Raw genomic sequence first — 115,343 nt, forward strand, 5'->3', positions numbered from 1 at the left:
GGTGGATAATAGTTATGAGATTAACGAAAGATGTAATACAAAAACTATTAGATCTAAATGAGGGATTACAGAAAACAACTAATTTCGTCGATCGTAACTTTAAAGAAACCCATCACTACATAGATAGGGGTGGAAAATTATACATAAACTCTACTGGCAAAGACATCGTGGGCTGATAGCCGTTTTGATAACAACACGATTGCAGATATAGACAAGAAGATTTTTGAAAAAAGTTATTGATGAGCTAAAAACTGAGGAATCAGTAGGTATATTCCAATTTCTCGTTAGTTAATTCGTAGTCTTCTTAGTTATTATATAGTCTTTAACTTCAAGAGAGTTTGAAAAACAATGCGTTTTAACTATTGGGTGCTTTAGTTGAACAAGCCAAATTTACAAGATAGAAAATTTTTTTTACCCTCTGTTCTAAAATAGGAACAGAGGGTTTTTATATGGTTACTTTGTTGTGATTTATTATCTTAAAATTTATGGGAGTTAATTGTTGATGAAACTATGAATTGGATATTTGTATTAAAATACATATAGCATTCTGAATGTTAAGTACTAAATAAACTGTTACTATTAATATGAAAGGAGAGATGTTTCTATATTTTTGGAAAATATTGAATTTTATTAGGCGGTTATGCGTAAGTATAGTAAAATAAAGGAGGAGATAAACTTGAAAAAATTATTGCAAGTGTTGTTTATAGTAGTGTTCTTATTTGTGGCAGGGTGTGATGCCGAAACCTCCAAAGAAAATGAGGTTAAAGAATTTGTAACGGAATATAAAACCAAACAGCATACAATTGAGGACCCTTCAAATATGCCAACAGGATTAGAAATCATAGAGCGCATTAAACCTTATTTGTCAGAAGAAGAATATGAAAAGTTATTAGTAAATCGTGGGCTTGACTATATACCCAAGGTAGCAACGAATATCTCTGCAAGTGTTGAAGTACAAGATGTTGAACTCACTAAAACAGAAGATAATGAAGACGGAACAACCGATTACGACTTTGTTCTAGAATTAAAATTTTATAACGAGGATTTTTCAGAAGTTGTTACAAAGGAAGGGCAATTAACTATACAGGAGGAAAATGGATATAAAGTTACCCGTGATTGGGAAAAGCCTACTCAATTTGAACAAGACGCTATTTCTAAAAAAACAAAACAATAAAACGCTTGAATTTATAATCAAGCGTTTTATATGTCTAATGATTATTGCAAACTGTTGTTAATAGTAAGTTACGCAAACTTTTAAGCCATATAAAATTTGTAACCATCAATGTAATTTTTACTAGAATAAAAAATCTTAGATGAATCAACATAAACTGCCCACGACCCTCTTTAGCCCGCTGCATCTTTGATACCGCCCTCAGTTACATAATTATACAGCGGGTCATAGAATTGCGAATCAGGTTGTCCTTCGCAAACCACTTTTTCACCACATTTACATTTATAGAAATGAGCTAGGTATTTAATTGTGTTCTTTGTTTTATAATCATAAGTATGAGCACCGCCTTGCGCGATCATTCTATGGACTCCATAAATAGCACAAGGTGCAATCCCCGTAGGTTCAATCCCCGTGGACACCTTTTTTTCCTGCTCATTCCCCACAGTTTCATTATCAATGGACTGATCTTTCATAATTCAATATCCCCCTTAATTAATTTTGAATTCTCTCTGGATTATGTTCTCATATATAAAAGTGGAGTCAAGAATAAATAAATCAACTAATCAACCATTTTTTTAATAATCCTTGTTTTATCACATATATAATCTATGAAATCCGGATTGAACCATCTCAAGTTATATATGACTTATTTCAGGAACCCTAAAGTTGGGCAAATATTGAAGCGATTGTAGATATTTAACTAAAGGGTGCGTTAACAAAACAAGGTAAATAACTATAAAAGGGAAAAGATCATTGTATAGGATTGGAGGGGGAAAGTGAATAGATTTTTATTTATTGTAATTATTTTTTTGTTGTATTAAGTATTATTGGTTGTTCAAAGAGTGAGGCTTACGGATCAGAGGAAGCTATTGATAGAGGCGATGTCGTTTACCAAAATGAAGTTGTTAATTTAGAAAGGTTCGAGCAGTTTCTATTAACCTATCTAACAGTAAAGATGATACTATACGAGTTACAAGCTATACTCACTAAGGAGACCCTATATTCCAAGATTTACGATGATGGAAAAGTCATTCATTACAGCAATGATAATTCAAATGATGAATTTGCTGGAAAAGAAAAAGGCAAAGACACCGATGTTTTCAAAGAAGTAACTGAAAACGAAAATCCACAAGGAGAAATTGAATATTTTATTAGTGGTTGCTCCAAGAAAGCTGAACATATTTTAATAAGTGTAAAGAAAAACTGGTATTGTAAATGAAGACTCTTTAAATAGTTAAACAAGGTGATTCCCAGAGGCACCACCTTTTTCTTATGGTTAAAAATTCATTTTTATTTTTGGAATATTATGTTAGTGTTTAAATAGAAGTTGCTTAGCTACGGGGCGGGATAGTGTAAGAGGCAATAACGAATGATACTCAGGCAAAAACGATATACTCCAGTATAAAATATATTCCCTTAGATTCGGATATGAATCTTTGGGAATTTATATTTACGGTTAGCTTTTGTAATTAAAAGTCACCAAATAGTATTTTCATGTGTGTTATAAGTGAAAGGAGTTGAAAGATGTTGCAACAAGCAGTTGGGTCAACTGGACAAGACATAGAGCGAATTGTTGATACGTATGGAAATATGCTATTTAGAATATGTCTTCTTATTTTATGCAATGAGAATGATGCAGAGGATGTCGTACAAGACACTTTTATTAATTATCTAACGAAATCTCCAACCTTTCACGATTCAGAACATGAGAAAGCATGGTTGATCACTGTTGCCACTAATCGCTGCAAGAATATGAGAAGGTTCAATCTTATGCGCAGGCATATAGATATCTGTGATTTGCAACTATATTCTAAGGATGTTGAAAGTTATGGATTGCTCGACCATCTAATGAAATTGCCAAATAAGTATAAGATTGTATTACTACTAAATTATGTAGAGGGCTATAAAGTAGATGAAATAGCGACTCTACTAAACATTACCTCGTCTGCTGTTAAAAAGCGATTGCAACGTGGGAGAGTGATTATCAGAGAAAGTTATCGAAAGGAGAATAGTTGATGGACTTTGACAAGATGAAAGATGCTGTTAAATCTATTGAAATGCCAGAAACAATCAAAAGCCGTGTTAAAAAGAATAGTAATTTATTAGAAAAAGAAAAGTCGGTTCCATTTAGTCCCAAAAAGTGGATTTCAGTAGCATGTGCAATTGCCGTCCTGTTATTAATAATAATTGGCTTTCCATTACCTGATAGAAATGGAAACATAGCTTCAAATTTCACAATTACAGCTTATGCATCTAGTGTGGATGGTAATCAGCTTTATAAAAATCTTTCAGAAGAAAAAGCTATTTTTGAACTAGCAACAGAACAAAGAATGGGTCTTATAACTAGTGTAGCTGACGGTGAGAATAATTTAATTTTTACTGACGTTATTCTAAAAGTAACTGGAGAGCAGATCGAATCAATCACTTATACCTTAAGCGAAGGCAAGTTTATAGAGGATGTAATATTTACAGCTAAAGAGCGTGCAGACAAAGAATGGTTATTATCAGAAAAAATATACATGATGTCTCGTGAGCCTGGTTCGGATGTATATCAGGGTATAAAGGAAGTAGGGAATACCTACACAGTTAACTATAATGAACAGGAAAAACATAAATATACACTTGCAATTCCCCATGATGGTAATTATGTGATAGATGAGGACATAGTAATCCAAGTTATTGTAAAGTATACGGGTGGAAATATGGAACAACAAAATATTCTTGTAACGCAAGAATCCGATTCCATTTCATTAACGCTTAAATAAATTTAGAAAATTATCTCGTTAGTAATCTATATTTTGCAGGACCATTTGAAACAATTCATCAACATAGGGTGTAATAGTTAAACAAGGTGATCCATGTGGGGTCGCCTTTTCTTATGGTTAAAATTCTGATTTTACTTTTGGGATATTATGTTAGTATTTAGTTAGAAGTTATTATGCTAACGGGGCAGGATAGTGAAAGAGTCAAAGTGTTGAATTTGATTGGAGGTGTATGTTTGAAAAGAGTATTATCTCTAATTTTACTTGTTGTAATTTTGGGAGCTTGTGGTCAACAGAATGATGAAAACAACGAAAACACTTCATATGGAGAAAGAGATGAAGGCATCATTGTAGATGTGAAAAAGGAAAGTGATGGAAGATACTTAATATTAACTTTACCAAGTTTGGAGAACATTAACATTGTAGATAAAACAAGAGACGAATTGATTAAACTAGCACAGGAAAATGATGGTGCCTTTTCAAAGTCAGCCCTGAAAAGTACGAAGAATTGGGGTTAGACATCGGAAAACGAATAGTTGGTTATTATGATGCTGAGTTCGAATCGGCCCCCCCTTTACGAATTACTGATAAGATAGAAGTAATTTTGCAATAGTTATTAGGATTTTGTTCAACAAACAGGTGCAAGAGTTGAACAAGGCGGTCATCAGGTGCTTTAATTGAACAAACCTAAATTTTCGAACTATAATGTAATTGGGCATTTAGCAGTGGTTGACGATGTTTGCGCAGGGCCTATATATTAATTGGGGGACCGATGTTTCTCATCACGTGGACGATATTTTGGGTGAGAGGGACCATGTTTTTTCAAGCCGGGACAATATTCCATCCGTGCAGGAGATATTTAATAAAAAGCACGAAATCATACAATAAGCCATGGGTAGGTGAGATATATGCTAGGTTACTATAGTAAACTCTCTTCAGAAGTATATGATATGGACAAATATATTGGACTTTCATTCGGCGATGTAGAATTTTACCGAGAACGCTTAGCCGACTGTCAGGGGAATATTCTCGAACCTGGAGTTGGAACTGGTCGCATTTTAATTCCACTTTTGGAAGCGGGCTATCAAGTTGAGGGCTTCGATGTCTCTGATGAGATGCTGAAAATTTGTCATCGTAATTGTGAGGAAAGAGGGTTACACGCAAATTTATTTAAAGGGCAAATGGAGTCATTTTCTTTAGAAAAAGAATACGAGGCTATTATTGTACCAACTGGGACATTCCTATTGCTTCATAAGAGGGAAGAATCAATAAAGGCATTAAAGAACTTCTACCAGTATCTCTCTATTGGTGGCAGACTGGTGATAGACATTTTCCTGCAAACTGAATTTACATTGGATCGCATATCAACGAGAACCTGGGAGACTCGAAATGGTGATGTAATCACGTTAGAAAGTAAGATAGTAGAAGTGGATTATATTAACCAATATACAATAGCTCATCATCGCTATGAAAAATGGCGCAATGGCGAATTGGTACGAACAGAGCTTGAACGTTTCCCACTTCGGTGGTATGGGGTTGAAGAGTTTAGAACAATTCTGGAACAATTAGGTTTTAAGAATGTTGTGATTTCAGCTGATTATCATTACGAAAAGTACCCAACAGAATCAAGTGAAATGATTACGTTTGAGGCTATTAAATTGTGAGGGGGAAAACGATGATTTATACTGCAACAACACCAAGAAACGTTCAAATCATCTTTCTAATAGTTATACTTCAACAGGCTTTTCAATCTTTAGACGTACCACCATTGTTTGCTTTTATTATTCTCTTAGCCATCTCGATATTCATCACGATTTTTATTACGTATACCGTTAAAATAGTAGATGGAACTTTAATATTCCAAGTACGAGTTTTCAATTTCATGATCTATAACAAAACCGTTCATGCCCAACATATCCTAACAATCAAGTTCAAGAGAGCAGGATGGGGAAAAAAATGTGCCATTGTTAAGAATCAAAAGGGGTTTAACTTTCGAATACTAAATTTTAATCCAGAAACAATTTATAGTGACCTAGACGATTTTGCTAACGAATATCAGATTCCGGTCATAAAGACTAACGATTACAAAATATTAGAGAAATACTATTGAGATTCTATATATAGAAAGGTAGATTAACATGATGGGTTTACTGAATTTAGGTAGTCTGGTGCTTGGTCTTATTGCCTGGATACTTCCTGTTATTTGCCTATTACAGTCTAGCATATATACCGACAAAAAAATGGCAGCTTTTAGAGTCGTGAGCCTAAGTGCCTGTACTTTATCTCTATTTATGCAGCTTTACTATAATCACCATTTAGTCCTAATTGAAGATTGGTCTGCATTAATGGATACATCTGGTGCAGTAGTGATTGTTTCTGCGATTCTTCTTATCGTTACTGTTATATTAAATATCATCACATTGTTCTATCCTAGAAAACTAACAAATTAAAATCTATACGATAGGGGAAAAACCTTGAAAACCGTACTACAAGCGTCTATCTGCTCGATTGTTATTCATTTAATCTATACCTTAACTATTCTAATTATTGACTATATAAAAACTAAAAACTTTACCCCAGACATTTCGAATGCTTACGAAAACTTGGAGATGCTCCAAAGTGAAGTTGCGTTTGGACAGATAGTTTCACCGGTATTTTCGATTATCACGTTTATCGCTATTACCTTGGTTTGTTGGAAAATTATTCTTACAGTGAAAAGAGGGGCCTAAGTCAATTTTGGAGGAGGACACTATATTGTTACGAGTAAATCAAATAACTCCTGAAGCGTTCTACAGGAATAGAAAAGAACTGGAAGTATTCCTGAATGAAAAATTAACACCGTTAGCGAACGAACAGACATGGCTAAAGGATTGGAAACAAATCACACAGCGATTTCGATTACTGACAATTAAAAACATGTCAAAGGATGAAATATTTTCTTATCGATGGAATACAGATGAAATTGAAAAAATGATCAAGGACACATTTGATGAAGTTGAAAAGCATTTAGAGTTTCCTCATGACGTTACGGTAACAGTGCTACCAGCCTTTTATTATCCTTGGTTTCCAGAAGATAAATCAATCTGGACAAATGGATTCACCAATGGGAAGAATAATGTCCTATTAGCAGTGCCTTCACATCCTAATGAACACTTTCTAAAATACATGACTGCTCATGAACTTCATCATGCCACACATACAAATCCAATTTACAAGCTAACTGAAGAAAATTTTCCCTTGGTAGAATGGTACAAAATGGAGGGGGGAGCAGAGTATTTTAGCTTATCCTTATTTGAAGACTACCGATGGTGGAAGAAAGATTTTACTCTAGATATCGAAAGAGTCTATTGGAGCCAAATAAAGGATCAAATAGATACGACAGATAGCCGTGTTAAAGGTCTATTTTGCTTCGGTTCTCCAAAAGATGGAATCCCATATTTGGCAGGGTACGCCTTTGCTTATAAACTGTTTGTGAATTTTACTAAAAACTATCCCGAATTAGATTATCGCGATTTACTAGAAATAGATTCGCAACGTTTGATAGACGCGTATGAAAGTAGAATCCAATTTTAATTGGGAAGATAAATGGTAATTACGAGGATTATCTGCGCTATACACTAAACTAAAATTTGAAGAAAAAAGGAGATAACATATGAAAAACATTAAACTAATGCCGCATGATTTGGCATATGCAAAAGAAATGGCACTTCTATCTTCAAACCCAAAAGTGAAGAACGCATTAGGTCTTAGTGATGATCAAACAACTATAGAAGGAACAGAAAGATTTATAGAATTCATTATCGAACAAGAAAAAAAGCTAGGAAAACAATATTCAAGGTGTATCTTCAATGAAGAAGAGAAATTGATTGGAGTAATAACGCTTAAAGATATAAATAGACAGAAAAAGACCAGTCATATAGGAACATGGATTGGTTACCCGTACTGGGGACAAGGGTATAATGAATTAGCGAAAAAGGAAATCTTATACAAGGCCTTTTATGAGTTGGATTTAGACTATGTCTTTGCAGGGGCAAAGGTTACGAATACTCGTTCACAAAAGGCACAAGAAAAGCTTCCGTATATAACGTTATTTGTGGAGAATGATTTTCCTGATGAACATAGAAAACTAGAGTCGGAGGTTAAAGAGAAATGTATTCTACATGTGATAGAGAAGGATAAGTTTGTAAGCTGGTTTGGGAATAGTTGAAAAAATCTAATTACGAATATTAAGGTGGTTTATTGTTTTGTTAGGGGAGACTTTTTATCATCAGATTAGACAAAAGCGCACAAGTTTTACAATTTTGAGCATCACCTTAATAATTTTCATCTCTGGTATCTCATTTACTTATGTAATTCCAACATTAAAAGGGTTTGATTGGATCTTTGTCTTCATCACGTTAATATCCTATTTTCTAGCCGCCAATGTTTTTATAGGCTTATATAGAAACCGAATATTAATGATCTATATGCTTAGTTTTGCATTAAGTAGTATGGGTATGGGGTGGCGTGTTTGGCTAGAATGGGAAGAATATAGCCTGGTTGAGCATATGAACCCGATAGTGCTTATTGGTTATCCTACTGTTGTTGCGTCGATTATTGTATTGATTTATCAACTGTCTACTAAGTTAAACGCAATAAATAATTAGATAATGAAGACAAAGGTATATTTATTCCTTTGTCTCCCTGCGTTACACCAATACCTTTTTCAACTCAATCTCATCTCTAATCGGAATCCCATCATTCCCTATGAAAGGTATCTCAGGTTTTATTTCTCGAGCCTTTTCCACTGCATTATGGAAGATATTGGACAAGACGTAACCCTTCTTTTGATAAAACTTTAGAGCTAACAAATTATCGTTTGTAGTGATTAACTTCACGGTATTACAGTTGTTTTGAAGAGCAACTTTTTCTACTTCTTGAATAAGTAATGTACCGATACCTTTGCCCTCAATTATGCTATCCAATGATATAATCTCACATTCGTTGTTTGTTTGGATATACGTAATTAGGCCAATGATTTGATCCTCATCATTTACAGCCACAAAACCGTCTAACGTCGAACAGTCATATCTCCCAGTTGAGATAACCATTTCAGGACTTCCCCAATGTTGCGTGAAGAATTCGACTATCTTGTCTCTATGGAACAACTCAATAGGTTGTATTTTCATTAACCAGACCCCCTTAATTATCACTATCTAGTACTATTATAAAATATAACTCTCTACATGTATTAATTATTAAATAAGTTGGTTTTCTCTCCATCAATTAATAATGACCAAGCTCCCTTATAGGGAAAAGTAAGACTACCATTAAAGAGATACACGGGTTCATTGGTTGATGCATCGAGGTTCGTTGCTTCAAGTAAGAATATGGCCTCTTCTATTGCTATACCGTCCTTATTTAGTAGTTTAACTTCGAGTTCTTTTTTTTCTTGCCAAGAACTTTCAATATAGAAATTTGATGCTTTACCAATCTCAAATTCGATTGGGGAGTCTACTAATGTGTAATGTTTTGATTTGGGGAATGGTGGTAAGATATTAAGAGTGAATGTCCCATGTAATGTATCTTCTACATAAAAAGATAATTGCCACTCTCCCTCGCTTGTAAATGGTAAGAAACTTGTCAATGTGTGTGCATCTTCACTATGGAGAGGGGAGAAAAGAGTTCCATTTGCAATGGTGATCTTTTCACCTGTATGACTCATTGCTTCCACTTTGTATTGCTTATTTAAAAGCTCTTCTGGATTACCCCAAAAAAATATCATTTGTTTCGCAACACGCCGATGATCTTCAGCGACGAAATGATCAAATGTATTTAATAGTGCTACACTGCCTTGAACACCGATGACTTCTTGCTTGGTATCTGATAAGGTAAACTTTTCGCCTACTGGAGCATTAAATTCCACAAGACCTGCTTGATGTGGAGGGTTTTCATTTGTCCTATTTAGCTCATCCATTATAAGAATACTAAAAAAAGCAATAGCAACTATAATTGCGATAATCGGTTTGAATGTTATTTTTTCTTTTTGTAGTGCTTCTTGTCGATAAGATTCATCATAATTCGTTGTTTCTGTTTATCCTCTAATGAATACTTAGGAAGATTGCTTAATTCTTTATGAATTTGTTCTTCATACTTCATAATGAAATCCCTCCGCTTCCAATTTCACTTTTATTTTCTTTAACGCACGATGGTATATTACATTGACTTTGTTTTGGCTGCATCTAAGTACTGTACTTACTTCTTTAGGCGACATCTCCATTATTCCTCTCAAAATAACAACTTCTTTATATGGCGGCGAAAGTTGTTGAATTGCTTTACTTAATAAACTATATTCAAAGCTTTTTATAAGGCTATTTTCGATATCATTTTTTAATGATTGTTCTGTTGTTAGGTAATATTTGATTCTTTCCCAAACTTGATTTCTTCTATATCGATCGATTACTAAATTTCTTGCGATTGCAATAAGCCATGTTTTTGGGTGTGAGTCTTCCTTATATTTCGATAGTTTCTGCAAAGCAATATAAAAAGTATCCTGTACCAGATCTTCAACCTCTACGGTTCCGGTAAAGTAAACTAGAAAGTTTGTTACATCACTTTCAAAGTCTTGAAACCAATTTTCAATCGAATGCTTCTCCATCTTATCCCCCCTTACCTATTTGACGAATAAGTTTAAAAGTAATTACAAGAAATACAACAAAATTAAATCTAACGATATTTTAGTAAATAAAGGGTAATACATTGCCTGCATAGCATTATCTGAACATCTTATTGCTTATTAGAAAAGGAGGAAAGGTCGAAAGAAATAATTCCTGAAGTACAGAAAGTGGAAGGTGACTCAACTATAGCCCTAAAGGGGGAGCGTTGTTAATTGATAACGTATCTTATCTTATCGGATTATTAAATGAGTAGGGGGTTTTTACCATTTTATTTTCTACAATTTATTTATCTGCCCTATATAATGAATTTTCTAATAACATTCTAGCATAATATTCTGATATTATTAAATTGGAGTTATTATTTATGTAGTTAATAGGGAAAAGAGGAACGAAGCTATGTCTTATTGTAAAGTTCGAAAAGCAGAGATATATTATGAAGATTTAGGGGAAGGAATTCCAATTATTATGATACACGGGTTTTCCCCAGATCATCGCTTAATGAAGGGGTGTATGGAACCACTATTTAAAGAGAGAAAGGGTTGGCGGAGAATTTATATCGATTTACCGGGGATGGGGAGAACGAAAAACTACCAAGATATAAGCACCTCTGATGATATGCTGGAATCCGTTATAGAATTTATTGACCACATAATACCAAATCAGGATTATGTGATTGCTGGCGAATCATATGGTGGATATCTGGCAAGGGGAATTATACACAAGCAATTGCAACATATAAAAGGTGCTGCTTTTATATGCCCGGTCATCTATCCCTATGCTAAAGATCGGTCACTTGTACCTCATATTGTGATGAAACGAGATGAAAGTTTCCTAGAAAGCTTATCCCCAGAAGAGCTGGAAGATTTTTCTCATAACAATGTCGTGCTTAATGAACACACTTGGGTAAGGTATAACCAGGAAGTAGTGAGTGGAGCAAGGATAAGTGATAGCAGGTTATTAAGTAAGGTTCAGCAAAACTATGGTTTTTCCTTTTCGATTGACCAGTATGAATTTCATAAGCCGAGTGTTTTCCTGTTGGGAAGACAAGATTCAGTGGTAGGTTATCAAGATGCACTTAATCTATTAAATAAGTATTCAAGAGGTACATTCGGGATATTGGATGAAGCGGGTCACAATCTACAAATCGAGAAAGATATCCTGTTTAATAGCTTAATCAATGATTGGCTGGACAGGGTTAATGAAAACTAAGATAATATCCTGAATTTTGATAATATTTATTAGAAAATTATGCTATTATAGAATAGTTAGTGCAATTATAATTAAATAAGATAATCATACAAGGGTAAAAACAAAGGGGGCATAGCAATGTCTGAACATCCTAATGCTTTATTAGAAAAAGAAGAAGAAGTCGAGAGGAAAAGTCCTGAAGTGAAGAAAGTGGAAGGTGAACCAACTGCAGCGTTTAAAGGGGCTTCTTGGGCAGCGTTATTAATTGGTACCGCTGCTTATCTTATCGGATTATTTAATGCTGGTATGGAATTAAATGAGAAGGGGTATTATTTTGCTATCTTAATTTTTGGTTTATATGCTGCCATATCCGTTCAAAAAACCGTACGTGATAAGGAAGAGGGCGTACCAGTAACTAACATATATTATGGTGTTAGCTGGTTAGCATTGGTGATTGCGATTTCGTTAATGGCTATCGGGCTGTATAATGCTGGAAGTATTACCTTAAGTGAGAAGGGCTTTTACGGTATGGCATATGTTCTTAGTCTATTTGCTGCGATTACGGTTCAGAAGAACATTCGCGATACACAGCAAGCCCGGGAGAAAAGTAACTAATAGGACAATGAGATTTCAAGTGGCATTGCAGAATTATCTGTGATGCTATTTTTTTCATAAGGCAATGAAGATTATATATTAGGAGAAGGGGTGAAAATGCTGGAATACTGTATCATTCCATACGATGTAAAATACGCTGAACCAACGGTACAGATGTGGCGAGATAGTAAAGAGGCAGCTATAGGACAAAAGGAAATTCACAGCTTCGATAATCATGTTTATTTTCTCAACCAAATTTTATCGCAGGAATATCAGGTTGAACTAGTTTTACTAGAAGAGAATGTTATAGGTATGGTTGCTTTTAATGAGTCGGAAATAAACCAGCTCTATATTCACAAGGACTATCAGGGATTCGGTATTGGAACAAAGTTATTAGATAGAGTCAAAGCGTGCTCAAAGGGGAAGATCCAATTAAATACATTTGAGATAAACAAAAATGCGCAACGGTTTTATGAACGAAATGGCTTTAAGATAATTGGGCGAGGGCATGAGAATGAGGAGAACTTACCGGATATCCTATATGAATGGAATACAGGTGAGTGATTTGTTTAATTTTGCTAATAAGTGAAAAAATGAATTGACTTGATTATTTTTCTGTACTACAATAGTAAAAATTTAGTATATGATATGGCTATGAAGAGAAGAGTAGTTTTGATGAATTATTTTCAGAGAGCTCCGGTTGGTGGGAAGGAGTAATAATAATCTTAATGAAAAAAGGCTCGGAGCTTCGCATGGATCTAAGTGAATCTTAGTGATACTGCGACGGGATCTCCCGTTACAGAGATAAGGTATAATCAACTTGTTCGGGGATTGGTAGTGAGTTTTTCCCGAAAACAGAAGTTGCCGTACCTGAAGAGGTTGATATGGTGACATATCAATAAACTGAGGTGGTACCACGAAGATATAACCCTCGTCCTCAAGATGAATAATCTTGGGGGTGAGGGTTTTTTTGTTATGTAGAGAAAAGTTTTGTAAGGATTTTAACCAAAAAAGGAGGAAGTTTCATGAGTTATGAACAAATCAATCTACGAATCGAAAAGTTAGAAGCATTAGGCGGTGCAGGATACCTGGATAGATATGAAACGAATTATGTTTTATACGAAGCGGCACAACTAGAGGACGGTATATCAGGGGTGCGGGTTGCCGGAAGAATAATGGGAATTCGCAGCTTCAAAAAAATAATTTTTATTACATTATCTGATGTTCAGGGAAGCGTACAATTACTATTGAAAATGGATGAGGTTGGGGAAGAAGCATTTAATCATTTTCAAAATCAATTTGATATTGGAGATTTTATCGGTGTAGAAGGAAGAATGTACACGACAAATTCCGGAGAAAAAACTCTTCGTGTGGAACAGTATGGTTTTCTTGGAAAAGCACTGAGGCCGCTCCCTGAAAAATGGCATGGATTAAATAATGTCGAACTTCGCTACAGACAGCGGTATTTAGACTTAATGATGACAGAAGAAACGAGAAGAAGAATGTTAATTAGAACAAAAATGGTTAGTGTTATTCGTAGGTTCTTGGAGGAGCAGGGTTTTATGGAAGTTGAAACACCTGTGCTTCAACATACTTCTTCTGGTGCATTGGCAAAACCTTTTCGAACGTACCATAACGCTTTAGACACAGAATTGAATTTGAGAATCGCACCAGAGACCTATTTAAAACGATTAATCGTCGGTGGTTTTACGAAAATATTTGAATTCGCAAAGTGCTTTCGAAATGAGGGAATAAGTCCGCAGCATCTCCAGGAATTTACCATGGTCGAGGGTTATGTTGCTTATTGGAATTATAAAGACACCATGAATTTAATGCGCGAAATGATTGTAACCATTATGGAAGAAACCTTTCAAACAACGATGATTTCCATAAATGGTAGTATGATAGACTTTTCTCAGGAATGGGAGGTTATTTCATTTCAGGAATTAATTTTAAGAGATACCGGGATTAATATCGCTCTTTATCCTAAGGTGAAAGATTTATATGAAGAAGTCAAAAGAAGAAATATTGATTTAGATCATCATGAAATAGAGTCGTTAGGTCGAGGAAATTTTATTGATTTATTATACAAAAAAGTGTCCAGACCGGGTTTGATAAAACCAACATTCCTAATCGAACATCCGATAGACCTTTCACCTTTGGCTAGGGCTAATGATGAAAATCCTAGCATAACAGAACGATTCCAACTAGTAATCAATGGTGCCGAAGTAATCAACGCCTATTCGGAATTAGTAGACCCGCGTGAACAGAGAAGAAGGTTAATGGAGCAAGCATTGCTTAGAAATAATGGGGATCAAGAAGCAATGGAAATGGATGAGGATTATTTAACAGCCATGGAATATGGGATGCCACCGATATCTGGATTTGGTTTTGGTGTTGAGCGTCTATTAATGGTATTAACTAACTGTGAAAAAGTAAAAGACTGTGTTTTATTTCCGTTAACTAGGAAGTTATAGAGGATGTGTTTGATATTTAGGTGGGGAGCTGCACGTGAGACATCAAGAGTAGGACGTGAACTCACCAAAGTCGCGCGGGTATCATCCATAGAAACGCGAGTGTCTCCAAAAATCGCGCGTGCTCTCACAATAGAAACGCCAACTCCACCCTAGGTCGCGCGAACACTATCAAAACTCACGCCGCAACGAACGTGCCGCGCAGGAATCATCAGCGCCCGCGTAACCTTCATCAAACATGGCGCTAGAACACCAAGTCCCCGCGCGCCCGTAAACATCCGCACGAGCAGCCACCAAAGTCGCGCGAGCTCTCACAAAAGAAGCGCCGGAAGCTTGCGAGGTCGCGCGAACACAATCAAAACCCACGCGGCAACGAACGTGCGCGTGGTAATCAACAGAGCCCGCGTAACCTTCATCAAACATGGCGCTAGAACACCAATTCCCCGCGCGCCCGTAAACATTCGCGCGAGCAGCCACCAAAGTCGCGCGAGCTCTCACAAAAGAAACGCCGGAAGCTTGCGAGGTCGCGCGAACACAATCAAAACCCACGCCGCAACGAGTGTGCCGCGCGGAAACCAACAGCCCGCGTAACCTTCATCAAACTTGGCGCGAGTTCACCTAGCGCCCGCGCACCAATCACCACCCCCGGCGCGACTATACTTAAATCTCGGCGCGCTGAACTGCCCCACCCCACCTCCAAAACAAAAAATCCCCCTTCGCCAGGGGGATTCACTTAAATAAGCTTATTTATAACTTCCAGTCACAAACAACTTCTCTTTACCACCAAGCTTGGAGGTTGCTGAGATTTTTAGATTTTTCACTCCGCCAATATCGAGGGTAACGTTGTGTGCTGCACTACCTGGTGATAGTGTAATATCCTTTAACACAACTCCATTATCATCTGATACTTTTATGCGGTAGCTTTCTTGTTTGTTTAAAGCAATAAATGTAAGCTCAACCTTTTGGAATTTATTATCTGGAACTAGGCTAAAGCTCGTAGCTGCTGAGTTTAGGTTATCCATTAAAACTCCAGATTTGTAGTCAATACCATCATTTACGGTATATGCTTTGTCCTCTGTCTTAAAAACTGAGCTATTATCTTGAACACGTTCCATTTTCTCTCTAATAATTGGAATGCTAATTAAACGTTCACCAAGTGTAATCGTACGGCTTTTGCCATTCCAATCTACCGCAACTCCAAGAGCCTCAGAAATAGATCTTGCTGGTAAATATGTAGCTCCTTGGTAAACAATTGGTGCAATTTTCTTACCGCTTTGGTCAGTAGGTTGCCAATCTTTTCCGTTTAACTGAAACTTGATGGACCAGTCAAAGTGAGCCGAAATCTTTTCTAGAACTGGTGCAGCTGTAGCTCCAATGGTAATTCCGAATACCAATGAAACACCGATAATGATTGCTAATAGTTTTTTCTTCATTTTTACCCTCCGTATAAATAATTTAAATATTTTGTCTACATAATTAAGTATAAAGTAGTACCTTGTCCAAACAAGTGCAATTCGGCCTATGAGGGATTTGTCGAATCATGAGATATACGCTCGAAAATTTGTAGTTATATAGGAAAATAATACTAATTAATCATATCTAGCTAAAATCTGGAATACTGTAATGGGAAAAACATCTTAGTTAAAAAACGTATTTTTCCCAGCATTTCATATCTTTTGTCATGATGTCATTAGTTAAAGCAAAACAAAAAAGTGGACTCACATGAGTCCACCTTAAAAACGGAAGTAAATAAATGGATTATAAGTTGAATTAACAAGGAACATGGTCACCATAAGAAGTAATCCTAAATAAACAAACGAACTTATGCTAAAGCGCATAGTTGCGAGGATTTGGCGACGTTCCCCTAATTGATCTAGTCTTTTTTGAATCCATGGTAATAGTGGTAAGCTAAACAGGATTCCTAGAACGATTAAGTATGCTTGGTCATGAAGATATAGTAAAGCTGTTTTATCAATCAATCCTGCAGCACCTATTCCAAACATGCTTTGAAGATAGTCAAAGGAATAGCTAAAGTTGTCTGCACGGAAAAATACCCAACCTACCATGACAACAAAGATTACATATAAATGCTGGAATGGTCTCCAAGTTTTTTCTAAAACTTTATTAAAGCCAAGTCTTTCCACACAAATGATGATTCCATAATAAAATCCCCATGCCATAAATGTCCAGCTTGCACCATGCCAAAATCCTGTAATCGTCCAGACAATTAATAAATTTCGATAGGTTTTCCAGGGACCTTTACGATTACCACCTAGTGGGATATAGACATAATCTCGAAACCAACTAGAGAGGGAAATATGCCATCTTCTCCAGAATTCCCCTATACTTCGAGCAATATATGGATAATTAAAGTTGATTAGAAATTCAAATCCAAACATTTTTCCAAGTCCAATGGCCATATCACTGTAACCTGAGAAATCAAAGTAAATTTGTAATGTATAGGCTAAAATTCCAATCCATGCGGTTGTAACACTTAGTTCGCCAGGATTTGTAGCGAAAATCGTATCAGCGATTTCACCCAGCGGATTTGCGATAAGAACTTTTTTGGATAGACCAATAATAAATTGTCGAATTCCAGCAGCAAATAATTCTAGATTATGAATGCGAGCTTTTATTTGGTCCGCAATCGTGTTATAACGGACAATTGGTCCGGCAACAAGTTGTGGAAATAGTGCAATGTATAGCGCTAAATCCCATACATTCTTCTGTACCTTTGCATCATTTCGATAAACATCAATAACATAGCTCATTGCCTGGAAGGTAAAGAACGAGATACCAATTGGGAGAGGCAAAGGTTCAAATGATATTGAAAGGTTAAATAGTGCATTGATATTTTCAATTAAGAACCCACTATATTTATAAAATCCAAGAATTGCTAAGTTAACTAAAATGGATAAGACCAGAACAATTTTTTTACTTGAATGTTTTTCTCGTAAAGCCTGAATTAGTAATCCAAATATGTAATTGATAAATATAGAGAAAATCATCAAAAAGACGTACTTCGGCTCTCCCCATGCGTAAAAGAAAAGACTGGCGAGGAGAAGTAAAACATTCTTCAGGCCTCTTGGTACGATATAATAAACCAACAAAACCGCTGGTAAAAATGCAAATAAAAACACTAAGCTACTAAAAACCACGAAATCCACACCTTAACCTGAAATAAATACCATGAACTAATAGTAATAATAGAAACTACGAAAGTCAATATGAGAGAGAAGTTGTTGATTTCTACAAATTACTGTCCCTTTTTGTCATCCTATCTGATAGAATACTAGTAAAGAGATTGTAAATAAATTGTAATATAGATGGGGGAATACAATTGAGAAAGAAACATGTCCTCGCAATGGTGTTGGTTGTTTTGATCATCCTATTTACGAATCAATCTGTATCCATGGCAGAGGGAATAAGTGTTTATGCGAACGGTGAACGTGTGGATTATGATGTCCAACCTATTAATGTAGATAACCGGGTAATGGTGCCGATACGTTATACATCTGAGTTTTTAGATGCAACTGTACATTATGATAAAAAAAAGAAAAAGGTTACGATTAGTGAAAAAGGAAATAAAGTAGAATTCACGATTGGTAAAAAAGAAGTGATTGTGAACGGGAAGAAAAAATCGATTGATATTGCGCCTAAAATCTATCGTTCTAGAACGGTCGTACCAATTCGTTTTATGGTAGAAGCATTTGGATATGATGTGATGTGGGATTCTGAAATCCGTTCTGTTGTTATCAACACAACAGGAAAATTTATCTACCCACAGGAAGAAATTATTATTCCAGTTTTAATGTACCATCATTTCCATGAAACTACATTCTCTAATTCTACGATTCATCCAAATGAATTCAAAGAACAAATGAGTTATTTGAAGAAGAATGGATATGTGACCATAACCAATAAGGATTTAGTGTTATTTTCTCAAGGTAAAAAAATCTTACCGAAAAAGCCTATCCTTGTAACGATGGATGATGGGTATGAAAGTAATTATACGTACGCCTATCCAGTATTAAAAGAGCTGAATATGAAGGGTACTATTTATGTAATTGGTAGCAGGATGCGTGAAACGAACGAAACTCCTACACAGGCTGGAATTACGCCGAAGCTTTCTTGGGAACAAGCAAAAGAAATGTATGAAGCAGGTGTCATGGATATTCAGAATCATACTTATAACATGCATGACAAAGCCGAAAATAAGTATGGTAAAGAGGACGCTCTCATTAAAGCACCTGTTGTTATCAATGGGAAGCTAGAATCAAAAACGCAATATGAGAAACGAGTGCGAGAAGATCTCAAGAAAAATAAGAAGCTTATTGAGGAGAAAGTAGGCAATGAAGTAATTGGTCTTGCTTACCCATATGGAATCTTCAGTGACGACTCTGAAAAAATTCTTAAAGAAACAGGTCATAAGCTCTCTGTTACGACTAAAACAGGTATTAATAAGCGATCAGGTGGAGCGTATCTATTAAATCGTATTAATGTTCCTCCAGGTACAACTGGAAAAGACCTAGTGGAAATGTTTCAACAATATTAAATAGATTAATAGTAACGAAAGGCGAGACGGTGTTTTCGTCTTTCGTTACTGTAATAACTCCCATAATTCGGCAACGGATTCTTCAGTTAGCACATAAACCTTCTCTTCATGATTTGCTTGGACAAACTTACCTTCCTTCTCGTCTAATGAAAGTAAAAAAATACCTTCTCCATTGTTTAACTCTATTTGGTAGTCTGGTTCAAAACCTATACCTTCATTCTCTTGTAACACAGCGTTGTTCATTGATTCAACGAATGTCTCAATTTCTGCCGTTTCTTCAAAAGAAATTCTGGAGTCCAACTGGAGTTCAATTAAACCTTTAACCTCATAGACATCGATACGTTCTAACTCTTCCATGCTAATCATGTCTACTACCGTACATCCACTTAATAATAATATAAAAGTAAAACAAGCCAACCATACACGCTTCATAACGACCCACCTCTATTTGTTAAAATTTCCCTAGCAATGATATCAATTTCTTCTATTTTATCGCTCTCAGAAGGATGATAAGCTAATTGTTGTACTTCTTTGTAAAACAATAATTGATAGTTTTTTTCCATCGGTTGAATTAACTCTAGTAAACACCAATACTTCCAAATCGAATCATCACTTATTAGAATATTTTTAATATATGGGACTGTCTCTTTATAATAAGTACGTAGAAGGTTTACAATTTCTGTCGCAATCGGCCAATTGATGTCCTGAATCCATGTTAATAGTTCTGGCAAAATCGGTACGACTTCCTCTTTACTAGCTTGTTGTAGCTGAACGATTGCATTGGTATCAAATTTATTCTTTGGTATCATCTGATTACTCCTGAATTTATTTACTTTATTAAATTCTAGTAAAATCTTTAAAATCCTCTATTTACCTCCAACTAAATTAGTCTCAATATGGTATGATAGTTAAGTGTTTTGCAGAATACGAGGAGGCTAACTGTGAAATCAAAAACATTCATCAATGAAGTATTCTTCATTCGTGCTATTGCTACATTGAGCGTCGTACTCGTGCATTCTATCACAGTTACGGTAAACAGCTATCAATTGCCAGCATTAACGGTAGATATATTCCGTGGCATTCAAATGACTTTAATGTTTGCAACACCAACATTTATACTAATATCTGAAATTCTAGCAGCCTATTCTTATCCAGAAAAAACACCAAAAGGTTTTTTATGGAAAAGATTTAAATTTATTTTCGTACCGTACATGGTAATCGGGACTATATATGCACTATATCATTTTACGACAGTACCTTTTTCAATGGATGCCTTTTTAGAGGAATGGATATCAATTGTTCTTAAAGGGCAGTGGCATGGTTATTTTGTATTAATTATTTTTCAGTTTTATATATTACATTTCTTATTTGCAAGATATCTTAGCAAAGTATCCGGTACAATCATTCTACCGATAACATTTGTCATTAATGGGGTATATTTAGGATACTTTAACTTCGTAGATCCAGTTGGAGCAACTCAATTCTATATATGGTATGACGTTTCACGTATACCTTTTCTAGCGTGGATTTTCTATTTTAGCTTAGCTTACTATGTCGGAAAGAATTTAACGACGTTTAAATATTATCTCAATCGGTTTAAATGGATTATTCTGGTAGGAGCTGTTGGTCTTGCTGGTTTTGTTGTTTATAGCTATCATACTGGATTCATCAATATGATATGGTCAAACCGTGTAGATGTAATGGTTTATACTGTTTTTATGATGTTCGCACTATTTTATCTGGGCTCAAGGTTTAAAAAAATCCCAAAATTTATTACCTTAATTAGTAAGTTTTCATTTGGAATCTATTTATTACACCCACTATTTCACAAAATATTCGTAAGGACAAGCCATGAATTGCCATATATTAATATGGGTATCTACCTTTTAATAGCTTTATTACTTGGAGTATTTGGTTCGATGCTGGTGACGTTCTTATTGAATAAGATAAGATTTGGTAAATATGTTGTTGGTAAAACTGGAGTTACGCCTAAAAAAGAGGCAGCATAAAACGAGGAGAGGTTTTCTACGGAAGGCCTCTTTTTTTATGGATATATGTAGACAATGCTGATATATGGGAAGATTCGCTGATATCAGGTGGGAAGCCGCTGATATCTTACGAGATACACTGATATATTTTTATATTCGCTGATATGTCGAAGGATCAAAAAAACACAACTTTTATTCTCAAAATCTAGGTATATTTTTCGCGACAAAAGTACTACAAATCTATTAAACAATAAACATTTTTATATGTTAAGATAGATTTATGTCAAAAATAGATAAATAGAGACAAAACAACGCAGATTAGGGGAGAAATTATGAGGAAATTCGGGAAAATATTAGCGATTTCGCAAATAGTAATTCTAGTTTTTTGGATTGTGCTTGCCGGTTCACCTTCACAAGCCTCAGCACAGAGCTATACGTCTAAAGTAAGAGAAAAGATTGATGTAGCGGATGGCATGCTTTATAAAGATATCCGTCTTAAAGGTGGTAACTTAAACCAAGCTGTACGAGTGATGGAGATTAATGTTGCCAATCCGACTGCAAGTGTGGAAGTTGGTGTTTCACCAAACCTAAATCAGCTTCAGCGTACATCAACCCTGGCAAACTCTTATTCAACAAAGAATTCTTGGACAGTTGGTGCAATTAATGCATCATTCTTCTGGCAAGGTGTTCCGATGAATCTAGTATCCAAAGATAATAAACTTGTTCATTCTGGTGAGGTATTCAGTGGAAAAGACAAGTATGTTAACGAACCGATTGCCTTTGGGATCGATAAGAATGGTAAAGGGGTAATCGATCATTACAGCCTGAATATGACATATAAGCATGATGGTGTTACATATCCAATTTATGCCACAAACCAAGCTCGTAATTCCAACCAAACTATTCTATATACACCAGACTTTCCTAGTAAAACAACCAACACCAATTCAATGGGGACAGAGGTAGTAGTTACATTACCATCGCCAGCAACTCTTGAGTTTGGCTCGACTGTGACAGGTAAAGTTGTTTCCATTAGAAAAGAAGGGGATGCAAAATCTGCAACAATCCCAGCAAATGGATTTGTTTTATCTGGAAGTAGAGGAGCATCGGAAAAGCTTCAAAAAATAGAAGTTGGTGATGAAATTTCTGTTTCGGTTAATGTGGACAATAAGTGGTTCGATTCAGAATTTATGGTTGCAAGTGGTCCAATGCTTGTCAAAGATGGAAAAGTTTCTATGACTATGGATCCCAATAGTTCCAACGCTAGAACTCGTGCACCACGTACAGCTGTTGCAATTGATAAGACAGGGCAAAAGGTATTCTTTGTAACGGTCGATGGTAGACAATCAGGTTATAGTAATGGAATGAATTTAACCGAGTTTGCAAATTACCTTGTACAATTAGGTGCATATCGAGCGTTAAACCTTGATGGCGGTGGTTCGACTACGATGGCTGCTCGTCTACCAGGTTCAAATGCAGTAAAGGTAATGAACTCGCCATCCGATAAAACAGAACGCTATGTATCTACTATTCTAATGGCAAAATCAACTGGTCCTATGCCAGTATTCATTGATGTTCCTAAAAACTACTGGGCTAGATCAGCAATTATGGACCTTTATAATCGAGGAACGATTACTGGTTTCCCTGGTGGAGAATTCCGACCAAATGCTTCCATTACTCGTACCCAAGCTGCAATCATGTTAACAAGACAGTTAGGGTTAGATACAAAAAACATTAAGAATCCGGGCTTTAAAGATGTAGCAACAAGCTATAAATATTACCCACAAATAGCTGCCGCTGCAAATGCCAAGTTATTTAATGGCCGAGATGGTAATAAATTCGCTCCAAATGGCATCTTAACGCGTGGGGAAATGGCTGTATTATTACAACGCTCGTATGGACTACCTAAAGGAAGTAAAGGGAACTTCCCAGACGTGCCTAAGAAACACTACGCTTATGATGCTATCAATGGAATGGCAGAGGCTGGCTTAACTTCAGGTTATCCAGATGGATCATTTAAACCAAATCAACCTGTAACCAGAGCTGAATTTTCAGCATTCTTAGAGCGTGTTCAGCCAGCAGGTAAGTTTATGACGGTTAAAAATATTGGTAGTGATAATCTAAATGTAAGAAGCCAACCATCTACAAGTGGTTCCATCATTGGGAAACTAAAAAGTTATGATACGGTAACGGTATTAGTGGATGCGAATGGTAAACCAATTATGAGTGGTGACTGGTATAGCATCTTATTAAATGGTAAAAAGGGTTGGGTTCACAAGGATTATGTGAGCTAAAGGTAAGGAACAAGAGGCTACGCATAAGAGGTTGAGAATTTCAGATAACTTGGAGAAAATATAAGATATCACGTTTGAGTTCATACCAAAAAACATCAATAACATCCTAAATTAAGAAACGCTTTGAAAAAGGTACCGATCCCCAAAAGTTAGGTGAATTACTCTAACTTTTAGGGGTCGGTATCATATTTGATATATCATATAGCCAACTATTAGCTGGTTTAGTTTAAGTACATTTCTTCACAATTGTCTTTAATTTTAGTATAAGTTTTATATTAGTATAAGTTTTATAATAGTGGATTCCAAAAAGTATAAAGCTAAGTTTTATCTATCCGTTTATACTAGAGCTAACAAGCGTTTTAAGTTGTCATCAATACTATTATTATCGGCAATGTTGATACCGCGAACAGCAAAAGGGCCCAAATAGAATCGATCGGATTAAAAACAGCATTAGGTATAAGCTTCGCCTCGTATTCGTTCTCGTCCGCAGTACAGAAGAGATCTCTAACTCCCTGGCATAATGAAGGCAGACGCTTTAATGCTTCTTAGAGCCTTATCGAAATCTCCGTTATAGGCGTGGTTTGCACTAATGTCTGCAAATTGGCCAGTCCATAACATAGCTAGGAAATTGTGCGGATCCATTTTCATAAAACTATATTCATAGACTCCAGACACAAAATTTTCCAAGGAATCAAATCCCATTTCTCGATAAAGTTAAAATATTCTCTCGGATCTAGTGCCCTGCCATTTCCAATCAGCCATTCATTCTGAACATGTTGGTCACCTAAAGCAGTTGGATAGATGACAACATTATCTTTCTCTTCATTTAATCTCCATAAGTCTTATAAGCAAGAAAAGCGTTCGGTAAAGTCACCCCTGATTGTAAGGTTACGTCACCCAAATCAAAAATTGCGTAATCCATTGTATTTTCTCTCCCTTCAAAATGAACACTAACATTTAGTATGTATTTCTTGTTGTTACCTTAAATTCGTTATCAATGCAAAATCACAGCAATTTTTTGGGGTTCTTGCGAGATTTTCATGGATTTACAATATTGGTAATATGCAAAGTTTTATGTGATTTTATAATCTTTGAAAAAGGAGTGGGTTTATATTGGCTAGTTTAATTAAAGCTCTCATTAACTTAAGTACAATATTCGCAAATCTACTTTAAATAATTATATATCTCATTATAATGTTAATTAGCTACTCTATAACAAACCAAAAATTCTAAAGGTATAGAGTTGTTTACTCAATCCCTATAAGAAGTTACTACAATTTTCGAGTATCTAACAGTTCTATACAACTATATGATTAGAGATATAATTAGCATCTTCTCCAACTCCCTGAAGAAGTGCGGAACCTAAAACGTTAGGTTAGCTCATTTTTGGGCGTTCATGTCGTTCCCACTCTTTAATTTACTGTCAAAAATCCCCTCTATATTCACAATTTCAACCATATCCGTTATTTCATATTCAACTAAACTGCCCGGTAGTACGATAACTTCTGGAACAAATTCAACTAACTCACCCTATAAATTAACAAATTAATAAGTAGCACTTATCAATGGTGGTATTTATTTCGAATCACTTAAGATTTAAAAATTTATTATTTTGTTTTATTATGTTTTGCCAGTGTGGAAGGGGAAGCTAACATGTAACTTAGCTAAAATGAGTCCAGTTTCTACTGCGAGTAACTTTAAATCAAAGTATAAATTCAAGACTTTGTAAAAAGATATTATTAATTTAAAAATAGTTGGAATATCTGAAGTTAAAAGGGGATAAATCGGTGGTCATTGGAACAATTTCATTTATTATTAGTTGGGTAACGTTCTATTTATTTTCTAATAAAAAGAAGTTTCCATTGTTTGTAAGCACAGTATATTTAGGAATCATATTCTCGTTTATTACAGATTTGTTGATGTTTGTTTATCCTCTATGGAACTACCCAGGAACAAAGTTAGAAACATTTAGCATTCAGTTACTTAACGGCTTTGGGATTTATTTTGTAGTAATATACCTCTTCCTCCAATCATTACCGAAAAAACAAACTATTTTATTAGTCACGCGACATATATTCTATTGGTCTGTATTCTGCATTTTACTTGAACTCATGTATATATATATCGGCTTTATTGAACATGGATTATGGTGGAATATAGGATTATCATATGTAGCAGATTGGATATTATTTGTTATATTCTACCTTCATCATAGGTGGCTATCAAACTATTCAACGTTAGCTGCACATAATAACCTGGGAGGGCAAATATGCAAGCGAGTTGGGAAGAGGTTGTAGAGATAACAAGGCGGTTTAATAATATTCAATTGGAGCATTGGTTAAATGATACATTATTTACCTTCAATTGGTGGATTCTTTTGACCACAACCGTAGTTCTCTTTTTAGTATGGTTGATTATATTAGACAAAAAGAGAATATTTGAAATTACTACATACGGATTTATGGTTGCATTTATAGGGGTAATAGCAGACATGGCAGGGGTTTTCCTGATGTTATGGCAATACAAACATACGTTAACGCCACTAACTATAGTTGTTGAAATCCATACAATACTGATGCCTGTTATTTATATGATTATTTATCAATATTTTCATACATGGAAATCATTTATAACCGCTGTCACAATCCAATCATTTATTTTTGCATTTATTCTGGAACCATTATTGGTATGGTTACAAATATATGAGCTATTTAACTGGAAACATATCTATTCGTTTATCCCTTATATCATTATAGCAGTGGTATTAAAGGGTGTAATTAATAAACTTAAACAGAAATATGGATAGATTAATTTCCCTATTAGAAAATATGGATTCCAAATTATTATTTAAAAATTACTTGAAGGGATTTTCTCCATGAAAACTGAACTACTTAATAAGAGATGTAAAGCTTTATTTTTTTCTAACTAACTTAAAAATATATTAATACTTGAAACTCTAACCTATCAGTCTCCGTATTATGGTTAACACTATAAAATGGAGGTACAAAATGGATATCCCTCAAAAAATTGTTCTATTCGGTGGTACAGGGAAGGTTGGTCGACATATTGCAAGACTAGCAGTAGAAAAGGGTTACGATGTACGTATGCTGGTAAGAGATCCCCAGAAAGTAACCCTTGAAAATGTAGAGGTAGTAAAAGGGGATATACGTGATGTAAATATTATAAGGAAGATACTCAGAGATTGTCATGTCGTCATTAATGCGTTTGGCCAGCCGAATAAGGCAGAACCAATATACAGCAAGGTAACGGAAAACATCCTCCATGTCATGACAGAATACAAGATTAACCGATATATTGGGGTTACGGGTGGCTCATTAACCATTGATAGTGATAAGAAAAATTTTATCAACAGACTAGGAGCAGTCCTGTTTAAGTTACTTTACTCCGAATTTTTGAAGGATAGAAAGAAGGAATGGCGTATTCTTTTGGAGAATAAACATATCGATTGGACACTGGTAAGACTTCCGTTCGTACAAGAGGGTGAAGGGAAGGACTATGTGAAGGAGAATCTGTTCGATATGCCTGGTACTAAAATTAGCAATCAGGATATTTCCTCATTTATCGTAGACCAAATCAATAGACCAATCTATGTGCATCAAGCACCATTTATTTCGAATTAGGTTGTTTTATAACAAGTATGCAATGAAACAAATTGACATGGTAGAAATCTAATAGTATTATTTGGTTGGTTAACCAAATAATAGAGGTGGATTATGAGTAAAGAAGATAAGAAACATCGAATTATTGAAGCAGCATACACTGTTTTTGCAAAAAATGGTTATACAAATTCCTCCATTAAGGATATTGCCTATGAAGCAGAAGTTGCCCCGGGGTTAGTACATTACTATTTTAAAAATAAATTAGATGTATTACTCTCGGTTCAAAAGTACGTACAAGAGAATTATCATCATCGGTATGAAAATAGTGATCATAACATGATTACACTACACCATACATTGGAAGAAATAAAAACTAGGACAGAAACGGATCCTGATTGGTATCGTTGGCGTTATGAGATTTATTCAATCGGGTTAAAGAATACAGAATTACAGGACAAAGTAGCTGATATTCTCGAAGATGGCAGAAATAGCTTAGCTACACCTTTGGCAAAACATTTTCAACAGGTAGAAGGTCCTGAAGTCATGGCTAGCATACTTTTAGCTTGTTTTGATGGTTTGGCTCTGCAAAAAATAATTGAACCAGCTTTTGATATAGATATGGCCTATCATAAACTAGGTGAAATGTTAGAAGTCTATTTAAAGAAATAGACTTTCATTTTGTATTACATTGGTTGGTCAACCAAACAATGGATGAGGAGGATAATAATGAAAAAGTTTACTATAGTAGTAGCTACTCTTATATGTCTAGTTTGGCCTTTACATATATTAGCAGCCAATAGTGATGAAAAAGTAAGATTAGTTAAAACATATATGGAACAAGCTATCGAAGAATATCAAATTCCAGCTGCATCCCTTGCAATAGTTCAAAATGGTGAAATTATTTACCAAGATCGTTGGGGGATACAGAGCACTGAAGAACAAGTCACAGCCGATACGGTATTTACAATTGGATCAATTAGTAAACCATTAACTAGTCTTGCTATTATGAAATTAGTGGATGAGGGGGAGATTCAACTTGATGAAAATATAGATACCTATTTACCTTCATTCGAATATCAATTAAATGGATTTGGGGAAAAAATTACGGTAAGACATTTACTATCCCATACTAGTGGAATAAGTTCTTATGAGGGTTTGAAAGTTTCCGACCAGAATTTTCGAGGAGATCAATCCATAAATGAAGCGGTAAAGATGTTAAATGGTGTGGAACTAAATCATGAGCCAGGTACAGTCCATCAATATAGTCCCGCAAATTATTTGTTATTAGGTAAGATCATTGAAAACAGTACTGGTCAGACATTCTCATCCTATATGAGGGATGAAATTTATATGAAACTTGATATGCATGATACGGTATCCAGTTATAAAGAAGCATCCATATTAGGATATCAGCCTGGCTACCATTCTTTTTTTGGTAAACCAATTAAAAGTAAACTTACATTCGATGACAGTGGTACACCTTATGGGTATACGGTTTCAACAGGGAATGATATGGTAAAGTTCATTCAACATATGTTAGACCGGGATGTCCTATTATCAAATGATAGATTTGAAGAGTATATATCTCCAGAGATTCATAGAAAAGAAGATATGTATTATGGGTTAGGATGGAGGATTGCTACTAATAAAGCTGATCCTTATATTTATCACGGAGGAGAAACTCCTGATTCAAGGTCAGAGTTATACATAAACTTTAAAGAGGATTATGGTTTTATATTACTAACGAATAAAAACGATATTACAGAAGTGATGACTACTATTTCCATGAGAGAAGGAATTAAGTCCATTATGGAAAACGGCATAATGCCAGAAATGCCCAAGATGAGTTATCATATGCAGTGGATACCATTATTACTGACTATCCTATTAACAATTTGGGGGATTTGGAATTTTATTCGTTTGAAGAATAAGACTCATACTTCACGTGTAACATGGAATATAGTGGGACTACTACACATACTATTCTCTATCGTTTTAATACCGGCTGTAGTCTACATGAATGGTTCACCATGGAATACAATCTATCATTTTTCTTATGTGACTGCGATTTTTATTCTATGTATAGTTGGCCTTCTGGCTCTAAATGGTTTTTTGATTATAGTAAGAGCAAATAAATAGGAAAAATAAAAGGATAGCTAGAGCAGATAACATAAGGGGAGCAGGAAGTACGGAATAAACTTCTTGCTCTCCTTTAGTTTTTTTCCCATAGACACCTTTTCGTTACAATGGCTACAGTTTAATCGGTACACAAATGTCGCAATATGGATTGTCTTTCATGTCATTCGTATATCTTTCCAATATAGGTTTGTTGTGATCCATTTGATAACCCTGTTCTTGTATGACTGGGAATACATCTGTATAAGCCTTTTGAATAGCCTGTGCCGTATGTTCGATAACATATATAAAATACGTACCACCTAATAGTTCACCCTCGTAAATGGATTCATCCAACTGATAATCATCTGAAATCACGATGCATGCATCAAATCGACAGTTTTCTGGTGGTGTTATAGCCGGGTTATCTTGTGGAATGGCAAACAGTATCGAAGACTTAAATAAGTTCTTTTCTTCTGCCCACTTTTTTAAATTTTCCATTACCACTCCATTTTCAGTTCCATATGGACCTATCCTCCTCTTGTATGCAATTCGGTACTTTGGAATTTTTTCTACCCTGAATGTCATCGTTTTGCTCCTTTCCATATTCTATGTACATTCCTCTATTCGAAGGTAACATGCTTTAAAATTATTTACATCATAGTTTTTAAAATATTATAAAAACTTTTAAATACAGACCCATGTTACAGTGTTGAACCAGGAAACTTTCCATTATTAAGAAAAGTTTACAGTAATTCTAATTGTAATTAATAGTTTCGCTTCATAATGATAGATAGCTTCATAAATACCCTAGAGGAGGAATATTAAATTGAAGAAGCTATTCTTTTCATTCATAATTGCGGTTCTATTAATACTTTTAGGAGCTTGTGGTAACTCAGAGGATTCGCAGGCTAGTGGAGATAATACAGAAGGTAATGCTTCTGATAGTGGAAATGAAGTTGCAGAAAATAAAAATATAGATACACTTTCGATTGGTTTTGTACCATCAAGAGAGCCAGATGAAATCATTACTGCAACAGAACCGTTAAAGAAATTATTAACAGATGAATTAGCAAAAGCAGGCTTCGAGATTGGAGAAGTAGATATCACAGTAGGTACAAACTATGAAGCTGTAGGTGAAGGCTTGTCCGCTGGAACGATAGATGTCGGTCTTATTCCTGGTGGTACATATGTTCTTTATGATGATGGAGCTGAGGTCATTTTAACTTCTACTCGTGCGGGATTAAGTGTTGATTCCGATCATGCAAAAGATTGGAATGACAATAAACCTACAGAAGCATCTGAAGAACAAGTTACCTATTACCGTGCTTTAATTATTGCTGGTCCTTCTAAAAAAGGACAAGAACTTGCTGAGAAAGTAAATAATGGTGAAGAGTTATCATTTGAAGATTTAAATAGCGCTAACTGGGCTGTTATGTCTTCGTCATCTCCAGCAGGATATATTTATCCAGCAATCTGGCTAGATGATAACTATGGTAATACCATCACAGACTTAGAGAATGTAGTTCAAGTAGATTCCTATGGAAGCGCATTTGCCCGTTTAGCAGCTGAAGACCTTGACGTGATGGTTACCTATGCAGATGCAAGACGTGATAATGCAGATTCTTGGGAGAATGACTTCAAGAGAGAAGCTTCTATCTGGGATGAAACGAATGTAATTGGTGTAACACCAGGTATTTACAACGATACCATTAGTGTCAGCAAGAATTCAGAGATTATGGATGATGAACTAAAACAAGCTATTCAGAAAGCATTCATCGCTATTGCTCAAACAGAAGAAGGAAAAGAAGTTATTTCTATCTATAGTCATGAAGGCTACCAAGAGGCAACTTCGTCTGACTACAATAACGAAAGAAAAGCACAAGAAATGGTACAAAGTTTAAACTAGGTAGTTATGATAATCAATATTAAAAAGTGAGAGCATCTAAGTAGGTGTTCTCATTTTTCACAAGAATGGGGATTTTTAAGTGATAGAGTTTATAAATGTGAACAAAATGTACGCGAATAATGTTAAAGCTTTACAGGATATAAACGTTAAAATTAATCAGGGTGAATTTGTTGCAATTATTGGTTTATCCGGTGCAGGTAAATCAACGTTAATCCGTTGTATAAATGGGATGCATGAAATCACTAGCGGTCAATTAATCGTGGATGAACTGGAGGTCAATTCCCTCAAAGGTAAGGATATTCGAAAGCTTCGAAAGCGAATCGGTATGATTTTTCAATCCTTTAACCTCATCACCCGTACTTCCGTATTAAAGAATGTTCTAGTATCGTTCGTGCCGCAACTTTCTTTTTGGAGGAAGGTTACTGGTTTTTTCACCAAAGAACAAAAAATTAAAGCCTTAACAGCATTAGATCAAGTCGGAATTCTTGATAAGGCTTATATTCGCGTTGATCAGCTGTCAGGTGGTCAACAACAACGTGTTGCACTTGCTCGGACACTAGCCCAAAATCCAGATATTATTTTAGCCGATGAACCAATTGCTTCGCTTGACCCTGTCACCTCTAAGCAAGTAATGGAAGATTTTAAGCGTATTAATAAAGAAATGGATATATCGGTCATCATGAATATTCACCATGTTGAGATTGCTTTAGAATATGCCAATCGAATTATAGGTATACGAGCAGGGAAAATTGTCTACGATGGAAAATCAGAAAATGTAACACAAGAGGTTCTGAACCATATTTATGGTGATTCGGTAGGAGACAAAGAGAGTACCGAAGAAGGAGACTTAGCTTATGTATGACAAAATCCTTCCTCCGAAAAAAATTTCCCTTCCTAACGGGAAGGTTGTTTTTGAAAAAAAATCGAGGGTGCCGTTCGTTGTAATATTGGTTATAGCTGCAACCATCATTTCAGTTCATGCAACTAATTTTGATATGAGCGTTTTGGTGAAGCGTTGGAATGAATTTTTTTTCATTATTGGAGATATGATCCCACCGAAATGGGAGTATTACGCACACATATGGCAGCCGCTTCTCGAAACCATTAAAATGTCGTTACTTGGTTCCATTTTAGGTTCAATCGCTGCTATTCCAGCCGCATACTTTGCTGCAAGCAATATGATGAAACAGAAATGGATTGTGTTCATCGCTAAACTTCTTTTGAGTATATTAAGAACGATACCTACATTAGTTGTAGCATTAATCGCCACATTTATCTTTGGATTAGGAACATTAGCGGGAACAGTTGCAATATTTCTATTTACCATTGCTTACGTTGGGAAGTTATTATATGAGCAAATTGAAGATGCAGATATGGGTAGCTTCGAAGCTATGGAATCACTAGGGATGACGAGGCTACAAGCATTCCGATATTCAATCTTTCCCCAAGTCCTGCCTAATTATCTGTCTACTTCATTATTCTGCTTTGAAGGAAATGTCCGTTATTCAGCAATTCTCGGTTATGTTGGTGCAGGAGGAATTGGTTTACTTATAAAAGAAAGTCTAGGATGGCGTGATTATGCAAGTGTAGGTATGATTTTACTCATGTTAATTATCACCGTATTTATCATTGAAAAGATTAGTGAACATTTCAGAAAGAAGTTAATCTAAAGGGGTACAAATTTATATGGATGTCATAGAAAAACAACTTAACGCTTCACCGAATAATAAAAAATATTTTATCACAGTCTTCGTTATCATTTTGCTATTATTTCTATGGTCTCTCTCAACTATTCAATTGGAGGATATGGGAGTAAACGGATGGCAAATTGCTACAAGTATTATGGAAGGAATCATTAGTCCTGATGTAGAGTTATTATTTAATGTTACTTCTGATGGCGTTCTGTCGTTACTAGTGGAAACCATTTCGATTGCCTTTTTAGGCACGCTGATTGGATCGATATTAGCCATTCCGCTAGCATTTCTTTCTGCTGCGAATATTGTACCGAAACCGATTGCGTCATTAACAAAACTTCTATTAATAGCAATCCGGACGATTCCAGCACTGGTCTATGGATTGATGCTAATACGCGTTACTGGGGCAGGGGCGTTTGCAGGTGTTTTAACAATAGCATTGATTTCAATTGGAATGCTATCCAAGTTATTGGCGGATGCGATTGAGAATCTAGATACTAGTGTACTAGAATCTATGACATCAATTGGATGCACCACTATTGAAAAAATACGGTTTGGAATCTTGCCACAGTTATTTTCCATCTTTTTATCCATTATAATTTATCGTTTTGATATGAATCTTAGAGAAGCTTCGGTTCTTGGTCTGGTAGGTGCAGGTGGAATAGGTGCACCACTTATTTTTGCAATGAATTCCTATCGTTGGACAGAAGTTGGGGCAATTCTGATCGGGTTGATGATATTGATTTTAGCGGTAGAGCTATTTTCTAATCGAATTCGTACTAAATTAGTAAGAGGCTAATATACCAATTTACGTAACAGTAGCTTAACAGTTCATTCTGGAGATACTGTTACTTTTTATTTTCGTATGCTACTTTATCAAGGAAAAATACAAATTGTAATTAATTTAGGAAAATAAGATATTCTGATGCAAAAGTACAAAACTATATATTATACATAATAATGGAAAGCACTTGCTAGATTTCCTGTAAACGTTTATACTCGCATAAAAAACAGGGAGAATAACATCATGTCACAAGAACAGTGGAAGTCAAAATTAGGATTCATCTTTGCAGCAGCAGGATCAGCTATCGGACTAGGGGCAATATGGAAATTTCCATATGTTGCTGGGACCGGGGGAGGCGGGGCATTTTTCATTGTCTTTTTATTTTTCACCTTCATACTAGGGGCTCCACTATTACTAGGAGAGTTTGTTATTGGTCGTAGAACACAAGGTGATGCGGTAACAACCTATCAAAATATTGCTCCAAACTCATTATGGGGAATAATAGGGAAGTTGGGAATTGTTACTTGTTTCATTTTATTATCCTTCTATAGTGTTGTCGGAGGATGGATTATCATTTATTTAGTTGAGGCAATAAGTGGTGGATTAAATGGTTTGTCACCAGATCAATATGGTCAAATTTTCAGTGAAACAATTGCCAAGCCGGTTCCAACTCTGTTCGCCCAGCTAATTTTTGTACTGATAACTATTTTAGTTGTTGCAAAGGGTGTCCAAAAAGGGATAGAAAAGGCTAGTAAAATAATGATACCAGCACTATTTTTGCTTTTTATTTTATTAGTAATTCGTTCATTAACGTTAGATGGCTCAAGCGAAGGCATAGAATTTTTGTTGGTTCCAGATTTTACTAAATTAACCTCAGAATCTATTTTATTTGCATTAGGACAAGCGTTTTTCGCGCTTTCTTTAGGAGTATCCGTAATGGTTACCTATGCATCCTATTTGCCGAAGACTCAGAACCTACCAAAGTCCGTTTTTTCAATCGTTATCATGAATATTATGGTTGCATTATTGGCAGGATTAGCAATTTTTCCAGGAGTGTTTTCGTTTGATTTAGAACCTAATGCAGGTCCCGTATTAATTTTTGCGGTGTTACCAGCAGTATTTCTGCAGATGCCTTTTGGAATCATTTTCTTTATTGCTTTTCTTCTATTATTTTTATTTGCTGCGTTAACATCGGCATTTTCCATGATTGAAATTATTGTTGCTTCCATTATTAAAAAAGATAGTACGAAGCGTAAACAATATACTTGGATAATAGGGATTCTGATATTTATTGTTGGAATACCTTCTTGTTTGTCGTATGGTGTACTGTCTGACGTTATTCTTTTCGATAAGAATATCTTTGATTTATTAGACTTTATAGTTAGTAATGTATTAATGCCTCTTGGTGCATTATTAATTTCTATTTTTATCCCATTAAAATTATCCAAGCGTGACTTGTATGAAGAAATAGCGCATGGATCAACAAGCGGAAAGGTATTTTTTAATAGTTGGTATTACTTACTAAAATACATTACCCCGATTGCAATTATTATAGTATTTATGGATGCACTAGGGTTGTTAGATAAAGTTATTAGCTATTTCTAATAATCGCTAACACCTTTCCTACAAGAATGCAAAAAATCAAAAGCCTCTTAAGCTATAAGCTTTAAGAGGCTTTTGGTTAGGTATTATTTCTTTACAGCGTGTATATAATGAATAGTTTCGAATGCAGATAAATAATCTGTCCTATTAGAAAAGAAACGTTCATTAATCATCGATGGTGATAAATGTTCATAGATTAATAAACCTAATCCTTCTAGCAAAGATTCCAATTCTTCCAATGTAAAGCATGATTTCATTGGTTCCCCGCTAGCAGAAGCCATTTTCACCATATTTTCAACTCGATTAAATAATCCTTTCTCCTTAAAAAGCTGTTCATCTGCATAGTCAAAGACGATGGAGCTACCTGTGGGTACCTTAGCAAATATATGTTGAATCAAACTTTTCATCTCTGTTTTGGTCAAATAATAGGAGACGCCCAAAAGACTAAAAAAGTTTTTTAGTAGGATCAAAGCCTTCGACAATTAGATCTTGCTCTGAAAATCCTGTTGTAAAGTCCATTGATACAAAATGGAGATTACTAGGTATCGTTAATTTTGCATCCTTTATTTTTAGTTTTTAAACGCTTGTGTTGTTGGATGGTCTATTTCATATACTATTAATGTGTTGGTTAATTCAGGATATCGAAAACTGAATGTATCTAATCCAGCTCCAAGTATGACATATTGTTCAACTCCTAAATTGACTTCGTTAAGTACTACTCTTTCACAATACGCAGCACGTGCCAAGGGTGTTGGGGATAGCTGAACTTGTGTAATCCATTTTAATAGTTCTTTTGGTTGTTCTTTGAATTTCTGTCCTATTTCGCTATTGAAGAACGATATGCCATTAATCATACTGTTACTTATAGTAGAAAACTCTTCTTGTGAGATTAAGTTCCTAGAAACATAGTCATCAAAAATTTTTGGTGTGTCAAATTTACTGTGATATGCACGACTAAAAGCAGATACCAAAGAAGTCATACTAGACTCATTTTGTTTCATAACTTTTCCTCCCATAAAACAGAATAAGGTTCCCCTGGCCAGGAGAACCTTATTATACACAGGAAATATTTAATTGTAAATTATAGCATAAATAAATTATTTTGTCAACTATTTATACTCTTAGGTAAGAAGATTCAATTATGAATACTCCATTTAAAATTAGCATGATAAAAATTTACGTAATAGGATACATAAATATCAAAGAGATGAATGATTTTTAAGTTTTTGAAGGAATAATTCAGCCATTCTCAAAGAATTTATATCAGAAAGAATTTCACCAGGTCGATTTGCATGACCTAGTATATATCCCTCAAAGGAAACTCCAACAAAATCGAATATATAATAAAATTGTTGAATCATTGGCAAACCTTTTATTTGTGGTTCGTCTCCACCGACGGCAATTACATAAGCCTTTTTTGTGGCCATCTTCTTTTTAAAATCACCATTAGATTCTTTCAAAGTTTGTGACCAGCGATCAATAAAATTCTTCATTAGCCCAGACATGCTATACCAATAAATTGGAGTTGCAAAAATAATAATGTCATGCTTTTCCATTTGATTAATAATAGAATAATAGTCATCATTTACCTTATGGAACCCATCAACCGAATGTCTTAGGTCTTCAATTGGCAAAATAGTATAGTCTTTCAAATGAATTCTTTCAACGTTCAGCCCCTCAACAGCTGTTTCGGTTAATACTTCAGTATTTCCGTTTTCGCGGGTTCCACCATAAATAATCATAATAGACATGGTGTTTATCTCCTTTCACTATTTGTTGTTGAACTATAAATAGACTATAATATAATCACAAATTTAAAAAGCTGATTATTTTGATTGTATCAATCGAAATAATCGATTAAGAGGTCATGCTATGGATATAAAACAGTTAAAAACCTTTAAAATTGCTGCAGAGAACCTAAATTTCACGAAAACAGCTAAGATACTAAATTTCGCTCAGTCAAGTGTAACCTCCCAGATAAAAGCGCTTGAAACGGAACTTGGAATATCTTTGTTTGAGAGAATTGGAAAACGAATAACCTTAACAGAGTATGGAAAAAAGTATAAATTATATGCAGATAAAATAATTTCACTTATGGAAGAGGCGGAATGGTCTATTAGTGAATATAAAGAAACTACTGGGACTCTTATTATTGGAGCACAGGAAAGTCAATGTACGTATAGATTGCCTTCCATATTAAAAGAGTTTAAGAACCGATTTCCGCAGGTTAAACTGGTCTTTAAACCTGCACATTCAGATGAGATAGTAAAACGTGAATTATTACAAGGCAATCTTGATATAGCATTTATTACTGATGTGACAACACCAAGCGATGTTTTTTGCATGGAGCCACTCATTGAAGAGAAAATTAAAATGGTAGCTAACCCAACTCATCCACTTACGCTTAAATCAAGGGTTTTCCCTAGTGATATAGAAGTAGAAACCCTATTATTAACAGAAGCGGGATGTTCTTACCGAACGTTACTAGAAAATTATTGCCGTTCTTTAGGGGTCAGTCTGACGAATAAAATAGAATTTGTAAGTATAGAAGCAATTAAACAATGCGTTATTGCTGGACTTGGAATAGCGTTTTTGCCAGAAATGGCTGTGGAAAAAGATATTAAGGAAGGGAGAATGGTAGAGATAAAGTGGAGTGAAGAAATTAGTTCAATATATACTCATATCGCTTGGCATAAGGACAAATATATGGTTAAACCATTTAGCATATTTATCGATTTAGTTCGAGAAAACTTTAATAGAATACAAACTTTTTGAGTCTAAAGTAACTCCCGATATCGTTGTAATGTATAAGTTTATTTGTTGGATGATTTTCATTTTTATACTAGAAAATATATAATAACGATAAAAAGTAAGGGTGTTGAATCATGGATACACAGATAACTGCAAAAATGAAGATAACCAAATCAACAAGTGAGGTATTTGAAGCCATCGTAGATCCTGAAAGAATTGGCAATTACTGGTTCTCATCTAGTTCCCAACGATGGGAAGAAGGAAAGAAAGTTACATTGAGTTATGATGAGTACAACGCAAAAGGTGATATACAAGTAATCGAGATTATAGCAAATAAGAAGATTGTTTTTTCTTGGGGAGAGGAACACAACGAAGAAACTATTGTTACGATTACATTAAATGAAGTGGATACTAAGTATACGATTATTGAAATTAACGAAACTGGTTTGAAAGAAGACGACCCAGAAGTAGTTCACAAGATGTTGGGACAAAAAGAAGGCTGGGTATATATGTTATCTTGTCTGAAAGGATATTTAGAGCATGGGATTGAGGATCTACGAGCGTCGTTAATTCATTAATTTATATATTTTGTTACGAGAGGGTTGAATTTAACCCATATTTACGTATAATAATAGACAAATGCATACTTAAAAGTTTTCTAGGGTTCCGCAATACTAGTTGGTCTGGTCCGAGAGAAAACTCACAGCTATGCTGTGCCACGGAAGGATAAAAGCCTGGGAGATTACTGGAAATCAGTGTCTCTTAGGCTTTTTTATTTTAATTAGAATAACTTGGAGGTGTCATCGTATGAACAAATACTGGATTAGTGTTGTTATTGCAGCGATTTTTGAAGTGTGTTGGGTAATTGGATTAAAACATGCTGATGATTTTTGGACTTGGACTGGTACAGTTATAGCTATTATAATAAGTTTCTATGTCATGATTATGGCTGGAAGAAAACTACCGGTAGGAACGGTTTATGCTGTCTTTGTAGGGTTAGGTACAGCAGGTACTGTTCTATCTGAAATTCTGTTCTTTGGAGAACCGGTGAAAATCAGTAAAATATTATTAATCTTATTATTATTAGCCGGTGTAATTGGATTAAAGTTAGTAACAAGTGATGAACCTACTAGTGACAGCGTTCAGAAAGGGGCGAATTCATAAATGGCATGGATTTCCTTAGTTTTAGCTGGGATATGTGAAATGTTTGGTGTAGCAATGATAAGTAAACTTCATCAAGATCGTAATTGGCAAGCTGTTGTGTTATTAGTTCTTGGGTTTGGCGCAAGCTTCCTATTTCTTGCCATTGCCATGGAAACACTACCGATGGGAACAGCTTATGCGATTTGGACAGGGATTGGTGCTTCTGGTGGTGCGATTTTGGGAATGGTCTTATATGGAGAATCGAAGGATTGGAAAAGAGTGGTGTTCATTGTGATGGTTCTTGGTGCTGCGATAGGTTTAAAGCTAGTATCATAATCAGAAATCAGGTGGGGAGTAGTTCCCCACCTGTATTCATTTAATCAATTTAATTAGATCTATAACCTTTGAATCGTCACCTGGATTAACAGAAATTAGCTCTGTATTGTTGATAATATCCTGGGTGTATTCTTTCATAAAGTTTTCGTCTACATCAGGATTACTACTATCCCAACGTAGCGGGACATTATACACATTTATAGTTCCATCTCCATTACCGCTATAGGTAACCGAACCATCTACTAATCTAGAGCCTGCTAATTGGATAACATTCTCAGGATAGGTGGCACTTGTTTCGTCATTAGGATTGATTGGCTCTCCAGCTTGGATATGTTGAACGTATAAACCATCAATATCTTGGTTTGGACCAAGCTGTAACCAAATACGAGCATATTCAATCTGTTCATTGGAATACTGGGATAATGCTTGATTATTGCTTGTATCTTTGTCATTCGTATTGCCCGAATTACTTTCCGATTGATTTGTAGTTTGGTTTGAACCTTCTTTTTCATCTGTTGTAGAAACGTTGTTCGTTTTAGGCTTTTTCTCCTCTATAGAAGAGTCCTTCTTGGAAGCCTCCAAAGATGAAGATTCCTCATCTGTAGTCCCGCATGCTACTAGTACTAGTAATGCCATGATAATAAGTAATTTTTTCATATGTATGTCATTCCTCTCTGTATGAAGCCACTAATCCGGGTATGACCCCTAAATTAAGGTTTCACGTAAAATACTTCTGTAGATGTCATCATGAGTTCGATAATCTGCTTAGACATGTATTCTGGCGGTGTAGAGCAATCTTCCTCTATCCAACGAATAATTAATCCAGCAACTCCATGTGCACGATAAATATAAAGCCATTTCTGATCAAGCTCAGAGTCTTCTGCTAATTCATACTCATATTCTGCAATAAATAATTCTTCAATTGCTTTTGCCATTTGAAATCGAAAATCTACCTGGATATGATTGCTAAGTAGCAATTTAAAAAGGTCAATATTCTTCTTAAAGTAATCAAATAATGTTATGTCTCTTGGATCCATATTGTGAAAATTGACTTTCGTTATTTCCTTATATGGGACACGTATCTGCTTAATCATTTCGGATAAAACTTCTTGGATTACTTCTTGTAACAAATAGTCTTTACACTCAAAATTCGCATAGAAGGTTCCACGATTATAATTGGCCTTTCTTACGATTTCGGAGATGGATATTAGATGATAAGGTTTTTCCTGCAACAAATTCAAAAAAGTACGTTTTATATCTGTCTTGGATCGTTGAACACGTTTGTCGAATACCTCTTCCATTCCCATTCACCTCAAGTTAAGTATGCTAGTTTTCGAGTTTTTCTGCAAACTTTAACTGTACAAAAAGTAGTATTTTGTCTAGTATCAAACACTTTGAAAGATTTTGCTGATTGATGAGGATTATTGTCACTCGTATAGTTAAAACTAGGAAGGCTAAAAAAACTTTAGCCCAACGATAATTTTTTTATAGGAGGAATTAATCATGACATTTCCACTATTAGAAGACAAGGTTGCTATCGTTACAGGAGCTGCAATGGGTATGGGTGAAGCAACTGCTAAGCTATTTGCAGAAGCACAAGCAAAGGTTGTCATTGCAGATTTTAATGAAGAAAAAGGTAAAGCAGTAGTAGAAGAGATTAAAAAAGCTGGTGGAGAAGCTGCTTTTGTAAAAGTTGATATTTCAGACTCTGAACAAGTACAAAAAATGGTTCAATTCGCAGTAGACACATATGGAAAACTAGATGTTGCAGTGAATAATGCTGCCCTAACTCCAGATGATAAACCAGTAGCGGAATTCGATGAGGATTATTGGGATCGCCTGATCGCTGTAGACTTAAAGGGAACAGCATTATGTATGAAATATGAAATCCAACAATTCGTGAAACAAGGAAATGGTGGATCGATTGTTAATATTTCTTCTGTAAGTGGTTTCCGTCCACAGCCAAATAATATTGCCTATGTAGCAGCGAAACATGGTGTTGTTGGAATGACGAAAGTGGCTGCTTTAGAGTATGGTCCACAAAATATTCGAGTGAATTCTGTTGCACCTGGTGCTATTGATACACCAATGCTACGTGGTGCATTAGAGCAATTTGGTCTGAATGAAGAAGAATACGCTCCACAATTAAGCTTGTTAAACCGATTCGGTCAGCCAAGAGAAATTGCGGAAGCAAGTCTTTGGTTGGCTTCTGATCAATCATCTTATGTAACAGGAACTACAATTCATGCAGATGCAGGTTATACGTCACGATAAACTAATATTAGTTGAGAAAAATGCACTCTAAGCAGTGCATTTTTTCTATTATTAAGTTCCTTTATTAGGTAAATTCCGGTAAGTTACTATCATTTACAGACAGGAATAATTAAAATTATACCTGTCTGTAAATGAATAAATACTTCTAATCTTCTTCCTCATCATGAAATCTATTGAAATATTTTTCAATAACGATAACCAAAAATACAATACCTAAGGAGATTAACCCTGAACCTATTATTGTAGTTTCTAATCTATCAAAAAATATATCAAAGATATTAATATAAACAGTAAAAATTAATAGATAGAAAATCCATTCTTTAAAATTTTTTGGACCAATATCTGATAACTTTGCTACTTTACTTTTTCTATTGACAGCGATAAATAATTCACTTAATACAAGAACAGTAATATTTAATATGGTAAATCCAAGAAAAAACCGAAAATTAGACCAAAAATCTGAATAAAAATGAAACTCGACTATTGGAAATAAGGAAAGTAAGTATACAACTCCAAAGTTTAAAAATATAGGAACGGACACAAATACAATAAATAATACTATTGTTAATAGAATAGAAACGGCCCATCCAAAAATTTCAGCGTCTTTATTGTTATTTCTATGTGGCATTTTAAACACTCTCCTTAGTGTATATTTAAAATATTTATAATTATTGTTTAATTATGTTATATGCTATGATAACATACTCATTGTAAATAAATATTTATAAGGGGTGATAAAAAAATGAAAAAGAAGTTATTTAAAACTTTATCTATAACTGTAGCTACAACTATTGTAGTGAGTACAGTTGGACCAAGTTTTGTAAGTGCTAAAGTTTCAGCATCTTCATTATCATCAGAGTCCCTTCCAACATTGCCATCATTAGATATTTCATATGAGAATTATGATCCTGATATGTTCGACTTAGAAAGTCCTACATTTAAACAGGATGTAAAAAAGAGTGAATCTATTATTCAACAAGAAATACATAAAAATCAAGAAGAAATTAGTACACAAGGTGTACTTGGTGTAGGTTTGAAAGGTATAAAAGCTTTTGGAAACGTAGTAAAAAATGGTGGCCATATGCTTTCTTGGGTCCTTAAACCATTTTCTAAAAAATATTCAGACGCTGTTAAACGAAATACCTCAAAAATTGCAAAAGCACTAGCTAAACCAGAAAAAGCTTCAAGAAGTTATATTAAAAAACGTCTTATGGATTTTGATATACCTAAAGATGATGCAGAGTTAATAACAAAGATAATTTTTTGGATTATCTAATTGTAAAAAAGGTAGCCTCAAATGGCAATCAGCTTGTAGAGAAAGTAGGTGTTTTTTCTTTACAAGCTTTTTTAATTGCCTTTTTAAATTCGTGATTTTATAGAAATTCAACTCTTGCACAGACCTAACCTAGCTTTACTAGGTGTTCGGCAACCTCCTTTATATTCTGGTATGCTACTGTGCGTAATACTTGTTCACTCGCTTTGCGTAATACCCGTAACCGGCAGTTGCGAAGATTTGCTCAACCTACTTTTTTTGATATCTATATAGCATTTTACCTGATGTTGACAACCTACTTTATCTAACCTTTCTATTCTCAAACATAACGTGTTATGGCCTTTTAGTGATTTTTGGATCGGGTATATTAATCTAATAAGGGAAAACTCGCACATAACTTGGGAATCAGATTTATAATCTCTGTTGCCAACTCTACTCGTAGTAAAATAGGTTAAATGTTGTCCGTTAGGATAAATGTATATATCACTATCCTTATCGTATTTTGAATCTGTCACTTAGGAAACAGTCCTTTTGTTGGATGAAATTGGTGATGGCTATTACTCCAAAAATGTTTCTGTCCGATAAGCCGTTACATATAGAGTTTGTAAATTATCCTGAGCCTAAAGCTACAGCTTCTACATTAAAATCAAACCGTTTAATTAGTCCTATGCAACTTTATTGAGTTAGAAGTTGCTCTTTTGCTTCAATAGATACCGCTAATGCTTCTACCGCTGCTTTCAAACTCAATCTACTAGGGGAATCGTTCTTACAACAATCGATTACTTCCCTAATAGACTCCTCGTAGCAATTCTTATGTATTAGTTCAATTTGTTCCAGATTGTTATGCGTAGATCGTAGAAATTTTGTTTCGTTTCTATCCTCATAACCATCTTCCTGGTAAGTTATCGATCCATTATCGAATATTGCTTCATAGCCAACCGTGAAGGGATGACCAAAAGGCATCATAGAAGAGCCTTCAACACGCACCACTGTTTCATCATAGTTCAGTATAACCAAAGCATAGGATTGACCTTGCTTACTATTTTTACCTTGAGAAGTTATATTGGAAGGTGATCCCAGCAGCCATGTTACAAAATCAAAATCATGAATCATCAGGTCAGTAGTTATCTTATGCAAACTCAAGTCGCCCCATAATGGTGGTGTCATTCTCTTAATATGTAATGATTTTAGCTTTCCTAACGCTTCATTTTGGATTTCTGCGTAGAGATATTCATAAGGATGTTCATGTTTTATAAATTGATTTACAAAGACTTTTCTACCATACTTTTGTTCTGCTATAAGCATTGCTTCCGCATTTTCCATTGTTAATGCAACAGGAGTTTCGCAAAAAACATGCTTACCATTTTTTAATGCTTCGATAACATATTGTTTATGTAGAGAACTAGGAAGACAAACATCTACTAAATCAATAGTAGGATTTTCTAGAATATCAGTTATCTCGTTTGTAGTATGAATCGGGTGTTCCTTACGAATTCGTTCTAATTTTTCCTCATCCCTCCCAAAGATAGTAATGCTATCAACACCTTCAATTTTCCTATATAATTCCGCATGGTGTACCCCAAATCCAGTTCCCAAAATGCCTACATTCATTTCCAATCTTCCTCTCTTCATGTAATATCGAAAGTATAGCAATCTATTTATGACAACTGTCTGTCAAGAATTATTGGGGGTGTGCTAGTTTGAGGCTACATCGATTAATATCTATTCTCCTTTTAGTAGAATCAAGAGGAACGATTAAAGCAAACGAGTTGTCAACTAAATTAGAAGTCTCTGACAGAACGATCTATCGGGATATTGATACCTTATGTGAAGCAGGTTTCCCGTTAGTGACGACTACTGGCCCCAATGGTGGTGTTAGGTTTATGGACGGTTATTCCGTTGGGATAAGCAATCTACGTGAAGAGGATTTTGTGAATCTCTATCTAAGTGGTATTGGTATTCAGCCTGTCAAAGAAAGTAATATGTCCTCGAAACTAACGAATGCACTGTTGAAACTACAGAAGAATGCGCCAGTCGATTTAGATTCAGTAAGACGGAGATTTTACTTTGATGAGAGTCCTTGGTGGGGGAGCAATGTGCAGATTCCGGCAATTGATATACTTCTCACGTCTGTATTTAAATCAAAAGCACTTGAAATCATCTATAACAAAATGGATGGCACATCTTCGCAGAGAAAGATTCATCCATATGGAATTGTAGTGAAGCGATTAGACTGGTATCTCGTCGCATTCTGTGAAAATAGTAATCTAGTTAAAATTTTCAAATGTGAGCGTATTGGCAAAGTAAAGGTTATCGATGAGGAATTTTACATACCTGGGAACTTTCCCCTTACTGATTATTGGAATCAAAGTCAACAAGCATTTCGAGATATGCGTTCGGCGGAAGAAATTTACCCAGTTCAACTAAAAATAGATAAACAAAACGCCCATGTACTAACTGATTTGGAGGTTATTAACCTAGCTGAAGAAGGACTAGATTTAATAGTGAGTATCAATCTTTTTGGGCCTGACCATGCAATACGTGAAACGATGAAAATGTTGGATTATGTAGAAGTTATACAGCCTAGCGAGTTAAGGGATTCTATTAGAGAAAAACTCGAGCTGCTAATAATGAAGTATAGTTGATTTTTAAATATTATGGAGTCTATAACGTTACTTAGTGCGGCAATAAGTTCAAAAGAAAAACCTTTATCATAATAAAGACTTTCGATCTAGACTGGATAATTTTGAAGGAATAGAATATGTGAATTAATACATTGTTATTTGTATTATGTTAACGGCATAAATCAGTTGTAGAGTGATAATAAAGCTGTTTAATATGTAATTATTTTTGCGGGAATGAAATATATCAAAATAAAGGAAATATCTTCTTGAAAATCGAATATTAACTTATAACCATCATTATTTAATCCGAGGGGGTTCTTGTGCGTCCACGACCATTATTTATTGAAAATCAAGAGCATGATAGGTATGTTAGTCTTGTGCCAGATGGAGATATTGAAGAAATACTTAGTAAGCAACGAACTAAGACCATTACCCTTTTAAGTAGTGTATCAGAGGAGTTAGCAAGGAAGGCGTACGCACCAGGGAAATGGACTTTAAAAGAAGTGATTGGACATATGACCGACTCCGAACGTGTGATGTCGTATAGAATGCTTGCAATTGCACGAAATGAAAGTGCACCACTTCCAGCAATGGATCAGGATCAATACGTTGCTGAGGCAAACTTTAACAAATTAACCTGGGAGCAGTTACTAGTTGGTTTAGACACGGTACGTTCCAATACGTTAAGCCTTATTTCAACCATTGATGATGCAGCGTGGGTCCGTAATGGAACTGTATTAAACAGTACAGTTTCAGTAGGTACCATTGCATATAGCATTGCTGGGCACGAGTTACACCATATGAAAGTGATTAATAATAAATACTTATAAGTCTTATTCTATAAATGTTAAAACCTAATTCTCATTTAATGCTTACAAATTAAGTTTTTAATATTGAAACTTCCTTAACAAGTAGAGATTTTAATCAATTCATTTCATCTAAAATGTATGATGTTGTTATAATTGAAGGCTTGATGGTCTTGTATTTTAAGGAAATTAGAGAAAAAATAGATTTGAAGATATTTGTCGATTGCCCGTCAGATGAGAGATTAATTAGGAGATTAAAAAGAGATAGAAACGAACAAACCTTTGACGAAATCTCTTCAGAATATCTTGATTTAGTTAGGCATCGTCATAACGAGTTTGTTGAACCTACAAAATGGCATGCAGATTTAATTTTAAACGGGTCTACTTCTTCTAATAATCACTTAGATCTAGTTCGTAAATGAGTATTAAATTAATATTGTTATGTTGTAGTACTTTTATAAACAATCAGGGGGAAATGAGATGGAAATAAGGCAATATAATCCCAAAGATGAAATAGGTTGGGTCCGATGTAGAGTTCTTTCATTTATAGACACTGCTTATTTTGATAATGTTTTAAATAAAAAGGAAGAATATCAGAATCCTGCAATTGAATTGGTAGCGGTAGAAGGAGGACAAATTGTAGGTCTGTTGGATATTGAATATGATAATCGTGAAAAAGCAATATGTACAAAAGGTGAGGGACTTGGTGGTATGATCTGGCATATTGCAACACATCCGGATTATCGAAGAAGGGGTATTGGAACGAAGCTATTAGAGAAAGCTGAAAGTATTGCTAAAGAAAAGGGTTTAGACTACCTTGAAGCGTGGACCAGAGATGACGAATGGGTTAACAAGTGGTATAAAAAGAATGGATTTGCCAAAGTTTACTCCTATTTACATCTGTTTCTTGAAGGTAAGGAAGTTGAAGATGTAGTGAGAGTAGACAGTCCTAATTTAAAGGTTGTACAGGCTTTTGTTCATTATTCTGGAGATGAAAAAGATAAGGTCAGAACTAAATATAATCGAGTTCACGAATGTAATTGTTATGAAAAAAACCTTCAATAACTTTTTTCAACTATAGGTAAAAGAAGAAAGGGTTCTACATATTAATCATATTTAATATGTAACCCTTTCTTTTTCAAAATTTGGTCTCGATAACAATTGTTACATGCACTTTGTTTTTACTATGAATTTTTTAATAACGCATTGTTGGATATTGCTGTATATATTGGGGCTGCTCATACTGTTGGTAAGCATTGGCATAAGTATTGTTGTGATTTGTTTTTCTGCAATCCTTGTATGGTCCTATATAGGTGGATGGTTTAACAGGTGCAATTGCCTGTTTCCATTGATTCTCGTTCATACAATACGTATGGGCCATAACGTTGGATGGAGTGAATGATAAAATGTCCGATCCTAAAATCACTTCTGGAGTTGGTGCATTAAAGATTGCTAGAAGGTGTGTGTTATCGACCGTTGCAACTTCGTAATGCCACCAGCCTTGTGGAACATTTGCAACCTGTCCGGGGGTGATGGGGAGATTAAGTAACTCTTTCGTGAACGGGTTTAATATGGAAACAACTGCAGCACCAGATATACAATAAACTAGCTCTGCTGCATTTTGATGATAGTGTGGTTCAACGACATTATTCTTGCTAAGGAATATGTCCAGTAAAGATACATTTTCTAAAGTGTTTAGCTGTTTGATTCCGAGAACATTGATATAGTTTTTGTTATCCTTTTTAAAAAGGGTACTCTGATTAACATCAAATGTGAATTGTGTTGATGGAGATGTATAATCCATGTAGGAAACCATTAATATGTTTCACCTCACTTTTAATTTGAAGGTAATGATAATGACAGAATATGAAACGCTGATTGATTGGGTGAATATCCATATGGTTCTTTATCTGATTATTTAAAATAGAAAATAATATGTTATGATAGATGAAATAGAAGAATTTGGAAGGGATTAGGATGAACGTGAGAATAGAAAGGGCGATTAGAAGCGATGCAGAATCATTAGTTGAAATATACCACGATGCCTATTCAGAGAATGAAAGATTAGGTCTACCTGCAAGTGCATCAACTGTCATGGTAGAGGAGGTTCGGGAATGGATAGATAAAATGATTCTGTATGTTGCATTAGATAAACATACCGACCTAATTATGGGAACTGTTCGGTTAAATTACCAAAAGGATTGGAATTGTTATGTGTTAAGTCGATTAGCTGTACGGTCAAGCTTTAAAGGAAAGGGCATCGCTAGTCAATTGATAAACTTCATGGAAAAATACCTGTTGAGAATCGGTGAACAAAGGGTTCGATTGACAGTTGCACAGACACATCCCTATTTGCCTCATATGTATGAGAAGAAGGGGTATAAAGTAATAGGGGAACGTATACTCGAAGATCTTCCCTATAATGAATATATTATGGAAAAAATACTAGCCAAATAATCAAACCTAAGAATAGGGGGAAGTTTATGGAGCTAATAACGATTCTTGTTACATGTATGTTTGTATTAGTAGCAGTTTTTCAAGTATTACTCGCTCTCGGTTTTCCTCTCGGTGAATATGCTTTAGGTGGGTACCATAAGATATTGCCAAAAGGCTTACGCTTGATGAGTGGTGTAAATGCTGTTGTTCTATTATTTATGGGGTTTATCTTCCTTCAACATACCAATATTATTGAGGGGATAAGTGTCTTACCTACTAATCTACTAGTGTGGATTGTAACGGTTTTTCTTGGGTTAAACACAATAGCTAATCTAGTATCTCGTAGTAAGAAAGAGAGACTAGTGATGACACCTCTGTCTGGACTTACGTTTATTTTATGTCTAATCATTGTACTATCGTGAACTTTAATACAATTTTATGGAGGGTATGGACCATGCAATATATTGAAAAACAGCGAACTATCACAACGGAAAGGCTAGTACTTCGACTTTTCGATAAATCAGACGCTGAAGCAGTTACAAGACTCTGCAACAATTATAATATTTACAAAAATACGCTGTATCTACCATATCCATACTCGGTTAATGATGCTTTAACTTGGATGGAACGCCATCTTGAGAATTTCCTAGCTGATAAAGCATACGAATTTGCTATTACGGACAAAGAAACTGGTATCCTTTATGGAGCGATTGCATTATCCAATAATCAACGCTTTCGTAATGGTGAAATAGCTTATTGGGTTGGGGAAGAGTACTGGGGAAACGGCTTTGCGACAGAAGCGGCTGAGGCTATCAAACAATTTGCGTTTCAGGAGAAGGGATATCATAAAATCTTTGCTCGCTATTTCGGTTCGAATCCAGCCTCTGGTAGAGTGCTAGAGAAACTAGGCATGTCACAAGAGGGCATTTTAAAGGACCATGTTCGAAAAGAAGAGCGTTTTGAGGATTTGGCATATTGTGGGATGATTAATGCATAGTTAAGGTGGGGTATTACGGTTATGGATGCTAATATGAGGAATAAATATATAATTGTAACAATCGGACTCATTGTCTTTTTAATTTTAGTTTACGTCCTATATGACCCATCCACCCGCAAACCTGCTAAGCAGAAACATGACGAACAAAATGAACCTGAATCAACTAAAGTAGAAGAAGAAGTAAACCTAATCGATTATTTTAATTTGGAAGCTGAAAATCGAAAGTTGCAAGCAGAAATAGAGGATCTCAAGTCAGAGTTATTTGAGCATAGTAAAGCATTTATTGATCCAAATTCAAATAGCATAACTCAATTTTATGAACAGCTAGAACAATTAGCCGTTTATAAAGAGGTTACAGAAAATCGGATTATTTTATTAGTAAGAACTGAAAATGAAGATGGCTATCGTTTAACAATTGCTACTAAAGAAACTGGTGAATACAATGACATTGATGCATTAAACCAAAATGAAATCATAAATTATTCAGATGCAGATGGATTTTTTTCAGGGTTAGTCAACCATAACGAGGTAATGACGATAATCGTTCATGTAAATGAGAAATCATATGAGGCAGAAATTAAAAAAATCTCAGAAGACATTAGTGTATGGTACACCATTTATGAACATAAAAGAAAGTCAACATCTGAAGAGCCAGATAAGATTAGAATTGAGGCATTAAACAGAGGTGGAGAAGTTCTGTGGGAAGCAAGTTTTGAGGGGAATCTGGGCAATTTCTAAATGGAATTTTAAGGTATAACAGGTACTATCGAAGTTGAACTGGAGTCGTTTGATAGGACGAACAAGGTGTAAAATACATTTGACACCTTGTTCGTCTTGTTTTATGATATAGGTGTAAAAAGTTTTTTACACCTACTGATGTAATGTGAAGGCGGTAAATGGATTGGAAAATAGAATCAAAGAATACAGAGAAAAAAAGAGTATCTCTCAAGGAAAATTAGCGGAGATATGTGATGTGAGTAGACAAACAATCAATGCTATTGAAAACAACAAATATGATCCTAGTCTTCAGTTAGCTTTTGATATAGCCGAAAATCTAGGAGTTACCATGGAAGAATTATTTATACCGAAGAAGGAGAGAGAAAAATGGATAAAACCAATAAAGTCTTAGCTATTATTTCGTTTGCAGTTTTTTTAGCGGTTGCAGGATTTACGGTATATAAATGGATTGAATTTAATGAAATAAACGGTGGATCTATTCTATGTAGTTTTATTTTATTAGCTTATTTTATTAATTTGATAAATTGGGGTCACCACGATGGTGGAGGGAAGAAAGATGAATTAGATAAGCATATTGAAACACAAAGTGCGAAAATAGGATACTTTATTTTGCTTACGCTGTCAGCTTTAATTTTATTTGTCTCGGAAGGAGCATCTAACTTGAATGATATTCAAAACCTTCCATTACTTACGGTAGTTGGTTTAGCGTTTGTTATCTTACCTGTAATCGAGTTTATTATGAAGAAAAGATATAAAGTGTAATAAGTATATATAAGTCAAATGAGTTGTGGCGTGAGCTCATAATATAGTGTTTGAAGAAACTTTAGGAATGGTGCATAACTATAAAAGGAGAGATAACAATGAAAGGATTTATCGATGATTTAGCGGGAGCAATCTACGATGTGTTCAAGTTTATCTTCAGAAGTATATGCTATATTGTTGCAGGGATGGTAATCGTTGGCGTACCAATGTACCTGCTTATCCTGATTTCGAACTTATTCAACTAAATACATATACTAGAAAAAAGAAAGGAACATGTATGGGTATCATACTTACTACAGTTGTCCTTTTTGTAGCAACAAACATCGATGATATTTTTCTGTTGATGGCTTGGTTCTCGCAGCGAGATTCAAAACTGAAAAGTCACCACATTGTTTTTGGCCAATATGTTGGTTTTATTTTACTGCTAATAGTCAGTATGGTTGGTTCTCTCGGAACCTTCCTTATCTCTAAGGAATGGATCGGATTATTGGGGCTTGTTCCAATATATTTAGGCGGTAAAGCCATAGTTGAGCAGTACAGAGAACGGAAAGAATCTCTGCTTTCTGAAAGAGAGGGAGCGGGTTATTCAATCGAGAAAACGACTGGAAGTGAAGATTTACAAGTAACCTCCACCTGGAGGCAGAAAGTTTTACACCCTAGTGTTTATAAGGTTGCTGCTGTCACATTTGCCAATGGTGGAGACAATATTGGGGTTTATATCCCCTTTCTGGCAACCTATAATAGTGGGCCGAGCATAAGCCTAATTATCTTCATCTTTCTACTATTAGTTGCTGCATGGTGTTACATCTCCTTTAAGCTAGTCTCCTTTCCAGTAATTGCACAAACATTAGATATATATGGCCATATTATTATTCCGTTTGTACTAATTGGTTTGGGGTTCTTCATACTACATGAAAATCGTACGTTTACCTAATTAATTGACTTTATTTTATGATGTGGGGATATTTTTTCAAAAGATGTTGGAACAGAACATAATTATACGAGTTCAAAAGCGAACAATAACCAAATTAAGCACCGGAAATATACGGAGACTCCTTGAAAAAGAAGAACGCTTTTTCTGCGTGCGATGAGTCGCTGCCGAAGCGTTCCTTGTCCTGCGGGAGGAAAGGCATAGGTGAGACCCCTAAAGAAGTTAGCACGAGGAGGCTCACCAGCCGCCCGCGCAAGGTAGACACTGCGACGGTTTTGTCAAGCAGATGTCGCCCCTGTACTGGAAGTGGAACGCGAAGTATATTTCCGGTGCGGTTTATTCCACTGTCTATGGTATTGTTCGGATTAAAATCCTTTTGTCCCGGCCACCATTGTTTCATATCTCTGATTAATTCTGTATCGGATAAACCTGCCATCTAGATAAATCAATTTCTTCCTTTGTTATAGAGTTAGCAGGGAAAATAAATGTCCATGGTTTACTTGTGTTCGCCTTAATGGTTAAGTCATCCAGCTTAAAAGCTCCACGAGTTATTTCTTCACCACTTGCATCTTTTACTCCGAGTGGAAGCTGCTGTAGAGCAATTCCTTTTTCTGCACCATTTCGAATAAGTAGTGTTACGACTAAATCATTATTTTCGTTACGCTGTGCATTTATTCCCATGAAATTTACTTCACCAGGCTTCAGTGGAGCAGCGTTTTCAACTATCTGAGCTAAAGTGGTTTTCACATCTTCTGCAATCGATTTTTCCCAAGATTCATCTAAATCAAGAACGTGCTTTTGCTTGATTTCAAATGCTAATAACCATTCCTCAGGCTGCGCGTTCACTTCTTTTACTATGTCTTCTTTATTGAAGACGAACTTCCAAGGTCTTGCAGCATTAGGAGGAATGCTATCTAGTTTACTCAGATCAAATTCCTTCTTTGCAATTAATTCCTTATCGCCATCTAAAAGCAAAATAGTTGTTGGACCAAACTTGATGCTTTGCGTCACAGTACTACGGATTAAACCAGTGGTTAAAATCCGACCATCAGCAAGCTTGGAAAACTCCATTCCATAAATTGAGATTTGGTTAATGTTTAATTTTGGTGCTTGACTATTATGGAAAGCGAAGACATATCGCTCTTCATCGGTAACATTCCAACCATCAGGGATGGATAAAGTAGTTTCAAGTTCTTCATCACTAGTTACATCCCCAGGAGAACTTAATACTTCACTTGCATCAATTGCATTCGGATCGTTTTTACTGCCCTTGCCTTTTTTAAAACTAAACATAAAATCATTCCTTTATTTAAGAGTTTTCGCTGTTATCCTCTTTTTCATTTGCGCGATGGATTAAGATGATAAGTCTTGTCGCGATTTCGTATTCAATATCATTGAATAAGGTTTCAAATAGCTTATATCCCTCTTTTTCATATAATTGAACAGGGTCTTCCTGTTGGTATTGACGAATACCAATACCTTCCTTCAATTGATTCATCGTGTCTAGATGCTTTTTCCACAATGTATCAATCACAAATAGAACGACTCCTTTTGCATTCATTTGGATTTCTTCGTTGTCTTCGTATTGGGAAAGCTCTTCTAGATTTTGTTTGAAGTGGTCTTTCACAAAGTCTATGAGCTCTTCATCTGATTGGAATTCTTTTTCTTCCAATTGGAAAGGGACTAACGAAATTTTATTAAGTTCTTCTGATAATCGTTCTAAATCCCATTCTTCTGGTAACGAGTCTTCTTCGCAGAACGTTTGGATTAACTTTTTCGGTAAATCAGCTGTTTGTTTCATAACAAATTGAATGGCATTTTCTTCTTCTAATAGCTTGTCTCGAAGCTGATATACAATATCACGTTGTTTATTCGTTACATTCTCTAGTTTCAAATTGTACTCACGGAATTGATAGTGAATACCCTCGGAGATTTTCTGTGCTGTCTCTACAAATTTATGAACATTGGAAGAGGTAATCTCTCCAATTTCGTTTGCTTTAAACTTCGGTTTCATACGCTCCAGTTCATCTGCCGCATAGCGAATAAATAGATAGTCCTCAACGGAAATAATAAACTGAGTTGAACCTGGATCTCCTTGTCTTCCAGAACGACCTTTTAATTGATTATCGATTCGTCGACTTTCATTCCTCTCTGTTCCAATTACATGAAGACCACCAAGCTCTGCTACACCTTCACCAAGCATAATATCGGTTCCACGACCAGCCATATTCGTAGCAATCGTTATTCGATCTTTTTGTCCAGCTAAGGAAATTAGCTTCGCTTCTTGTTGAACACTTTTTGCATTTAATAATTGGTACTCCAGTTGTTCCCGATCTAATAGCTTTGCAACTTCCTCGGATTGAAGAATAGAGGTAGTACCAATTAGGATTGGTTGTCCTGTTTGATGACGTTCTTTCACTTCTTTTAATAAGAAATCATACTTTTGTTCCTTCGTCATAAAGACTCTATCCGACATATCAACACGTTGATTAGGCTTATTGGAAGGAATTTGCACCACGTTCATTCCATAAGTTTCTCGAAGCTCAGATTCCTCTGTTTTTGCTGTTCCTGTCATACCAGATAATAGTGGATACATGCGATAATAATTCTGAACCGTAATTAATGCCATTGTTTTATTCTCTTCTGTATTCACAAGACCTTCTTTAGACTCAATTGCTTGGTGTAAACCATTACTCAAGCTACGTCCTTCCATAATACGTCCTGTGTTCATATCGACAAGCTTAATTTCTCCATCTTCAACGATGTAGTCAACATCACGCTTATAAAGAACTCGAGCTCTTAATGCTTGAAGAAGGGAATGAAATAGAGAACTATGTTCGAGGTCAAATAGGTTAGGAATTCCGAATACCTTTTCACACTTATTAAGACCTTTTTCCGTAAAGTTCACTGTCTTTAATTCTAAATCATAGGTATAATCTTCTTCTTCCTTAAGACTTTTAATAACACTCGCACAAACCTTATAAAGTCTTCCACTTGGCTTGTCTTTCCCTGCAATAATTAGTGGCGTTTTCGCTTCATCAATCAGTACACTGTCAATTTCGTCTATGATGGCGTAATGGTATGGGCGTTGTACTTTTTGGGAAAGTTCGTTGACGGTGTTATCGCGTAAATAGTCGAACCCAAATTCTGTTCCAACACCGTACGTGATATCACAGTTATAAGCAGCTTGCTTTTCCTGTGTGCCTAGACCTGGGATATTAAGTCCGACCTTAAGTCCAAGAAATTCATGGATTTGTCCTACAATATCGCGGTCGCGTTGAGCAAGGTAATCGTTCACGGTGATGACATGTACACCTTTTCCTTCTAGTGCAACAAGGTAACTTGGTAGGGAGGCAACTAATGTTTTCCCTTCACCGGTAGCCATTTCTGAAATATTTCCATGAAGTAGTACGATTCCACCCAAAAGTTGAACATCAAAATGGCGCATACCTAATACACGTTTTGACGCCTCACGAACCGTTGCAAATGCTTCTACCGTTAAATCATGAATGGTTTCTCCTTTTTCAAGGCGGTTACGAAATTCGATTGTTTTTCCTTTTAATTCATCATCAGATAGTGCTTCATATTCATTTTCTAGGTTATTAATTTTCTCAACCAACGCATAGTATTTCTTAACCTCACGAAAGCTTTCATTCTGCTTAATGCGACTAATTATATCCATATATATGAACTCCTTAAGTTTCCATAATCATACAAAATATATTATAGCATGAATTATGTCGATGGCACAAAGTAGGGCGAGAGGAGATAGAATGAAAGAAAGAAAGAAAGAGACAGTCCCTCATCGATCTAAAATAATTAGAGCGGTGAGGGACTGTCTCTATTGATTATTGGTGTGGGTGAGTCCCATTAGCTTGTTCTTCTTCATTTGTTAAACCGTCTTGATCAAAATCCTCTAGATTATCTTGGATGCCATTCCCGTTTGTGTCCTTATTTAACGGATTTAAATCTACAGGATGATAGACAGTGATTTCTATGATGCTTCTATAATTTTTGCTTCCGTCATGATAGATAATCTCGAAGTAGTCTGTTAATCCATCGCCATCACTATCTTTATTTAGAGGATTCGTTTTAAATTTGCGTACCTCATCAAAATCCGTAACGCCATCCCCATCTGTATCGGGATTAAAAGGGTCTGTTCCAAGTTGTCTTTCTTCCTCGTCTGTCAGACCATCATTATCAGAATCCGGGTTCCAATCATAGCGGACATGTGGGCGATTAAATTTTAAGTTGATCAAGCTTTCCATTGCAACGTGGATGTTCTCGCCATCCCTCGCCACTGCTGTTGTGTTCTTTAAGAAAATATCTCCCCAGCTATAGGATTTTTTGTAGGTTTGATTTTTGTTTATTGGATCATCATTGAGCTCGAATTCATCCTCGAAATACTCTTCTTGATCATATAGGAGAATAGATTGAATGATTTTCACCCAGGTTTTCTGATCTCTTTTAAAAATTTCTATTATATTGGTAGTTCCCGCGTTTACTTGTTTATCCTCAGTTTCTCCATTTTTTTCTTGCTCAGAGTGGACTGTTACATCTTGGCTTTGCCCGATGGAAGCAAGTGGACTTTCCCCATCTTCTGTTACTTCGATAGGGTCATGTTCAGATTGCCCTTCTTTAATAGAAAGCTCTTGCTTTTGTTTCAGCTCTACATTCGTTTTCTGGCTTTGATTATTTTTATTCCCATTAATGGATCCATTTTGCTCATTTTTAATGTTCGTTTGTTGGTTCTGTGTAGCAGAACTGTTTTCGGAAATAGCCTCCATGTCTTGCTCTTGATTAGTGGAGATTTCTGTTTTTTGTCCTTGGCTTTGTTCTGAGTTTTGAACGTTTTGAGACTGATTAGCGTTGATATCGCTATACTGAATTTGCTCTAAGTCAACTTCTTCCGTATTGGAAATGATTTGTTCCTGTTCAAGAGAAACCTCTATAGATTGTTTTTGGTCGTAATCATCTGTTGATTCGTTTGCTTTTTGCTCCTGATCTACTTCATTGCCTATTTGTTGATTCTGATCGGCTTGTTCATCCGTTTCACGTTGTCCCTGTCCGATTTCTGTTTCAATATTTTGCTCTTGTCTAGCATTATCTTCTGCAAATGCAAGAGGAGTTGCAAGGGTAAATATCAAAAAAATAGATGCAATAGTAGATGTAAATAGTTTTTTAAGCAAGATTTCACCTTCTTTAAAAAAGTATAAGAATGGCATCTGTTGTTCTTTATAAAGAACAACAGATGCAAAAAAACATCGTACTTAGTTACTACTACCAAATTGAATTTGAATAGTTGAGTTGCTGGAAGACTGACTTTGAGTGTTACCAGAACCTATAGATGTTTGGTTTTGATTTGTATGATTATTTACGGATTGATTTTGGTTGTTCCCAGTACCGCCTGAGAATTGGAAGTATCCAGAGCTGTTATTAGATGTTTGCCCTTGTTGATTTCCAAATCCAAAGGAAGAGGAGTTTTGATTCGTGTTGTTATTGGTGTTTTGGTTTTGGTTATTCCCATTTCCAAATCCAAACTGAGCCCCCCATGACCAGTTAGAGGAAGATTGGCCTTGCCAGTTACCGAAGCCTGAGCTACCTGAGTTTTGGTTTGTATTGTTGTCGATGTTAGCATCTTGGTTATTATCCTCACCAACACCTACTTGGATTGTACCAGAATTATTCTCGGATATTTGCTCTTGCCCATTTCCTACACCGATTGTGCCAGCATTTTGATTTGTATCGTTATCGATGTTAGCATCTTGGTCATTATCGTCGCCAACACCAACTTGAATAGCGCCGGATGTATTCTCAGAATCTTGGTATTGGCCATTTCCTGCTCCGATAGAATCAACATTCTGGTCTGTATCATTGTCAATATCCGCGTCTTGGTCATTATCGTCGCCAGCACCAACTTGAACAGCACCAGAATCATTTACAGAACCTTGGCCTTGATCATTCCCGTAGCCAATTGTTCCCGCGTTTTGATCGGTATCATTATCAATATCTGCATCTTGCTCATTATCTTCACCCAGCCCAATTTGTACTGAACCAGAATTGTTATTTGAGCCTTGGCCTTGCCCATTGTTTACACCAATTGTTCCCACGTCTTGATCGGTATCATTATCAATATCTGTATCTTGCTCGTTGTCTTCCCCAACACCAGCCTGAACACCACCAGAGTTATTAACAGACTCTTGTAATTGACCGTTGCCATTACCGATGACTCCAGCATTCTGGTCTGTATCATTATCGATATTTAGGTCTTGCTCATTCTCTTCACCAGCGCCAATTTGAACACCATTTGAGCTGTCGCCAGATCCTTGTAATTGTGTATTGTCATCTCCAATAATGACAGCATCTTGATCTGTATCGTTATCGATATCGGTATCTTGCTCATTGTCTTCCCCAACACCTACTTGAATAGCGCCAGAGCTATTTTGAGATCCTTGTTCTTGATAATTATCATGACCTATAGCATCGGCATCTTGGTTTGTATCGTTATCAATGTCAGCATCTGCTTCATTTTCTTCGCCTATTGCACCCTGCTGAGCATCAGATTCATTATAGTTGCCTTGGTATTGATCGTTATCGCCTCCAACTGATATAGCGTTTTGATCTGTATCATTTTCGATATCGACTTGTTGGTTATTTTCCTCATCTGTAGCTACTTGTGATGAATCTGTACTATTGTTAGAGTTCTGTTGTTGGTTGTTACCATGTCCAATTGTGCCTGTATTTTGGTCTGTATCATTTTCAATGTACGTATCTTGGTTGTTTCCATCACCATAGGAATCTTGATAGGATCCGGTGTCGTTTGTGGAACCTTGGCTTTGATCATTTCCAATACCAATAGTGCCAGCATTTTGATTTGTATCTGTATCTAAATTAACATTCTGATTGTTTTTATCTCCGGAAGCATTTTGTGAAGACTCAGATCCATTTACAGATCCTTGTAGTTGCTCATTCCAAGCACCATTTGAACTAGCATTTTGTACCGTATTGTGCATAACTACCGCATCTTGCTTATTTCTATCATCTGAGGCCTCTTGATGAGAAGAAGATCCATTATTCGAACCTTGCCCTTGGAAGTTGAAAAATCCACCCGTTAGACCGTTTTGGAATGTCGTATTTTTACTAGTATTGGTTTGGCTGTTCTTTTTACCGAATGCACCTTGGCTTAGGTTTTTACTAGTAAGAGCAATTTGTTCCTGATTATTAAATCCACCATATCCATCTGCATTCTGGTTGTCTGTATTAAATCCTTTTTGTACTTGTTTATTCTTACTTCCATCCACTTGTTGGAATCCTGTTGCAGCACCTTCTCTATTCTGGAATTGACCGTTATTAAATCCAGATGCAAAATTGTCTTGGTTCTGGTTAAACGAGAAATGTGCATATTGGCTGTTACCTTGTTCATCCCTATTTTCTACAGGTCCATTGTTATCCGCACTAACGGTTAAACCACCTGTAAAGAGAGAAGAAACGATAAAGCCGGTACTTAATACATTAATAATCTTTCTTTGTTTCTTGTTCATCAAAAGACCTCCAATTTAAATTAACTTTTAAGTAAAGTATTACTACATAGGTTCCTATTGTTGTTGACACCTCCCACTAGTTCTTTATTGAGAACGATCAAGCCATAAAAAAGACCAACGCCTCGGAATATGTTGGAAAACTATGTGTCATACTTTATTTAGATTTGGTGTAGGCGACAAGAATAGAAAACACCTACTAAGTATTATGTACTATTTACAAAGGATTATACCTATTTTCATAGATTAATAAGTGAGACGCCTGAACTCTGGTCTCACGGTATCCTAAGCACAATAGTAACGTGTTAGGGTACTAGATAATTATACCCACGTTGACACGCTGGTTATAGTATAAATTATTAATTCCTGAAAGGGAATGTTGAAAAAACGCCATATTTCTTTAAAAAGAACAAAAATTACCATTTTTTCTCTAAAATGGTCTTAATAACGAACTAAAACAACGATTATCAGCCGATATTGGGAAGAGTATAGGCATGTGGTGAAGGTTGGAAGGAATGTTACGAATAGGAGGGACAATGTTTGGGAAGGGATGGCCAATATTCGCTACAACATAGCCGATTTATCAGAAATCTATACTCTTTCCAAAAGCATCTTAATCCCTATGATCACCATAAAAAAAGAGCGATTATCCCTAGATAATCGCTCTATAATATTATTCAATTTCTAGATGCTGTTTCAGCTCTAACTTCTTCTGTTCTAAGGCTGCTTCATCAAGCTTCCAATAGTAAGCATTAGATGGTTGGTAGTCAGTTCCTTCTAAAGATGAGCTTTCAATGGATAGGTTAGTTCCTTCTAAACCATAGGAAATGAAGCTCTTCATTTCATCAAATGTTAAATTGGTTTTCATATTGTCACCAACTGCTTCAATTACATCTCCATATTTGAAGACAGATCCTAAGGAAGCACCTTTTTTAACAATTGCTTTAATGATTTCTTGTTGTCGTTTACCACGTTCGATATCATTATCGTAATGACGTGTTCTAGCAAATGCTAAAGCTTCCTCACCATTTAGCTCCTGTTCTCCAGGTAACAGGTGAATGGCATCTGCAACGTCTTGAGAGTTCTGCTCATACATTTCGTACGGTACATCAACTGTGATACCACCTAAAGCTTCAACGATATCAATGAATGCCTCGAAATTAACACGGACATAGTAATCAACTGGAATATCGAAAAGATTCTCTACTGTTTCTATTGTTGCTTGTGGTCCGCCGTGTGCGTGAGCATGATTTATTCTAGTTTCGTAACCCACTTTAGGAATGTAGACCAAGGAGTCACGTGGTATACTTACCATTTTTACACTTTTCTCTTTACTATTCAGTGTAGCTAGAATTAGTGCATCAGATCGAGGGTTAGCATCATTTCTCTTTTCGCTTGTATCAACCCCGATGAAGAGTATGGAAACATTATCATCGGCTGGATTAACCACTTCCTCACGTAGTTCTGATTTACCTCCAGCACGTGTATCTTCTTCATGTGAAGCAGTAAAAACTGTGTCTGCTTTTATATATAACGAAATTAAAAAACCAGCTGCAGATAGAAAAAGAATTAATAGCGGAGCAAGAACATAGACTCTACGACGTAGCTTACGCTTTTTTCTCCTTCTACTTACTCTTGTATGTGGCATAAGTGTATTTCCCCTTTTATAACCATTAAATATAGTCTTTTCTATATAGACGAAAAAAATTTATAAAGTGTTCAGTAAATCAATCAAAAAGTCACTTTAAACATTGTACTACTAATCATTGTATTCGTAAATTAAAATTTGATTAGAATTAGATAACAATAAAATGACTATCCCACTTGGTGTTTCGGACTTTTTCTTTCCATGATAAAATCAACTAAATGATTGCTAGAATTCCCTTTTGAATATTTATTCCATATGGAAGAAAAGTGAGCTATTTTCTCTAAATCAACGTTCTCTTCTTTGATAGTCGTAATAATTTCTTCTGTAGTATAGACGATTGGACCAGGAGATTCCGACACATAATCTTTACGAAGTCCTGGATATTCTGTTAAGTCATAAGCATAAAAAATGATCGGCTTATGAAAGATTGAGAATTCGCAGGGAACAGAAGAATAGTCCGTTATAAGTATGTCTGTTACTAATAACAGGTGATTCACATCATAATAATCGGTCACATCAAATACAAAATCTTCATATCCATGTTGTAACTCATATCGAACTGCAGGATGATTTTTAATTAATAAAATATAGTCTTGTGAGAGTTCCTCATACATACGACTAACATCCAATTGAATTCGATAATGGTTCAATTGATTTTCTCGAAAGGTCGGTGCATATAGAATAACTTTTTTCTGGCGAGTATGAGGCAGATAATCATCAATAGCCTGTAATGCATGATTTCTCTCCAGCTGATTATAAAAAAAGTCAGTTCTTGGAACTCCAGTCCGCAGCATTGTTTCACTTGGTCGTCCAAAGCTCTCCTCAAAAATTTCTGCCATTCTGTCGGAGCCAACAGTAATATAATGAAAACGATTGTATACTTGCTGGAACCGTTTAATAGCTTTCGGCGTGCGATTTTTAATGGAAGGGTCTTGCAGACCGAATTTTTTCAGTGCCCCAGTTGCATGCCAAAGCTGTATACAAGTCGCACCCTTGCGAAACTTCGTCACAGCTAGGAATCCAAAATAGTTATCTACTAATATAGTAGTAGCGGTTGCTAAGTGATAGATAGATTTTATATAAGCTATTGGTCTAGTAAGATGAAATGGAATTATTGTTGCTATTGATTCATCAAATTCATATTTGCACATAGAGTCCCTCACGATAATAATCGGTTCATTGGAGGATTTACGCAGTGCACGGGTTGTATAGTATATGTTATCTCCAAATGAAGCGAAACCAACAGTCTTCTCCTGGAGCGGAAATAATTTGGCTAACATAAACAAAATTTTAAATATAAATAAATAGATGGAAATAATGAATTCTCTTATCATACTACCTCCGGAAAAGATAGACTTTTAATCGTTATCCCACATTACAACTTGTTAGGACCCTAACATTCCATAAGAATGTCGTATCAATTTATTTCCAAAATAATTGAGATAACAGGACGAATCTAAAAAATTCACCCTACTATCTCATGTTATCACACTTGCCTATGATATTCCTTATCAATAGTTAATTTTCACTGCTATAATAGTCACTGATCTCAAGTGGGGACAGCTCCAAGTGCTCTCTGAGCTCATTAGTTGTTGTTAGCCTACTGTCTTCATCTACTTGGTAATACCATAAACCATCGTCCATATAGCCACCAAAACCATCTAAACTAGTTGATTCAATCCGTAATTTTTTGTCTAGTGCGTACGATGTAAAAGTTTTCATTTCATCAAACGTTAAATTGGTTGTCATGTTATTGCCAACAGCTTCAATTAAATCATCTAATTTCAGAATAGAAGATACAGATGCTGCTTTTCTAGCAACGGCTTTAATTATCTCGATTTGACGTTTACCACGTTCTATATCATTATCGTACTTCCGTGTTCTAGCAACAGCTAGTGCTTCTTCACCATTTAATTCTTGATAACCTTCTTCTAGGTGAATGGAATCCTCATTCTCTTTTGAATCAATTTCCACCATTTCATATGGAACATCAAACATAATTCCACCTAGAGAATCAACTACTTCAATAAATGCTTTAAAATTCACCCTAACATAATAGTCAACCGGTACTTGTAGGAAGTTTTCCACTGTTTCAACGGTTGCGCTAGGGCCACCATACGCATGGGCATGGTTAATTTTTGTATAACGCTCTACTTCTGGTACATAGACATACGTATCCCGAGGAATACTTAATAACTTGATATTTCCATCTGCTTTGTTAAATGTTGCTAAAATTAACGTATCTGATCGACTACTGTCACCATAATTACGCTTATCATTGTCATCAATTCCAATAATTAATACAGATACACTGTCCTCGATAGGATCTACTTTATCATCTCGTAGCCCAGAGGTGTCGTTTTCTTCATCATGACTTCTATCAACAGCTTCATAAGATTGTTCTGCTGTATCTTCTGCCTTGTTGTACAGATACATTCCATACGTAACAAGACTTCCCAACAGTAGTAGAACAATTCCTAATACGACAAGCAAGATAATGGTTCTTTTACGTATCTTGCGTTGTTTTGGTTTAGTTTGTTCTGACATTTTAAATCCCCTTAACATTAGTTGGTACAATTTTACTATGAATAAGGCTGTATGTAAATTATGTGCTTAAGATAAATTTTTGCCACCAACTGTCACTTTTTATCGATTATATAGGTGAAAGGAGGTGGAGACATGGCAGTAGCAAATTTAACAACTTCTCAGTTACGTTTAGTATTTCAAGATGGAAATGACCCTATTACTGGAAAACCAGTGTTTAAGGGGAAGAGCTTCAACAATGTAAAGACAATTGCAACAGCAGACCAGCTGTATGCCATTGCAAATGCATTTTCAGGTTTGCAAGCATTAGTGCTTTATAATGTAGAGCGTAAAGATAGTTTGGATATTCATCAGGCTTAAAGGTAGCACATTATAAATAGAAGGGAGGGAATATGATGAAACAACTTGAACTGAAATTTGAAAATCAAGATGGAAAAACGGTTACCTATTCATTGGACAATCCAATTGAGCCAGTAGATCCTACTGTGGTTTCAGCTGCAATGGATGTCATTCTTGCTCAAAACGTTTTCGAAACAAGTGGTGGAGATTTAGTTGCGAAAAAAAGCGCTCGTCTTGTTGAGCGTAATGTTGAAGAGGTAGAAATAATCTTATAAGAAAATGGGGGCTGTAGAGAGGTTTCTCTGCAGCTTCTTTTTCTTACAGCATTAATCAATCAACTCAATGAGAAGGGGTGAAATTTTGGATAATTGGATATCACTCATAACGGAAGTGGGTTTTCCGATTGCGGTAACGTTTTACTTATTGCACCGTATTGAAGGAAAGCTAAACACCTTAATTGAGTCCATCCACACTTTACCAGATAGAATGAAATGAATTTAAAGGGACTTGCCTTCAGTGGAGGTAAGTCCCAATTTTATGGCATTAAACTGACTGTGTTGCCACAACGGTATTTTACTATCGAATCAACTGAAAATCATCCTGCATCCGATCCATTAAAGCCGCCATTACCGCTCTTGTTGAAGTAACAGTAGGACCAAAAGTACCGTCTGGTAGCCCTTCTAATATTCCTTGTTGATAAAGGGCCATGATTGGTTGGTAAGACCATTTCTCCTCTACCACATCTGGGAAAGGATTGGTCATGTCTAAATTAACCGTATAATCAAATATATTTTGAAACATCTTTGCTAATTCTTCTCTAGTCAGGGGACCTGATGGATCAAATGTTGTTGGAGACTTACCGGTTACATATCCGAGTTCCCTGGCAATCTCAATCTGTTTCTGTGCCCAATGTCCCTCTGTATCCTTAAACTGGTATGTCTTAGGTGTTATATTTTCCTTTCCAAGTGCTCGGACAATCGTTACAGCTCCTTCTGCTCTAGTCAATGTCTTGCCGGGAGAAAAGGTTATACTACCTGTCCCCGTCATCCAGCCGAGATCAGAAATCCGTTTGATATTGGCTTCTGCCCAATGATTTGATCGAACATCTCGAAAGAAAATACTATTTAGCCACAAGGAGTAATAATCCCATGTTTCTGGTGTCTCATGGTTTAATGCCCATGAACCGGTTCCTTTAATTCCGTATTTACTTGGAACGCGTAATTTTGCTTTTATGGCAGGCTCATTATCATACCAAATAATATAATTACCTGCTGTTAATTCGGTAGTATTGATAAAGTAGGACTGTCCTTGTGGGATGGAAAAAGTAGCAAAGGAGGATTGTGTTACGTCATCTAATGTGACTTTGCCTCCAAATTTGTCGACTAAGTCTTCCACTCTTGTACTGGAAAGTCCCATTCCGGTTATGCTTTTTCCGGAAGCAGTTGGTCCATCCAGTTTCCACATCCGTCCGTAAAAAGGGAGACCTGCAACAATCTTATCCTTCGGAACCCCTCGATTAATCGCATATTGGACGGATCGTTCAAAGAATTGAATGCTAGATACTGGACCAATTGGGCTATCGGGTGATTCCCAGGATTCATCATAGGCCATTATCATAATATAATCGACATACTTGGAAAGCTCATAATAATCATAGAATCCATGCCAACCAGTATTCCATCCATTTGGGTTTGCCGCTGCTGCAACGGATACTTCCTTGTCAGCTGGTAGGTATTTTCGCAGAAGCCTAATAAAATCTGTATGTTGACTGCGATAGGAACTATCTACTCCTTCGATGTCTACATTGACACCATCAAGCTTGTATTTAATGACGGCATTTGCTATCTCTTGTGCAAGCTCATCGCGTCTATCCAATGCTTTTTTTCCAGCTGTTTTATTCCAGTGGTTTGCTAGGAAAGGTACTACTCGGATTCCTCTACGGTGCATTTCATCAATAAAAGAAGTTTGTAGCTTCCAGGTTATGGCTAAGTCTCCAGTCTCCGTTATATCAAAATAATTTGGCGATACCACATCCAAACTTCCCTTTGTTTTATCTACTTGGGTGATATAAGTGCTGGGAGAACCGAAAAATAAATAGGACATATTAAACTTTTCGTTTTGTGAATGTGAAGGTGTGCTTTGGTGAAGAAATGTTAAGGCAAAGGTTGCTATAATCATGATGAAGATCCTAACCTTCTTCATTTAGATACCTCCTATATTATCGATAGGTGCCAAGAAATACATATTCGTTATCGACTTTAGCTATTTCATACGTAATGTGATAGTAAGGGATAGAACCCATTTTTAAGGCTGTTAGATTCCCATTTGGACCTACACCAATTTCATGAAAGAATGCGTCTACATCATGTACCTCGATGTTTGGATGCATGACCTGAATGACTTGATACCATGCGGATAGCATTTTCATGGCGTCTACACTGGACTTTGTATAGGCTCCGACAGATTGAACATAATCACTCGTAACATGTACTTGCAGTTCCAAATTATTGGCTAATGAAGCAGTATAGGTAATGCCATCATCTGTTTGAGTCTCTTGGAATTCCTTGATATATAGGTTTGAGTAATTAGCGTCAGAAATAGCATTCCAACGTTCTTTGAAATTATCAAATGGTAAATCTCTAATCATTTCTACCTGTGAAGCTTCATCTCCAAGATACTGCTCAGGTGGTGTATTTGGATCCACAGGGATTGCACGCTGCATATCATCAAGCTCTGGTTGTGCTTCTTCAATTTCTTCTGCATCTGACTGTTCTTTGTTTTCCTCCTCAGGTAATATCTTGTCTTCTTCCGTTAAACCATCCAGAGGAGAATCTAGAGGAGGTTCTTCTTCTCCAGCTTCCTTGGGGGTATTGGAAAGGTTCATGAAGGGATCAGTATTATTTTGTTCTGACTCTGTCTCAGAATTCGTACATGCTGTTATTAGGAATATAGATAGGATAATTAGTACAATTTGAATGTTATTCCTCATGTCATCACCTACTCTTCTTAATTCCTACTTATTATGGAATAAATGGTCTTAATTATGTGCAGGAGACAATGAAAGAATAAAAAAAGAACGCTTGCAAGAAGCGTTCTTAGGAATTAACCGTTATTTACTTTATAAAGATCTTCTTTTATCTTACTTGTAGAGATTCCGATTGTTCTAGGGAGATAAACGACTTCACAGTGTTCCTTAAGAAAATCGAATTTTCCTTCCCAATCGTCTCCCATTACAAAGATATCAACGTTATGGTGAATGACATCATTCACTTTTTGTTCCCATTTTTCCTCTGGGATCACTTCATCTACATAACGTATTGCTTCTAGAATTATTTTTCTATTTTCATAGCTGTGATAGGCTTTTTTATTCTTGATTTGATTGAATTCATCTGTTGATATGGCAACAATTAAATAATCGCCAAGTTCCTTTGCACGTCTGAGAAGATTAATATGTCCGTTGTGAATTAAATCAAAGGTTCCGTACGTAATCACTTTTTTCAATGGACCTAACCCCCAATCTATTTGGATTGCTCGTGGGTTGCAAAATTTAGTTATTATTATAATAGCACAACTTTACAAAAACTTAACATTGAATTTACAATAGGGATAATAATGCGTGACCAGGATTATGATGATATACATATTATTTTTTCCTAAATGAAAATAAACAATCCTGGGAGAGGGGAAAAAAAGTTGGGTACCAATGCAAATAGAGCATTACAGGCAATCCGTTTAGATGGTACAACGTACACGTTAACCATTTCCATACAACCATCATTTATAGAGAATTATGAGAGTATTTCGTTTGAGTTGCTCCAACGCAATACAGAAAATAGCCTTACACTGACCTGTGAAAGGACAGTATTGGTAGATGGTTACTATCAATACGAAGTGATGGTCGAAATGAAGAAAGTAATCGCTATGTTTCCAGATGAAGAAATATTGGACCTTGTCATCGTACGTTCTAATGGAGAGGATGAAAACCATTCTCGAATAAAGAGTAATTATGATAATATGGAATTTCTTCGGATTCAGTTGGGAGATAATATGATTTTTTACCCTGGAACAACGAAAATGGGTAATTTAAGCTTTTATAAAAAAGAAGAATTTTTTTTGGCTAAGATTCAAGAAGTGGATGTAACAGCAGATGCTATATTAATGATGACCGGTATGTTCCTTCCACCTAAAGGGGTGAAAATTGCCCAATTAAATCTTCTTATTAAATTACATGAGGATGAATGGCAAAGTGTTCCGATACAGCAAGAAAAAATGGACGATTCATATGCTGGAAGTAATTGGTATCGTCCCGTTAGCCAGAACGGAATATCAGCAAAAGTGGACTTACAGCCATATATGATGGAGAAAGAAAGTTCGCTAAAGTTTTATATAGAAGCAACACTAGAAAGTGGTGAGATTTTACAAAGCCAACGGGTGAAGGTCAATCATCTTGGTCATAAATTTCCTGTTCAAGTCATGAAGAAAATGGGTAATAGGAAGTACCGGATAACGGTAAAACCAACTAAAAGATCAAGGTACTTGTCGGTCAGTATTTCCGAATACAAGTTTGTATCAGAAATGAAACGAAGCACTAGAGATAAATGGGTGTCCATTCGTAGAAGTAAACAATTGCTTAAACTTTTTACATTTGCATTTAAAGTGTTAGGGATAGTTTTCCCTGCTGATAAAAAGCTTGTCATGTTTGAAAGCTTCCATGGAAAACAATACAGTGATAACCCAAGGGCGATCTATGAATATATGCGGGAGAATAATCCTGATTACAAGTTAGTGTGGAGCTTTGACCGGAGACATATTGGGAAATTTCAGGACTTAGATATTAGTATGGTACGCAGGTTTTCAGTTCCCTGGTTACTTCTGATGACTAGAGCGAATTACTGGGTTACGAATGCCCGATTACCACTTTGGATTCCAAAGCCAAAGCATACCATTTACTTGCAAACATGGCATGGAACACCATTAAAACGTCTTGCCGCTGATATGGAAGAGGTTCATATGCCAGGAACAAATACCGAAAAGTATAAGGAGAATTTTGTGAGTGAAGCGGCTAAATGGGATTATTTAATTTCACCGAACCAGTATTCCAGTAAAATTTTTCGTCGTGCCTTTCAATTCGAGCAAGAAATGGTAGAATCAGGGTATCCGAGGAACGACTTTTTATATCAAGCTAATACAAAAGAGTCCATACAAAACATCAAAGCAAAACTAGGAATAGGCCCTGAAAAGAAAGTTATCTTATATGCTCCAACTTGGCGAGATAACCAGTTTTATAGTAAGGGTAAATACAAGTTTAATTTGGAGCTTGATTTGACGAAGATGCAGGCAGAGTTTGGTGAGACACATGTCATCGTTCTGAGACTTCATTATTTAGTCTCGGAGAATTTAGATATCAGTGATTATGAAGGATTTGTGTATGACTACTCCAATCAGGAGGACATAAGGGATTTATATTTGATCTCTGATATGTTAATTACAGATTATTCATCGGTATTTTTTGATTATGCGAATCTAAAGCGACCTGTCTTTTTCTTTGTATATGATATGGAGAATTATCGAGATAATCTACGAGGTTTCTATTTTGATTTCGAAAAAAAGGCTCCAGGGCCACTTACGAGAACGACAGAAGAGTTAATTCATGAGATCAAGAGAATAGCGGAGAACGAGTTTACGTTCGATGAGGAGTTTTACAATCGTTTTTGTTACTTAGAGGACGGTTTTGCGGCTAAACGCGTAGTGGAGAGAGTATTCCACTAGGAGAGGAAACAGATATATGAAGGCGGTTATCACAGTATTAACGGAACAAGTAAAATACTTCTATTTACTTCGTAGATTATCGTGGTACGAAGTAAAGAGCAAAAATAAAATGACCTATTTAGGACTAGGCTGGGAACTCATTAATCCTGGTATTCAAATTGCTATCTATTGGTTTATTTTTGGGTATGGAATTCGCAAGGGGGAAGGAATTGATGGAGATCCATTTTTCCAATGGATGTTAGCTGGAATCATCGTATGGTTTTTCTTTAACCCGGCAATCATCGAAAGCTCAAAATCCATTTATCAACGTGTGAAAATGTTATCGAAAATGAATTTTCCAATGAGCTTAATTCCTAATATGGTGATTTTCTCGAAGTTTTATTCGCATATTGGGTTACTACTATTGGTTATCCTTATATTAAATATTTCGGGTTATCCAATTTCCATTTATTACTTACAGTTGCCATTGTTTATTATTGCTACGTACTTATTTATTTTTGCATTATCACTGATTACATCCACATTAAATACGTTCATTCGTGACCTTCAGATGCTGCTTCAGGCTGTGTTGCGAATGTTGTTATACATGACGCCAATTCTGTGGGCAACCTTCTCATTACCAGAGTGGATTCAGAGTATGATGAAAATTAACCCGCTATATTATTTGGTAGAAGGATATCGAGCAGCGTTGTTGGGAAAGGGATGGTATTTCCTAGCTAATCCGGGATATTCTTTGTATTTCTGGGGCGTAACATTGTTCCTACTAATTGTAGGCTCAAGTCTTCATGTGAAATTTAGACGACGCTTTATAGACTTTATTTAATCATTCGTAGTATTAGGGTAGGAGTTGTATGGAACATGGAAACATCAATCTCAGTTCGCAACGTGACAAAGAGGCATAAACTCTATGCTGGAACATCAGAGAAGCTAAAAGATATTTTCCTTCGTAAGGATTATGGAGAGGATTTCTATGCCTTAAAAGGAATTAGTTTTGAAGCGAAGGCAGGAGAAGTAATTGGTTTTGTAGGCATAAATGGTGCAGGGAAGTCGACCCTATCTAATATTATTGCAGGTATTTTGCCAGAAACGTCTGGTGAGGTAGAAGTGAATGGAGAGGTTTCTCTCATTGCCGTCTCTTCCGGGCTTAAGGCAAATCTAACTGGACGCGAAAATATAGAGCTAAAGTGTTTGATGCTTGGATTCTCAAAGCGGGAAATTGAAAAGCTAGAACCAGGCATTATCGAATTCGCGGAGCTTGATCAATTTATTGATCAGCCAGTAAAGTCTTATTCCAGTGGGATGAAATCAAGGCTTGGTTTTGCCATTTCGGTAACAATTGACCCGGATATTATCATCATTGATGAGGCACTCTCTGTCGGAGATAAAGCCTTTTCTGAAAAAGCCTTTCATAAAATGATGGAATTCAAAAAAGCAGGCAAGACTATTATTTTTGTGAGTCATTCAACAAAGCAAATGAAGAAATTCACAGACAAGGTTCTTTGGTTAGAATTTGGGCGCGTACGAGAATTCGGACCAACAAAAGAGATCCTACCAAAGTATGATGCGTTTATTGAAGAGTATAAAGCGATGACTAAAATAGAAAAAGAGAATTATCGTAGACAAGGTCAGTCGTTGCCGATATAGGATGGAGGTTGTGCGTTAAAAGCACAACCTTTTTTTGATGGGGATTGTTGTTGTGTGAGAGAGAGGGAGATTGTCGCGTGAGAGGTGGTGTCACTGGAGAGAGAAGAGGACTGCCGCGTGAGAGATGGTGTCGCTGGAGAGAGAAGTGGACTGGCGGGAATGACAGGTGTCGCTGGAGAGAGAAGAGGACTGGCGGGAATGACAGGTGTCGCGCGAAATAGAAGAGGATTGCCGCGGGAATGACAGGTGTCGCGCGAAATAGAAGAGGATTGCCGCGGGAATGACAGGTGTCGCGCGAAATAGAAGAGGATTGCCGCGGGAATGACTAGATGTCGCGCAAGGAAGTAATAGAGTCACGCGACTGGGCTTAACTCTCGCGAAAATGTACAATTGTCGGGTTAGAATAAGTAAAGTCGAGTAAGAAATGATAATTGTCTCGCAACTTTAATATGAATCGGCACAGTAAACATAAGATATCTCATAAATGTTACAGAGCTAATTTAAAATTGTTAATTAAGTTATTATCAAGAAACTAACCTACAAGAAAAATATAATTTAATTTATACTAAATCGAAATTTCGGTTAAAAACTCTGGATGATTTAAGAGTTTTAGAAAGGTGACCTCCCTAACTCTGTCTTATATAATTGGGCAAAAATGTTAGGGTGATTTTTTTATGTTATTAAAGAAAAGGGAAATGCCAATACCTTTAATGCAGTTACAAGCACTAATACCGAGGTTGTCCCCAGACTATCCACTTTTAGCAAAGTTAAAGTGGGATGAAAAAGCTAGACTAAAAGGTTATGAGGGAGAGAGAAATATTGACTATTTTATTGGGCTTCTAGCAGATAGGTTCCATATTCTTCATGATGTTTGTCTCACGGTGAATAGTCTTATTGTACAGATAGACTCTATTATTATTTCTAATAAAGCCGTGTATATTATAGAAATGAAGAACTATAGTCAAAAGGTTATTTTTGACACCAAATTAAATCAATTCATTCAGACGGATGGGAAAGTAGATAAAGGATTTAACAATCCTATAATGCAAGCTGAGAATCAGCGTCTACAGTTACGGATGTGGCTGCAACAACACGGAATTAATATACCAATATATTTTTGGTAGTGTTTAGTAATTCCAACACAATAATTGAAGTTAAAGGAGAAGAAAGTTTAATCGCTGATGTAGTGGCACATGCGGATAATCTTCCTAAGAAGATATTAGAGAAAGAATCTATGATAGAAAATGATAGAGAATTTGATGAGCATGAAATTGGAAAAGTAATTTTAAGGGGAAGTAAGGAATTCTCATTAAATATTATGAAAGAATATAAGATTAATAGTGAGGATATTCTTTCAGGTGTCCACTGTCCAAAGTGTGGGACATTAGGAATGGAAAGGATCTATGCGAATTGGAAATGTAGGAGATGTGAGTTTCATTCGAAATTGGCACACCGAAAGGCGCTAGATGATTATTTTGTTCTTCTGGGATCAGTCATAAATAACACAACATGTAGAAAGTTCTTAAACATTAATTCAAAGGATGTTGCAACTAGAATATTAAAAACTAGCGGATTGAATTATGATGAGAAATATAGAAGATGGGAAAAAAGAAGTTGAGTCAATGGGGCAATCCCGCGCGAGATGTGCTTGCCCCGCGCGCCCCTGCGCGAGTTCATCACTCTCGCGCGATCGTGTCCAAAAGTTACGAGGGAACTAACAAAAGTCGCGCGACAACTAGTAAAATCGCGCGTGCGCCGATAAAAGTCGCACGAGAATTCCCGCCTCGCGTAAGAATAAATAAGTACCGCGCGAGCAAGAATAATAGTGTCGCGGGAGTAAGCCTGTCCCCGCGCGCCTCTGAGCACCCTGGCGCGACTTCATCACTCTCGCGCGATCGTGTCCAAAAGTTACGAGGGAACTAACAAAAGTCGCGCGACAACTAGTAAAATCGCGCGTGCGCCGATAAAAGTCGCGCGAGAATACCTGCCTCGCGCGCCTCTGGAGCACACCGGCGCGACAAAAGCCCTCACCATGAGGGCTTAATTATTTATCACAACACTATTTCCCTTGTACAAATGACAAGCAACAGAACGCCCATCCTTCTGTTCCACAAGCTCTGGCCTTTCCACCTTACAATGGTCAAAAGCTAATGGGCAGCGAGTATGAAAAGGACAACCGCTAGGTGGGTTAGCTGGATTTGGTGGTTCGCCGACCAACTGAATTCTTTCTCTTCTTTTCTCTATTTTTGTCCTTGGTACAGCGGAGAGTAGTGCCTGTGTATATGGGTGTAATGGATCTTCATAGATTGCTTGTTTTGGTCCAATTTCTACTAATCTACCGAGGTACATCACGCCCACACGGTCACTGATATGTTTCACCACACTTAAGTCATGGGCAATGAATAAATAGGTTAGATCGAATTCTTCTTGTAAATCTTTCATTAAATTTAACACTTGGGCTTGGACAGATACATCCAATGCGGAAACCGGTTCATCTCCGATAATAAACTTCGGATTTGTTGCGAGTGCACGTGCAATACCAATTCGTTGACGTTGACCACCGGAAAATTCATGTGGAAATTTGGTTCGTGCGTCCTCGGAGAGTCCGACCTTCTCAAGCATCTCAATTACCCGAGTTGTCCTCTCTTGCTTGGATATCCCCGTTTGGACGGTTAATGGTTCTTCGATAATTTTTTGTACAGAAAATCTTGGATTCAACGAAGAGTATGGATCTTGGAAAATAAGTTGCATGTCCTTTCGGTAGGATCGTAGTTCTTGATTTGTTGCCTTTCCAATATCATGGCCACCAAAAAGTATTTCACCTGCAGTTGGCTCAAGCAGGCGTAGAATAGTTCTCGCCATTGTTGATTTTCCGGAGCCAGATTCTCCAACTATTCCCAACGTTTCTCCTTTGTATATATCAAAACTAACACCATCTACAGCTTTAACATGGCCAGTAGGGCGCTTCAAGATGCCACGCCTAAAAGGGAAATATTTCTTTAAGTCTTTTACTTTAAGTAGTTTTTCCGGCATTCTTATGCCCCCTCATGTAAAAAGCATCGTGCTTGATGATTTTCTTTAATCTGTCTCAATTCCGGTGTTTTTTGTCGGCAAATATCCATGGCAAATTTACATCTAGATGCGAATCTACAGCCTTTTGGAAATTGATCTGCTGGCGTGACAGAACCTGGTATTGCTTCCAATCGTTCCACATCCTCATCTAAGTCTGGAATGCTATTTAATAGTCCCACCGTATAAGGATGTTTTGGATTTTCAAAAACTTCTTGAACGGTTGCCTCTTCCACTATCTGTCCACCGTACATAACGAGTACCCGATTAGCTACTTCAGCCACAACGCCCATATCATGGGTGATTAATAGAATGGAAGAGTTAAAATGCTCCTTCATTTCCTGCAACAAATCTAATATTTGCGCTTGGATTGTAACATCTAATGCGGTAGTTGGTTCATCCGCTATTAATAGCTTAGGTTCACAGGACATGGCAATGGCAATCATAACACGCTGTCTCATTCCACCAGATAACTGGTGTGGGTACTCTTTCATGATTTCTTCCGCTCTTGCAAATCCAACCATTTTTAGTAATTGTACACCGTTTTCATAAGCTTCTTTTTTACTCACCTTTTTATGTTTTCGAATGGATTCTGTTATTTGACTTCCAATAGTAAAAACAGGGTCTAAAGAGGTCGTCGGCTCCTGAAAAATCATCCCAATGTCTTTTCCTCGTACCTTGTTCATTTCCTTATTTGAGAGTGATAAAAGTTCTCTACCATCCAGTTTTATAGAACCTGAAAGGATTTTACCAGGTGGCGTAGGTATTAGCTGCATGATGGAAAGGGACGTGACACTTTTTCCACTACCGGATTCACCGACAAGTGCAACGGTTTCTCCCTTATTAATGGAAAAGCTTATATTATCAACTGCTTTTACTTCCTTATCCTTTGAAGGGAAAAAATAAGTTTTTAGTTCTTTAACTTCTAATAGTTTTTCTGTATTATCTGTAATGGAAGGTATAAATTTTGATGCTTGTTTTATCATGCTGAGCCTCCTACAACATAGATTTTCTATGAAACTTTCCATCTCTTTCTTATCACGTTAAACTTAAACGTAATGTGTATGATTTGGTAATCCGTTATCAATCTAGTAAAACTGAATGAAGATTCATCTTTTTAGTTTTTCTTACTAACATTATAACGAATTTACGGTATAATTAGGAATAGCTTTGTGTTCTTATTAAATGTCATCATGGATAATTTCGTTTGTCGGGTCTAGTTACATAAACAAAAGATTGTCTCAAATTAAAAAAGAGGAGTTTGTTGCATGCGAAATTTTTTCAAGATCTTCATTACCTTTAGTACGTTATTAGCACTAGTCATAGTTGTAAGTGCTTGTTCTGATAAAGAAGAAAATAGTGCAAGTAAAGGTTCCGATGAGGACAATGGGGTTAATATTCGAATTAATAATGATCCAGACTTTCTTGATCCTCATATGGCACAAGCATCTATTACGTTTCAAATGATTTTAAACATTTTTGATGGATTATTAGTAGGTGATACAGATGGATCCCTTCAACCTGCACTTGCAGAGGATTATACCATTTCAGAGGATGGATTAACGTATACGTTTACACTTCGTGATGGCGTTACTTTCCATAATGGTGACCCGTTAACGGTAGAGGATGTACAATACAGCTTTGAACGTCTGATGGGAGTAGAAACTGGAGAAGCCTTATCATCTAACTTTGAAAATGTTGCGTCCCTAGATGCACCAGATGAAAATACATTTATCATTACATTAAAAGAACCCAATTCGGCTTTTCTGTCTTATTTAACAGCGTTACATTCGGCAATTATTCCGAAGAATAACGATGGTAAGCATAATGAAAAACCGATTGGTACAGGTCCGTTCCAATTTAGTAACTATAGCCCAGAGAATAATATGGTTTTAGTGAAAAATGAAAATTACTGGAAAGAGGGTTTACCGTATTTGGATACGGTTACATTTACCTTCCAGCCTGATGATCAAACAGCTTTATTATCCTTACAAGCAGGGGAGATGGATATTGTAGCTGTTGGTTCACACCGTGTGCCGGAAGTAGAAAAGGATTTTAATATCGAATATCAAGATAGTAATTCCGTTTTGTTAGTTGGATATAACCAGCTAAAAGAACCTTTCAATGATATTCGTGTACGTCAGGCAATTAATTATGCTGTCAATAAAGACGATGTGATTGAAGCAGCATTCTCTGGCTATGCGACTAAGCTTGGTTCTAACATGAGTCCTGCAGCTGGTGAGGTTCATAAAGAAGGCTTGGAAGATGCATATGCACGTGATGTGGAAAAAGCGAAACAATTATTAGCTGAAGCTGGTTATAAAGATGGTTTCAGTACGACGTTATCCATTTCTTCTCATGCCGCACTTTATACGAATGTTGCACAGGTAGTTGTTGAAAATCTAAAAGAAGTTGGCATAGATGTCGAGATTGAGGTTGTGGAGTGGGGTGTTTGGTTAGAGAAAATCTATCAGGGTAGAGACTATGATATGACCATTATTGACTTCACTGGAGAACTTTCACCATATGAAACGATAGAACGTTATCAAAGTGATGCCAGTGGCAACCTATTTAATTTCTCAAACGAAGAATTTGATGGCTTAATGAAGGACGTTCTAACCGAGTCAAATGTAGATCGTCAAATCGAAATCTATCATCGTGCACAAGAGATTCTAAGTGAAGATGCTGCGGCTGTATATATGGCAGACTATCAAATTATCTGGGCATTAAATCCAAAACTAGAAGGATATAAATTATACCCATATTTCTTCCACGACTTGTCAGAGGTTAAGTGGAAAAAGTAGTGAAAGTAAGATACGCCTTAGTAGAAGGGACTTGTACGAATGGCCTATTTTATACGTAAGTTAGTATTGCTATTGGTTACATTGGTACTAGTATCATTGATTACCTTTGCAGTATTTCAAATTATACCTGGTGACCCTATTCGAATAATGTTAGGCCCAGAAGCAGATGAGGCTAGAATTGAAACATTGGAGAAACAGCTCGGATTAGATAAGCCTCTCCATGAACAATATGGAAAATGGATTAGTGGTGTGGTTACCGGTGACTTAGGTGATTCCATTCGTTTTTCTAGACCAGTATCCGAATTGATTGCTGACCGGTTACCGGTGACCCTTTCGTTAGCGTTAATGTCCGTAGCAATTGTCATTATCGTCTCGATTCCTTTAGGCATTTATATAGCAAGGAGACATAATACATTAGGTGATGTAATCTTTTCTTCTTTAACGCAGGTTGGGATGGCGGTTCCATCCTTTTGGCTTGGAATGTTGTTGATGCTCTATTTAGGTATGACGTTCTCTTTCTTTTCGATTAGCGGATATATTCCATGGTCGGAGAGCATTACAGGCGCATTAGGTTCGTTGCTGTTACCAGCGATAACGATAGCAATACCACAAATTGCAATTTCGTTTCGTTACATTCGGAATACGATTATAGAGCAGTTGCAATTGGATTATGTACGCACCATCCGTAGTAAAGGTATTGGGGAACGTTTTGTAATATATAAGCATGTCTTAAGGAATGCGATGATTCCAATCTTGACGGTATTTGGACTAATATTTGCAGAGGTTGTAGCAGGTACCATTATAGTTGAACAAGTATTTGGTTTGCCTGGCTTTGGTAGCTTGCTGATTACTTCCATAAGCTATCGAGATTTTCCTCTAGTTCAAGGGATTGTCATGTATATTACAATTGTTGTGGTGGTTATCAATTTTCTAATTGATATCCTATATGCAATTTTAGATCCTCGCATACGGTTAGGGTAGGAGGAGCTTATGAGAAATCTTCGAACATATGGAAAAAATATAAACCTCATTATCGGCGGGTTTATCCTAATGATGTTCTTTATCATGATGGTCGTAAGCTTTTTCTATACACCTTATGATGTCAATTCAATGGATATTGCGAATAAGCTAAAGCCCCCTAGTGCAGACCATTTGCTTGGAACAGATGAATTTGGTAGAGATATTTTTAGTAGAATTATGCAGGGAACACAGACTGCATTCTTTGTAGGGGCGGTATCTGTATCCATAGGAATGGTATTTGGTACTTTAATTGGCGGTGTTGCTGGTTATTTTGGTGGCTGGATTGATGAGATCATCATGCGGGTCATTGATGCACTAATGGCATTTCCAGGTATTATTTTAGCGCTAATGCTTGTTGCTGTGTTTGGTACAGGAATGATCAATACTTCTATCGCACTTGGTTTGATGGCTATTCCTGGAATTGCAAGAATTGCAAGGAGTGGCTTTTTACAAAGTAAGGAGCTTGAATATGTGCAAGCTGCAAAGTTAATGGGTTTATCCCAAATGAAAATTATGTTCAAGCATATCTTACCAAATGTTGCATCTCCACTAATTGTTGCAGCATCTATTGCATTTGCTGTGGCAATGCTAGCTGAAGCTGGATTAAGCTATCTTGGCCTTGGTGTTCAGCCACCAGACCCAAGCTGGGGTAGAATGTTAAAGGATTCTCAGTCCTATCTCGTGAGTGCACCTTGGTATACATACGCACCAGGTGCAGTCATTACCCTTATGGTGCTTGGACTTTATATGGTGAGTAATGCGATAAGAGATATACACGATCCACGTTGATTCTAAAATAAATCCCTCTCCAGTCTGAATAAGGAGAGGGATTTTTTCTTATATCTTAAACTGACTTGCTAAATGTTGTAACTCTAATGCCATATCGGCTAATACTCTTGTTGCAGAAGCAACTTCTTGCATCGAAGCTGTTTGTTCCTCTGTGGCTCCTGCGACCTCTTGTGTGAAGTTGGATGTTCTTTCTGATATGGATGATACATTTTCCATTGATTCCACAAGGTCATCCGTGTTTGCGCTAATTTTGGAAATAGCTTGTGCGACACCTTCCATTTTTTGAACGATACCATCAATCGATGTAGAAATTTCTGTAAATGATTCCCCTGCAGTATTAACAAACTTGGTACCTTTATCCACAGCTTTTTCCCCAACTTCCATGGAATCCACAGCTTTTCCAGTATAGGATTGAATTTCACCTATTATCTGTGATATTTGGCTGGTTGATTCACTTGATTGCTCTGCTAACTTTCGAACTTGGTCTGCAACAACAGCAAATCCTTTGCCATGTTCCCCTGCTCTCGCAGCCTCAATTGCAGCATTCAATGCTAAAAGATTCGTCTGATCAGCGATGTCATTAATAATGGTTAGGATTTTTTCTATTTCTTTTGATTTTATATCCAAATCGTTAATGATAGTCGATGTATTTCTTGTGTTTTGGTTAATCACTTGCATTTGTTCAATTGTCTGATTGATCATTTCTTGGCCCTGTTTTGCCTGAATGGAACCAATTTGGGATGCCTCTGTTACAGAATGGGTGCTTTCCTGAATCTGATGTACATCAAGTAACGTTTTTCGTACAAACTCCATTGACTTTTGCATGCTTGTTAATTGGTCCTCTGCGCCTGATGAAACTTCCTGGATGGAAAGTGTAATATGCTCGGTAGCCTTTGACGTTTCCTCTGAATTCGCATTAAGTTGTTCAGAAGAAGCCGCAACTTGCTCAGATGTTTTAATGACATTTGTTACTAAATCCCTTAGATTTCTAACCATACGATTAAAGCCATGAATTAATTGTCCTAGTTCATCTTGTTGCTTCGTGTCAATGGTTTCTACAGTTAGGTCTCCCTCAGCAAGCTTTTCCATCCCAACCTGTACTTGTGCAAGGTCACGATTGAAACGTCTTACAAATAGAAACACTAGTATAATTCCAATCACTAATGCTATACCACCCACAATAGAGGCAGTTTTTAAAACTTCTAATCGAACTAATATGGCAAGTTTCTGCATATCAAAATCTAATCCTACTACACCAATTATACTACCATTACTATCCGTCATGGCTTTCGCCAATGTAATGGTTGATTTTCCAGTTCCTGTATCCATGTATGGCTGAGTCCAAATGACCTCTCCCGCCGCAGCTTCTGCTTTTGTGTACCATTCACGCTCTCTCGGGTCAAATTCTGTTAAATCTACCTCTTTTGGCGGAATGTTAGAAAGATAAAATTCCCCATCGAGGGTTGCAATGTATGTATTTAATAAGTAATCATGCTTATTTTCTTCTTCCGTTAAGAACTTTTCGTAAAAGGTAGTTTTTACTGGATCATTTACAGATGGCATGTTCGTAATCCCGTCTTTTATCTCGGTTGGAAAACTGTAGCCTTGATAATTCATTTCTTCAAGCCCTGCCAAACTAGAAATGATGCCTTCATATTCCAAAAAGATTTTTTCGAACTTTGGATCTAGATTTTCCATTACCTCTTTGTCTACCACTGCATGCTCTAGTACCTTCGTCTCGTTATAGCTAAGAAGTCCTACAACTGACATTGGAATAATTAATAATAAAGCCATCATCAATGGAAGTTTAACCTTAATTTGATTAAGCTTGCTCATCTATGCTTCCCCCTTATCCATTTTTCATCCTATGAAAAGTCGTTAAAAACGACAATTTTCAACAAATATCTTTCTCTCTTTAGTTCATTATACCTATAATTTGTTAGAAAATAAAGAAGATTTTAGAAAAATCAAACAGGTGAAAATATCCAAGTTGTTCACATGGGGAAATTTATTATTTTTATCGTTAGTTGTTTGTTATAATGAACGAAAATAGATGATAAAAAGGGTGTGTAAGCATGATCGATATCCATAGTCATATACTTGCTGGAATTGATGATGGAGCTTTAACATGGAATGATAGCCTAATAATGGCAAAAGCTGCAGTGGAGGAAGGAATACATACTATTATCGCAACACCACATCATCAAAATGGACGTTACATAAATGAACGATATAATGTAGAAAGGTATATTGAAGAGTTTCAATTAGCTCTACGTGAAGAAAAAATTCCGTTAAGAGTATTAGCCGGGCAGGAAAATCGTGTTCAACCTAACTTACTGAAACAAATTAATATTGGAAACGTTGGTCCTCTATATGAAACAAATTATATCCTGCTGGAATTACCTTCTCGAGAAATTCCGCATTACACGTTTGCTTTACTAGCTCAATTACAATTAGCTGGGTATATCCCAATAATTGCTCATCCTGAACGAAATCATCGTATAAAGGAAGAACCAGAAATTTTGTTGGAGTTAGTTCAGAGGGGTGCATTAGCCCAAATAACAGCGGCGTCCCTTATAGGGGAATTTGGAGGTCCAATTCAAAAGTTTACCAATCAAATAGTCGAAGCAAATCTAGCCCACTTCATTGCTTCAGATGCTCACAATATGTTAGAAAGAGGGTTTGTTCTGCAAAAGGCTTATCAGTTCATCAGGAACAACTATGGACATGATGTATATTACATGTTTTTTGAAAATGCTGAGCTATTACTAGAAGGGCAGTCAGTTCATCGTTTAAAACCCATGGCAGTTAAACAAAAAAGGCTTTTTGGGTGGCTCACGGATAGAAACGGATAAATTTTGCTCACTTACCTAGAAATACGACTGGATTTCAAAGTATTCACGTCAAAATTTATTTGATGTTGTCCAAAATTGTTGTATGATTAGTTCGTTAGGTAGAAGTCGAAATTATTAAAAAGGGGAGTTTGAAAATAGGGACCTTGTTACCTAATATTATTTTTATTAAAAAGAGAGGTAATATTATTTTATGAAATGCTCTAATTGTCAACATGAACAGCAGTCTGGAAAGTACTGTGAGAAATGTGGGTCAGCTCTTACTGCCGGTAATGAGGTAGTAGTGGAACAACCTGAAACCGCTGAAGCGGAAACGGCCGCAACTACGACTATTGATACTTCCACATCTACAAGCAATGAAACATCTGAAAAAGTGAAAAAAGCAATGAATAACTACGGGACATATTTTTTAAATCATGTTAAGAATCCAACAAATGCTTTGAAAGCTGATGGGAATCTATTTACAATAGGCCTTATTAATAGTGGTATCTATATTCTTACATTTGGTTTAGCAATCTATTTGATTATACATTCTATTACAAAGGATTTTACCGGCATTTTTAGAGTAGAAGTTCCGTTCTTTTCTATTCTTTTCCGTTCAGCATTTATAGCGTTATTATTCTTAGCAATCGGAATACTAAGCACGATTGCCATGGCGAAATGGTTAGGAAAAAGTACCGTATCTTATCAACAATTTGTCTCTCAATATGGTAGTTTACTAGTTCCCATATTGGTTCTACATATTGTAGCAATCCTAGGGGCATTATTCGCGGCACCTAGATTAACTTTAGGAGCATTAGCTCTATCATTAATATTGGTAACGGTCATCGTTCCAGCATTACTAACATTCGAGAAAGTTCAAAGTATAAGACAGCAAAGTATTTACCTAAGTTTTGGAGCTTCGTTGCTTGCCATTATCATTTCGTATATTGTTGTACGTAGCCTAATTTTAGATTTAGTAGAGAGATTCGGATTCTTTTTCTAAAATCGAACTTTTTAATTATATGAACTCCCCATTATGAAACAGAAGATACCCTATGGCATCCTTCTGTTTCATTTTTTGGGGAATGGTTGGGCGGGTGGTCACATTAGGTTCTCAGGATTCGCTAGTAATATAGTAATTCATTAACGAACATACACCCCGTATGGTAAACTATAGGAAATAACAGATTTTTCTGGAGGGTATATGGAAAAGGAAACTAGCAATAAAGGAGCATGGTTATTTGTATTAGCTTTAACAATCATTCTAGTTGTTGGTCTTATCTTAAACCAACCGATGAAAAAAGAGGATGCGATAGAAGCAGCGAAAGAGTTTGTTTCAGCAGAATTTGATCAGGTTCATTCGACAAAATTTATCCCGATGAATCAAAATGAATTAGGTGCGGATCTTTGGGAAATTGAGCTGAACAATGAAGAAGCTGATATCGCATCATTAGTAATAAATGCCCATAATGGTAACCTAGTAGAAGGGTCCATTATCGATGGGAAAACGAAAGAAATTCTGGAAGAACTATAAATGTATGATGCTACATTAAAGAAGATTGTTTTAATGTCTTCCTTGATGTAGCTTTTTTGATTTAACAAAGTAACCTCATAGAGAACGATGGTTCCTAAAGTATTGTTTATAGTATTTTTATCCAGTTTCATTCGTATATATAATGTATGATGTGGATAGATGAAAAGGGGTGAAGTATGATGAATAATCGGGGTGGGATTGCTTTTGTAGGGTGTATCATATTAGGAACAGGGATTGGCATGGCATTTGAACAAGCTGGTACAGGGTTGGAATAGGAGTTGGCTTGGGATTCTTAGTAATGGCAATACTAGGCAGAAAGTCTGATTAGCGTTTTTACAGCAGATTAACATTCTATTAATAGGAAGTTCATAATTATTCGTTATTCTAGTACTAGAAAGTTGATAATTAGTTGATTACAGGATTACCATATACCCCCTATTTAAAGACCGAAAAGACGCGAACCTGCCACCAGAAGGTTTGCGTCTTTTTATAGAGATAAATTCTCTGACCGCTGAAAGTATTAGCTGGGACGAGGAATTTGATCTCCAAATTCATTTCGTAAAATAGGCTTAATAGGCCCCATACCTCGTGGTATTTCTAATGTCTTATTTGTTCTTGATTCTAAACACTGAATAATATAATCGACAGCAATGGTCGGATCGATTTTTTCCCCACAAGTATAGACATCAATACTTGCATATCCTTTTTCCGGGAAACTGTGTATGGTTAAGTGAGACTCAGCAATGACGACAACGCCACTTATCCCATAAGGAGAAAATTGATGGAAAACCACCTCGCGAATCTCCGCTCCTGCCTTCCGTGCTGCATCTACAAAAATTTGCTCGATTAATTTAATGTCATTTAAGGTCTCGAAATTACAGTCCCAAAGTTCTGCAATAATTTGTCTGCCCATCACTTCCATAATGATTTACTCCTTAAAAAAGTCTTATCATTAGCATAACATATAAAATTCTTCGTGGTGTCTATTTAAATTGCAATAAATATGTTACTTCATCATAGGTTAAGAAAAGTGATACAAAAAATGACAAGGAATCTGAAACTTATGGGGAGTTTCATTCGTATAACGAGTTAAGCAGGTATCACAATAGAATACTTGTGATACAATTTTATTATAAGGTAGTAATCTAGGAATAGATGTGAGGTGACGTGATGGGCTTGTTTTCAAAACTATTCTCCAAAAATAAACAGATAGCGCCAGCCCCCAAAGAACGAACGGCTTTATCCATTGAAATTGGGGATATCATTAATTATGATCTGACGGATTATGAAGTAGTAGGCAAAATCACTTATCGAGATGGAAACTATGAATGGTATGGGTATCAGCTTTTGGAGGGCCGTGATACAATTTGGTTGGCAGCTGAAATGGATGAAGAATTAGAACTAGGCATTTATAAAAAAGTTCAGCTACCGGTATCGAAACCATACCCGAAGAAGCTTACCTTTGATAACAAGACTTATTATTTGGAGGAATCTGGTAATGCTAGGGTTATTGGTGAGGGCCGAAGCAAAAATATTCATGGTTCTGTAGTAGACTATGCCGATTATTCGGATGGTGATGAAGAGAGCTTCTTAAGTATAGAGGCATGGGGAACCGAGATTGAAGTAAGTGTAGGCTATCCGATTGAAGAATATGAAATTAAAATAATGGCAGGATCAAAATAAATACCATATCAAGGAGGAAACAAGATGTTCAAATTTTTTAAGCGTGTCAAAACAGTTGTGAATTCTGAGTTAAACGCCATGTTAGATAAAGCGGAAGACCCGGTGAAAATGCTGGACCAATTTATGCGTGAGATGGCTGAGGATATTCGTGAAGTAGAAAGCTCTGTTGCGAAACAAATCGCAAATGAGAAAATGCTGAAGCGAAAAGTAGATGATGCGAATGCTATGGTTGAAAAAAGACAAAAGCAAGCAGAACAAGCAATTGTTGCAGGGGATGATGATTTAGCCCGTCGTGCATTAGAGGATAAAAAACAACATGAGTCCACTGCCCTAACCTTAACAGATTCTTGGGAAAGAGCGAAACAAGATTCGGAAATGTTAAAGTCTAAGTTGGATGAAATGAAAAAAGAATATCAGCAAATGAATTTGAAGAAAGATTCATTAAAAGCCCGTGCTGAATCTGCAAAGACTCGCACAAAGATTAATCGTGCGATGTCTAATATTGGGAATGATCAATCACGCCAAGGTTTTGAACGCATGGAGGAAAAAGTGTTACGTTTTGAAGCAGAAGCGGAAACTAGTGAAGATTTATCTTCTGCTAGTCGAACATTGGATGATGAGTTTGACGCGTTGAATAAAAATAATGCTGTTGATGATGAGTTAGCTGCATTAAAAGAAAAAATGGGCAAGAAGTAATCGTAATCGTAATATAAATAACAAATGGGGCAGTACTTTGCTAAAAAGGCTGCTCTTTTTTGAGAGGGGGATTGGTTTGTGTAGAAAAGGTATGGTAGGCATTTGTTTGCTATTTTTATTCATTCTCCTATCCGCATGTTCTAACGGTGGTAATAGTGCAGAATCCATTACCGCCCAAGATGTTCCTGAAGAACCATCGAAAGACCACATCATTGAAACAATTGAACATTCCTCCAACTATGATATCGATGATGTAATTGAAGCGAATTTTCCTAAGATAACCACGATAGAAGGGGATTCGAGCAATGCGGAAATATTTGCAACTACTCGTTTCCAATTGACGGAACTCAGTTCACTATTAAGCAATAATATCGAGCCTTCTGAGATAAGTGAGGTCAAGGATAATCAGCAAATTTTAATCTATCAGAATGAATTTATTACATTACGTGAGAGTGAAGCAGATACTAGTGTCCTCTTAATTGAAGTAGCAAGTGATGAGTTTGTCAGACGCAATTATTCACCGAATTTTTTAAGTACATATTTTACCCTTAGGTTATTAGAAGAGGTACTAGACGTAGATGATTGGGGTAAGAAGTATCGGGGGACATACACTGGAATGGGAGGACTAGGTACACCGAGTCGAGGCAACACAACATTCCGTGGTGGAGGTCCAGGAACAGGTAAATAGAATAAGGGAGGCGTACGAATTGTTGGAACCATTTATTTTAACGTTTGTTTATTTTGTAGTATCCATTGTCATTGTACTAATAGGGTTATTCCTTTTTGAAAACTTAACGCGAAAGTATAAGGATATGGAAGAAGTAAAAAATGGAAATATTGCTGTATCCTTATCAATCATTGGTAAGGTCATTGGGATTTGTATTATTTTATCATTTGCTGTATACAATAGTGACGTCATTTGGGAAACAATCATCTGGGGTGTTTTTGGTGTTATTTTACAAATGATAGCTTATTTTCTATTCGATCTGTTTACAAAAAATTTCTCTGTTGAAGAGCAATTGGCAAAGAACAATATAGCAGTCGGACTAATGTCCATGGGGGTATCGATAGGATTAGCAATGGTAATTGGTGCATCCATCACGTAACATCACTTCTAGCGGCCAGGCATTTGCTTGGTCGTCTATTTTTTAGTTTAGTAGGAAATTGAGATCTTTTCGTATGATGGAGGGCATGGAGTTTGAATGAAGCGGCAATAAGACAAAGTAAAATTATTTATTGGTCCTCTGGGATTGTATCCATTTGTGGGATTGTATTTGAAGTATTGTTTGGCGCATTAGGTTCCTACATACTAGGGGATGGAGTAAAACAATATACACTGACGATTTCTCTCTTTCTTACTGGTATGGGGATTGGTGCGAGTTTAAGTGAGAAGTTTATGAAAAACCTCATCATTACATTTGTTTGGATTGAATTTGGTGTCGCGATTATTGGTGGTTTTTCTAGCTTTACGATGTTTGGAATTACTGCTTTTGCCCCTGAAGGAACAGACGCACTCTTTCTATATTTTATCACGTTATTAGTTGGGGCTTTAACTGGAGTGGAACTGCCCATTTTAATTCGAAAAGCAAATGAAATCGGGGTTACGTTAAACAAGAGTACAGCTCGGGTATTATTTTCCGACTATGCTGGTGGATTACTTGGTGGTTTACTATTCGTGTTTGTATTTCGTCCGTATTTCGGAATGGTCAAAACAGCCTTTTTAGTCGGCTGTATTAACCTATTAGTGGCCTTAATCGTATTATATTTATTCCGTAAAGAAATCCGCCATTATCTGGTACATGCAGTTATTGGAGTAGGAATCGGGATTGTCTTGCTAATCGGATTATTTTTTGGGGAAGAAATGGCCTTTAGTTTTGAACAAAAACTATATAAGGATCCGATTATCCATATGGAAGAAAGCCGTTATCAAAAAATAACAGTGACAAAGGATGCTGACGATATCAGACTTTACCTAGACGGGCAACTACAGTTTAGTACAATAGATGAGCATCGTTATCATGAAGTACTCGTCCATCCTGCTATGGCCTATGCAGAACAACCTAGAAATGTTCTTATTCTAGGTGGTGGTGATGGTGTCGCAGCAAAGGAAATTCTTAAATATGATACCATTGAAAAGATTACACTGGTTGACTTGGACCCGGTGGTTATTGAATTGGCCAATACCAACGAACTTTTATTAGAGGTTAATAACGGGGCGTTAATGCATAATAAGGTTCATGTGGAGAATGAGGATGCCTTCCGATTTTTAGAAGAGACAGATGAATGGTACGATGTCATTCTTGTGGATTTACCAGATCCAAATAATGAAAGCTTAAACAAACTTTATACGAAGGAATTTTATTCCTTGGTACGTAACCATCTAAAGCCTGGTGGAGCGGTAATGATTCAAGCAACAAGTCCGGTTTTTGCTAGGGAAGTATACTGGACAATTTCAGAAACAGTGGCTTCTACTGGGTTATTTGTAGAGAATTTGCATGTGGATGTGCCTAGCTTTGGAAATTGGGGTTTTGTCATGGCAAGTCGTGAAGAGATTGAACTAACAGAGATAGACATCACAGTTGATACCGAATTTCTAACCAATGATATGCTTCCTGTATTAACCGTATTTGGCAAGGATGAAGATAAAGAAATGCATGATAAAAATGGCGTAAGACTTGAATTAAAGCCCAATACGTTGATAGATCCGCATTTAATAGAGATCTATGAACGATCTTGGGTAAATTACTAGAAGAAAAATTCTTATAACTAGATTTCTAGTTTTATGTATATTTAAGAAAATAGAGGTAATACTCTTATTAAGAACTTAATCCCCCCATTTTTGTGAGAACACGAATTACGAGATTTTCGTAATTCGTGTTTTTTTACGAAGACCCACCTGGCTTGTCCAGGCCCAGTCCGTACGTCGTAAAGTGGGCGATTTGCACTTTTCTTAAAGATTAGTAAAACTGGAAAATTTACTGTATTATATAAGTTTCTTAATAAATATAGTTGAATTAGGACGGAGGGGAAGCAATGAATGAATACCAAGCATACATACCATTGCTAGCATCGGCGAAGCGTGTTGTGAAAATTGATAAGGGATTTTCCTTTGATCAAAAGTTTGTACTGGATAATCGCTATTTATTGCGAATCTTTGCGGATGAGAATGATGCAAGACGAAGAACGGAATTTGAAACGATTCAGAAGTTACATGTATACTCCAAGTATGTACCAGAAGCAATTGAATATGGAAATATTTATGAAAAAAAGGAAGCATTCATGATATTAACGTATCTCCCTGGTGAGGATGCTGAGGTTTCCCTAAAGAAATTAACAAATGAGGAACAGTATCATGCTGGATACACTGCGGGGGAAGAATTGAAAAAGTTGCATAAATACCCAGCACCAAAAAATATCCCTACTTGGTATGAACATAAAAGACAAAAGACAGAAAAGTATTTGGAACAGTTCGAGTCGCTGGAAGTGGATGAAAACGTGAGAGCAATGCTAACCTCCTATATACAGGACAATATGGGCCAGATGCAAGGACAGCCAAATATGTTTCAACATGATGATTTTCACCCTTCTAATCTATTAATAAACGATAGGAAGTTTGGTGGAATAATAGACTTTCAGCGAATGGATTGGGGAGACCCAATTCATGATTTACATAAACTAGGTTTTTTTTCGAGTAGAATTAGTGTTCCGTTTACGAGAGGAATAATCGATGGATATCACTCCAAAACAGGTATCGGAAACTTTTGGGAGTTATATTCCCTATACAGTGCCATGCATATTGTAAGTGCGCTTGTATGGGGAAAGCAAATGGGAAACTTTGATAAAATGCTTGCTTATTCTCTAGATGTTATTCACGATCATAACCGATTTAATAAAACAATTCCAAGATGGTATGAGGTAATCGGGTAATTGTAGAAAAGGTGATGGAAGTTTTCTTCCATCACCTTTTTTGATAGGAGGATTAAGGATAAAATTTCGTCATTTGCCCATAATAATTCCGATAGATTATCACATGTGGTGAGGATGAATTCCGATGAAACAAATGGGAAAAAGCACACAACATAGGAAGACAAATACGATGTACCAAAGCCATGAAAGGAAATTAGTATGGTTAACCTTTATTGTGGCAGCAATCATGCTCTTATCCATCATCGGCAGAGTAGTAAGCGGATAAAGGAGGGAGACTGTTGATTAATGAAGAAGCGGTATATTACAGTAGAATCCTAACGGAAACTACGTTATCTTTTCATATTATTTATGCTACCTTAGGGGTAGGAGTACCACTGATGATTATGATTGCTCACTGGGTAGGAATAAAGAAGAATGATGAACATTACATATTGCTTGCCAGAAGGTGGACTAGAGGGTTTATCATTACGGTTGCTGTAGGGGTTGTAACGGGGACAGCAATTGGGTTACAGCTTTCATTACTATGGCCAAATTTCATGGAATTAGCTGGTAATGTTATTGCGTTACCATTGTTCATGGAGACGTTCGCATTTTTCTTTGAAGCTATATTTCTAGGGATTTATTTGTATACCTGGGATCGTTTTGAAAATCAGCGAAAGCATTTATTACTCTTAATTCCGGTTGCGATTGGGGCGTCATTTTCAGCAGTGTTTATTACGATTGTGAATGCGTTTATGAATGCACCACAAGGGTTTGATTTAGTGAATGGAGAACTAGTGAATGTTAATCCAATTAAGGCAATGTTTAACCCTGCAATGCCTACTAAAGTATCACATGTCGTTGGAACAGCTTATATGACGTCAGCGTTTGTTCTTGCCTCTATTGCAGCATTTCGATTGTTAAAAGGATCGAATCATATTTATCATAAGAAAGCTTTATTTTTAACCATGAAGGTAGGGCTGATTTTTTCTATAACATCATTAATTGTTGGTGATTTATCTGGGAAGTACTTGGCAGAGTATCAGCCCGAAAAGCTGGCGGCAGCAGAATGGCATTTTGAAACAAGTGAAAATGCAGAGCTTATCCTATTCGGAATTATGAATGAGGAAGAGGAAATTAAGTATGCATTAAAAATTCCATATGCGTTAAGTATTTTAGCCCATGGTTCGCCAACTGCTGAAGTAATTGGGTTAGACCAGTTTGCAGAAGAGGATAGGCCCCCATTGTATATCCATTATCTTTTTAATATCATGGTTGGAATAGGAATGTTAATGATTGTGGTATCCCTGTTATACATTTTTAGTAGAGCAAGAGGGTGGACTTTTACGGAGACCAAGCCGTATCGGTGGTTAATCGTTCTTGGTGGACCTTTAGCAATTATCGCAATCGAAGCAGGTTGGTGGCTAGCAGAGGTTGGTCGACAACCATGGATTCTTCGTGGGATTATGCGTACGGCAGAAGGAGCTACAACAAGTAATGATGTAGACTTAATGCTCTTACTATTCTGTGGCTTATATCTAATTCTGGGGATTGGATCGGTTGTTGTGTTGAGTAGAATGTTTCGGAGGAATCCAGTCGAACGTGAACTGATGGAACGAAAAGGGGATGTGCAAACATGATTATCAATCTAGAGATAATTGGGATTATCGTACTCTGGACATTTCTATTCGGGTATATCATTGTTGCATCCATTGATTTTGGGGCTGGTTTCTTTAATGCCTATGGTATTTTTACGAAAAGGCAGCATATCCTAACGAAAATTATTCAACGATATTTATCACCTGTTTGGGAAGTAACGAATGTGTTCTTAGTTTTTTTCTTTGTTGGGATGGTAGGATTCTTCCCGAGTACTGCGTTTTATTATGGAACCACCCTATTAGTTCCGGTTAGTATCGCTGTTATCTTACTAGGAATCCGTGGTTCTTATTATGCATTTGAAACGTACGGAGCGCGTTCACATAAAGGATATGCTTTTATGTATGGTTTGTCCGGTTTATTGCTACCAGCAGCACTTTCCATTGTACTCACCATTTCTGAAGGCGGTTTTGTTTCCATGGTGAATGGGAATCCGGTACTCGATTATTGGGCATTGTTTACTAGTCCTTTAACATGGAGTATTGTTGTGTTGAGTCTGTCTGCGGTTCTATATATATCAGCTGTATTTTTAACATGGTATGCGGATAAAGCAAATGATACACCTGCGACTGAATTGCTTCGTCGTTATGCATTAATTTGGTCTCTGCCTACTATCATTACAGCAGGAGGAATCATTTACGAGTTAAGGTCTCATAATGCAGAGCATTACGAGCGAATCCTATCATTATGGTGGATGTTTTTAATCTCAGCTGTTTTATTTATTGGAACAGTATGGCTCCTTTGGAGGCGAAAACATTACGGTGTAGCCTTTAGTTTGCTCATTGGTCAATTTGCTTTTGCATTCTATGGGTATGGCATATCACATTACCCTTATTTACTTTATCCACACCTTACGTTATACGATAGCTTTACGAATGAGGCAATGGCAGTTTCCTTGATTATTGCATTCATTGCAGGATTGGCCTTGCTAATTCCATCACTTTATTTATTGTTGAGACTCTTCTTGTTTAATAAAGATTATGTTAGTGGAAAATCAGATCATGAACATTGAGGTGAAGTACGGTGGATGAATTTTTAATCTTTGTAGCACCGTTTTTGATAATTATTACTGGGATAGTTGTGTCTTTCTGGTGGGTGTTAAAGGACGAGGTTGTTCGTAGGGAAGAATAATATTATCTTGACAAATAGAAAAGTTCTGTATATAGTAAATATAATTTCATATTGAACCTTGTCATTCGATGAGGTAGAGGTGCGAGTAATATGAGTAAGCAATCGGAGTATGACATCGATGAGGATTGCCAAAAGGATTATTTGCCGAAGCGTACTGAAGGTCAACTTCATTATTGCTGGTGTGTCTTCTGAATAAGGGGCATACTGTCATGCGTGTTTTAAAGCATGGAGAACTACTGATCAGGATGGAGGATAACGTATTGTGTTTATAAGCAATGGTAGGTTATTTTCCTATCGTTGCTTTTTGTGTTTTTATAGGTTATGAATCATCATACTCCTATACTTATACATAAGCCTCATATACTACATCATCCCCTTGTTTAGGTTTTCTCTATGCACATCTTATAAAAAAAAAGGAAGTGCATCATGAGTACAGAAACAGTAAAACCTCGTAAAAAATTTGAATTTCCACATGGGTTTGTTATTTTATTTGCCTTAATGATTATTACTGCGTTGGTTACCTATGTAATCCCAGCCGGAGAATATGAACGAACTACCGATGAAAATGGGCGTTCTATTGTGGTGGATGGAACCTATCAAACTATTGATTCCAATCCTACAGGCTTCTTAGATTTATTTGATGCCGTACATATTGGAATGGTCAATGCATCCGAAATTATCTTCTTTATATTTATCGTTGGAGGAGCTTTTGGCATTCTAGGAGCAACGAATACGATTGAAGCAGCCTTTGGTTCACTGACTAGAAAATTAGCCGGTAAAGAGTTACTGCTAATCCCTGTTATCATGCTGTTCTTTGCTATTTGTGGTGGAACTTGGGGAATGGCAGAGGAAGTAATTCCATTTATTTTGATTGCTATTCCACTAGCTATTCGAATGGGCTTTGATTCCATGACTGGTACTGCGATGATATTAGCCAGTGTTTATGCAGGATTTGGCTCGGCTTTCATGAATCCATTTACAGTAGGAGTCGCACAGGGCATTGCCGGTTTACCTACGTTTTCGGGAATGGGAGTTCGTTTTGTATTCTGGTTCATTTTTGTCGGAGTTACGATTTTATATGTCATGCTTTATGCTAGAAAAGTAAAGAAGGATCCGACGAAAAGCTTAATGTATGAAGAGGATTTAAAACGTGAGCGTAATCCAGAGATAAATGAACAACAAACGTTAACGAAAAGACAAATGGTGATTTTAGCGGTACTTGCTTTAACCATTGTTGCATTAGCATTAGGTGTTATATTAGAAGGTTGGTATGTTACCGAAATAGCTTCATTATTCCTCATCATGGGGATTGTTGTTGGAGTTATTAATAAAATGAAAGTGAATCAAATTGCCAACGCCTTTGTAAAAGGCTGTGAGGAAATGGTAATGGGTGCATTAATTGTAGGGTTTGCATATGGAATACTCGTGTTATTACAAAACTCTAGTACAATTGATACGATTCTATTCTATGTTTCAGGTTTAGTAGCGGAATTGCCGTCTTATCTTTCTGCACTTGGTATGTATGTTGTGCAAAGTCTATTAAACTTCATTGTTCCATCTGGAAGTGGTCAAGCAGCAATTAGTATGCCAATTATGGCACCACTTGGTGACTTAGTTGGAGTCGATCGACAAACTGCTGTTCTAGCATTTCAGTATGGGGACGGAATATCGAATATATTAACCCCAACAGCTGGAGTGTTAATGGCATCATTAGCACTAGCTAAAATCCCATGGATCAAGTGGGTGAAATGGGCTTTACCATTAATTCTTATCCAATATGCATTAGGTGCTATCTTCATTACTGTAGCTCATATGTTTATTTGGTAGGATAGTAGGGATAGGTCACGCGAGAAGCGATGCATTTCGCGCCGAGTGTATAGAAGTGACGCGGAAATTTTATATAGTTACGCGAGAAGTCATGAAACTTACGCGGGATTATGGTTCTAGCGCAACTTGGTTACTGGTTCGCGCGGAAATATCTTAATCTGGCGCGACTTGGGAACAGCTCGCGTTAGAATTCATTATGCTAGCGCAACAAAATGCATATCTCGATTGAGATTATCCTTTGGTCGCGCTGGTTACAAAGAGTATAGGGTGAAAGAAAGAAAAGTTACGCCAGATGTTAGTATACAACGCGAGATTAATATGAACTCGCGCGCAGGATTAACAAACTTACGCGAGAAAATGGGGCTGCGCGACCACGACCAATACTCGCCTAACATAATATTAGGTCGGCGTGACGTAGTTCCAGACACGCGTGATATAGTTCCAAGTTCGCGCGAGATTCCTGTCATGCCTGCGCGTCCATAACTCGTGCGATTAGCCTATACTGATACAACTGATGTGTACATTAACTAAAAACAACCTAGAAAAAACGGAGGAATTCAAAGATGTTAGAAACTATATTTACAAGATTAGAAGAAATTTATCCTGAGTTAGTTGAAATCCGCAGGGATTTTCATATGTATCCAGAATTATCTCATCACGAGGTGAGAACGCCTAAGAAAATTGCGGATTATTTGAGTCAGCTTGGAATAGAGGTAAGGACTGAGGTTGGTGGAAGAGGAGTTGTAGGAACGTTAGAAGGTGGTAAACCTGGTAAAACGATAGCGTTGCGTGCGGACTTTGATGCACTACCTATTCAAGAGGAAACGAATGTACCTTATCAATCTACTGTTCCTGGCGTGATGCATGCATGTGGGCATGACCTACATACAGCTGCACTTCTAGGTGTTGCGAAAGTGTTAAGTGAAGTGAGAGAACATATACCTGGAACAATAAAATTTATTCACCAATTTGCCGAAGAAGCTACGCCAGGTGGTGCAAAGCCTATGATTGAGGATGGTTGCTTAGATGGCGTTGATCTCATTTATGGTGCACATGTTATGTCTACAGAAGAGTTTGGAACAGTTAGTGTGAAAGAAGGATATGCCTCCTCTGCACAAGATGATTTTAATATTGTGATTTATGGTAAAGGTGGACATGGTTCTGAGCCACATTTAACGGTTGACCCAATTGTTACGGGAAGTCAATTAGTAGTGAATCTTCAACAAATCGTCAGCCGAAGAGTGAGTCCATTACAAGCTGCTGCTTTAACAGTTGGTTCTTTTGTAAGTGGCGAGGCGAATAATATTATTCCAGATAAAGCGGTTATAAAAGGAACCGTGCGTACATTTGATGAAGAGGCTCGTTCGATTATTGAGGAAGCTATAGAAGCTGTAACAAAATCAACTTGCACAGCAAATGGAGCACAAGTTGAATATGAGTATGTGAAAGACTGTCCATCCATCTACAATGATCCTAACGAAACCAAATATGTGGAGGAAGTTGCTAAGGAATTATTTGGAGAAAAGAATCTGATAACTGGAGTTCCGATGATGGGAAGTGAGGATTTTGCTTTTTATCAAAAAGAAATTCCTGGTGTATATTTTATCGTAGGTGGTAAAAATACGGAGTTACATGCAGATTATCCCCATCATCATCCGAAATTTAATGTGGACGAGCGTGCGATTATTAATATTGGTAAGATGTTCATTCGTTTAGTAATGGGAAAATAGATACATAAGAAAACTCGCTTCCAACGGAAAGCGAGTTTTCTTATCCTGTTTTAAAAAAGTCAGGACAAGCTCCGACTTTTATATACTTGTTAATCTTCAAAATCTCTCAATTCAACATAATCCTTCAATGCTTGTATCTGTTCTTCATAAACGTACTTACCAAGACCGCCAAAAAGCTTCGTTAGGATACGATAATAAGTATTTTTAGGAATTATGCTGGATTCCATTACCAGTCTTGTTCCATCATATTCTCTCGTTAAAAAGTATCTAGTATAACTAGTCCCTTCTTTAGAATCGGAAACCATAATAATTTTATTCGGTGGTTCGAATTCTAATAGTTCCACTTCAACAGAAATCTTTTTTCTACCAAACTGTTGGACCGAAATAAACTTCGATCCGGGAGTGTTCTTCTTCGTCTCATTTTCATAAATATTTTCAATCATATAGTCATTCCAAAGCTTTATCTTTTCATCATCATCTACATAATCAAATACTACTTCAATAGGTGCGTCAATAAATTCTTCTAAACGAAATAATAACTTTTCTTCCATCATCAAACCCATCTTTCCCGAAAATAGTAAACTCGCATACTATTATACATTTTTTTCCTACTAAATGTCGAACTCTATTTATATGGTAGATTTTCTTCTTTGATTATCATTATAAATAGAGCAAAAAATAGGAATGGAATATTCCGCCCTAGAATATAGTGTACTAGAGAAATTGGTCCATGCTCTCTACTCGGAATGATAAGCCAATTTTCCTAAATTATGAGTGAAGGGGTGTTTAGTGATGTCAGAGTTTTTGGCAGAAGTGATTGGCACCATGATTTTAATCATCTTTGGTGGTGGCGTTGTAGGAGGAGTCGTATTAAAAAATTCTAAGGCAGAAGGGGCTGGCTGGGTAGTCGTTACCATTGGATGGGGTCTTGCGGTTACGATGGGGGTATATGCTGTAGGAAGTATCTCTGGTGCGCATCTTAACCCGGCAGTGACGCTAGGATTTGCGGTAGCAGGTGAATTTGAGTGGGCAAATGTAGCAGGTTACATTACGGCACAAATGCTAGGTGCAATTATTGGGGCTACTATCGTGTATTTAACTTACCTTGCTCATTGGCGAAAAACAGATGATCCAGCTACGAAACTAGCAGTATTTTCAACTGCACCAGCTGAGCGTAGTACATTAGCAAACTTTTTAACAGAGACAATTGGCACATTTGTTTTATTGTTTGGTTTAATGTTTATTGGAGCGAATGAATTTACGGAAGGGCTAAATCCATTAATTGTTGGTTTACTAATTGTTGCAATCGGAATGTCTTTAGGTGGTCCGACTGGATATGCGATTAACCCCGCTCGTGATTTAGGACCGAGAATTGCTCACTTTCTTCTTCCCATTGCTGGTAAAGGTGATTCCGACTGGGGGTATTCTTGGATCCCGGTATTAGGACCGATTTTCGGGGGGATTTACGGTGCCGTTTTCTATAAGGCGATGTTTGAACAAAGCTTTACACCAATTTTCTGGGTGACGAGTGTCTTAATGTTAGTCGTAATCATTGGAGCAGTAGCAGAGGATTTTAAAATGCAGGGAAAACGTGTTGGATAATTACGTGAAAAACGATAGAATGAATCCTAATAAAGCGTGTTATAAGTTGAGAGGAGTGTCACGATGGAAGAAAAATATATACTAGCACTAGACCAAGGTACAACTAGTTCAAGGGCAATTTTATTTAATCATAAGGGACAAATTATTGAAACAGCACAACAGGAATTTGAGCAATTCTTTCCGAAGCCAGGCTGGGTTGAGCATGATGCTAATGAGATTTGGACCTCTATTCTAGCTTGTATGGCGGAAGTACTTCGTAAGGCAGATGTGGAACCAAGCCAGGTTGCTGGTATTGGAATTACTAACCAAAGGGAAACAACCGTTGTTTGGGATAAACATACAGGAAAACCAGTTTATAAAGCAATTGTTTGGCAATCTCGTCAAACAGCTGATATTTGTAAGGATCTAAATGAAAAGGGTTACAATGACTTGTTTCGAGATAAGACAGGACTTTTAATTGATGCGTATTTCTCTGGGACGAAAGTAAAATGGATTCTCGACAATGTGGAAGGGGCAAGAGAAAAGGCAGACAATGGCGATTTATTGTTTGGAACGATCGATACATGGCTGGTGTACAAATTATCTGGTGGTAAAGCGCATGTAACTGATTATTCCAATGCGTCTCGTACATTAATGTTTAATATTTATGATTTAAAATGGGATGATGAATTATTAGAAATTTTAACCGTACCAAAGAGTATGCTACCAGAGGTTCGCGAGTCTTCTGAAATCTATGCACATACAGTAGATTACCATTTCTTTGGTTTAGAAGTGCCGATTGCTGGAATTGCTGGAGATCAACAGGCAGCATTATTCGGCCAGGCGTGTTTTGAAAAGGGAATGGCAAAGAATACGTATGGAACAGGTTGTTTTATGTTGATGAATACAGGCGAAAAAGGGGTTAAATCGGACCACGGTCTCCTTACTACTTTAGCATGGGGGGTAGATGGGAAAGTAGAATATGCACTTGAAGGGAGTATCTTTGTAGCGGGCTCAGCAATTCAGTGGTTACGAGATGGACTACGTATGATTCAACATGCCCCTGATAGTGAAGGATATGCAGAAAAGGTTGAATCGACAGAGGGGGTATATTTAGTTCCTGCTTTTGTTGGTCTTGGTACACCATATTGGGACAGTGATGCCCGTGGGGCGGTATTTGGAATAACACGTGGAACTTCTAAAGACCACTTTATCCGTGCTACATTAGAATCCCTTGCGTACCAAACAAGAGATGTATTAGATGCAATGATCGCTGACTCTGGTATTGATTTAAAGACATTACGTGTCGATGGTGGGGCAGTTAAAAATAATTTCTTAATGCAATTCCAAAGTGACATCCTCGGGGTGCCAGTAGATAGGCCGGTTGTTCAGGAGACCACTGCTTTAGGTGCTGCATACCTTGCAGGTCTTGCTGTTGGTTATTGGAAGGATAAAGAAGAAATTGCAAAACAGTGGCAGATTGATAAAACATTCGAGAATACAATGGAAGCTGATGAAAAGGACCGCTTATATGCAGGCTGGCAGAAAGCGGTAGAAGCGACACGTATCTTTAAAATTTAAACAGTAAATTCTAACACCAAAATGGCCCTCGTGAATTTCATGTAGGGCCATTTTAGGCAGAGAGCACAGAGAATTACTCACTTGAATAGAACAGTACTGTTAACCATTTGCATCTATTTAATAGGGGGATGTTCGGATGAAAAAAATAATAAATGATCCAAACCAAGTTGTTCAGGATATGATTGATGGTTTGATTATGGCAAACCCAGCAACGCTAAAGCAAGTACCAGAAACCTTTGTAGTTGCTAGGGAGGATGCACCAGTGCAAGGTAAAGTAGCCCTTGTTAGTGGTGGGGGTAGTGGTCATGAACCTGCCCATGCGGGATATATTGGTAAAGGTGTTCTTGATGCTGCGGTATGTGGAGAGGTTTTTACATCACCAACTCCAGACCAAGTGTTAGAGGCAATCAGAGCAGTCGATGGTGGTGCAGGAGTATTTTTAGTAATTAAAAACTATACAGGTGACGTGTTGAACTTTGAAATGGCACAGGAGCTAGCAGAAGCGGAAGGTATTAAGGTATCTCATGTAATCGTCAATGATGATGTTGCGGTAGAAGATAGTTCATTCACTACTGGGCGAAGAGGGATTGCGGGGACCGTCTTCGTTCATAAAATCGCTGGTGCAAAAGCAGAGGCTGGCGGCAGTTTAGAAGAGGTTCAAGCGGTAGCGGAAAAAGTAGTAGCGAATGTTCGCTCGATGGGGATGGCCTTAACACCTTGTATTGTACCTGCTGCGGGAACGCCAAGCTTTGAATTAGAGGAAGACGAAATGGAAATTGGCATGGGAATACATGGTGAACCTGGAATAAACCGAGGTTCGATTACTAGTGCAGATGAGATTGCCATTGCTTTAACAGATAAGATTCTAGCAGACTACGATTTCTCCGGTGAGGTAGCGGTATTAGTAAATGGTCTAGGTGCCACACCAGCAATGGAACTCTATATTCTGAATAAGAAGATTCATCAAATTTTAGAAGAACAAGGTATTAACGTGTATAAAACTTTTGTTGGAGAATACATGACATCTCTAGAAATGGCGGGATGCTCTGTTTCCCTATTAAAGGTTGATGACGAATTAAAAGAACTGTTAGATGCGGCATCAGAAGCACCTGCGTTTCGTATATAGTGAAAGGAAGGAAGAGGTTTCGTGGAATTAAACGTCAACGATTTCATGAGATGGATCGAATTAACGAATGAAACAATTCAACAACAGAAGAATTACTTAACCTCCCTTGATCAGCCTATTGGTGATGGCGATCATGGTATAAACATGGCAAGAGGGCTGCAGGAGGTAATGAATAAGCTTCAAACTAATGAATACCAGGAACCATCTGAAGTGTTAAAAAATGTTTCGATGACACTGCTTTCAAAAGTTGGTGGAGCATCAGGTCCATTATACGGTACGGCGTTTCTAAAGATGTCGATGGCTATTAAAGGATTGAATTCGGTCAGCATGGAGGATTTCACGAAAGGCTTACAAGTAGCACTGGATGGAATAAAGCAACGTGGAAAGTCTAATGCAGGAGAAAAAACGCTTATCGATGTTTGGAGCCCAGTAGTGGAACACTTTTCCAATCAGGATGTCACATCCGATAGGCTGATGGAAACTGCTAAGAGAGCCATGGAAGAAACAACAAATACGATTGCAACCAAAGGAAGGGCAGCTTATTTTAAAGAGAAGTCCCTTGGTCATATTGATCCAGGCTCTGCCTCCTCCTTCTATATGTTTGAAGCATTAGCTAAAGTGCTAAAGGAGAAGGAATGATGGAGTATGTAGGAATTGTTCTAGTGTCCCATAGCCCTAAACTAGTAGAAGGTCTATTAGAGATTATTCGCCAAGTAATCCATGATGTGCCAATAGAAATAGCCGGCGGAACAGATGAAAATGACATCGGTACAAGTGTAGAAAAAATCATGACAGCAATAGGAAATGCAAACTCGGGAAAAGGTGCCCTCGTTTTTTATGATCTTGGCAGTGCCAAAATGAACGCGGAAGTTGCAATCGAAATGCTAGCAGCCATAGACGTAAAAATAATAGACGCCCCACTAGTAGAAGCCGCATATGTTGCAGCGGTCGAAGCCAACATGAAAAAAAACCTCCAAGAAATCCAACAAACCATACAAACAGAATTCTAGTGGGACACGGGGACAGGTCGTTGTCCCTACTAGAGTTCTCTTTGTTAAATAACCTTCCCGCCAAATTAAGAGGTGTTTAATCTATCTGAATATTATATAATAGTCATAATATATCGGAGGGGAGAGAAAAACTATGACGATTCACCACCATCATCATCCATATACTACCATCCATGACTTTCATTCGCACAGTCATCATGGATGGGATAATTCTTTAGAACCTATTGCCGAGGTAGATTCGGGACAGATTATTACATATGAGATTACAGAGGCATCTGGTGGTCAATTTACGAAACACTCCAAGCATGAGGATGTAGCAAAGCTCGACTTTGAAAAGGTAAATCCTGTCGCAGGACCAATCTATATAAAAGGTGCAGAGCCTGGAGATACATTGGAAATAGAGATGTTAGATTTTCGACAGCTAGATTGGGGCTGGACTGCAATTATACCTGGATTTGGACTCCTTGCAGAAGAATTCAAGAACCCAGCTATTAAGACGTTTGATTTAAAGGACCGAAACAAAGCAGAATTTCTTCATGGTATTGATTTATTTATTAAACCGTTCCCGGGTACAATTGGCTTAGCCTTACCCGAGCCTGGCAATCACAGTATTGTACCCCCTCGAAAAAATGGAGGAAATATGGATATTCGCCATCTCACCCAAGGCACTAAGTTGTATCTACCTGTATTCGTAGAAGGAGCACTATTCTCGATAGGGGACACACACGCAGCACAGGGTGATGGGGAGGTATGTGGAACTGCAATTGAAGCATCAATGGAAACAACGGTAAGATTTACATTACACAAAGGAAAAACAATTGCTGAGCCAAGATACGAAATACCTGGGCCGCCAACTCCTGAAGCCGATAGTAAAGGGTATTATGTGACCACAGGTCATGGAGAAGACTTAGTAGAAGCATCTCGGAATGCAATCCGTTACATGATTGAATACTTAGTAGATATTTATCGTATGAATGAACAAGAAGCCTATATGCTATGTAGTGTAGCCGTTGATTTACGAATTAGTGAAATCGTGGATGCGCCAAATTGGCTAGTGTCTGCGTTTCTACCGAAGGCTATATTTCGATAGAATTCGAAGTTTTTCTCCATATTGCAACACACCATAATGAATGATAATATATTAGTGATAAATGAATATGGATCACATGTTACTGATTCGATCAGGCATGGTGATAACGATGAGGAGAAGGATTCTTCTACCTTTCGTTTCGCCATGCCTGTTTATTTTCATTCTATTTTGGGTAATTCACCTGTATCCTGCAGATAATACATAAAAAGAATCGACTCAGGAGGTTTTGGAATATGTTTAAAAAATTATTCAATAAATCAAAGGAAGAATCAACGATTGTTTCACCAATTACAGGTGATATTGTAAGTATTGAAAAAGTACCTGACCCTGTCTTTAGCCAAAAGATGATGGGAGAAGGTGCTGCAATTATTCCTACAGAAGGAAAAGTGGTTGCTCCAGTTAATGGCGAAATTATACAGGTTGCTCCGACTAAGCATGCGATAGGTCTATTAGCGGAGGATGGCTCGGAAATACTAATTCATGTTGGACTTGAAACAGTTGCATTAAACGGTGAGGGTTTCCAGGTACATGTAGGTGTTGGGGATAAAGTTCAAGTAGGTCAAGCTCTTATGGACTTTGACTTAGCTTATATTCAGGAAAACGCAAATGACATTATCTCACCAGTAGTGATAACAAATAGCAGTACCTCTAATAAAACCTATAACCAAACTGCTGAAACAAACGGGAAAGCTGGAGAAACTGTACTATTTCATGTTAATTAAGTAATGGCAAATCTAAATAAGGGAGGTGAAGGTGTGAAGATAAAGAAGATATTAAACAATAATGCTGTCATCATCATGGATAAAGGGGAAGAAAAGATCGCAATTGGTGCCGGGGTTGCATATGAAAAAGGAAAAAATGACACGATTAACCCGCAAAAGATTGAGAAGCTGTTTACGTTAAAAGAAAACGAAAAGCTGTATCAACTTCTTGAGCGGATACCAGAAGAGCACTTTATTTTGGCAGAGGGAATTATTACATATGCTGAAAAGCAGCTAAGTACAAAACTTAATGATCATATTTATCTTGCACTGAGTGATCACCTTTCCTTTGCAATATCTCGTCATAAGCAAGGGTTGGATGTAAAAAATCGTTTGCTACATGAAATAAAGATTCTATATCCAGCAGAATTTGCTATTGGGACTTGGGCAGTTCAATATATCAATGAAAAATTAACGATTAACCTACCAATGGATGAAGCTGCTTTTATTGCTATGCACCTTCATACCATGAAAATTAAAGGAGGTGATTTAAAGGATACGATTCGGCAAACCTCCATCCTCAAGAGCATGGTTGATAGTATTCAGGAGTATCTTGGAATAACAATGGACGAAAATGATTTATCCTATGAACGATTAATTACTCATCTTCGTTTTGCATTGTCAAGATCAAAAAATGATTCTTCTGAATCGATGGATGAGGAAATGCTCACCATGATTAAACGAAAATTCGAGAATTCTTATCGTTGTGCAGAAAAGGTAAACAAAGAGTTATCAGAAATTCATGGGATTGTTTTACCCGATGAAGAGCTTGGATACATTACACTTCACATCGAAAGAATAAAAAACAACAGTAGGAGGAAAACATTATGATGAAATATCTTCAACGTCTAGGGCGCTCATTAATGTTACCGGTTGCAGTATTACCAGCAGCAGCGATATTAATGGGGATCGGGTACTGGATTGATCCCGATGGTTGGGGATCTGGAAACCCTGTTGCGGCATTCCTGATTAAAGCCGGTGAATCTATTATTAATAATATCCCGATATTATTTGCGGTGGGTGTCGCTCTAGGGATGGCCAAAATGAAGGATGGATCTGCAGCATTAAGTGGTTTAGTCGGATATTTAGTAGCGACGACACTACTAGCTCCAGATTCAGTTTCAATGCTACAAGGGATTGAAGTAGATGCGGTAGATGCAGCGTTTAGTAATATTGAAAATGCATTCGTAGGTATTATATCTGGTTTAGTAGCTGCCAACATGTTCAACCGCTTTAGTGAAGTTCAATTACCTGATGCATTAGCATTCTTCAGTGGGAAGCGTTTAGTGCCTATTATGACTTCAGCAGCAATGCTTGTCGTGTCCGTAATTTTATTCTTTTTATGGCCTATCGTATATGGTTGGCTCGTATCATTCGCCGAGGCAATTGTTGGATTAGGTGCTAGTGGAGCAGGATTATACGGATTCTTTAATCGACTTCTGATTCCAACAGGATTGCACCACGCCTTGAATTCGGTATTCTGGTTTGATGTTGCTGGTATTAACGATATCGGTAATTTCTGGTCTGGAAATGGTGAAAAAGGTGTAACTGGTATGTACCAAGCAGGGTTCTTCCCGATTATGATGTTTGGTCTACCGGCAGCGGCCCTAGCAATGTACCATACAGCTAAAACAAAACGCAAAAAGCAAGCTGCATCATTATTATTAGCGGCTGGAGTTGCAGCATTCTTCACAGGGGTTACAGAACCACTAGAATTTTCATTCATGTTCTTAGCTCCAGCATTATATGTTGTACACGCGGCTTTAACAGGTATTTCCCTGTTTATTGCAGCAACATTCCAGTGGACAGCGGGATTCGGCTTTAGTGCTGGTTTCGTAGACCTTTTCTTAAGCTTCAGATTACCACTTGCGAATGAGCCTTACATGTTAATCGTACAAGGTTTAGTCTTCGCAGTAATTTACTATGTGTTATTCCGTTTCTTAATTACGAAATTTAATCTGAAGACTCCTGGTCGTGAGGATGATGAAATGATTGAAGAAGCAGAGGGTAGTAATGTAGGGGAAGCTGGAGGAAAGAAAGCACAGTTCTCTACTATGGCTGAACAGATTATTGAAGGTCTAGGTGGAAACGAAAATATTACATCACTTGATAACTGTACAACACGCCTTCGTCTTGAAGTGAAAGATATGGATAAAGTTAATCAAGCGAAAATTAAAGCAACTGGTGTACCTGGAATTAATGTTATTGATAAGCATAACATTCAAGTTGTTGTCGGTACAAATGTACAATTTGTTGCAGATGAAATGGCGAAACTGAAAAAATAATTAATAATGCCCTCAGGGAGAAGGATTTCTCCAGAGGGCTTTTTTACATAGTCTTTCTTTTGTAAGGTATAGTCCCACTAGCGCACAATATAGTCCCTCGTTCGGAAAACATAGTCCCACTAGCGCACAATATAGTCCCTCGTTCGGAAAACATAGTCCCACTAGCGCACAATATAGTCCCTCGTTCGGAAAACATAGTCCCACTAGCGCGCAGTATAGTCCCTCGTTCGGAAAACATAGTCCCACTAGCGCACAATATAGTCCCTCGCCCGAAAACATAGTCCCACTACTACACACCTTAACCCCTCACACCATATTTACTAAATATTCAAAATAATAATTGAAATCATATTTCAAATAATATATGATTATACATAGACAAGGGCATTAAAAGTACACATCAATGTAAGCGTTTTCCTTTAAAAGAATGATAGGGAGTGGTCACATTGAAGAAGGCTTTACCAAACTGCAGTAAGCTATTTTATGTACTCATTGTAGGAATTGGCATCTTGTTTCTAGCAGCATGTAGTGGTGGAGGGAAATCTGCAAGCTCAGATGGAGAAGTGCATGAGTTAGACTTCTCACATTTTTTCCCTCCAACACATTTTATGGAGGAAGAGATTCAGGCATTTGCTAGTGAACTAGAAGAGAAGACAGATGGCCGAATTAAAATTACTTCTTATCCTGGTGCCGCCTTGGCCGAACCGGATGAACATTTCGATGCTGCGGCTACTGGATCGGTTGATTTTGCATTAAGTGTTAATGGCTATACGCCTGGAGAATTTCCATTAACCTCTGTTATGGAATTACCGTTTATGGCGAAGACAGCTGTTTCTGGTTCAGAGAATCTCATGAAATTGATGAATGAATTTGATGAGTTTAAAGCGGAATATGAGGGAACGGTTCCACTATGGTTGTATACGACAGACCCTGGACAGCTTTACACGGTTGATAAGCCAGTAAAAAGCCTGGAAGACCTAAAAGGAATGAAAATCCGCTCTCCATCGCCAGAAACAAGTGAATGGTTGGAAGCTCTCGGTGCAACACCGGTATCGATGCCAATGAATGAAAACTTTGAGGCATTGGAGCGTGGTGTTGTAGATGGAACAATTGCTCCTTGGGAAGCGGTAAAGACTTGGGGACTAGATGAAGTGATCAATTATGCGACAGTCGGAAACTTCTATTCCACTACTATGTTTGTTGTCATGAATGAGGAAGCATTTAATCAATTAAGTGAAGAAGACCAAGAAACCATTATGGATCTTGCAGGAGAGAGAATGGCAAAGAAGACTGGAGAGGTGTTTGATCAGTTCGGTGCGGAAGCTATTGAGCAAGCAAAGGAAAAAGGTGTGGAGATCTATGAGCTTTCTGATACAGAGTTGGAAGAGTGGAGTGAATTTATTAATCCTACCATTGAAAATTGGATTAATAATGTGAATGGAAAAGGATTGCCTGGCCAAGAAGTATATGATAGAGCAGTTGAATTAAGTGGGAAGTAAGGCAGGGTGACAAGTGATGTCAAAACTATTTACAGTACCAGAAGAAATGTTAAAGCGGATTGAAGTGTTTCAGCAATGGGTTGCTAATGGGGCACTACTCTTTATGATGGCTATTATTACCATCGACGTTATCGGTAGAAACTTCTTTCATAACCCATTAAAAGGGACTTATGAAATGACCGAACTCAGTTCTGCATTACTCGTATTTTTTGCACTGGCGGTCACACATCGGGTAGGAGACCACATAACAATAGACTTTCTAGTAGAGCGCTTTTCAGAGAAGCTAAGAAATCTTATCCTTGCAGCGGTTGAGATGATAATTTCCATCGTACTTTTCTTAATGGCTACCAATATATTTGACAATGGATTACGGATGATGGAGCGTCATTCCACTACAACTGATTTAGCTATTCCACTATACCCATTTCTATTTCTAATTGCTCTGACCTTAATGGTATTTATGTTTACCGCAATCTTTAAGGCGATTACCTACATAAGATTGGTGGTGAAGAAGTCATGAGCCCAGAAATAATTGGTATTATTGGTATCATTGCATTACTAGTGTTATTTATGATACGAGTCCCAGTTGCCGTATCTTTGATTGTGATTGGTACGGTTGGACTTGCTGCAATTCGTGACTGGGATGCAGCTTTCGTTCAACTCGGAACCACACCATTTTCAACGGCTAGCTCTTATTCTCTAAGTGTCATTCCATTGTTTATTTTAATGGGAATGTTTCTATCGTATAGTGGCTTTGGCCGGGATTTGTACACAGCCGTAGACGCTTGGATAGGAAATATTAAGGGTGGTCTTGCAATGACAACGATCGGAACAAGTGCCCTATTTTCAGCAATCTCTGGTTCCGTTAACGCAACAACTGCAACAATGGCAAGAATATCTCTTCCGGAAATGAAAAAATATAACTATGACGATACATTGTCCACCTCGTCAGTTGCAGCAGGTGGAACGCTCGGCATCTTAATTCCTCCAAGTGTTATTCTGGTTCTATATGGGATTTTGACAATGGAGCCAATTGGAAAGTTGTTAATAGCAGGCTTAGTACCGGGAATTCTCCAGATGATACTCTTTATGATTATGATTTACATCATCGCTTGGAGAAAACCAAGCCTTGCACCTGTAACAGAAAAGAAACCACTCTCGGTTAAAATAAAATCGCTAACCTATGTTTGGCCGTTTTTACTTTTGTTTGGCTTAAGTATTGGTGGTATTTACTATGGATATTTTACCCCAACAGAAGCAGGTGGAGTAGGTGCTTTTGGGGCATTCTTATTAACTGTTTTGACAAGAAGGTTAAGCTTCGAAGATTTTAAAAAGTCACTAAGTGAAACAACCCGTTTAACGGCCTCGATATTCTTTATCATTATTGGAGCAGACATATTTAGTAAATTTTTAGCACTGAGTACGATCCCAGTGAAGATTACACAATTTGTATCTGATTTAGCATTACCAGCTATGGCAATATTAGCGCTTATTCTAGTCGTGTATTTCATATTAGGGTTATTTTTAGAAGGCATTGCAATCTTCGTATTGACCCTACCAGTCGTCTATCCATTGATAACGATGTTAGGTTTTGATGGTGTCTGGTTTGGGGTAGTTATGATATTAGTTATGAATATTGGGTTGTTAACTCCACCAATGGGGCTAAGTGTTTATATCATAAGCGGTGTTACCAACATTCCGGCAGGACGTATTTTCAAGGGAGTCATTCCGATGCTTATGATGATGGTCTTGTGTCTAATATTAATCGTCACCTTCCCTGATATCGTTTTATTTTTACCTGAGCTAATGAAATAAAAATACGGTCACTGTTTCCATGAAAGCCTCTCTTTATGATAAGAGGTAAATCATGGGGTGACCGCTTTTTTATGCTTCTAAAATAAACCGATGGTGTTTACAATCATCCTCTAAATAAAGCTGAAGTATTGAAGTAAGGAACACTTATAGCAAAAAAAATCAAGTCCACCACATTCCTTCAATTGACTCCGTTACCATTACTGGTTTCAATGTTTCAATCGCTTTTGTAAATCCTTCATCAATTGACATTAGTCCGTCCTCATGCTCAATACTAACGACATAGTCATACCCATAAAGTCTTAGCAAACTAATCATATCAGCCCAATCTTTTGTACCATGACCAAAACCGACTGTACGGAAATACCAAGCACGATTTTGCATATCGGAATAAGGAGTCATGTCTGTTAGTCCATTTTTATTTACGTTAGGCTGATCAATAATCGTGTCTTTCGCGTGAAAGTGATGAATAGCATTTTCTCTTCCTAATATTTTTATTGCTTCGATAGGGTCAATTCCCTGCCACCACATATGACTTGGATCCAAATTAGCTCCAATTGCAGCACCACAGGCCTCTCTTAACCGTAATAATGTCGCAGGTGTATGTACAGAAAAACCACCGTGCAATTCAAGCCCTATTTTAACATGATGTTTCTCAGCAAATGCTGCTTTTTCTTTCCAATAAGGAATAATCTTTTCTTCCCATTGCCATTTTAAAATTTCTTGATATTCATTTGGCCATGGTGATACTGGCCAATTTGGATATTTTGCATTTTCATGGTCCCCTGGGCATCCTGAGAATGTATTTACTACTGGAATCCCAAGCTGACTGGCTAACTTGATAGTATTAGTAATTAAGTTATCAGCTTCTTCTGCAATGGCCCTTTGTGGATGTAATGGATTACAATGGCAGCTTAAAGCGCTTACAATTAATCCTTTACTTTCAATTTTGTTTAAAAATTCCTTCTGTTTATCAGGTCTACTGAGTAAGCCATCAATTTGACAGTGTGCATTTCCCGGATAGCCCCCTGTGCCTAACTCAACAGCTTCAATACCCTTGGCTGAAACATGATCTAACATATCCTCTAGGCTCTTTTCGGAAAATAAGACACTAAATACTCCTAGTTTCATGTAACCCCTCCTAAAATGTAATCCATTACAATTATAATTCAAAATAATTATAGTTATTATAATAATATATTAATTTGGTATTGACAAATAATTCTTACAAAATTACAATCTAATTGTAATCGATTACATTTATGTACTTTGTAATGGAAAGTTTAGAATACTAAAGGTAGGTACCATCATGGCAAATATCCAACAAATCGCTAAAAGGGCGGGAGTTTCAGTCGCAACAGTGTCCAGAGTATTAAATAACTCTAATTCTGTCTCGTCAAAAACGAGAAGTAAGGTCGAGGAAGCCATACAAGAACTAAAATATGCACCAAGTATGCTTGGTAGAAATCTTAGAAATTCGGAGAGTCGTCTCTTACTTGTGCTATTACCGAGTATATCAAACCCATTTTACTCTGAAATCATAAACGGAATTCAGAATACAGCAATCGCAAATGATTATCATATACTGCTTTGCGAAACAGATTCTAAACCAGAAAGAGAAAATATTTACTTTAATATGGTCAAAAACAAACTTGCTGATGGCGTAATTTCGATGGATCCAACCATTAATATGAAGAAACTTAACGAGCTGTACGAGGAGCATCCAATTATACTTTGTAGTGAATATGAGGAGGGTGGCTGCATTCCGTACGTTACAGTTGATAGCGAATTAGCTGCCTACCAAGCAGTCAAACATCTGATTAAATTAGGGAATGAGCGAATTGCATTAATAACTTCTGATGAAAAGTTTCTTTATGCTAGACAAAGACGTGCTGGCTATGAACGTGCATTAGAGGAATTTGGTCTCCCTGTTAGAGAGAATTTGATTTATCACACGAAAGGTCTTGATTTCCAGAACGGTGTACACGCAATGCGTGTGCTACTCCAAGAAGATAATAAGCCAACTGCAGTGTTTGCTGTATCTGACACCCTAGCGATAGGTGCTTTAAAAGTCATTAATATGGAATCAACAACACCAATTGCAGTTGTAGGTTTTGACAATATTAGTTTTTCTAGTATGACTAACCCAACTCTAACAACAGTATCACAGCCCATGTATAATATGGGATGTCATGCAGTTGAAATGCTTATCAGTAGTATTAAAGGCGTTAAGGTAGAGAACATCGTGTTGGAACATGAACTAATCATACGAGAATCCACGATGATTTAAGTTAACTACCATCAAAATAATAGCTAGGAGGTTCATCTTGTGAAGTTTAACGTTGGTATTATTGGCTGCGGCTCCATTACTCGTCTTCGTCACGCTCCTGAGTATAGGGACAATCCTCATGTTCAAGACATCATCTTTTATGACAGGTCTATTGAGCGGGCTGAGAAGCTAGCTAAGGAATTTGGAGGACGTGCTGTTAAAACGCTTGAAGAATTACTCCATGATCCCTCTATTATCGCTATAAGTGACTGTTCTTCTAATGAATCACACCATATCAATACGACGAGGGCCTTATTAAGTGGGAAACATGTCCTATGTGAAAAGCCAATTGCTATTAGCGTTAAGTATGCTGAGGAAATGGCTGAGGCTGAACGTAAATCCGGTAAGATTTTAATGATTGATCATAATCAACGGTTTACAGCAGCACATCAGAAAGCAAAAGAACTGATAGAAAAACAAGAACTTGGCGAGGTTCTTACGTTTAAAACAACTTTTGGCCATGAGGGGCCAGAAAACTGGGGTATTACAAAATCCAATGCTACGTGGTTTTTTAAGAAGGATCGTTCGTACTCGGGGGTTATAGGAGATTTGGGAATTCATAAGATAGACCTAATTCATTGGTTACTAAATGATGAAATCGAGGAAGTACATGGATTTTACGGTGCTCTCGATAAGGTGGATGAAAATGGCAAGTCTATTGAGGTTCCGGATAATGCAGTTTGTGCGCTCAAAACCAAAAAAGGTAGGCTGGGGACAGCGTCTTTTTCGTGGACATATTATGGAGAAGAGGATAATTCCACTACAATATATTGCCGGGAAGGTATTCTCAAAATCTATCATCAAGGATCACCACTCCTTCTAGAGAAAAGGGATGGAACCGTGTTGAAATTTGAATTGGAGAATATCCAAACGAATGATAACCAAACAAGTACTGGTATTATTGATGCTTTTATTGATTGTATTGTTAATGAAAAGGAATCCCCAATTAGTAGTAGCGAAGCAATAGCTTCATTAAAGGTAGTAGAGAAGCTACTCAATATATCGTAAATATCCATTTTAGAATGAAATACATAAAATACTCGTATTCATTTTTTATGGATGTTGGTTTTGGTAGTAAGATTTTGGTAGTTAGCTAGTTGTAATCAACTAGCATTAAATATAATCGCTAATAATGATAACGCTTTCTTAACAGTTTCCTCCCATAGTCATAAGAAGTGAAAGCAACAGTATATAGAAATCAAACCATTTAGATTCATTTTTTTAGAATTATGATGAAAAACAAGGAGGTTTTAAAGTGAAAAAGTTTATGGGTTTGTTCGTCTTACTAGTATTAGTTATGGCCGTAGTTGCAGCATGTGGATCAACGAATACATCAAGTGATGATGGAGATTCAGGTGAATCTGGCAAAAAGTATAAAGTTGGGATTCTAGCTCCTGCAGTAACCCATGGTTGGGTTGCAGCTGTTGCTTATCATGCAGAAGCCCGTGCGAAGGAATTGTCAGATAAAATTGAGTATCAAATTCATACGAGTAGTAATGCTTCCGAAATGACCTCCCAGCTAGATGATTTGAAAACATGGGGAGCGGAAGTAATTGTAGCATTTCCTCAATGGGAAGGCATGGAGATACCAATTCAACAAGCAATGGACGAAGGTATTGAAATAGTTAACTTTGATATTGTTATCGATGTAGATGGTGTATATCGCGTCGCTGGTGATAACTACGACATGGGTGTGCAAGGTGCTAACTACATTACTGAAAAAATTGGCACAGAAGGTAATGTTGTCGTGTTAGAAGTTCCATCAGCAGGGTCAGTTTCTGAACTGCGAACAGCCGGGTTTATGGATACGATTGCAGAGATTGCCCCAGACATGAAAATCCACACATATGCAACAAAATTTACACGAGAAGATGGATTAGCGGATTTCGCTGATATCTTAACAAGTCTTGATCAAATTGATGCTGTATACTCCTTAGATGATGAAACCTCAATAGGTGTATTACAAGCAATTGATGAAGCAGGAAGAGATGATATCAAGGTAGTAACTGGTGGTGGTGGTATGCAAGAATATTTCAAAATGATGCCAGAAAATGAAGAAATCTGGATTCAATCTGCATTATATAGCCCTGCTATGGTAAAAGATGCTGTAGACACAGCGGTAAAGATTCTAGATGGTGAAGAGGTAGATGCTGAAATTATCATCCCAACTACGGTAGTTGATAGAGAGAATCATGAAGAATTCCTAGATTCAGGTTCTCCTTACTAATTCGAGATGAATGTGAAGGGTTATGGCATGGCTATAGCCCCTTTTTTCTAAAGAATGCGATCAAATTGATGATGTTCGTACTAGTTAGTAGCGACCATTAGTTGTTATGAAATTAAATCTATAGTGCTTGGAAGTGATTGCATGAAAGTAGAAATGAATAATATTCGTAAATCCTTTGGGAACAACGATGTGTTAAAAGATGTATCATTTTCGATTCAGGGTGGAGAAATATGTGCATTACTCGGAGAGAATGGCGCAGGTAAATCGACATTAATGAACATTCTTGGGGGTGTAGTGTCAGCTGACGCAGGATCTATCTTTATTGATGGGGTGGAAGTTGATATTCACAATCCTATTCACGCTATGGAAGCTGGAATAGCTTTTATTCACCAAGAATTAAATCTGATTAACGATTTACCAATCTATGAGAATATGTTTCTAGGTAGAGAAATTAAAACAAAGCGAGGTAGTCTGGATTTAAAGAAAATGTATAACAAGACAACAGAAATCTTTAAAAGGATGAACATTGATTTGGATCCAGAAACAATGGTTGGGGAGTTAGATGCTTCTTATAAGCAAATCGTAGAAATTTGCCGGGCGATGATGATGAATGCCACACTTATAATAATGGATGAACCTACGACATCTTTAACTGATTCTGAGATTGAACGAGTTTTTAACATGATGAGAACATTAAAGGAACATGATGTAGGAATCATCTTTATTTCTCATAAGTTAAATGAAGTGATGGAAATCTGTAACCGATACATTGTACTAAGGGATGGTGTGTTAGTGGCTGAGGGGGATGTAAGGAATGTTTCAAAACGAGACTTGGCCAATTATATGGTTGGATTCGACGTTAGAACTGAGTCTCTAAGAAGGAATAGAGAGACAAGTCAGACCTCTCAAGAAATATTGCGAGTAGAAGATTTATCCCATCCTTATTACTTTAGAGATATCCATCTTGCGATTAATGCCGGTGAAATTGTTGGAATAACAGGATTACTTGGGGATGGTAGAAGCGAATTATTTCAGGCAATCTTTGGCGCAGAAAAATATCAGTCAGGGAGAGTGTATTTAAATAGTAAGCAGATAGTAATTAAAAATACATATGAAGCTATAGAAAATGGAATTGCTTACCTCCCACGTAATCGAAAAGAAAATGCCATCATTAAAGATATGAATATAATGGAGAACGCTTCGATTACTACGTGGCCCATGTTTACGAAGCGAGGAATTATTAATAGTCGTAAACACGAAGAGACGTTTGAAGAACATCGAAAAGCTTTGCGGATAAAAATGGGGAGTATTACAGATAGTATCACGAGTTTATCAGGTGGTAATCAACAAAAGGTAGTTCTGGCGAAATGGTTGGCAGCGAATCCAAAAGTGTTGATTCTAGAT

General features: G+C 36.8%; 121 protein-coding genes, 4 pseudogenes, 2 riboswitches and 1 other annotated feature (1 of these 128 running past the window's edge). Of the genes and pseudogenes, 90 read left to right on the forward strand and 35 right to left on the reverse strand.

Annotated features, from left to right (window positions below):
- The first annotated feature begins 676 nt into the window (after window positions 1-676).
- Window positions 677-1,174: a hypothetical protein gene (locus G5W_RS0106150; RefSeq protein WP_010095120.1), complete on the forward strand. Its 498-nt coding sequence runs from the start codon at window positions 677-679 to the stop codon at window positions 1,172-1,174.
- A 170-nt stretch (window positions 1,175-1,344) separates the two neighbouring features.
- Here G5W_RS0106150 and G5W_RS0106155 read toward each other — a convergent pair whose 3' ends face one another.
- A complete protein-coding gene (locus G5W_RS0106155; RefSeq protein ID WP_010095122.1) occupies window positions 1,345-1,644 on the reverse strand; it encodes a hypothetical protein in 300 nt (99 codons plus the stop codon).
- 1,051 nt (window positions 1,645-2,695) lie between these two features.
- Between G5W_RS0106155 and G5W_RS0106165 the strand changes: the two genes are divergently transcribed.
- The 10 genes from G5W_RS0106165 to G5W_RS0106210 all read left to right on the forward strand — a co-directional run bounded on the left by G5W_RS0106165 (window position 2,696) and on the right by G5W_RS0106210 (window position 8,579).
- Entirely contained in the window at window positions 2,696-3,187 is a 492-nt protein-coding gene (locus G5W_RS0106165; protein ID WP_010095124.1) for an RNA polymerase sigma factor, read from the forward strand.
- Window positions 3,187-3,936 (forward strand): hypothetical protein, encoded by a 750-nt coding sequence (locus tag G5W_RS0106170; RefSeq protein WP_010095125.1) that lies wholly within the window; start codon window positions 3,187-3,189, stop codon window positions 3,934-3,936. The genes G5W_RS0106165 and G5W_RS0106170 overlap by 1 nt, the downstream gene beginning before the upstream one ends.
- A 233-nt stretch (window positions 3,937-4,169) precedes the next feature.
- On the forward strand, window positions 4,170-4,451 hold the full coding sequence (locus G5W_RS0106175; protein ID WP_010095126.1) for a hypothetical protein: 282 nt from the start codon (window positions 4,170-4,172) through the stop codon (window positions 4,449-4,451).
- 390 nt (window positions 4,452-4,841) lie between these two features.
- Window positions 4,842-5,597, forward strand: coding sequence for a class I SAM-dependent methyltransferase (locus tag G5W_RS0106180; protein ID WP_010095127.1), 756 nt, complete (start codon window positions 4,842-4,844; stop codon window positions 5,595-5,597).
- Window positions 5,598-5,608: 11 nt separating this feature from the next.
- Window positions 5,609-6,043: a hypothetical protein gene (locus G5W_RS0106185; protein WP_010095128.1), complete on the forward strand. Its 435-nt coding sequence runs from the start codon at window positions 5,609-5,611 to the stop codon at window positions 6,041-6,043.
- Between the two features lie 28 nt (window positions 6,044-6,071).
- The gene (locus tag G5W_RS0106190) at window positions 6,072-6,383 is read left to right on the forward strand and encodes a hypothetical protein (RefSeq protein ID WP_029191033.1); all 312 of its coding nucleotides are present in this window, start codon (window positions 6,072-6,074) and stop codon (window positions 6,381-6,383) included.
- Between the two features lie 24 nt (window positions 6,384-6,407).
- The gene (locus tag G5W_RS0106195) at window positions 6,408-6,662 is read left to right on the forward strand and encodes a hypothetical protein (protein WP_010095132.1); all 255 of its coding nucleotides are present in this window, start codon (window positions 6,408-6,410) and stop codon (window positions 6,660-6,662) included.
- Window positions 6,663-6,687: 25 nt separating this feature from the next.
- The gene (locus G5W_RS0106200) at window positions 6,688-7,506 is read left to right on the forward strand and encodes a DUF2268 domain-containing putative Zn-dependent protease (RefSeq protein WP_010095134.1); all 819 of its coding nucleotides are present in this window, start codon (window positions 6,688-6,690) and stop codon (window positions 7,504-7,506) included.
- Window positions 7,507-7,585: 79 nt separating this feature from the next.
- Window positions 7,586-8,140: a GNAT family N-acetyltransferase gene (locus G5W_RS0106205; RefSeq protein ID WP_010095136.1), complete on the forward strand. Its 555-nt coding sequence runs from the start codon at window positions 7,586-7,588 to the stop codon at window positions 8,138-8,140.
- A gap of 37 nt (window positions 8,141-8,177) precedes the next feature.
- On the forward strand, window positions 8,178-8,579 hold the full coding sequence (locus G5W_RS0106210; RefSeq protein ID WP_010095137.1) for a hypothetical protein: 402 nt from the start codon (window positions 8,178-8,180) through the stop codon (window positions 8,577-8,579).
- Between the two features lie 42 nt (window positions 8,580-8,621).
- On the opposite strand, the gene G5W_RS0106215 is transcribed toward G5W_RS0106210, so the two are convergent.
- From G5W_RS0106215 to G5W_RS0106230, 4 genes are all read right to left on the reverse strand, one after another.
- Window positions 8,622-9,101 carry a GNAT family N-acetyltransferase gene (locus G5W_RS0106215; RefSeq protein ID WP_010095138.1) on the reverse strand — a complete coding sequence of 160 codons (480 nt, stop codon included), beginning with the start codon at window positions 9,099-9,101 and terminating at the stop codon, window positions 8,622-8,624.
- Window positions 9,102-9,163: 62 nt separating this feature from the next.
- Window positions 9,164-9,889, reverse strand: a complete 726-nt coding sequence (locus tag G5W_RS0106220; protein WP_010095139.1) for a hypothetical protein — start codon at window positions 9,887-9,889, stop codon at window positions 9,164-9,166.
- Window positions 9,890-9,945: 56 nt separating this feature from the next.
- On the reverse strand, window positions 9,946-10,071 hold the full coding sequence (locus G5W_RS24470) for a hypothetical protein (RefSeq protein ID WP_010095140.1): 126 nt from the start codon (window positions 10,069-10,071) through the stop codon (window positions 9,946-9,948).
- Window positions 10,061-10,570: an RNA polymerase sigma factor gene (locus tag G5W_RS0106230; RefSeq protein WP_010095142.1), complete on the reverse strand. Its 510-nt coding sequence runs from the start codon at window positions 10,568-10,570 to the stop codon at window positions 10,061-10,063. Before G5W_RS0106230 ends, G5W_RS24470 begins: the two co-directional genes overlap by 11 nt.
- Window positions 10,571-10,985: 415 nt before the next feature.
- Between G5W_RS0106230 and G5W_RS0106235 the strand changes: the two genes are divergently transcribed.
- The 4 genes from G5W_RS0106235 (at window position 10,986) to lysS (ending at window position 14,848) form a co-directional block, all read left to right on the forward strand.
- Window positions 10,986-11,798: an alpha/beta fold hydrolase gene (locus G5W_RS0106235; protein WP_010095143.1), complete on the forward strand. Its 813-nt coding sequence runs from the start codon at window positions 10,986-10,988 to the stop codon at window positions 11,796-11,798.
- A 117-nt stretch (window positions 11,799-11,915) separates the two neighbouring features.
- Entirely contained in the window at window positions 11,916-12,392 is a 477-nt protein-coding gene (gene yiaA / locus G5W_RS0106240; protein WP_010095144.1) for an inner membrane protein YiaA, read from the forward strand.
- A gap of 96 nt (window positions 12,393-12,488) precedes the next feature.
- Window positions 12,489-12,935 carry a GNAT family N-acetyltransferase gene (locus G5W_RS0106245; RefSeq protein ID WP_010095145.1) on the forward strand — a complete coding sequence of 149 codons (447 nt, stop codon included), beginning with the start codon at window positions 12,489-12,491 and terminating at the stop codon, window positions 12,933-12,935.
- An 81-nt stretch (window positions 12,936-13,016) separates the two neighbouring features.
- Window positions 13,017-13,313 (forward strand) — a binding site (T-box leader).
- Between the two features lie 83 nt (window positions 13,314-13,396).
- A complete protein-coding gene (gene lysS / locus G5W_RS0106250; RefSeq protein WP_010095146.1) occupies window positions 13,397-14,848 on the forward strand; it encodes a lysine--tRNA ligase in 1,452 nt (483 codons plus the stop codon).
- 740 nt (window positions 14,849-15,588) lie between these two features.
- Here the strand turns inward: lysS and G5W_RS0106265 are convergent.
- Together G5W_RS0106265 and G5W_RS0106270 are read right to left on the reverse strand one after the other, a co-directional pair.
- Window positions 15,589-16,278 (reverse strand): stalk domain-containing protein, encoded by a 690-nt coding sequence (locus G5W_RS0106265; protein WP_010095150.1) that lies wholly within the window; start codon window positions 16,276-16,278, stop codon window positions 15,589-15,591.
- A 300-nt stretch (window positions 16,279-16,578) separates the two neighbouring features.
- On the reverse strand, window positions 16,579-18,003 hold the full coding sequence (locus G5W_RS0106270; RefSeq protein WP_010095151.1) for an MBOAT family O-acyltransferase: 1,425 nt from the start codon (window positions 18,001-18,003) through the stop codon (window positions 16,579-16,581).
- A 182-nt stretch (window positions 18,004-18,185) separates the two neighbouring features.
- Here G5W_RS0106270 and G5W_RS22695 point away from each other — a divergent pair, with 182 nt between their 5' ends.
- Window positions 18,186-19,400 (forward strand): stalk domain-containing protein, encoded by a 1,215-nt coding sequence (locus G5W_RS22695; protein WP_010095152.1) that lies wholly within the window; start codon window positions 18,186-18,188, stop codon window positions 19,398-19,400.
- Between the two features lie 45 nt (window positions 19,401-19,445).
- On the opposite strand, the gene G5W_RS0106280 is transcribed toward G5W_RS22695, so the two are convergent.
- Together G5W_RS0106280 and G5W_RS0106285 are read right to left on the reverse strand one after the other, a co-directional pair.
- Window positions 19,446-19,832: a YhfM domain-containing protein gene (locus G5W_RS0106280; protein ID WP_010095153.1), complete on the reverse strand. Its 387-nt coding sequence runs from the start codon at window positions 19,830-19,832 to the stop codon at window positions 19,446-19,448.
- On the reverse strand, window positions 19,829-20,209 hold the full coding sequence (locus tag G5W_RS0106285; protein WP_010095155.1) for a DUF5071 domain-containing protein: 381 nt from the start codon (window positions 20,207-20,209) through the stop codon (window positions 19,829-19,831). Before G5W_RS0106285 ends, G5W_RS0106280 begins: the two co-directional genes overlap by 4 nt.
- Before the next feature lie 132 nt (window positions 20,210-20,341).
- Here G5W_RS0106285 and G5W_RS0106290 point away from each other — a divergent pair, with 132 nt between their 5' ends.
- Both G5W_RS0106290 and G5W_RS0106295 read left to right on the forward strand, forming a co-directional pair.
- Complete coding sequence (locus G5W_RS0106290; RefSeq protein WP_010095157.1) at window positions 20,342-21,409, forward strand: acyltransferase family protein; 1,068 nt, start codon at window positions 20,342-20,344, stop codon at window positions 21,407-21,409.
- Window positions 21,410-21,720: 311 nt separating this feature from the next.
- Window positions 21,721-23,682 (forward strand): S-layer homology domain-containing protein, encoded by a 1,962-nt coding sequence (locus G5W_RS0106295; RefSeq protein ID WP_010095159.1) that lies wholly within the window; start codon window positions 21,721-21,723, stop codon window positions 23,680-23,682.
- Window positions 23,683-24,018: 336 nt separating this feature from the next.
- On the opposite strand, the pseudogene G5W_RS23165 reads toward G5W_RS0106295, so the two are convergent.
- Window positions 24,019-24,604, reverse strand: a pseudogene (locus G5W_RS23165) (alpha/beta hydrolase family protein).
- 865 nt (window positions 24,605-25,469) lie between these two features.
- Between G5W_RS23165 and G5W_RS24815 the strand changes: the two are divergent.
- The 5 genes from G5W_RS24815 to G5W_RS0106330 all read left to right on the forward strand — a co-directional run bounded on the left by G5W_RS24815 (window position 25,470) and on the right by G5W_RS0106330 (window position 29,441).
- Entirely contained in the window at window positions 25,470-25,979 is a 510-nt protein-coding gene (locus G5W_RS24815) for a CBO0543 family protein (protein WP_010095160.1), read from the forward strand.
- Window positions 25,952-26,488, forward strand: coding sequence for a CBO0543 family protein (locus tag G5W_RS0106315; RefSeq protein WP_010095161.1), 537 nt, complete (start codon window positions 25,952-25,954; stop codon window positions 26,486-26,488). The genes G5W_RS24815 and G5W_RS0106315 overlap by 28 nt, the downstream gene beginning before the upstream one ends.
- A 202-nt stretch (window positions 26,489-26,690) precedes the next feature.
- On the forward strand, window positions 26,691-27,323 hold the full coding sequence (locus G5W_RS0106320) for an NAD(P)-dependent oxidoreductase (RefSeq protein ID WP_010095162.1): 633 nt from the start codon (window positions 26,691-26,693) through the stop codon (window positions 27,321-27,323).
- A 93-nt stretch (window positions 27,324-27,416) separates the two neighbouring features.
- A complete protein-coding gene (locus tag G5W_RS0106325) occupies window positions 27,417-27,971 on the forward strand; it encodes a TetR/AcrR family transcriptional regulator (protein ID WP_010095163.1) in 555 nt (184 codons plus the stop codon).
- 57 nt (window positions 27,972-28,028) lie between these two features.
- The gene (locus tag G5W_RS0106330) at window positions 28,029-29,441 is read left to right on the forward strand and encodes a serine hydrolase domain-containing protein (protein WP_010095164.1); all 1,413 of its coding nucleotides are present in this window, start codon (window positions 28,029-28,031) and stop codon (window positions 29,439-29,441) included.
- Window positions 29,442-29,552: 111 nt separating this feature from the next.
- Here the strand turns inward: G5W_RS0106330 and G5W_RS0106335 are convergent, their stop codons facing one another.
- The gene (locus tag G5W_RS0106335; RefSeq protein WP_010095165.1) at window positions 29,553-30,005 is read right to left on the reverse strand and encodes an AraC family transcriptional regulator; all 453 of its coding nucleotides are present in this window, start codon (window positions 30,003-30,005) and stop codon (window positions 29,553-29,555) included.
- 241 nt (window positions 30,006-30,246) lie between these two features.
- Between G5W_RS0106335 and G5W_RS0106340 the strand changes: the two genes are divergently transcribed.
- The 5 genes from G5W_RS0106340 to G5W_RS0106360 all read left to right on the forward strand — a co-directional run bounded on the left by G5W_RS0106340 (window position 30,247) and on the right by G5W_RS0106360 (window position 35,409).
- Entirely contained in the window at window positions 30,247-31,326 is a 1,080-nt protein-coding gene (locus tag G5W_RS0106340; protein WP_010095166.1) for a phosphate/phosphite/phosphonate ABC transporter substrate-binding protein, read from the forward strand.
- A gap of 79 nt (window positions 31,327-31,405) precedes the next feature.
- The gene (gene phnC / locus G5W_RS0106345) at window positions 31,406-32,188 is read left to right on the forward strand and encodes a phosphonate ABC transporter ATP-binding protein (protein WP_010095169.1); all 783 of its coding nucleotides are present in this window, start codon (window positions 31,406-31,408) and stop codon (window positions 32,186-32,188) included.
- Entirely contained in the window at window positions 32,181-32,996 is an 816-nt protein-coding gene (phnE, locus tag G5W_RS0106350) for a phosphonate ABC transporter, permease protein PhnE (protein ID WP_010095170.1), read from the forward strand. Before phnC ends, phnE (G5W_RS0106350) begins: the two co-directional genes overlap by 8 nt.
- Window positions 32,997-33,012: 16 nt before the next feature.
- The gene (gene phnE, locus G5W_RS0106355) at window positions 33,013-33,819 is read left to right on the forward strand and encodes a phosphonate ABC transporter, permease protein PhnE (protein ID WP_010095171.1); all 807 of its coding nucleotides are present in this window, start codon (window positions 33,013-33,015) and stop codon (window positions 33,817-33,819) included.
- Window positions 33,820-34,047: 228 nt separating this feature from the next.
- Window positions 34,048-35,409 (forward strand): sodium-dependent transporter, encoded by a 1,362-nt coding sequence (locus G5W_RS0106360; RefSeq protein WP_010095172.1) that lies wholly within the window; start codon window positions 34,048-34,050, stop codon window positions 35,407-35,409.
- Window positions 35,410-35,492: 83 nt separating this feature from the next.
- On the opposite strand, the pseudogene G5W_RS22045 reads toward G5W_RS0106360, so the two are convergent.
- Together G5W_RS22045 and G5W_RS0106370 are read right to left on the reverse strand one after the other, a co-directional pair.
- Window positions 35,493-36,407: pseudogene (locus G5W_RS22045) on the reverse strand (class I SAM-dependent methyltransferase).
- A 198-nt stretch (window positions 36,408-36,605) separates the two neighbouring features.
- Window positions 36,606-37,157 carry a flavodoxin family protein gene (locus tag G5W_RS0106370; RefSeq protein WP_010095173.1) on the reverse strand — a complete coding sequence of 184 codons (552 nt, stop codon included), beginning with the start codon at window positions 37,155-37,157 and terminating at the stop codon, window positions 36,606-36,608.
- Between the two features lie 121 nt (window positions 37,158-37,278).
- On the opposite strand from G5W_RS0106370, the gene G5W_RS0106375 reads away from it, so the two are divergent.
- The 4 genes from G5W_RS0106375 to G5W_RS0106390 all read left to right on the forward strand — a co-directional run bounded on the left by G5W_RS0106375 (window position 37,279) and on the right by G5W_RS0106390 (window position 39,636).
- Window positions 37,279-38,181: a LysR family transcriptional regulator gene (locus tag G5W_RS0106375; RefSeq protein WP_010095174.1), complete on the forward strand. Its 903-nt coding sequence runs from the start codon at window positions 37,279-37,281 to the stop codon at window positions 38,179-38,181.
- A gap of 110 nt (window positions 38,182-38,291) precedes the next feature.
- On the forward strand, window positions 38,292-38,735 hold the full coding sequence (locus tag G5W_RS0106380; protein WP_010095176.1) for an SRPBCC family protein: 444 nt from the start codon (window positions 38,292-38,294) through the stop codon (window positions 38,733-38,735).
- 69 nt (window positions 38,736-38,804) lie between these two features.
- Window positions 38,805-38,900: riboswitch (guanidine-I (ykkC/yxkD leader) on the forward strand.
- 64 nt (window positions 38,901-38,964) lie between these two features.
- Entirely contained in the window at window positions 38,965-39,321 is a 357-nt protein-coding gene (locus G5W_RS0106385; protein ID WP_010095178.1) for a DMT family transporter, read from the forward strand.
- The gene (locus G5W_RS0106390) at window positions 39,322-39,636 is read left to right on the forward strand and encodes a DMT family transporter (protein WP_010095180.1); all 315 of its coding nucleotides are present in this window, start codon (window positions 39,322-39,324) and stop codon (window positions 39,634-39,636) included.
- Between the two features lie 36 nt (window positions 39,637-39,672).
- Here the strand turns inward: G5W_RS0106390 and G5W_RS0106395 are convergent, their stop codons facing one another.
- Complete coding sequence (locus G5W_RS0106395; protein ID WP_010095182.1) at window positions 39,673-40,293, reverse strand: hypothetical protein; 621 nt, start codon at window positions 40,291-40,293, stop codon at window positions 39,673-39,675.
- A gap of 53 nt (window positions 40,294-40,346) precedes the next feature.
- Window positions 40,347-40,937 (reverse strand): TetR/AcrR family transcriptional regulator, encoded by a 591-nt coding sequence (locus tag G5W_RS0106400; RefSeq protein ID WP_010095184.1) that lies wholly within the window; start codon window positions 40,935-40,937, stop codon window positions 40,347-40,349.
- A gap of 202 nt (window positions 40,938-41,139) precedes the next feature.
- Here G5W_RS0106400 and G5W_RS0106405 point away from each other — a divergent pair, with 202 nt between their 5' ends.
- A complete protein-coding gene (locus G5W_RS0106405) occupies window positions 41,140-41,910 on the forward strand; it encodes an SDR family NAD(P)-dependent oxidoreductase (RefSeq protein WP_010095185.1) in 771 nt (256 codons plus the stop codon).
- Between the two features lie 145 nt (window positions 41,911-42,055).
- Here the strand turns inward: G5W_RS0106405 and G5W_RS0106410 are convergent, their stop codons facing one another.
- Window positions 42,056-42,538 carry a hypothetical protein gene (locus tag G5W_RS0106410; RefSeq protein WP_010095186.1) on the reverse strand — a complete coding sequence of 161 codons (483 nt, stop codon included), beginning with the start codon at window positions 42,536-42,538 and terminating at the stop codon, window positions 42,056-42,058.
- A gap of 114 nt (window positions 42,539-42,652) precedes the next feature.
- On the opposite strand from G5W_RS0106410, the gene G5W_RS0106415 reads away from it, so the two are divergent.
- Window positions 42,653-43,186, forward strand: a complete 534-nt coding sequence (locus G5W_RS0106415; RefSeq protein WP_010095187.1) for a hypothetical protein — start codon at window positions 42,653-42,655, stop codon at window positions 43,184-43,186.
- Window positions 43,187-43,310: 124 nt separating this feature from the next.
- Here G5W_RS0106415 and G5W_RS24215 read toward each other — a convergent pair.
- Both G5W_RS24215 and G5W_RS0106425 read right to left on the reverse strand, forming a co-directional pair.
- Window positions 43,311-43,843, reverse strand: a pseudogene (locus tag G5W_RS24215) (transposase); the annotation flags it as partial.
- A 15-nt stretch (window positions 43,844-43,858) separates the two neighbouring features.
- The gene (locus tag G5W_RS0106425; RefSeq protein ID WP_010095189.1) at window positions 43,859-44,794 is read right to left on the reverse strand and encodes a Gfo/Idh/MocA family protein; all 936 of its coding nucleotides are present in this window, start codon (window positions 44,792-44,794) and stop codon (window positions 43,859-43,861) included.
- A gap of 89 nt (window positions 44,795-44,883) precedes the next feature.
- Here G5W_RS0106425 and G5W_RS0106430 point away from each other — a divergent pair, with 89 nt between their 5' ends.
- The 4 genes from G5W_RS0106430 (at window position 44,884) to G5W_RS0106445 (ending at window position 47,678) form a co-directional block, all read left to right on the forward strand.
- The gene (locus tag G5W_RS0106430) at window positions 44,884-45,828 is read left to right on the forward strand and encodes a helix-turn-helix transcriptional regulator (protein WP_010095191.1); all 945 of its coding nucleotides are present in this window, start codon (window positions 44,884-44,886) and stop codon (window positions 45,826-45,828) included.
- Between the two features lie 299 nt (window positions 45,829-46,127).
- Complete coding sequence (locus G5W_RS0106435) at window positions 46,128-46,637, forward strand: DinB family protein (protein ID WP_010095193.1); 510 nt, start codon at window positions 46,128-46,130, stop codon at window positions 46,635-46,637.
- 113 nt (window positions 46,638-46,750) lie between these two features.
- Window positions 46,751-47,035 carry a nucleoside/nucleotide kinase family protein gene (locus G5W_RS20600; protein WP_081472434.1) on the forward strand — a complete coding sequence of 95 codons (285 nt, stop codon included), beginning with the start codon at window positions 46,751-46,753 and terminating at the stop codon, window positions 47,033-47,035.
- A 58-nt stretch (window positions 47,036-47,093) separates the two neighbouring features.
- Window positions 47,094-47,678 (forward strand): GNAT family N-acetyltransferase, encoded by a 585-nt coding sequence (locus G5W_RS0106445; RefSeq protein ID WP_010095195.1) that lies wholly within the window; start codon window positions 47,094-47,096, stop codon window positions 47,676-47,678.
- A 130-nt stretch (window positions 47,679-47,808) separates the two neighbouring features.
- Here G5W_RS0106445 and G5W_RS0106450 read toward each other — a convergent pair whose 3' ends face one another.
- On the reverse strand, window positions 47,809-48,429 hold the full coding sequence (locus G5W_RS0106450; RefSeq protein WP_010095198.1) for a cupin domain-containing protein: 621 nt from the start codon (window positions 48,427-48,429) through the stop codon (window positions 47,809-47,811).
- Between the two features lie 161 nt (window positions 48,430-48,590).
- Here G5W_RS0106450 and G5W_RS0106455 point away from each other — a divergent pair, with 161 nt between their 5' ends.
- The 8 genes from G5W_RS0106455 to G5W_RS0106490 all read left to right on the forward strand — a co-directional run bounded on the left by G5W_RS0106455 (window position 48,591) and on the right by G5W_RS0106490 (window position 52,480).
- Window positions 48,591-49,070, forward strand: a complete 480-nt coding sequence (locus G5W_RS0106455; RefSeq protein WP_010095200.1) for a GNAT family N-acetyltransferase — start codon at window positions 48,591-48,593, stop codon at window positions 49,068-49,070.
- A 26-nt stretch (window positions 49,071-49,096) separates the two neighbouring features.
- Complete coding sequence (locus G5W_RS0106460; RefSeq protein WP_010095201.1) at window positions 49,097-49,471, forward strand: hypothetical protein; 375 nt, start codon at window positions 49,097-49,099, stop codon at window positions 49,469-49,471.
- A gap of 32 nt (window positions 49,472-49,503) precedes the next feature.
- Entirely contained in the window at window positions 49,504-50,046 is a 543-nt protein-coding gene (locus G5W_RS0106465) for a GNAT family N-acetyltransferase (protein WP_010095202.1), read from the forward strand.
- 21 nt (window positions 50,047-50,067) lie between these two features.
- Window positions 50,068-50,784 (forward strand): hypothetical protein, encoded by a 717-nt coding sequence (locus tag G5W_RS0106470; protein ID WP_010095203.1) that lies wholly within the window; start codon window positions 50,068-50,070, stop codon window positions 50,782-50,784.
- 163 nt (window positions 50,785-50,947) lie between these two features.
- The gene (locus tag G5W_RS20605; RefSeq protein ID WP_010095204.1) at window positions 50,948-51,175 is read left to right on the forward strand and encodes a helix-turn-helix transcriptional regulator; all 228 of its coding nucleotides are present in this window, start codon (window positions 50,948-50,950) and stop codon (window positions 51,173-51,175) included.
- Window positions 51,151-51,546, forward strand: a complete 396-nt coding sequence (locus G5W_RS0106480; protein WP_010095206.1) for a hypothetical protein — start codon at window positions 51,151-51,153, stop codon at window positions 51,544-51,546. The genes G5W_RS20605 and G5W_RS0106480 overlap by 25 nt, the downstream gene beginning before the upstream one ends.
- A 98-nt stretch (window positions 51,547-51,644) precedes the next feature.
- Complete coding sequence (locus G5W_RS23945) at window positions 51,645-51,791, forward strand: hypothetical protein (protein ID WP_010095208.1); 147 nt, start codon at window positions 51,645-51,647, stop codon at window positions 51,789-51,791.
- 32 nt (window positions 51,792-51,823) lie between these two features.
- Window positions 51,824-52,480, forward strand: a complete 657-nt coding sequence (locus G5W_RS0106490; protein ID WP_010095209.1) for a cadmium resistance transporter — start codon at window positions 51,824-51,826, stop codon at window positions 52,478-52,480.
- A gap of 405 nt (window positions 52,481-52,885) precedes the next feature.
- Here the strand turns inward: G5W_RS0106490 and G5W_RS0106500 are convergent, their stop codons facing one another.
- The 7 genes from G5W_RS0106500 to G5W_RS0106530 all read right to left on the reverse strand — a co-directional run bounded on the left by G5W_RS0106500 (window position 52,886) and on the right by G5W_RS0106530 (window position 64,210).
- Window positions 52,886-53,770, reverse strand: coding sequence for an accessory Sec system S-layer assembly protein (locus G5W_RS0106500; RefSeq protein ID WP_010095213.1), 885 nt, complete (start codon window positions 53,768-53,770; stop codon window positions 52,886-52,888).
- A gap of 16 nt (window positions 53,771-53,786) precedes the next feature.
- A complete protein-coding gene (gene secA2 / locus G5W_RS0106505; RefSeq protein WP_010095215.1) occupies window positions 53,787-56,159 on the reverse strand; it encodes an accessory Sec system translocase SecA2 in 2,373 nt (790 codons plus the stop codon).
- Between the two features lie 166 nt (window positions 56,160-56,325).
- The gene (locus G5W_RS22705; protein WP_010095216.1) at window positions 56,326-57,666 is read right to left on the reverse strand and encodes a hypothetical protein; all 1,341 of its coding nucleotides are present in this window, start codon (window positions 57,664-57,666) and stop codon (window positions 56,326-56,328) included.
- An 81-nt stretch (window positions 57,667-57,747) separates the two neighbouring features.
- Complete coding sequence (locus tag G5W_RS0106515) at window positions 57,748-60,018, reverse strand: beta strand repeat-containing protein (RefSeq protein WP_010095217.1); 2,271 nt, start codon at window positions 60,016-60,018, stop codon at window positions 57,748-57,750.
- A gap of 670 nt (window positions 60,019-60,688) precedes the next feature.
- The gene (locus tag G5W_RS0106520) at window positions 60,689-61,663 is read right to left on the reverse strand and encodes an LCP family protein (RefSeq protein WP_010095218.1); all 975 of its coding nucleotides are present in this window, start codon (window positions 61,661-61,663) and stop codon (window positions 60,689-60,691) included.
- 167 nt (window positions 61,664-61,830) lie between these two features.
- On the reverse strand, window positions 61,831-62,997 hold the full coding sequence (locus G5W_RS0106525; protein WP_010095219.1) for a CDP-glycerol glycerophosphotransferase family protein: 1,167 nt from the start codon (window positions 62,995-62,997) through the stop codon (window positions 61,831-61,833).
- A 184-nt stretch (window positions 62,998-63,181) separates the two neighbouring features.
- Window positions 63,182-64,210 (reverse strand): LCP family protein, encoded by a 1,029-nt coding sequence (locus tag G5W_RS0106530; RefSeq protein WP_010095220.1) that lies wholly within the window; start codon window positions 64,208-64,210, stop codon window positions 63,182-63,184.
- A 132-nt stretch (window positions 64,211-64,342) separates the two neighbouring features.
- On the opposite strand from G5W_RS0106530, the gene G5W_RS0106535 reads away from it, so the two are divergent.
- From G5W_RS0106535 to G5W_RS23175, 3 genes are all read left to right on the forward strand, one after another.
- Complete coding sequence (locus tag G5W_RS0106535) at window positions 64,343-64,567, forward strand: DUF1659 domain-containing protein (RefSeq protein WP_010095222.1); 225 nt, start codon at window positions 64,343-64,345, stop codon at window positions 64,565-64,567.
- Between the two features lie 35 nt (window positions 64,568-64,602).
- Complete coding sequence (locus G5W_RS0106540; RefSeq protein WP_010095224.1) at window positions 64,603-64,821, forward strand: DUF2922 domain-containing protein; 219 nt, start codon at window positions 64,603-64,605, stop codon at window positions 64,819-64,821.
- Between the two features lie 85 nt (window positions 64,822-64,906).
- Window positions 64,907-65,041, forward strand: coding sequence for a YvrJ family protein (locus tag G5W_RS23175; RefSeq protein WP_010095225.1), 135 nt, complete (start codon window positions 64,907-64,909; stop codon window positions 65,039-65,041).
- An 81-nt stretch (window positions 65,042-65,122) separates the two neighbouring features.
- Here the strand turns inward: G5W_RS23175 and G5W_RS0106550 are convergent, their stop codons facing one another.
- From G5W_RS0106550 to tagD, 3 genes are all read right to left on the reverse strand, one after another.
- A complete protein-coding gene (locus G5W_RS0106550; protein WP_010095226.1) occupies window positions 65,123-66,748 on the reverse strand; it encodes a glycosyl hydrolase family 18 protein in 1,626 nt (541 codons plus the stop codon).
- Window positions 66,749-66,764: 16 nt separating this feature from the next.
- Window positions 66,765-67,535 (reverse strand): hypothetical protein, encoded by a 771-nt coding sequence (locus G5W_RS0106555; RefSeq protein WP_010095227.1) that lies wholly within the window; start codon window positions 67,533-67,535, stop codon window positions 66,765-66,767.
- A 113-nt stretch (window positions 67,536-67,648) separates the two neighbouring features.
- A complete protein-coding gene (gene tagD, locus G5W_RS0106560; RefSeq protein WP_010095228.1) occupies window positions 67,649-68,047 on the reverse strand; it encodes a glycerol-3-phosphate cytidylyltransferase in 399 nt (132 codons plus the stop codon).
- Between the two features lie 192 nt (window positions 68,048-68,239).
- Between tagD and G5W_RS23180 the strand changes: the two genes are divergently transcribed.
- From G5W_RS23180 to G5W_RS0106590, 6 genes are all read left to right on the forward strand, one after another.
- Entirely contained in the window at window positions 68,240-70,315 is a 2,076-nt protein-coding gene (locus G5W_RS23180) for a CDP-glycerol glycerophosphotransferase family protein (RefSeq protein WP_010095230.1), read from the forward strand.
- Between the two features lie 16 nt (window positions 70,316-70,331).
- A complete protein-coding gene (locus tag G5W_RS0106570) occupies window positions 70,332-71,138 on the forward strand; it encodes an ABC transporter permease (protein WP_010095231.1) in 807 nt (268 codons plus the stop codon).
- A gap of 35 nt (window positions 71,139-71,173) precedes the next feature.
- Window positions 71,174-71,959, forward strand: coding sequence for a teichoic acids export ABC transporter ATP-binding subunit TagH (gene tagH, locus G5W_RS0106575; RefSeq protein WP_010095232.1), 786 nt, complete (start codon window positions 71,174-71,176; stop codon window positions 71,957-71,959).
- An 84-nt stretch (window positions 71,960-72,043) separates the two neighbouring features.
- Window positions 72,044-72,202, forward strand: coding sequence for a hypothetical protein (locus tag G5W_RS23725; RefSeq protein WP_157998038.1), 159 nt, complete (start codon window positions 72,044-72,046; stop codon window positions 72,200-72,202).
- A 431-nt stretch (window positions 72,203-72,633) separates the two neighbouring features.
- Window positions 72,634-73,083: a nuclease-related domain-containing protein gene (locus G5W_RS0106585; RefSeq protein ID WP_010095234.1), complete on the forward strand. Its 450-nt coding sequence runs from the start codon at window positions 72,634-72,636 to the stop codon at window positions 73,081-73,083.
- A gap of 110 nt (window positions 73,084-73,193) precedes the next feature.
- Window positions 73,194-73,577: a hypothetical protein gene (locus tag G5W_RS0106590; RefSeq protein WP_138918980.1), complete on the forward strand. Its 384-nt coding sequence runs from the start codon at window positions 73,194-73,196 to the stop codon at window positions 73,575-73,577.
- A 422-nt stretch (window positions 73,578-73,999) separates the two neighbouring features.
- Here the strand turns inward: G5W_RS0106590 and G5W_RS0106595 are convergent, their stop codons facing one another.
- Window positions 74,000-74,992, reverse strand: a complete 993-nt coding sequence (locus G5W_RS0106595; RefSeq protein ID WP_010095238.1) for an ABC transporter ATP-binding protein — start codon at window positions 74,990-74,992, stop codon at window positions 74,000-74,002.
- A 2-nt stretch (window positions 74,993-74,994) separates the two neighbouring features.
- The gene (locus G5W_RS0106600) at window positions 74,995-76,014 is read right to left on the reverse strand and encodes an ABC transporter ATP-binding protein (protein ID WP_010095239.1); all 1,020 of its coding nucleotides are present in this window, start codon (window positions 76,012-76,014) and stop codon (window positions 74,995-74,997) included.
- A gap of 282 nt (window positions 76,015-76,296) precedes the next feature.
- On the opposite strand from G5W_RS0106600, the gene G5W_RS0106605 reads away from it, so the two are divergent.
- Genes G5W_RS0106605 through G5W_RS0106615 form a run of 3 tightly spaced genes read left to right on the forward strand, consistent with a single transcriptional unit; the run spans window position 76,297 to window position 79,641 of the window.
- Window positions 76,297-77,832, forward strand: a complete 1,536-nt coding sequence (locus G5W_RS0106605; RefSeq protein WP_010095240.1) for an ABC transporter substrate-binding protein — start codon at window positions 76,297-76,299, stop codon at window positions 77,830-77,832.
- Window positions 77,833-77,871: 39 nt separating this feature from the next.
- A complete protein-coding gene (locus G5W_RS0106610; protein WP_010095241.1) occupies window positions 77,872-78,813 on the forward strand; it encodes an ABC transporter permease in 942 nt (313 codons plus the stop codon).
- Between the two features lie 9 nt (window positions 78,814-78,822).
- Window positions 78,823-79,641, forward strand: a complete 819-nt coding sequence (locus G5W_RS0106615; protein ID WP_010095242.1) for an ABC transporter permease — start codon at window positions 78,823-78,825, stop codon at window positions 79,639-79,641.
- A gap of 48 nt (window positions 79,642-79,689) precedes the next feature.
- Here the strand turns inward: G5W_RS0106615 and G5W_RS22715 are convergent, their stop codons facing one another.
- Entirely contained in the window at window positions 79,690-81,477 is a 1,788-nt protein-coding gene (locus tag G5W_RS22715; RefSeq protein WP_010095244.1) for a methyl-accepting chemotaxis protein, read from the reverse strand.
- Window positions 81,478-81,716: 239 nt separating this feature from the next.
- Here G5W_RS22715 and G5W_RS0106625 point away from each other — a divergent pair, with 239 nt between their 5' ends.
- The 3 genes from G5W_RS0106625 (at window position 81,717) to G5W_RS0106635 (ending at window position 84,009) form a co-directional block, all read left to right on the forward strand.
- A complete protein-coding gene (locus tag G5W_RS0106625) occupies window positions 81,717-82,496 on the forward strand; it encodes a tyrosine-protein phosphatase (protein ID WP_010095246.1) in 780 nt (259 codons plus the stop codon).
- Window positions 82,497-82,686: 190 nt separating this feature from the next.
- Window positions 82,687-83,478: a zinc ribbon domain-containing protein gene (locus tag G5W_RS0106630; protein ID WP_010095247.1), complete on the forward strand. Its 792-nt coding sequence runs from the start codon at window positions 82,687-82,689 to the stop codon at window positions 83,476-83,478.
- Between the two features lie 201 nt (window positions 83,479-83,679).
- Window positions 83,680-84,009: a hypothetical protein gene (locus G5W_RS0106635; protein ID WP_010095248.1), complete on the forward strand. Its 330-nt coding sequence runs from the start codon at window positions 83,680-83,682 to the stop codon at window positions 84,007-84,009.
- A gap of 520 nt (window positions 84,010-84,529) precedes the next feature.
- Here G5W_RS0106635 and speD read toward each other — a convergent pair.
- Window positions 84,530-84,931 carry an adenosylmethionine decarboxylase gene (speD, locus tag G5W_RS0106645; RefSeq protein WP_010095250.1) on the reverse strand — a complete coding sequence of 134 codons (402 nt, stop codon included), beginning with the start codon at window positions 84,929-84,931 and terminating at the stop codon, window positions 84,530-84,532.
- Between the two features lie 248 nt (window positions 84,932-85,179).
- Between speD and G5W_RS0106650 the strand changes: the two genes are divergently transcribed.
- The 12 genes from G5W_RS0106650 to G5W_RS0106705 all read left to right on the forward strand — a co-directional run bounded on the left by G5W_RS0106650 (window position 85,180) and on the right by G5W_RS0106705 (window position 96,638).
- On the forward strand, window positions 85,180-85,692 hold the full coding sequence (locus G5W_RS0106650) for a DUF4178 domain-containing protein (protein WP_010095251.1): 513 nt from the start codon (window positions 85,180-85,182) through the stop codon (window positions 85,690-85,692).
- Window positions 85,693-85,716: 24 nt separating this feature from the next.
- The gene (locus G5W_RS0106655; protein ID WP_010095253.1) at window positions 85,717-86,388 is read left to right on the forward strand and encodes a PspA/IM30 family protein; all 672 of its coding nucleotides are present in this window, start codon (window positions 85,717-85,719) and stop codon (window positions 86,386-86,388) included.
- 76 nt (window positions 86,389-86,464) lie between these two features.
- Entirely contained in the window at window positions 86,465-87,076 is a 612-nt protein-coding gene (locus G5W_RS0106660) for a DUF4247 domain-containing protein (RefSeq protein WP_010095254.1), read from the forward strand.
- 22 nt (window positions 87,077-87,098) lie between these two features.
- Complete coding sequence (locus G5W_RS0106665) at window positions 87,099-87,494, forward strand: DUF350 domain-containing protein (RefSeq protein ID WP_029191041.1); 396 nt, start codon at window positions 87,099-87,101, stop codon at window positions 87,492-87,494.
- Between the two features lie 92 nt (window positions 87,495-87,586).
- Window positions 87,587-89,137 carry a polyamine aminopropyltransferase gene (locus G5W_RS0106670; protein WP_010095256.1) on the forward strand — a complete coding sequence of 517 codons (1,551 nt, stop codon included), beginning with the start codon at window positions 87,587-87,589 and terminating at the stop codon, window positions 89,135-89,137.
- Between the two features lie 284 nt (window positions 89,138-89,421).
- A complete protein-coding gene (locus tag G5W_RS0106675; RefSeq protein WP_010095257.1) occupies window positions 89,422-90,315 on the forward strand; it encodes an aminoglycoside phosphotransferase family protein in 894 nt (297 codons plus the stop codon).
- A 124-nt stretch (window positions 90,316-90,439) separates the two neighbouring features.
- A complete protein-coding gene (locus tag G5W_RS23730) occupies window positions 90,440-90,580 on the forward strand; it encodes a hypothetical protein (RefSeq protein ID WP_010095258.1) in 141 nt (46 codons plus the stop codon).
- A 13-nt stretch (window positions 90,581-90,593) separates the two neighbouring features.
- Window positions 90,594-91,934 (forward strand): cytochrome ubiquinol oxidase subunit I, encoded by a 1,341-nt coding sequence (locus G5W_RS0106685; RefSeq protein ID WP_010095260.1) that lies wholly within the window; start codon window positions 90,594-90,596, stop codon window positions 91,932-91,934.
- 2 nt (window positions 91,935-91,936) lie between these two features.
- A complete protein-coding gene (locus tag G5W_RS0106690; RefSeq protein ID WP_029191042.1) occupies window positions 91,937-92,962 on the forward strand; it encodes a cytochrome d ubiquinol oxidase subunit II in 1,026 nt (341 codons plus the stop codon).
- 11 nt (window positions 92,963-92,973) lie between these two features.
- Window positions 92,974-93,081, forward strand: a complete 108-nt coding sequence (cydS, locus tag G5W_RS24820; protein WP_420178201.1) for a cytochrome bd oxidase small subunit CydS family protein — start codon at window positions 92,974-92,976, stop codon at window positions 93,079-93,081.
- A 66-nt stretch (window positions 93,082-93,147) separates the two neighbouring features.
- Window positions 93,148-93,325: riboswitch (Lysine riboswitch) on the forward strand.
- 182 nt (window positions 93,326-93,507) lie between these two features.
- Window positions 93,508-94,908 carry a YfcC family protein gene (locus G5W_RS0106700; protein WP_010095263.1) on the forward strand — a complete coding sequence of 467 codons (1,401 nt, stop codon included), beginning with the start codon at window positions 93,508-93,510 and terminating at the stop codon, window positions 94,906-94,908.
- A 563-nt stretch (window positions 94,909-95,471) separates the two neighbouring features.
- Window positions 95,472-96,638, forward strand: coding sequence for a M20 metallopeptidase family protein (locus tag G5W_RS0106705; protein ID WP_010095264.1), 1,167 nt, complete (start codon window positions 95,472-95,474; stop codon window positions 96,636-96,638).
- Between the two features lie 89 nt (window positions 96,639-96,727).
- Here the strand turns inward: G5W_RS0106705 and G5W_RS0106710 are convergent, their stop codons facing one another.
- Window positions 96,728-97,189 carry an SRPBCC family protein gene (locus G5W_RS0106710; RefSeq protein WP_010095265.1) on the reverse strand — a complete coding sequence of 154 codons (462 nt, stop codon included), beginning with the start codon at window positions 97,187-97,189 and terminating at the stop codon, window positions 96,728-96,730.
- A gap of 241 nt (window positions 97,190-97,430) precedes the next feature.
- Between G5W_RS0106710 and G5W_RS0106715 the strand changes: the two genes are divergently transcribed.
- The 13 genes and pseudogenes from G5W_RS0106715 to G5W_RS0106770 all read left to right on the forward strand — a co-directional run bounded on the left by G5W_RS0106715 (window position 97,431) and on the right by G5W_RS0106770 (window position 109,386).
- Window positions 97,431-98,240, forward strand: a complete 810-nt coding sequence (locus G5W_RS0106715; RefSeq protein ID WP_010095266.1) for an MIP/aquaporin family protein — start codon at window positions 97,431-97,433, stop codon at window positions 98,238-98,240.
- Window positions 98,241-98,303: 63 nt separating this feature from the next.
- A complete protein-coding gene (gene glpK / locus G5W_RS0106720) occupies window positions 98,304-99,800 on the forward strand; it encodes a glycerol kinase GlpK (protein ID WP_010095267.1) in 1,497 nt (498 codons plus the stop codon).
- A gap of 136 nt (window positions 99,801-99,936) precedes the next feature.
- On the forward strand, window positions 99,937-100,926 hold the full coding sequence (gene dhaK / locus G5W_RS0106725; protein WP_010095269.1) for a dihydroxyacetone kinase subunit DhaK: 990 nt from the start codon (window positions 99,937-99,939) through the stop codon (window positions 100,924-100,926).
- 21 nt (window positions 100,927-100,947) lie between these two features.
- The gene (dhaL, locus tag G5W_RS0106730) at window positions 100,948-101,565 is read left to right on the forward strand and encodes a dihydroxyacetone kinase subunit DhaL (protein WP_010095270.1); all 618 of its coding nucleotides are present in this window, start codon (window positions 100,948-100,950) and stop codon (window positions 101,563-101,565) included.
- Entirely contained in the window at window positions 101,565-101,936 is a 372-nt protein-coding gene (dhaM, locus tag G5W_RS0106735) for a dihydroxyacetone kinase phosphoryl donor subunit DhaM (protein WP_010095271.1), read from the forward strand. Before dhaL ends, dhaM begins: the two co-directional genes overlap by 1 nt.
- 133 nt (window positions 101,937-102,069) lie before the next feature.
- Window positions 102,070-103,026, forward strand: coding sequence for an acetamidase/formamidase family protein (locus G5W_RS0106740; protein WP_010095272.1), 957 nt, complete (start codon window positions 102,070-102,072; stop codon window positions 103,024-103,026).
- Window positions 103,027-103,259: 233 nt separating this feature from the next.
- Window positions 103,260-103,748 (forward strand): PTS sugar transporter subunit IIA, encoded by a 489-nt coding sequence (locus G5W_RS0106745; protein WP_010095275.1) that lies wholly within the window; start codon window positions 103,260-103,262, stop codon window positions 103,746-103,748.
- Window positions 103,749-103,781: 33 nt separating this feature from the next.
- Window positions 103,782-104,618: a PRD domain-containing protein gene (locus G5W_RS0106750; RefSeq protein ID WP_010095277.1), complete on the forward strand. Its 837-nt coding sequence runs from the start codon at window positions 103,782-103,784 to the stop codon at window positions 104,616-104,618.
- Window positions 104,615-106,072 (forward strand): N-acetylglucosamine-specific PTS transporter subunit IIBC, encoded by a 1,458-nt coding sequence (nagE, locus tag G5W_RS0106755; protein WP_010095279.1) that lies wholly within the window; start codon window positions 104,615-104,617, stop codon window positions 106,070-106,072. Before G5W_RS0106750 ends, nagE begins: the two co-directional genes overlap by 4 nt.
- A 103-nt stretch (window positions 106,073-106,175) precedes the next feature.
- Window positions 106,176-106,409, forward strand: a pseudogene (locus tag G5W_RS24825) (hypothetical protein); the annotation flags it as partial.
- A 100-nt stretch (window positions 106,410-106,509) separates the two neighbouring features.
- Window positions 106,510-107,571 carry a TRAP transporter substrate-binding protein gene (locus G5W_RS0106760; RefSeq protein ID WP_420178205.1) on the forward strand — a complete coding sequence of 354 codons (1,062 nt, stop codon included), beginning with the start codon at window positions 106,510-106,512 and terminating at the stop codon, window positions 107,569-107,571.
- Window positions 107,572-107,587: 16 nt separating this feature from the next.
- On the forward strand, window positions 107,588-108,091 hold the full coding sequence (locus G5W_RS22720) for a TRAP transporter small permease (RefSeq protein WP_010095283.1): 504 nt from the start codon (window positions 107,588-107,590) through the stop codon (window positions 108,089-108,091).
- Window positions 108,088-109,386: a TRAP transporter large permease gene (locus G5W_RS0106770; RefSeq protein ID WP_010095285.1), complete on the forward strand. Its 1,299-nt coding sequence runs from the start codon at window positions 108,088-108,090 to the stop codon at window positions 109,384-109,386. Before G5W_RS22720 ends, G5W_RS0106770 begins: the two co-directional genes overlap by 4 nt.
- Window positions 109,387-109,545: 159 nt before the next feature.
- Here the strand turns inward: G5W_RS0106770 and G5W_RS0106775 are convergent, their stop codons facing one another.
- On the reverse strand, window positions 109,546-110,514 hold the full coding sequence (locus G5W_RS0106775; protein WP_010095287.1) for a sugar phosphate isomerase/epimerase family protein: 969 nt from the start codon (window positions 110,512-110,514) through the stop codon (window positions 109,546-109,548).
- A gap of 178 nt (window positions 110,515-110,692) precedes the next feature.
- Between G5W_RS0106775 and G5W_RS0106780 the strand changes: the two genes are divergently transcribed.
- The 4 genes from G5W_RS0106780 to G5W_RS0106795 form a co-directional block, all read left to right on the forward strand.
- Window positions 110,693-111,673 (forward strand): LacI family DNA-binding transcriptional regulator, encoded by a 981-nt coding sequence (locus G5W_RS0106780; RefSeq protein WP_010095289.1) that lies wholly within the window; start codon window positions 110,693-110,695, stop codon window positions 111,671-111,673.
- Between the two features lie 39 nt (window positions 111,674-111,712).
- Complete coding sequence (locus G5W_RS0106785; protein WP_010095291.1) at window positions 111,713-112,720, forward strand: Gfo/Idh/MocA family protein; 1,008 nt, start codon at window positions 111,713-111,715, stop codon at window positions 112,718-112,720.
- A gap of 247 nt (window positions 112,721-112,967) precedes the next feature.
- Window positions 112,968-113,939, forward strand: coding sequence for an ABC transporter substrate-binding protein (locus tag G5W_RS0106790; protein WP_010095293.1), 972 nt, complete (start codon window positions 112,968-112,970; stop codon window positions 113,937-113,939).
- A 141-nt stretch (window positions 113,940-114,080) separates the two neighbouring features.
- Window positions 114,081-115,343: the 5' portion of a sugar ABC transporter ATP-binding protein gene (locus G5W_RS0106795; RefSeq protein WP_010095295.1), read on the forward strand. Its footprint extends 258 nt past the window's final position; the window shows 1,263 of its 1,521 coding nt (coding positions 1-1,263); the start codon lies at window positions 114,081-114,083; its stop codon lies beyond the right edge, outside the window.

The organism is Ornithinibacillus scapharcae TW25, from assembly GCF_000190475.1.
Classification (GTDB): domain Bacteria; phylum Bacillota; class Bacilli; order Bacillales; family Amphibacillaceae; genus Ornithinibacillus; species Ornithinibacillus scapharcae.

Bases quoted from the DNA above. Each gene is read 5' to 3' on its own strand.
- G5W_RS0106155 (WP_010095122.1), bottom strand. From the start codon at position 1,644: ATGAAAGATCAGTCCATTGATAATGAAACTGTGGGGAATGAGCAGGAA.
- G5W_RS0106165 (WP_010095124.1), top strand. From the start codon at position 2,696: ATGTTGCAACAAGCAGTTGGGTCAACTGGACAAGACATAGAGCGAATT.
- G5W_RS0106170 (WP_010095125.1), top strand. From the start codon at position 3,187: ATGGACTTTGACAAGATGAAAGATGCTGTTAAATCTATTGAAATGCCA.
- G5W_RS0106180 (WP_010095127.1), top strand. From the start codon at position 4,842: ATGCTAGGTTACTATAGTAAACTCTCTTCAGAAGTATATGATATGGAC.
- G5W_RS0106185 (WP_010095128.1), top strand. From the start codon at position 5,609: ATGATTTATACTGCAACAACACCAAGAAACGTTCAAATCATCTTTCTA.
- G5W_RS0106190 (WP_029191033.1), top strand. From the start codon at position 6,072: ATGATGGGTTTACTGAATTTAGGTAGTCTGGTGCTTGGTCTTATTGCC.
- G5W_RS0106205 (WP_010095136.1), top strand. From the start codon at position 7,586: ATGAAAAACATTAAACTAATGCCGCATGATTTGGCATATGCAAAAGAA.
- G5W_RS0106215 (WP_010095138.1), bottom strand. From the start codon at position 9,101: ATGAAAATACAACCTATTGAGTTGTTCCATAGAGACAAGATAGTCGAA.
- G5W_RS0106220 (WP_010095139.1), bottom strand. From the start codon at position 9,889: ATGGATGAGCTAAATAGGACAAATGAAAACCCTCCACATCAAGCAGGT.
- G5W_RS24470 (WP_010095140.1), bottom strand. From the start codon at position 10,071: ATGAAGTATGAAGAACAAATTCATAAAGAATTAAGCAATCTTCCTAAG.
- G5W_RS0106230 (WP_010095142.1), bottom strand. From the start codon at position 10,570: ATGGAGAAGCATTCGATTGAAAATTGGTTTCAAGACTTTGAAAGTGAT.
- G5W_RS0106235 (WP_010095143.1), top strand. From the start codon at position 10,986: ATGTCTTATTGTAAAGTTCGAAAAGCAGAGATATATTATGAAGATTTA.
- yiaA (WP_010095144.1), top strand. From the start codon at position 11,916: ATGTCTGAACATCCTAATGCTTTATTAGAAAAAGAAGAAGAAGTCGAG.
- G5W_RS0106245 (WP_010095145.1), top strand. From the start codon at position 12,489: ATGCTGGAATACTGTATCATTCCATACGATGTAAAATACGCTGAACCA.
- lysS (WP_010095146.1), top strand. From the start codon at position 13,397: ATGAGTTATGAACAAATCAATCTACGAATCGAAAAGTTAGAAGCATTA.
- G5W_RS0106265 (WP_010095150.1), bottom strand. From the start codon at position 16,278: ATGAAGAAAAAACTATTAGCAATCATTATCGGTGTTTCATTGGTATTC.
- G5W_RS0106280 (WP_010095153.1), bottom strand. From the start codon at position 19,832: ATGAAGCGTGTATGGTTGGCTTGTTTTACTTTTATATTATTATTAAGT.
- G5W_RS0106285 (WP_010095155.1), bottom strand. From the start codon at position 20,209: ATGATACCAAAGAATAAATTTGATACCAATGCAATCGTTCAGCTACAA.
- G5W_RS0106295 (WP_010095159.1), top strand. From the start codon at position 21,721: ATGAGGAAATTCGGGAAAATATTAGCGATTTCGCAAATAGTAATTCTA.
- G5W_RS0106315 (WP_010095161.1), top strand. From the start codon at position 25,952: ATGCAAGCGAGTTGGGAAGAGGTTGTAGAGATAACAAGGCGGTTTAAT.
- G5W_RS0106320 (WP_010095162.1), top strand. From the start codon at position 26,691: ATGGATATCCCTCAAAAAATTGTTCTATTCGGTGGTACAGGGAAGGTT.
- G5W_RS0106325 (WP_010095163.1), top strand. From the start codon at position 27,417: ATGAGTAAAGAAGATAAGAAACATCGAATTATTGAAGCAGCATACACT.
- G5W_RS0106330 (WP_010095164.1), top strand. From the start codon at position 28,029: ATGAAAAAGTTTACTATAGTAGTAGCTACTCTTATATGTCTAGTTTGG.
- G5W_RS0106335 (WP_010095165.1), bottom strand. From the start codon at position 30,005: ATGACATTCAGGGTAGAAAAAATTCCAAAGTACCGAATTGCATACAAG.
- phnE (WP_010095170.1), top strand. From the start codon at position 32,181: ATGTATGACAAAATCCTTCCTCCGAAAAAAATTTCCCTTCCTAACGGG.
- phnE (WP_010095171.1), top strand. From the start codon at position 33,013: ATGGATGTCATAGAAAAACAACTTAACGCTTCACCGAATAATAAAAAA.
- G5W_RS0106360 (WP_010095172.1), top strand. From the start codon at position 34,048: ATGTCACAAGAACAGTGGAAGTCAAAATTAGGATTCATCTTTGCAGCA.
- G5W_RS0106370 (WP_010095173.1), bottom strand. From the start codon at position 37,157: ATGTCTATTATGATTATTTATGGTGGAACCCGCGAAAACGGAAATACT.
- G5W_RS0106375 (WP_010095174.1), top strand. From the start codon at position 37,279: ATGGATATAAAACAGTTAAAAACCTTTAAAATTGCTGCAGAGAACCTA.
- G5W_RS0106380 (WP_010095176.1), top strand. From the start codon at position 38,292: ATGGATACACAGATAACTGCAAAAATGAAGATAACCAAATCAACAAGT.
- G5W_RS0106385 (WP_010095178.1), top strand. From the start codon at position 38,965: ATGAACAAATACTGGATTAGTGTTGTTATTGCAGCGATTTTTGAAGTG.
- G5W_RS0106390 (WP_010095180.1), top strand. From the start codon at position 39,322: ATGGCATGGATTTCCTTAGTTTTAGCTGGGATATGTGAAATGTTTGGT.
- G5W_RS0106395 (WP_010095182.1), bottom strand. From the start codon at position 40,293: ATGAAAAAATTACTTATTATCATGGCATTACTAGTACTAGTAGCATGC.
- G5W_RS0106400 (WP_010095184.1), bottom strand. From the start codon at position 40,937: ATGGAAGAGGTATTCGACAAACGTGTTCAACGATCCAAGACAGATATA.
- G5W_RS0106405 (WP_010095185.1), top strand. From the start codon at position 41,140: ATGACATTTCCACTATTAGAAGACAAGGTTGCTATCGTTACAGGAGCT.
- G5W_RS0106410 (WP_010095186.1), bottom strand. From the start codon at position 42,538: ATGCCACATAGAAATAACAATAAAGACGCTGAAATTTTTGGATGGGCC.
- G5W_RS0106415 (WP_010095187.1), top strand. From the start codon at position 42,653: ATGAAAAAGAAGTTATTTAAAACTTTATCTATAACTGTAGCTACAACT.
- G5W_RS0106425 (WP_010095189.1), bottom strand. From the start codon at position 44,794: ATGAATGTAGGCATTTTGGGAACTGGATTTGGGGTACACCATGCGGAA.
- G5W_RS20600 (WP_081472434.1), top strand. From the start codon at position 46,751: ATGTATGATGTTGTTATAATTGAAGGCTTGATGGTCTTGTATTTTAAG.
- G5W_RS0106445 (WP_010095195.1), top strand. From the start codon at position 47,094: ATGGAAATAAGGCAATATAATCCCAAAGATGAAATAGGTTGGGTCCGA.
- G5W_RS0106450 (WP_010095198.1), bottom strand. From the start codon at position 48,429: ATGGTTTCCTACATGGATTATACATCTCCATCAACACAATTCACATTT.
- G5W_RS0106455 (WP_010095200.1), top strand. From the start codon at position 48,591: ATGAACGTGAGAATAGAAAGGGCGATTAGAAGCGATGCAGAATCATTA.
- G5W_RS0106460 (WP_010095201.1), top strand. From the start codon at position 49,097: ATGGAGCTAATAACGATTCTTGTTACATGTATGTTTGTATTAGTAGCA.
- G5W_RS0106465 (WP_010095202.1), top strand. From the start codon at position 49,504: ATGCAATATATTGAAAAACAGCGAACTATCACAACGGAAAGGCTAGTA.
- G5W_RS0106470 (WP_010095203.1), top strand. From the start codon at position 50,068: ATGGATGCTAATATGAGGAATAAATATATAATTGTAACAATCGGACTC.
- G5W_RS0106480 (WP_010095206.1), top strand. From the start codon at position 51,151: ATGGATAAAACCAATAAAGTCTTAGCTATTATTTCGTTTGCAGTTTTT.
- G5W_RS23945 (WP_010095208.1), top strand. From the start codon at position 51,645: ATGAAAGGATTTATCGATGATTTAGCGGGAGCAATCTACGATGTGTTC.
- G5W_RS0106490 (WP_010095209.1), top strand. From the start codon at position 51,824: ATGGGTATCATACTTACTACAGTTGTCCTTTTTGTAGCAACAAACATC.
- G5W_RS0106500 (WP_010095213.1), bottom strand. From the start codon at position 53,770: ATGTTTAGTTTTAAAAAAGGCAAGGGCAGTAAAAACGATCCGAATGCA.
- secA2 (WP_010095215.1), bottom strand. From the start codon at position 56,159: ATGGATATAATTAGTCGCATTAAGCAGAATGAAAGCTTTCGTGAGGTT.
- G5W_RS0106515 (WP_010095217.1), bottom strand. From the start codon at position 60,018: ATGAACAAGAAACAAAGAAAGATTATTAATGTATTAAGTACCGGCTTT.
- G5W_RS0106520 (WP_010095218.1), bottom strand. From the start codon at position 61,663: ATGCCACATACAAGAGTAAGTAGAAGGAGAAAAAAGCGTAAGCTACGT.
- G5W_RS0106525 (WP_010095219.1), bottom strand. From the start codon at position 62,997: ATGATAAGAGAATTCATTATTTCCATCTATTTATTTATATTTAAAATT.
- G5W_RS0106530 (WP_010095220.1), bottom strand. From the start codon at position 64,210: ATGTCAGAACAAACTAAACCAAAACAACGCAAGATACGTAAAAGAACC.
- G5W_RS0106535 (WP_010095222.1), top strand. From the start codon at position 64,343: ATGGCAGTAGCAAATTTAACAACTTCTCAGTTACGTTTAGTATTTCAA.
- G5W_RS0106540 (WP_010095224.1), top strand. From the start codon at position 64,603: ATGAAACAACTTGAACTGAAATTTGAAAATCAAGATGGAAAAACGGTT.
- G5W_RS0106550 (WP_010095226.1), bottom strand. From the start codon at position 66,748: ATGAAGAAGGTTAGGATCTTCATCATGATTATAGCAACCTTTGCCTTA.
- G5W_RS0106555 (WP_010095227.1), bottom strand. From the start codon at position 67,535: ATGAGGAATAACATTCAAATTGTACTAATTATCCTATCTATATTCCTA.
- G5W_RS0106570 (WP_010095231.1), top strand. From the start codon at position 70,332: ATGAAGGCGGTTATCACAGTATTAACGGAACAAGTAAAATACTTCTAT.
- tagH (WP_010095232.1), top strand. From the start codon at position 71,174: ATGGAAACATCAATCTCAGTTCGCAACGTGACAAAGAGGCATAAACTC.
- G5W_RS0106585 (WP_010095234.1), top strand. From the start codon at position 72,634: ATGTTATTAAAGAAAAGGGAAATGCCAATACCTTTAATGCAGTTACAA.
- G5W_RS0106590 (WP_138918980.1), top strand. From the start codon at position 73,194: ATGATAGAAAATGATAGAGAATTTGATGAGCATGAAATTGGAAAAGTA.
- G5W_RS0106595 (WP_010095238.1), bottom strand. From the start codon at position 74,992: ATGCCGGAAAAACTACTTAAAGTAAAAGACTTAAAGAAATATTTCCCT.
- G5W_RS0106600 (WP_010095239.1), bottom strand. From the start codon at position 76,014: ATGATAAAACAAGCATCAAAATTTATACCTTCCATTACAGATAATACA.
- G5W_RS0106605 (WP_010095240.1), top strand. From the start codon at position 76,297: ATGCGAAATTTTTTCAAGATCTTCATTACCTTTAGTACGTTATTAGCA.
- G5W_RS0106610 (WP_010095241.1), top strand. From the start codon at position 77,872: ATGGCCTATTTTATACGTAAGTTAGTATTGCTATTGGTTACATTGGTA.
- G5W_RS0106615 (WP_010095242.1), top strand. From the start codon at position 78,823: ATGAGAAATCTTCGAACATATGGAAAAAATATAAACCTCATTATCGGC.
- G5W_RS22715 (WP_010095244.1), bottom strand. From the start codon at position 81,477: ATGAGCAAGCTTAATCAAATTAAGGTTAAACTTCCATTGATGATGGCT.
- G5W_RS0106625 (WP_010095246.1), top strand. From the start codon at position 81,717: ATGATCGATATCCATAGTCATATACTTGCTGGAATTGATGATGGAGCT.
- G5W_RS0106630 (WP_010095247.1), top strand. From the start codon at position 82,687: ATGAAATGCTCTAATTGTCAACATGAACAGCAGTCTGGAAAGTACTGT.
- G5W_RS0106635 (WP_010095248.1), top strand. From the start codon at position 83,680: ATGGAAAAGGAAACTAGCAATAAAGGAGCATGGTTATTTGTATTAGCT.
- speD (WP_010095250.1), bottom strand. From the start codon at position 84,931: ATGGAAGTGATGGGCAGACAAATTATTGCAGAACTTTGGGACTGTAAT.
- G5W_RS0106650 (WP_010095251.1), top strand. From the start codon at position 85,180: ATGGGCTTGTTTTCAAAACTATTCTCCAAAAATAAACAGATAGCGCCA.
- G5W_RS0106655 (WP_010095253.1), top strand. From the start codon at position 85,717: ATGTTCAAATTTTTTAAGCGTGTCAAAACAGTTGTGAATTCTGAGTTA.
- G5W_RS0106675 (WP_010095257.1), top strand. From the start codon at position 89,422: ATGAATGAATACCAAGCATACATACCATTGCTAGCATCGGCGAAGCGT.
- G5W_RS23730 (WP_010095258.1), top strand. From the start codon at position 90,440: ATGAAACAAATGGGAAAAAGCACACAACATAGGAAGACAAATACGATG.
- G5W_RS0106700 (WP_010095263.1), top strand. From the start codon at position 93,508: ATGAGTACAGAAACAGTAAAACCTCGTAAAAAATTTGAATTTCCACAT.
- G5W_RS0106705 (WP_010095264.1), top strand. From the start codon at position 95,472: ATGTTAGAAACTATATTTACAAGATTAGAAGAAATTTATCCTGAGTTA.
- G5W_RS0106710 (WP_010095265.1), bottom strand. From the start codon at position 97,189: ATGGAAGAAAAGTTATTATTTCGTTTAGAAGAATTTATTGACGCACCT.
- G5W_RS0106715 (WP_010095266.1), top strand. From the start codon at position 97,431: ATGTCAGAGTTTTTGGCAGAAGTGATTGGCACCATGATTTTAATCATC.
- glpK (WP_010095267.1), top strand. From the start codon at position 98,304: ATGGAAGAAAAATATATACTAGCACTAGACCAAGGTACAACTAGTTCA.
- dhaK (WP_010095269.1), top strand. From the start codon at position 99,937: ATGAAAAAAATAATAAATGATCCAAACCAAGTTGTTCAGGATATGATT.
- dhaM (WP_010095271.1), top strand. From the start codon at position 101,565: ATGGAGTATGTAGGAATTGTTCTAGTGTCCCATAGCCCTAAACTAGTA.
- G5W_RS0106740 (WP_010095272.1), top strand. From the start codon at position 102,070: ATGACGATTCACCACCATCATCATCCATATACTACCATCCATGACTTT.
- G5W_RS0106745 (WP_010095275.1), top strand. From the start codon at position 103,260: ATGTTTAAAAAATTATTCAATAAATCAAAGGAAGAATCAACGATTGTT.
- nagE (WP_010095279.1), top strand. From the start codon at position 104,615: ATGATGAAATATCTTCAACGTCTAGGGCGCTCATTAATGTTACCGGTT.
- G5W_RS22720 (WP_010095283.1), top strand. From the start codon at position 107,588: ATGTCAAAACTATTTACAGTACCAGAAGAAATGTTAAAGCGGATTGAA.
- G5W_RS0106770 (WP_010095285.1), top strand. From the start codon at position 108,088: ATGAGCCCAGAAATAATTGGTATTATTGGTATCATTGCATTACTAGTG.
- G5W_RS0106775 (WP_010095287.1), bottom strand. From the start codon at position 110,514: ATGAAACTAGGAGTATTTAGTGTCTTATTTTCCGAAAAGAGCCTAGAG.
- G5W_RS0106780 (WP_010095289.1), top strand. From the start codon at position 110,693: ATGGCAAATATCCAACAAATCGCTAAAAGGGCGGGAGTTTCAGTCGCA.